General features: G+C 59.8%; 103 protein-coding genes, 1 pseudogene and 1 riboswitch (2 of these 105 running past the window's edge). Of the genes and pseudogenes, 55 read left to right on the top strand and 49 right to left on the bottom strand.

Translation table 11 applies throughout. The annotated features are described in order from the left end of the window. Positions 1-883, top strand: partial view of an amino acid aminotransferase gene (locus AACY08_RS03515; protein ID WP_339468091.1) — the 3' portion only. 311 nt of this gene lie to the left of the window's left edge; only the last 883 of its 1,194 coding nucleotides appear in the window; the start codon falls outside the window, past its left edge; the stop codon is at positions 881-883. Between the two features lie 122 nt (positions 884-1,005). Here AACY08_RS03515 and AACY08_RS03510 read toward each other — a convergent pair whose 3' ends face one another. Next, positions 1,006-1,815, bottom strand: coding sequence for a UDP-2,3-diacylglucosamine diphosphatase (locus tag AACY08_RS03510; RefSeq protein ID WP_056861436.1), 810 nt, complete (start codon positions 1,813-1,815; stop codon positions 1,006-1,008). Between the two features lie 137 nt (positions 1,816-1,952). Here AACY08_RS03510 and AACY08_RS03505 point away from each other — a divergent pair, with 137 nt between their 5' ends. Both AACY08_RS03505 and AACY08_RS03500 read left to right on the top strand, forming a co-directional pair. Continuing rightward, complete coding sequence (locus AACY08_RS03505; protein ID WP_339468088.1) at positions 1,953-2,702, top strand: AraC family transcriptional regulator; 750 nt, start codon at positions 1,953-1,955, stop codon at positions 2,700-2,702. A gap of 99 nt (positions 2,703-2,801) precedes the next feature. After that, positions 2,802-3,686, top strand: a complete 885-nt coding sequence (locus tag AACY08_RS03500; protein ID WP_339416652.1) for a DMT family transporter — start codon at positions 2,802-2,804, stop codon at positions 3,684-3,686. A gap of 10 nt (positions 3,687-3,696) precedes the next feature. Here AACY08_RS03500 and AACY08_RS03495 read toward each other — a convergent pair whose 3' ends face one another. After that, on the bottom strand, positions 3,697-3,984 hold the full coding sequence (locus AACY08_RS03495; RefSeq protein ID WP_065873766.1) for a SelT/SelW/SelH family protein: 288 nt from the start codon (positions 3,982-3,984) through the stop codon (positions 3,697-3,699). An 84-nt stretch (positions 3,985-4,068) separates the two neighbouring features. Between AACY08_RS03495 and AACY08_RS03490 the strand changes: the two genes are divergently transcribed. Then, positions 4,069-6,258, top strand: a complete 2,190-nt coding sequence (locus AACY08_RS03490; protein ID WP_339468288.1) for a patatin-like phospholipase family protein — start codon at positions 4,069-4,071, stop codon at positions 6,256-6,258. 63 nt (positions 6,259-6,321) lie between these two features. Here AACY08_RS03490 and AACY08_RS03485 read toward each other — a convergent pair whose 3' ends face one another. Next, on the bottom strand, positions 6,322-6,756 hold the full coding sequence (locus AACY08_RS03485) for a MarR family transcriptional regulator (RefSeq protein WP_304630168.1): 435 nt from the start codon (positions 6,754-6,756) through the stop codon (positions 6,322-6,324). A 121-nt stretch (positions 6,757-6,877) separates the two neighbouring features. After that, positions 6,878-9,004: a DNA helicase RecQ gene (gene recQ / locus AACY08_RS03480; RefSeq protein ID WP_339416657.1), complete on the bottom strand. Its 2,127-nt coding sequence runs from the start codon at positions 9,002-9,004 to the stop codon at positions 6,878-6,880. Positions 9,005-9,279: 275 nt separating this feature from the next. Here recQ and AACY08_RS03475 point away from each other — a divergent pair, with 275 nt between their 5' ends. From AACY08_RS03475 to AACY08_RS03465, 3 genes are all read left to right on the top strand, one after another. Further along, on the top strand, positions 9,280-9,867 hold the full coding sequence (locus tag AACY08_RS03475; RefSeq protein ID WP_339416658.1) for a YecA family protein: 588 nt from the start codon (positions 9,280-9,282) through the stop codon (positions 9,865-9,867). Positions 9,868-9,887: 20 nt separating this feature from the next. Continuing rightward, positions 9,888-10,271 carry a YbaN family protein gene (locus AACY08_RS03470; RefSeq protein WP_339468086.1) on the top strand — a complete coding sequence of 128 codons (384 nt, stop codon included), beginning with the start codon at positions 9,888-9,890 and terminating at the stop codon, positions 10,269-10,271. A 180-nt stretch (positions 10,272-10,451) separates the two neighbouring features. After that, positions 10,452-13,922, top strand: coding sequence for a hybrid sensor histidine kinase/response regulator (locus AACY08_RS03465; protein WP_339416659.1), 3,471 nt, complete (start codon positions 10,452-10,454; stop codon positions 13,920-13,922). 36 nt (positions 13,923-13,958) lie between these two features. Here AACY08_RS03465 and rmuC read toward each other — a convergent pair whose 3' ends face one another. Then, positions 13,959-15,323 carry a DNA recombination protein RmuC gene (rmuC, locus tag AACY08_RS03460; RefSeq protein ID WP_339416769.1) on the bottom strand — a complete coding sequence of 455 codons (1,365 nt, stop codon included), beginning with the start codon at positions 15,321-15,323 and terminating at the stop codon, positions 13,959-13,961. A 175-nt stretch (positions 15,324-15,498) separates the two neighbouring features. Next, positions 15,499-15,822: a hypothetical protein gene (locus AACY08_RS03455; RefSeq protein WP_025855837.1), complete on the bottom strand. Its 324-nt coding sequence runs from the start codon at positions 15,820-15,822 to the stop codon at positions 15,499-15,501. Between the two features lie 457 nt (positions 15,823-16,279). Between AACY08_RS03455 and AACY08_RS03450 the strand changes: the two genes are divergently transcribed. From AACY08_RS03450 to AACY08_RS03435, 4 genes are all read left to right on the top strand, one after another. Continuing rightward, on the top strand, positions 16,280-16,585 hold the full coding sequence (locus AACY08_RS03450) for a hypothetical protein (protein ID WP_339468084.1): 306 nt from the start codon (positions 16,280-16,282) through the stop codon (positions 16,583-16,585). 443 nt (positions 16,586-17,028) lie between these two features. After that, positions 17,029-17,253 (top strand): hypothetical protein, encoded by a 225-nt coding sequence (locus AACY08_RS03445; RefSeq protein WP_003175353.1) that lies wholly within the window; start codon positions 17,029-17,031, stop codon positions 17,251-17,253. Between the two features lie 277 nt (positions 17,254-17,530). Then, the gene (locus AACY08_RS03440) at positions 17,531-18,013 is read left to right on the top strand and encodes a hypothetical protein (RefSeq protein WP_339468082.1); all 483 of its coding nucleotides are present in this window, start codon (positions 17,531-17,533) and stop codon (positions 18,011-18,013) included. Between the two features lie 145 nt (positions 18,014-18,158). Then, a complete protein-coding gene (locus tag AACY08_RS03435; RefSeq protein WP_339468080.1) occupies positions 18,159-19,442 on the top strand; it encodes an OmpP1/FadL family transporter in 1,284 nt (427 codons plus the stop codon). Between the two features lie 65 nt (positions 19,443-19,507). Here the strand turns inward: AACY08_RS03435 and AACY08_RS03430 are convergent, their stop codons facing one another. The 13 genes from AACY08_RS03430 to cobO form a co-directional block, all read right to left on the bottom strand. Continuing rightward, positions 19,508-20,059, bottom strand: coding sequence for a glutathione peroxidase (locus AACY08_RS03430; protein ID WP_339416663.1), 552 nt, complete (start codon positions 20,057-20,059; stop codon positions 19,508-19,510). A gap of 150 nt (positions 20,060-20,209) precedes the next feature. Next, positions 20,210-21,409, bottom strand: coding sequence for an MFS transporter (locus AACY08_RS03425; RefSeq protein ID WP_339416771.1), 1,200 nt, complete (start codon positions 21,407-21,409; stop codon positions 20,210-20,212). Between the two features lie 63 nt (positions 21,410-21,472). Then, positions 21,473-21,877: a MarR family winged helix-turn-helix transcriptional regulator gene (locus AACY08_RS03420; protein WP_339468078.1), complete on the bottom strand. Its 405-nt coding sequence runs from the start codon at positions 21,875-21,877 to the stop codon at positions 21,473-21,475. 42 nt (positions 21,878-21,919) lie between these two features. Continuing rightward, complete coding sequence (locus tag AACY08_RS03415; protein ID WP_339468076.1) at positions 21,920-22,648, bottom strand: adenosylcobinamide-GDP ribazoletransferase; 729 nt, start codon at positions 22,646-22,648, stop codon at positions 21,920-21,922. A gap of 2 nt (positions 22,649-22,650) precedes the next feature. Then, positions 22,651-23,226 carry an alpha-ribazole phosphatase family protein gene (cobC, locus tag AACY08_RS03410; protein ID WP_339468074.1) on the bottom strand — a complete coding sequence of 192 codons (576 nt, stop codon included), beginning with the start codon at positions 23,224-23,226 and terminating at the stop codon, positions 22,651-22,653. Continuing rightward, the gene (cobT, locus tag AACY08_RS03405; RefSeq protein WP_339468072.1) at positions 23,223-24,278 is read right to left on the bottom strand and encodes a nicotinate-nucleotide--dimethylbenzimidazole phosphoribosyltransferase; all 1,056 of its coding nucleotides are present in this window, start codon (positions 24,276-24,278) and stop codon (positions 23,223-23,225) included. The genes cobC and cobT overlap by 4 nt, the downstream gene beginning before the upstream one ends. Next, on the bottom strand, positions 24,275-24,796 hold the full coding sequence (gene cobU, locus AACY08_RS03400) for a bifunctional adenosylcobinamide kinase/adenosylcobinamide-phosphate guanylyltransferase (protein ID WP_339427399.1): 522 nt from the start codon (positions 24,794-24,796) through the stop codon (positions 24,275-24,277). Before cobU ends, cobT begins: the two co-directional genes overlap by 4 nt. A gap of 139 nt (positions 24,797-24,935) precedes the next feature. Beyond that, positions 24,936-26,387: a cobyric acid synthase gene (locus tag AACY08_RS03395; RefSeq protein ID WP_339416669.1), complete on the bottom strand. Its 1,452-nt coding sequence runs from the start codon at positions 26,385-26,387 to the stop codon at positions 24,936-24,938. Then, on the bottom strand, positions 26,384-27,373 hold the full coding sequence (gene cobD / locus AACY08_RS03390) for a threonine-phosphate decarboxylase CobD (protein WP_339416671.1): 990 nt from the start codon (positions 27,371-27,373) through the stop codon (positions 26,384-26,386). The genes AACY08_RS03395 and cobD overlap by 4 nt, the downstream gene beginning before the upstream one ends. After that, complete coding sequence (gene cbiB / locus AACY08_RS03385; RefSeq protein ID WP_339468070.1) at positions 27,366-28,274, bottom strand: adenosylcobinamide-phosphate synthase CbiB; 909 nt, start codon at positions 28,272-28,274, stop codon at positions 27,366-27,368. The genes cobD and cbiB overlap by 8 nt, the downstream gene beginning before the upstream one ends. After that, positions 28,271-28,921, bottom strand: coding sequence for a 5,6-dimethylbenzimidazole synthase (bluB, locus tag AACY08_RS03380; protein WP_339416674.1), 651 nt, complete (start codon positions 28,919-28,921; stop codon positions 28,271-28,273). Before bluB ends, cbiB begins: the two co-directional genes overlap by 4 nt. Next, positions 28,918-30,321: a cobyrinate a,c-diamide synthase gene (locus AACY08_RS03375; RefSeq protein ID WP_339468067.1), complete on the bottom strand. Its 1,404-nt coding sequence runs from the start codon at positions 30,319-30,321 to the stop codon at positions 28,918-28,920. Before AACY08_RS03375 ends, bluB begins: the two co-directional genes overlap by 4 nt. Beyond that, on the bottom strand, positions 30,318-30,929 hold the full coding sequence (gene cobO / locus AACY08_RS03370) for a cob(I)yrinic acid a,c-diamide adenosyltransferase (protein WP_339468065.1): 612 nt from the start codon (positions 30,927-30,929) through the stop codon (positions 30,318-30,320). The genes AACY08_RS03375 and cobO overlap by 4 nt, the downstream gene beginning before the upstream one ends. A 79-nt stretch (positions 30,930-31,008) precedes the next feature. Further along, positions 31,009-31,268: riboswitch (cobalamin riboswitch) on the bottom strand. Positions 31,269-31,366: 98 nt separating this feature from the next. On the opposite strand from cobO, the gene AACY08_RS03365 reads away from it, so the two are divergent. Next, positions 31,367-32,680 carry a PQQ-dependent sugar dehydrogenase gene (locus AACY08_RS03365; RefSeq protein ID WP_339468063.1) on the top strand — a complete coding sequence of 438 codons (1,314 nt, stop codon included), beginning with the start codon at positions 31,367-31,369 and terminating at the stop codon, positions 32,678-32,680. Positions 32,681-32,762: 82 nt separating this feature from the next. On the opposite strand, the gene AACY08_RS03360 is transcribed toward AACY08_RS03365, so the two are convergent. The 5 genes from AACY08_RS03360 to AACY08_RS03340 all read right to left on the bottom strand — a co-directional run bounded on the left by AACY08_RS03360 (position 32,763) and on the right by AACY08_RS03340 (position 37,341). Further along, the gene (locus AACY08_RS03360; RefSeq protein ID WP_339468060.1) at positions 32,763-33,302 is read right to left on the bottom strand and encodes a C40 family peptidase; all 540 of its coding nucleotides are present in this window, start codon (positions 33,300-33,302) and stop codon (positions 32,763-32,765) included. A 145-nt stretch (positions 33,303-33,447) separates the two neighbouring features. Beyond that, a complete protein-coding gene (locus AACY08_RS03355; protein WP_339468058.1) occupies positions 33,448-34,077 on the bottom strand; it encodes a C40 family peptidase in 630 nt (209 codons plus the stop codon). A 209-nt stretch (positions 34,078-34,286) separates the two neighbouring features. Continuing rightward, positions 34,287-34,991: a DnaA regulatory inactivator Hda gene (gene hda, locus AACY08_RS03350; protein ID WP_305433881.1), complete on the bottom strand. Its 705-nt coding sequence runs from the start codon at positions 34,989-34,991 to the stop codon at positions 34,287-34,289. Between the two features lie 203 nt (positions 34,992-35,194). Then, positions 35,195-36,268, bottom strand: a complete 1,074-nt coding sequence (locus tag AACY08_RS03345) for an AI-2E family transporter (protein WP_339468056.1) — start codon at positions 36,266-36,268, stop codon at positions 35,195-35,197. Between the two features lie 32 nt (positions 36,269-36,300). Continuing rightward, positions 36,301-37,341, bottom strand: a complete 1,041-nt coding sequence (locus tag AACY08_RS03340; RefSeq protein WP_339468054.1) for a DUF2066 domain-containing protein — start codon at positions 37,339-37,341, stop codon at positions 36,301-36,303. A gap of 355 nt (positions 37,342-37,696) precedes the next feature. Between AACY08_RS03340 and purM the strand changes: the two genes are divergently transcribed. The 7 genes from purM (at position 37,697) to AACY08_RS03305 (ending at position 46,288) form a co-directional block, all read left to right on the top strand. Next, entirely contained in the window at positions 37,697-38,755 is a 1,059-nt protein-coding gene (gene purM, locus AACY08_RS03335) for a phosphoribosylformylglycinamidine cyclo-ligase (protein WP_314559612.1), read from the top strand. Beyond that, on the top strand, positions 38,755-39,405 hold the full coding sequence (gene purN / locus AACY08_RS03330; RefSeq protein WP_339468052.1) for a phosphoribosylglycinamide formyltransferase: 651 nt from the start codon (positions 38,755-38,757) through the stop codon (positions 39,403-39,405). Before purM ends, purN begins: the two co-directional genes overlap by 1 nt. A gap of 8 nt (positions 39,406-39,413) precedes the next feature. Next, positions 39,414-40,127: a DUF3108 domain-containing protein gene (locus tag AACY08_RS03325; protein ID WP_339468050.1), complete on the top strand. Its 714-nt coding sequence runs from the start codon at positions 39,414-39,416 to the stop codon at positions 40,125-40,127. A 330-nt stretch (positions 40,128-40,457) separates the two neighbouring features. Beyond that, on the top strand, positions 40,458-40,646 hold the full coding sequence (locus AACY08_RS03320) for a hypothetical protein (protein ID WP_339468048.1): 189 nt from the start codon (positions 40,458-40,460) through the stop codon (positions 40,644-40,646). A 383-nt stretch (positions 40,647-41,029) separates the two neighbouring features. Then, positions 41,030-42,955: an IucA/IucC family protein gene (locus AACY08_RS03315; RefSeq protein WP_339468046.1), complete on the top strand. Its 1,926-nt coding sequence runs from the start codon at positions 41,030-41,032 to the stop codon at positions 42,953-42,955. After that, positions 42,945-44,156, top strand: a complete 1,212-nt coding sequence (locus AACY08_RS03310) for an MFS transporter (protein ID WP_339468044.1) — start codon at positions 42,945-42,947, stop codon at positions 44,154-44,156. The genes AACY08_RS03315 and AACY08_RS03310 overlap by 11 nt, the downstream gene beginning before the upstream one ends. Positions 44,157-44,167: 11 nt before the next feature. Next, a complete protein-coding gene (locus AACY08_RS03305) occupies positions 44,168-46,288 on the top strand; it encodes a TonB-dependent receptor (protein WP_339468042.1) in 2,121 nt (706 codons plus the stop codon). 101 nt (positions 46,289-46,389) lie between these two features. Here the strand turns inward: AACY08_RS03305 and AACY08_RS03300 are convergent, their stop codons facing one another. The 7 genes from AACY08_RS03300 to AACY08_RS03270 form a co-directional block, all read right to left on the bottom strand. Continuing rightward, positions 46,390-46,935: a DUF2058 domain-containing protein gene (locus AACY08_RS03300; RefSeq protein WP_065873796.1), complete on the bottom strand. Its 546-nt coding sequence runs from the start codon at positions 46,933-46,935 to the stop codon at positions 46,390-46,392. Between the two features lie 25 nt (positions 46,936-46,960). After that, a complete protein-coding gene (gene mazG, locus AACY08_RS03295; protein ID WP_339468039.1) occupies positions 46,961-47,794 on the bottom strand; it encodes a nucleoside triphosphate pyrophosphohydrolase in 834 nt (277 codons plus the stop codon). Between the two features lie 89 nt (positions 47,795-47,883). Beyond that, the gene (relA, locus tag AACY08_RS03290; protein ID WP_339468037.1) at positions 47,884-50,127 is read right to left on the bottom strand and encodes a GTP diphosphokinase; all 2,244 of its coding nucleotides are present in this window, start codon (positions 50,125-50,127) and stop codon (positions 47,884-47,886) included. A gap of 120 nt (positions 50,128-50,247) precedes the next feature. Continuing rightward, a complete protein-coding gene (gene rlmD / locus AACY08_RS03285; RefSeq protein WP_339468035.1) occupies positions 50,248-51,600 on the bottom strand; it encodes a 23S rRNA (uracil(1939)-C(5))-methyltransferase RlmD in 1,353 nt (450 codons plus the stop codon). Continuing rightward, positions 51,600-52,502: a cysteine synthase CysM gene (gene cysM, locus AACY08_RS03280; protein ID WP_339468032.1), complete on the bottom strand. Its 903-nt coding sequence runs from the start codon at positions 52,500-52,502 to the stop codon at positions 51,600-51,602. The genes rlmD and cysM overlap by 1 nt, the downstream gene beginning before the upstream one ends. 196 nt (positions 52,503-52,698) lie before the next feature. After that, the gene (locus AACY08_RS03275; RefSeq protein WP_339468030.1) at positions 52,699-53,304 is read right to left on the bottom strand and encodes a tRNA-uridine aminocarboxypropyltransferase; all 606 of its coding nucleotides are present in this window, start codon (positions 53,302-53,304) and stop codon (positions 52,699-52,701) included. Positions 53,305-53,311: 7 nt separating this feature from the next. Further along, a complete protein-coding gene (locus AACY08_RS03270; RefSeq protein WP_339468028.1) occupies positions 53,312-54,205 on the bottom strand; it encodes a LysR family transcriptional regulator in 894 nt (297 codons plus the stop codon). Positions 54,206-54,447: 242 nt separating this feature from the next. On the opposite strand from AACY08_RS03270, the gene speB reads away from it, so the two are divergent. The 4 genes from speB to AACY08_RS03250 are packed head-to-tail and all read left to right on the top strand — an operon-like array spanning position 54,448 to position 58,770. Next, positions 54,448-55,398: an agmatinase gene (speB, locus tag AACY08_RS03265; RefSeq protein ID WP_049712093.1), complete on the top strand. Its 951-nt coding sequence runs from the start codon at positions 54,448-54,450 to the stop codon at positions 55,396-55,398. Further along, complete coding sequence (locus AACY08_RS03260; protein ID WP_339468025.1) at positions 55,398-55,820, top strand: YybH family protein; 423 nt, start codon at positions 55,398-55,400, stop codon at positions 55,818-55,820. The genes speB and AACY08_RS03260 overlap by 1 nt, the downstream gene beginning before the upstream one ends. A 21-nt stretch (positions 55,821-55,841) precedes the next feature. After that, positions 55,842-57,353 carry a purine-cytosine permease family protein gene (locus tag AACY08_RS03255; RefSeq protein WP_339468023.1) on the top strand — a complete coding sequence of 504 codons (1,512 nt, stop codon included), beginning with the start codon at positions 55,842-55,844 and terminating at the stop codon, positions 57,351-57,353. 34 nt (positions 57,354-57,387) lie between these two features. Then, complete coding sequence (locus tag AACY08_RS03250) at positions 57,388-58,770, top strand: sodium:solute symporter (RefSeq protein ID WP_339416707.1); 1,383 nt, start codon at positions 57,388-57,390, stop codon at positions 58,768-58,770. A gap of 513 nt (positions 58,771-59,283) precedes the next feature. Here AACY08_RS03250 and AACY08_RS03245 read toward each other — a convergent pair. Further along, positions 59,284-59,406 (bottom strand): PA1414 family protein, encoded by a 123-nt coding sequence (locus AACY08_RS03245; RefSeq protein ID WP_003193089.1) that lies wholly within the window; start codon positions 59,404-59,406, stop codon positions 59,284-59,286. A gap of 142 nt (positions 59,407-59,548) precedes the next feature. After that, positions 59,549-60,442, bottom strand: coding sequence for a putrescine utilization regulator PtrR (gene ptrR, locus AACY08_RS03240; protein ID WP_339468021.1), 894 nt, complete (start codon positions 60,440-60,442; stop codon positions 59,549-59,551). A 103-nt stretch (positions 60,443-60,545) separates the two neighbouring features. On the opposite strand from ptrR, the gene AACY08_RS03235 reads away from it, so the two are divergent. Beyond that, positions 60,546-61,754, top strand: coding sequence for an MFS transporter (locus tag AACY08_RS03235; RefSeq protein ID WP_339468019.1), 1,209 nt, complete (start codon positions 60,546-60,548; stop codon positions 61,752-61,754). Here AACY08_RS03235 and AACY08_RS03230 read toward each other — a convergent pair. The 3 genes from AACY08_RS03230 to AACY08_RS03220 form a co-directional block, all read right to left on the bottom strand. Then, positions 61,666-63,108 carry an NCS1 family nucleobase:cation symporter-1 gene (locus AACY08_RS03230; RefSeq protein WP_339468017.1) on the bottom strand — a complete coding sequence of 481 codons (1,443 nt, stop codon included), beginning with the start codon at positions 63,106-63,108 and terminating at the stop codon, positions 61,666-61,668. The genes AACY08_RS03235 and AACY08_RS03230 overlap by 89 nt on opposite strands. 198 nt (positions 63,109-63,306) lie before the next feature. Further along, positions 63,307-63,705, bottom strand: a complete 399-nt coding sequence (locus tag AACY08_RS03225) for a DUF2177 family protein (protein WP_339468015.1) — start codon at positions 63,703-63,705, stop codon at positions 63,307-63,309. Between the two features lie 52 nt (positions 63,706-63,757). Next, positions 63,758-64,594 carry a CvfB family protein gene (locus tag AACY08_RS03220; protein WP_339416717.1) on the bottom strand — a complete coding sequence of 279 codons (837 nt, stop codon included), beginning with the start codon at positions 64,592-64,594 and terminating at the stop codon, positions 63,758-63,760. Between the two features lie 334 nt (positions 64,595-64,928). Here AACY08_RS03220 and AACY08_RS03215 point away from each other — a divergent pair, with 334 nt between their 5' ends. The 3 genes from AACY08_RS03215 (at position 64,929) to AACY08_RS03205 (ending at position 66,971) form a co-directional block, all read left to right on the top strand. After that, on the top strand, positions 64,929-65,108 hold the full coding sequence (locus AACY08_RS03215; RefSeq protein ID WP_003193095.1) for a hypothetical protein: 180 nt from the start codon (positions 64,929-64,931) through the stop codon (positions 65,106-65,108). Between the two features lie 208 nt (positions 65,109-65,316). Further along, the gene (locus AACY08_RS03210; RefSeq protein WP_339416719.1) at positions 65,317-66,039 is read left to right on the top strand and encodes a TorF family putative porin; all 723 of its coding nucleotides are present in this window, start codon (positions 65,317-65,319) and stop codon (positions 66,037-66,039) included. 65 nt (positions 66,040-66,104) lie between these two features. After that, positions 66,105-66,971 carry a DUF6279 family lipoprotein gene (locus AACY08_RS03205; protein ID WP_339468013.1) on the top strand — a complete coding sequence of 289 codons (867 nt, stop codon included), beginning with the start codon at positions 66,105-66,107 and terminating at the stop codon, positions 66,969-66,971. 95 nt (positions 66,972-67,066) lie between these two features. On the opposite strand, the gene AACY08_RS03200 is transcribed toward AACY08_RS03205, so the two are convergent. After that, positions 67,067-67,456, bottom strand: a complete 390-nt coding sequence (locus AACY08_RS03200; RefSeq protein ID WP_339468011.1) for a transcriptional regulator — start codon at positions 67,454-67,456, stop codon at positions 67,067-67,069. A 155-nt stretch (positions 67,457-67,611) separates the two neighbouring features. Between AACY08_RS03200 and AACY08_RS03195 the strand changes: the two genes are divergently transcribed. Continuing rightward, positions 67,612-67,887, top strand: a complete 276-nt coding sequence (locus AACY08_RS03195; RefSeq protein WP_339416725.1) for a hypothetical protein — start codon at positions 67,612-67,614, stop codon at positions 67,885-67,887. 50 nt (positions 67,888-67,937) lie between these two features. Here the strand turns inward: AACY08_RS03195 and AACY08_RS03190 are convergent, their stop codons facing one another. Beyond that, positions 67,938-69,284 carry a DEAD/DEAH box helicase gene (locus tag AACY08_RS03190; protein WP_065873815.1) on the bottom strand — a complete coding sequence of 449 codons (1,347 nt, stop codon included), beginning with the start codon at positions 69,282-69,284 and terminating at the stop codon, positions 67,938-67,940. A 193-nt stretch (positions 69,285-69,477) separates the two neighbouring features. On the opposite strand from AACY08_RS03190, the gene AACY08_RS03185 reads away from it, so the two are divergent. Next, the gene (locus AACY08_RS03185) at positions 69,478-70,776 is read left to right on the top strand and encodes a mechanosensitive ion channel family protein (RefSeq protein ID WP_339468009.1); all 1,299 of its coding nucleotides are present in this window, start codon (positions 69,478-69,480) and stop codon (positions 70,774-70,776) included. 113 nt (positions 70,777-70,889) lie between these two features. Here AACY08_RS03185 and AACY08_RS03180 read toward each other — a convergent pair whose 3' ends face one another. The 3 genes from AACY08_RS03180 to AACY08_RS03170 all read right to left on the bottom strand — a co-directional run bounded on the left by AACY08_RS03180 (position 70,890) and on the right by AACY08_RS03170 (position 73,024). Continuing rightward, positions 70,890-71,756 carry a carboxylate/amino acid/amine transporter gene (locus AACY08_RS03180; protein ID WP_339468007.1) on the bottom strand — a complete coding sequence of 289 codons (867 nt, stop codon included), beginning with the start codon at positions 71,754-71,756 and terminating at the stop codon, positions 70,890-70,892. 202 nt (positions 71,757-71,958) lie between these two features. Further along, positions 71,959-72,558 (bottom strand): FMN-dependent NADH-azoreductase, encoded by a 600-nt coding sequence (locus AACY08_RS03175; protein WP_339468005.1) that lies wholly within the window; start codon positions 72,556-72,558, stop codon positions 71,959-71,961. Positions 72,559-72,709: 151 nt separating this feature from the next. Further along, complete coding sequence (locus tag AACY08_RS03170; RefSeq protein WP_339468003.1) at positions 72,710-73,024, bottom strand: 3-phosphoglycerate kinase; 315 nt, start codon at positions 73,022-73,024, stop codon at positions 72,710-72,712. Between the two features lie 49 nt (positions 73,025-73,073). On the opposite strand from AACY08_RS03170, the gene AACY08_RS03165 reads away from it, so the two are divergent. The 5 genes from AACY08_RS03165 to AACY08_RS30340 all read left to right on the top strand — a co-directional run bounded on the left by AACY08_RS03165 (position 73,074) and on the right by AACY08_RS30340 (position 77,659). Beyond that, a complete protein-coding gene (locus AACY08_RS03165; protein WP_339437490.1) occupies positions 73,074-73,997 on the top strand; it encodes a LysR family transcriptional regulator in 924 nt (307 codons plus the stop codon). 14 nt (positions 73,998-74,011) lie between these two features. Next, complete coding sequence (locus AACY08_RS03160) at positions 74,012-74,815, top strand: alpha/beta fold hydrolase (RefSeq protein ID WP_339468001.1); 804 nt, start codon at positions 74,012-74,014, stop codon at positions 74,813-74,815. Between the two features lie 3 nt (positions 74,816-74,818). Next, a complete protein-coding gene (locus tag AACY08_RS03155; RefSeq protein ID WP_065873821.1) occupies positions 74,819-75,382 on the top strand; it encodes a peptidylprolyl isomerase in 564 nt (187 codons plus the stop codon). 83 nt (positions 75,383-75,465) lie between these two features. Then, positions 75,466-77,298: an ABC transporter ATP-binding protein gene (locus AACY08_RS03150; protein ID WP_339467999.1), complete on the top strand. Its 1,833-nt coding sequence runs from the start codon at positions 75,466-75,468 to the stop codon at positions 77,296-77,298. 238 nt (positions 77,299-77,536) lie between these two features. Then, the gene (locus tag AACY08_RS30340; RefSeq protein WP_445261411.1) at positions 77,537-77,659 is read left to right on the top strand and encodes a hypothetical protein; all 123 of its coding nucleotides are present in this window, start codon (positions 77,537-77,539) and stop codon (positions 77,657-77,659) included. Positions 77,660-77,670: 11 nt separating this feature from the next. Here AACY08_RS30340 and AACY08_RS03140 read toward each other — a convergent pair whose 3' ends face one another. Beyond that, positions 77,671-78,795, bottom strand: coding sequence for a GNAT family N-acetyltransferase (locus AACY08_RS03140; protein ID WP_339467997.1), 1,125 nt, complete (start codon positions 78,793-78,795; stop codon positions 77,671-77,673). 283 nt (positions 78,796-79,078) lie between these two features. Between AACY08_RS03140 and AACY08_RS03135 the strand changes: the two are divergent. Next, positions 79,079-79,954 (top strand): annotated as a pseudogene (locus tag AACY08_RS03135) (putative porin); the annotation flags it as partial. Between the two features lie 553 nt (positions 79,955-80,507). Here AACY08_RS03135 and AACY08_RS03130 read toward each other — a convergent pair. The 4 genes from AACY08_RS03130 to hrpA all read right to left on the bottom strand — a co-directional run bounded on the left by AACY08_RS03130 (position 80,508) and on the right by hrpA (position 86,772). Further along, a complete protein-coding gene (locus AACY08_RS03130) occupies positions 80,508-80,741 on the bottom strand; it encodes an anti-sigma factor family protein (RefSeq protein WP_339467993.1) in 234 nt (77 codons plus the stop codon). Then, positions 80,735-81,349 (bottom strand): RNA polymerase sigma factor, encoded by a 615-nt coding sequence (locus AACY08_RS03125; protein WP_339467991.1) that lies wholly within the window; start codon positions 81,347-81,349, stop codon positions 80,735-80,737. Before AACY08_RS03125 ends, AACY08_RS03130 begins: the two co-directional genes overlap by 7 nt. Before the next feature lie 146 nt (positions 81,350-81,495). Continuing rightward, positions 81,496-82,617 (bottom strand): beta-ketoacyl-ACP synthase III, encoded by a 1,122-nt coding sequence (locus AACY08_RS03120; protein WP_339467989.1) that lies wholly within the window; start codon positions 82,615-82,617, stop codon positions 81,496-81,498. Between the two features lie 243 nt (positions 82,618-82,860). After that, positions 82,861-86,772 carry an ATP-dependent RNA helicase HrpA gene (gene hrpA, locus AACY08_RS03115; RefSeq protein WP_339467987.1) on the bottom strand — a complete coding sequence of 1,304 codons (3,912 nt, stop codon included), beginning with the start codon at positions 86,770-86,772 and terminating at the stop codon, positions 82,861-82,863. A gap of 600 nt (positions 86,773-87,372) precedes the next feature. Here hrpA and AACY08_RS03110 point away from each other — a divergent pair. After that, a complete protein-coding gene (locus AACY08_RS03110) occupies positions 87,373-87,975 on the top strand; it encodes a hypothetical protein (RefSeq protein WP_339467985.1) in 603 nt (200 codons plus the stop codon). Positions 87,976-88,016: 41 nt separating this feature from the next. On the opposite strand, the gene aceK is transcribed toward AACY08_RS03110, so the two are convergent. Beyond that, positions 88,017-89,732, bottom strand: a complete 1,716-nt coding sequence (gene aceK, locus AACY08_RS03105; protein WP_339467982.1) for a bifunctional isocitrate dehydrogenase kinase/phosphatase — start codon at positions 89,730-89,732, stop codon at positions 88,017-88,019. 388 nt (positions 89,733-90,120) lie between these two features. On the opposite strand from aceK, the gene AACY08_RS03100 reads away from it, so the two are divergent. Beyond that, positions 90,121-91,746: a methyl-accepting chemotaxis protein gene (locus AACY08_RS03100; protein ID WP_339467979.1), complete on the top strand. Its 1,626-nt coding sequence runs from the start codon at positions 90,121-90,123 to the stop codon at positions 91,744-91,746. A 51-nt stretch (positions 91,747-91,797) separates the two neighbouring features. Then, positions 91,798-92,682 (top strand): DMT family transporter, encoded by an 885-nt coding sequence (locus AACY08_RS03095; RefSeq protein WP_339467977.1) that lies wholly within the window; start codon positions 91,798-91,800, stop codon positions 92,680-92,682. Between the two features lie 30 nt (positions 92,683-92,712). Here AACY08_RS03095 and AACY08_RS03090 read toward each other — a convergent pair whose 3' ends face one another. After that, entirely contained in the window at positions 92,713-93,573 is an 861-nt protein-coding gene (locus AACY08_RS03090) for a DMT family transporter (RefSeq protein WP_339467974.1), read from the bottom strand. A gap of 423 nt (positions 93,574-93,996) precedes the next feature. On the opposite strand from AACY08_RS03090, the gene AACY08_RS03085 reads away from it, so the two are divergent. The 8 genes from AACY08_RS03085 (at position 93,997) to AACY08_RS03050 (ending at position 106,662) form a co-directional block, all read left to right on the top strand. Beyond that, positions 93,997-94,788, top strand: a complete 792-nt coding sequence (locus tag AACY08_RS03085; RefSeq protein ID WP_339438414.1) for a CPBP family intramembrane glutamic endopeptidase — start codon at positions 93,997-93,999, stop codon at positions 94,786-94,788. A gap of 263 nt (positions 94,789-95,051) precedes the next feature. Then, the gene (wecB, locus tag AACY08_RS03080; protein ID WP_339467972.1) at positions 95,052-96,203 is read left to right on the top strand and encodes a non-hydrolyzing UDP-N-acetylglucosamine 2-epimerase; all 1,152 of its coding nucleotides are present in this window, start codon (positions 95,052-95,054) and stop codon (positions 96,201-96,203) included. Further along, entirely contained in the window at positions 96,200-97,462 is a 1,263-nt protein-coding gene (gene wecC / locus AACY08_RS03075; RefSeq protein ID WP_339467970.1) for a UDP-N-acetyl-D-mannosamine dehydrogenase, read from the top strand. The genes wecB and wecC overlap by 4 nt, the downstream gene beginning before the upstream one ends. Positions 97,463-97,464: 2 nt before the next feature. Beyond that, on the top strand, positions 97,465-101,772 hold the full coding sequence (locus AACY08_RS03070; protein WP_339467968.1) for a methyltransferase domain-containing protein: 4,308 nt from the start codon (positions 97,465-97,467) through the stop codon (positions 101,770-101,772). Between the two features lie 46 nt (positions 101,773-101,818). Continuing rightward, the gene (locus AACY08_RS03065) at positions 101,819-102,577 is read left to right on the top strand and encodes a hypothetical protein (RefSeq protein WP_339467966.1); all 759 of its coding nucleotides are present in this window, start codon (positions 101,819-101,821) and stop codon (positions 102,575-102,577) included. Positions 102,578-102,606: 29 nt separating this feature from the next. Continuing rightward, positions 102,607-103,818: a glycosyltransferase family 4 protein gene (locus AACY08_RS03060; RefSeq protein WP_339467964.1), complete on the top strand. Its 1,212-nt coding sequence runs from the start codon at positions 102,607-102,609 to the stop codon at positions 103,816-103,818. After that, positions 103,815-105,002 carry a glycosyltransferase family 4 protein gene (locus AACY08_RS03055; RefSeq protein ID WP_339467962.1) on the top strand — a complete coding sequence of 396 codons (1,188 nt, stop codon included), beginning with the start codon at positions 103,815-103,817 and terminating at the stop codon, positions 105,000-105,002. The genes AACY08_RS03060 and AACY08_RS03055 overlap by 4 nt, the downstream gene beginning before the upstream one ends. 94 nt (positions 105,003-105,096) lie before the next feature. Beyond that, positions 105,097-106,662 carry a methyl-accepting chemotaxis protein gene (locus tag AACY08_RS03050; protein ID WP_339467960.1) on the top strand — a complete coding sequence of 522 codons (1,566 nt, stop codon included), beginning with the start codon at positions 105,097-105,099 and terminating at the stop codon, positions 106,660-106,662. A 99-nt stretch (positions 106,663-106,761) separates the two neighbouring features. Here the strand turns inward: AACY08_RS03050 and AACY08_RS03045 are convergent, their stop codons facing one another. Next, positions 106,762-107,454, bottom strand: a complete 693-nt coding sequence (locus tag AACY08_RS03045) for an alpha/beta family hydrolase (protein ID WP_339467958.1) — start codon at positions 107,452-107,454, stop codon at positions 106,762-106,764. 79 nt (positions 107,455-107,533) lie between these two features. Here AACY08_RS03045 and ccoN (AACY08_RS03040) point away from each other — a divergent pair, with 79 nt between their 5' ends. The 9 genes from ccoN (AACY08_RS03040) to ccoG form a co-directional block, all read left to right on the top strand. Continuing rightward, positions 107,534-108,958, top strand: a complete 1,425-nt coding sequence (gene ccoN, locus AACY08_RS03040) for a cytochrome-c oxidase, cbb3-type subunit I (protein WP_339418731.1) — start codon at positions 107,534-107,536, stop codon at positions 108,956-108,958. A 10-nt stretch (positions 108,959-108,968) separates the two neighbouring features. Continuing rightward, positions 108,969-109,577, top strand: coding sequence for a cytochrome-c oxidase, cbb3-type subunit II (ccoO, locus tag AACY08_RS03035; RefSeq protein WP_065881223.1), 609 nt, complete (start codon positions 108,969-108,971; stop codon positions 109,575-109,577). A gap of 3 nt (positions 109,578-109,580) precedes the next feature. Beyond that, complete coding sequence (locus AACY08_RS03030; RefSeq protein WP_339467956.1) at positions 109,581-109,781, top strand: cbb3-type cytochrome oxidase subunit 3; 201 nt, start codon at positions 109,581-109,583, stop codon at positions 109,779-109,781. Next, positions 109,778-110,725, top strand: coding sequence for a cytochrome-c oxidase, cbb3-type subunit III (gene ccoP, locus AACY08_RS03025; protein ID WP_339467954.1), 948 nt, complete (start codon positions 109,778-109,780; stop codon positions 110,723-110,725). The genes AACY08_RS03030 and ccoP (AACY08_RS03025) overlap by 4 nt, the downstream gene beginning before the upstream one ends. 409 nt (positions 110,726-111,134) lie before the next feature. Beyond that, positions 111,135-112,577, top strand: coding sequence for a cytochrome-c oxidase, cbb3-type subunit I (gene ccoN, locus AACY08_RS03020; protein WP_339436435.1), 1,443 nt, complete (start codon positions 111,135-111,137; stop codon positions 112,575-112,577). Beyond that, positions 112,577-113,185, top strand: coding sequence for a cytochrome-c oxidase, cbb3-type subunit II (gene ccoO, locus AACY08_RS03015; RefSeq protein ID WP_003193167.1), 609 nt, complete (start codon positions 112,577-112,579; stop codon positions 113,183-113,185). Before ccoN (AACY08_RS03020) ends, ccoO (AACY08_RS03015) begins: the two co-directional genes overlap by 1 nt. A gap of 6 nt (positions 113,186-113,191) precedes the next feature. Continuing rightward, positions 113,192-113,377 carry a CcoQ/FixQ family Cbb3-type cytochrome c oxidase assembly chaperone gene (locus AACY08_RS03010; protein WP_003175465.1) on the top strand — a complete coding sequence of 62 codons (186 nt, stop codon included), beginning with the start codon at positions 113,192-113,194 and terminating at the stop codon, positions 113,375-113,377. Then, positions 113,374-114,351 carry a cytochrome-c oxidase, cbb3-type subunit III gene (ccoP, locus tag AACY08_RS03005; RefSeq protein WP_339418737.1) on the top strand — a complete coding sequence of 326 codons (978 nt, stop codon included), beginning with the start codon at positions 113,374-113,376 and terminating at the stop codon, positions 114,349-114,351. The genes AACY08_RS03010 and ccoP (AACY08_RS03005) overlap by 4 nt, the downstream gene beginning before the upstream one ends. A gap of 259 nt (positions 114,352-114,610) precedes the next feature. Next, positions 114,611-115,343, top strand: the 5' portion of a protein-coding gene (gene ccoG, locus AACY08_RS03000; RefSeq protein ID WP_339418738.1) for a cytochrome c oxidase accessory protein CcoG. The gene runs 671 nt beyond the window's last position; 733 of the gene's 1,404 nt are visible here — the first part of the coding sequence; its start codon is at positions 114,611-114,613; its stop codon lies off the right edge, out of view.

Here is a 115,343-nt window from a genome sequence, read left to right as displayed (position 1 = left end):
CACCGGCGCTCTGCGCCTGAGCGCCGACTTCATCGCCCACAATCTGCCCGGCCGTGGCGTTTGGCTGAGCAACCCGACCTGGCCAATCCACGAAACTATCTTCGCCAAGGCCGGGATTAAGGTCAGCCATTACCCCTACGTGGGTGCTGACAATCGCCTGGACGTGGCGGCGATGCTGGCTACTCTGTCCAGCGTGCCAGAGGGCGACGTGGTGCTGCTGCATGCCTGCTGCCACAACCCGACCGGTTTCGACTTGACCCAGGATGATTGGCGCCAGGTGCTGCAGATCGTGCGCGAGCGCCAACTGCTGCCGCTGATCGACTTCGCCTATCAGGGCTTTGGCGATGGCCTGGAGCAGGACGCCTGGGCCGTGCGCCTATTTGCGGCCGAGCTGCCGGAAGTGCTGGTGACCAGTTCCTGCTCGAAGAATTTTGGCCTGTATAGCGACCGTGTTGGCGCGTTGATCGTGTGTGCGGCGGATGCCGAGAAGCTGACGGATGTGCGCAGCCAGCTTGCTAACACGGCACGCAACCTGTGGTCGACGCCGCCGGATCACGGCGCAGCCGTGGTGGCCACGATTCTGGGCGATGCCGAGCTGAAAAAGCGATGGAGCAATGAAGTAGAAGCCATGCGCTCGCGGATCGCGCACTTGCGATCCGGGCTGGTGGAGGCATTGGCGCCCCACGGTTTGTCGGAGCGGTTTGCCCATATTGGGGCGCAGCGCGGGATGTTTTCCTATACCGGCTTGAGTGCCGAGCAGGTCAAGCAACTGCGGGAGGAGCACAGCGTGTACATGGTGAGCTCGGGAAGGGCTAACGTGGCGGGGATTGATGCGACGCGGTTGACGTTGCTGGCTCAAGCCATCGCCGACGTCTCTAACTGAAGAAACCGGGATCAAATGTGGGCTGGCTTGCCTGCGATAGCGGTATGTCAGCCCCACATTTTTCACTGACAGATCGCTATCGCAGGCAAGCCAGCTCCCACATTTTTGACCCAGTGCAGCCTCTAGCCCGCAACCATCTCAGCCTTTAGCAGTGCCTCTTTCGCCTGCGCATCCGCCAACCGATACAACTCGATACTCCCGTCCCAGTGCTCGATCAACGCCGTGCACGACTCCACCCAATCCCCACAGTTGAGGTAATCCACCTCGCCCACCTTGCGAATCTCCGCATGGTGGATATGCCCGCACACCACGCCATGCAACTCGCGCTTAGTCACTTCGTGGGCGATCGCTTCTTCGAAATCGCTGATGAAACTCACCGCCGTCTTGACCTTGTGCTTGAGGTACGCCGACAGCGACCAATAGCCATAGCCATACCGCGCACGCCAATGGTTCAGCCAGCGGTTCAGCGTAAGCGTGAACTCATAGGCCGAGTCACCGAGGAACGCCAACCAACGGTGATAGCGGGTGATCACGTCGAACTGATCGCCATGGATCACCAACAGATGACGGCCATCAGCAGTCACGTGCACCGCTTCATCCACCAGTTGAATATTGCCCAGGATCAGCTTGGAGTAGCGGCGCAGGAATTCATCGTGGTTGCCGGTGACGTAGATGACCTCGGTGCCGCGCTTGGCCATGGTCAGCAAGCGGCGGATCACGTTGGTGTGGGCCTGGGGCCAATACATGCCGCCGCGCATTTTCCAGCCGTCAATGATGTCGCCTACCAGGTAGACCTTGTCGGCGTGGTAGCCCTTGAGGAACTGCGACAAATGTTCGGCCTGGCAATCCCGGGTGCCCAGGTGCACGTCGGAAATCCACAGGGTACGAACCCGTTGCTTACGGCTGGGTTTGACGAACTCGGCACTGGTCATGGGCATCCCTCGACGCTGTTTTCGCGAGCTTGCGCCTCGACGGTTAATAGCCCATGACAGCTGTGCGTCAGTCTGATGACAGCGCCGGCCGACCGAGAAGCGTTGTAGACTGCCGGCTTGCAGCCCAGGAGACCGCGATGAGCCCCACTCTCACGCTACGCCATTACCTCGAAGCGCCCATCGCCCACAGCCATGATCATGCGCAGTTGGTGTTCGGCCTGTCCGGGCACCTGGATTTCGAAGTGGAGGGCCGTGGCAGCCAGGTGCGCGAAAGCAGCGTGATGGTGCTGCCCTTCTCCGCCCATCATGCCTGTGGCAGCCGCGATGGCAGCCGCTGCCTGGTGCTGGACGTGCCCACCGAGCACTGGGTACTGCAATCGTTGGGCGAACATGCCGATGCCAGTCGCCGGCTGCTCGATCAACCCACGCGACTCGCCCTGGATTCGCGGCAAAGCCAACTGGTGCATTGGCTGGCGCTGAGCCCGGTGGATGATCCGCTGATCGTCCAGCAAGGCGCGGTGCTGTTGTTGGCCAGCCTCAATCACCCGCTGGCTCAACCGCTGCCGGGCCGGCGCCTGCCGTACGAGGCATTCAATGCGCATATCGAGCGCCACGTTGCACACCCGCTGCAGGTAGCCGACCTGGCGCGCATCGCAGACCTGTCGGTGGCGCGCTTGCACGCACGGTTCATGGCGGAATGCGGGCAGACGCCGATGGACTATATCCGCCGCCGTCGCCTGCACATGGCCTTGGACCTGCTGCGCAAAACGCCATTACCCATTGGTGAAATCGCCGATCGCGTCGGCTATACCTCGCAAAGCGCATTTGCGGCCGCGATGCTGCGTGAGTTTGGCGCCTCGCCGGGCGCATTGCGGCGCAACGCGTAGGACGAGTCTCGCGATAAAAATCGCGAGCCGGACGACAGACGCCTACACGGCAGCCCCACTAGACTGCGCTTCTGTCACCCGCTTGATTCAAGGATCGCAATGACTCCCCGCTCAGCCCTCGGCGCCCTGCACATCGGCGCATTGATGTTTGGCCTTACCGGTGTATTCGGCAAACTGGCGGCCGCCTCGCCCGCCATCATCGTCTTTGGGCGTGCCGTGTTTGCCGTGATTGCCCTGGCGCTATTTGCACGGTTCGCGAGCAACACTGCCTGGAAAAAGCTGGAACTGCGCGACTGGCGCCGGCTGCTGGTCAGCGGCGTATTGCTGGCCGCGCATTGGGTAACGTTCTTTATTGCCGTCAAGGTGGCCGGCGTGGCCGTCGCGACCCTGGGGTTTACCGCGTTCCCGGCCTTTACCGTGATCCTCGAAGGACTGATTTTCCGCGAGCGCATTCGCGCCAATGAAGTGCTGTTGGTGGTGCTGGTCAGCATCGGCCTGGTGCTGGTCACGCCGGACTTCAATCTTGCCAGCGAAGCCACCGGCGGGTTGCTCTGGGGGATCGCCTCGGGGCTGCTGTTTTCCCTGCTGTCACTGAACAATCGCGCCAGTTCCGGGCGCATCCCTGCGGTGCAGGCGGCGCTGTGCCAGAACGTGGTGGTTGCAGCGTGCCTTTTGCCGGTCGCGGCGCCTGGGGTGGCGGATGTGCAAGCGATTGACTGGCTGTGGATCGGTTTGCTCGGCGTGTTCTGCACGGGCCTGGCCCACAGCCTGTTTGTCGCCAGCCTCGCGGTGATCAAGGCACGCACGGCTTCGGTGGTGTTTGCCATGGAGCCGGTCTACGGTATCACTGCGGCCTGGCTACTGTTTGCCGAAACCCCGACACTGCGCATGCTGCTCGGCGGCGTGCTGATCATCGTCGCGATCGTGCTGTCGGGGTTGATGGGCGGCGCCAGCCAGGCCAAACAACCTGCGGCAACGGCCTGATCTCTGACGCTCACTGCGTGCGGTCGTTGTGCCCTAGATCCCGTTGCGGGTCGATCTGGTCGCGCACGCGCTGCTTGAGCACCTTGGCTTCAGGGAAACCGCCGTCGGCCTTGCGCTCCCAGATCTGCACGCCATCACAGGTGATGCGAAACGCGCCGCCGGTGGCGGGCGCCAGTGACACTTTGCCCAGGTCATCGGCAAACGTGCTCAACAATTCCTGCGCCAGCCAGGCGGCGCGAAGTAGCCACTGGCACTGAGTGCAATAGGTGATAACGATCTCGGGTTTGATCGACGACATAATTTGAGAAGCTCCAGGCGTAACGGGCTTGGCGGATCGAGTGGCTATAATACCGGCCTTTATCGCCCAGCCTTGAGATTCATGATGCGCCGCCTGCTGTCCTGCCTGTTTCTGTGCTTGCTTCCCCTTGTTGCCGACGCCATTGAGCCGCCACGCCCGAAAATCGGCCTGGTGCTGTCCGGTGGCGCCGCCCGTGGCCTTGCGCATATCGGCGTACTCAAGGCGCTGGAGGAGCAAGGCATCCAGATCGATGCGATTGCCGGCACCAGCATGGGCGCGGTGATCGGTGGGCTGTACGCGTCGGGCTATAAAATCGATGAGCTGGAAAAGCTGGCGCTGAGCATCGACTGGCAGCAGGCCCTGTCCGATGCGCCGCCGCGGGAAGACGTACCGTTTCGGCGCAAGCAGGATGACCGGGACTTCCTGGTCAAGCAAAAACTCAGCTTCCGCGACGACGGCAGCCTCGGCTTGCCACTGGGCGTGATCCAGGGCCAGAACCTGGCGCTGCTGCTGGAAAGCATGTTCGCCCACAGCAGCAACACGCGTAACTTCGACAAGCTGCCAATCCCCTTCCGCGCAGTAGCGACCGATATCACCACCGGCGAAAAGGTAGTATTCCGCAAGGGCCACCTGCCCCAGGTGATCCGCGCCAGCATGTCGATCCCGGCCGTGTTCGCTCCGGTTGAACTGGACGGAAGATTGCTGGTGGACGGCGGCATGACCGATAACATCCCACTGGATGTGGCACGGGAAATGGGCGTGGATATCGCCATTGTCGTGGACATCGGCACCCCGCTGCGCTCGCGCAAGCAACTGGCCACGGTGGTGGACGTGCTTAACCAATCCATCACCCTGATGACCCGGCGCAACTCTGAAGAGCAACTCAAGGACCTGCACCCCAAGGACGTGCTGATCCAGCCGCCGCTCGCTGCCTATGGCGTGACCGACTTCGGCCGCGCCAAGGACATGATCGACGCCGGCTACCGCGCTACCCGCGCCCTCGATGCCCGCCTCGCCCATCTGCGCCCCGCCGAGCCAATCGACCCGCAACTGGTGGCCGCCCGTACCCCAGGGGAACGCACGCCGATAATCACCGCCATCAGCGTGGAAAACGACTCGAAAGTCAGCGACGACGTGATCCGCTACTACATCCGCCAGAACCTGGGCGAGCCGCTGGAACTAGGCCGCCTGCAAACCGACATGGGCACCCTGTATGGTCTGGATTACTTCGAACAAGTGCAATACCGCGTAATCAAGAAAGGCAAGGAAAACACGTTGGTGATCAGCGCGCGCGGCAAGCGCAGCGGCACCGATTACCTGCGCCTGGGCCTGAACCTGTCGGATGACATGCGCGGCGATAGCGCCTTCAACCTTGGCGCGAGCTACCGCGTGAACGGTATCAACCGCCTTGGCGCCGAATGGCTGACACGGGTGCAAATCGGTGATCGACAAGAGCTGTACAGCGAGTTCTACCAGCCGATGGACACTGGCTCGCGTTACTTTGTCGCCCCTTATATCAGCGCCCAGGCGCAGAACGTCGAACTGATCCTGGACAACGACCCCATCTCCGAATACCGCCTGGAACGCTACGGTTTCGGCTTGAACGTAGGGCGCCAGATTGGTAACAATGGCGAGATCCGCTTCGGCGTCGGTGAAGCCTGGGGCAAGGCGGACGTACGCATCGGCGACCGCGACCTGCCCAGCGTGAGTTTCAGCGAGGGCTTCTATGAGCTGAAGTACTCCTTCGACACCCTGGACAATGTGTACTTTCCCCACACCGGCGAAGACATCGGCCTGGCCTACCGCGAATTCGAACCGGGGCTGGGCTCGGACCAGCGCTACCGCCAATGGGAGTTCAAGTTAGACAAGGCCATGAGCCACGGCCCGGACACACTTGTGCTGGGGGGGCGCTATGGGCGCACGCTGGATGATTCGGATGTGGTGATTTCCAGCTTCCTGCTGGGGGGCGCGCGGCAGTTGTCGGGCTTCCGCCAGGATGCGATCTCGGGCCAGAACATCAGCTTGATGCGGGCGGTGTACTACCGCCGGCTCACGCCACGCTCGTACCTGCCACTGGATTTCCCGTTGTACCTGGGTGCGTCACTGGAACGCGGCCGGGCGTGGAACAACGACAATGAGTTCGACAGCGGCTATATCAACGCGGCGAGTATTTTCCTGGGCTTTGATACACCGTTGGGGCCGCTGAACTTCAGTTATGGGTTCAATGATGACAACCAGAAGGCGGTGTATTTGAACCTGGGGCAGACGTTCTAAATGATGCGCGAGGCTTCGTAGTGAGCGGGCTTGTCGAATCGTCGCACCGCCCGCTCATACAGTTCAGGACTTTTCCAGGTTCGCCAGGATGCGCCCGTGCACGCGCATGCACACACTCAAATCGGCTTCATCCACACCCACAAATAACTCGTGACGCAACGCCGTGGCGATCGTCTCGATCTGCTCGATCAGTGGCCGGGCGGTATCACACAGCAGGATGCGCTTGGCACGACGGTCTTCCACCACCGCCTGGCGTTGCACCAGGCCCTGGCCTTCAAGGCTGTCCAGCAGCCGGGCCAGTGTCGGCCCTTCGACGCCAACGCTTTGCGCCAACTCACGCTGGGTGGGCGCTTCTTCGAAACGGGCCAGGTGCAGCAGCACCAGCCACCGAGCCTGGGACAAGCCAAGCCCCGCCAAACGGCGGTCCAGCTCGGCGCGCCAACCACGAGACATCTGCGCCAGTTGCATGCCAAATCGGTGTTGATCGGTTAACGGCATAAAAAACTCTTGTTTTAGACTGAAAATAAAGCGTGGCTAATTATTAGTCAGCTAAGCATGAGCGTTGCCAGTAGGCAAGAGTTGCTACGTACTGATCTATTACATTGTCGTAATTGGCGCACTAAATCTCGAACTCAGACTGCAAAGCCGCCCGCACGCAGTACAAAACACCCTCAGGAACACGCCCGGTGAACAGCGGCGCGATCTCCGCCACAGGTGGCAATTCGCCCTCCCCGTCGAGGAACGCATCCTGGATTTCGCCGAGCAGATCCTCTGGCAAATCAAGCGCCTGCTCCAACGACAGCTGCTGCTTGCCGATGGATTCCGCCAGCAAGGTGTAGACGTTTTTCTCCGAGCACTGCAACTGACCGGCGATCTGGATCGGGGTCATTCCGGCGCGTGCCAGGCTGATCAGTTCGTGGCGGATATCGGCGACTTCCTTCGGCGCTTCGGCCTGGCCGCCGAGCACTTCAAGAAAGGCCTGGCCGTAGCGCTCCAGCTTGCGTGCGCCCACGCCACTGACGCGCGCCATCTCGGCCATGCTGGTGGGTTGCTCGCGCAACATCTCCAGCAGGGTGGAGTCGGGGAAAATAACGTACGGCGGCACGCTGTGTTCCTGCGCCAGTTTGCGGCGCAGGGTGCGCAAGGCTTCCCACTGCTCGCGCTCTTCACCACGCACCAGTTGGCTGGCCTGGCTGGTGCTGCTCTTGGCGGTGGTCTGCGGTTTGAGGTCGCGGCGCAACTCCAGGCTCACTTCGCCCTTGAGCAACGGCCGGCAACTGTCGTTGAGGCGCAGGCCGCCATAACCTTCGATGTCGATGTCCACCAGCCCGCGTGCAACCATCTGCCGGAACAACGAACGCCACTCTCCGTCGGCGCGGGCCTTGCCGACGCCGTACACCGAAAGTTTCTCGTGGCCGAAGCTGCGCACTTTCTCGTTGTCCTTGCCCAGCAACACGTCCACCAAATGACCGACGCCATAACGCTGGCCCGTGCGATAAATAGCGGACAGAGCCTGACGCGCCGGCTCAGTGGCGTCCCAGGTCTGCACGCCATCAATGCAGTTGTCGCAATGGCCGCAAGGCTCAGGCATGTCTTCGTCAAAATACGCCAGCAAGGTCTGGCGACGGCAACGAGTCTCTTCACACAGCGAGAGCATCGCGTCGAGCTTGTGCTGCTCCAGGCGTTTGTGACGCTCGTCGCCTTCGGAGTTCTGCAGCATCTGCTTGAGCATCACCACGTCTTGCAGGCCGTAGACCATCCAGGCATCCGCCGGCAGACCATCACGGCCGGCGCGACCGGTTTCCTGGTAGTACGCCTCAAGGGATTTGGGCAGGTCCATATGCGCGACAAAGCGCACGTTGGATTTGTCGATGCCCATGCCGAACGCGATGGTAGCTACCATGATCAGGCCTTCCTCATTGAGGAAGCGCTTCTGGTGCGCAGAGCGCGTTTCGTTGGGCAGGCCGGCGTGATAAGGCAGCGCCGGGTAGCCTTGCTCGCAGAGGAACGCGGCGACTTCATCAACCTTTTTACGCGACAGGCAGTAAACGATGCCCGCGTCGCTGCGCCGCTCGGACAGGAACGCGAGCAACTGCTTGCGCGGCTGCTCCTTGGGTACGATGCGGTAGAAAATATTCGGCCGGTCAAAGCTCGACAGAAAGCGCTCGGCGTTCTGCAAGTGCAGCCGCTCGACGATTTCTTCGCGGGTGCGCTTGTCGGCGGTGGCCGTCAGGGCGATACGCGGAACGTCGGGGAACAACTCAGCCAATTGCCCCAGTTGCAGGTATTCGCGACGGAAATCGTGGCCCCATTGCGATACGCAGTGGGCTTCGTCGATGGCGAACAGGGCGATTTCCAGGCTCTGCAGAAAGGCCAGCATGCGCGGCTGCACCAGGCGCTCAGGGGCCAGGTAAAGCATTTTCACTTCACCGCGCTTGATGCGAGCCGCCAGGTCGCGCTGTTGCTCGGCACTGAGGGTAGAGTTCAAGGCCGCCGCAGCGACGCCGAGCTCTTCCAAGGTTGCCACTTGGTCGTCCATCAATGCGATCAGCGGCGACACCACCACCGCCAGGCCATTGCGCAACAGCGCCGGCACCTGGAAGCACAACGACTTGCCGCCCCCGGTAGGCATCAAGACCAGTGCGTCACCACCACTGGCCACGCGCTCAATGATCGCACCCTGGCGGCCACGAAAACTGTCGTAGCCGAAGATGTCCTTGAGGACGCGTTGAGCCTGCTCGAGCATGTAAAACTCCAAAAAAGTGCGCAAATCCCTCTGTACAGGCTGGTCGAAAAAACACGATCTCACGGGAAATAATCCGTAAGCGAAGTTTTCGCGCGCTGGGCTTGACCTGCGAGGGCATCACAAAACGCGGCAGTATACCCGAGCGATACCCGGCAAAGGGCGCCACTGACGAATTGCAGCCCGTCTCTTAAAGCGGGCAAATCTGCATGGCGGCTGGCCTGGGCGCTCAAGAAAGCCTAGAATTCAGCATCGTTTATTTCCAAGGTAGTCCTTCAATGTCCTTCGCTGAGCAACTAACCCGCCTGCAAGCCTTCCTCGACGCCGATGAGCTGCATGACGAGGCGCTGGACTACGTGGCCGCCCACGGCTACCTGACCGCCCTGTCGATCTGCGCCGAGATCGTACCCGACCGTGAATGGATCGACGCACTGTTCGCCGAAGAGCCGCACTACGCCGACGACGCCCAACGCGAAGAAATCGAATCCACCCTGTTGGCCCTCAAGGCCCACATCGGTCGCCAACTGGCGTCGGACGAAGAATTCGAGCTGCCATGCGAGCTGGACCTGGGCGAAGAGCCGGACGACTCCGACCTGCGCGGCTGGTGCATCGGCTTCATGGAAGGCGTGTTCCTGCGCGAAGCCGCCTGGTTCGAAACTGCCGAGGAAGAAGTCAGCGAAATGTTGCTGCCGATCATGGTGGGGTCGGGCCTGTTCGACGACCAGCCGGAGTTCGCCGATATCGCCGCCGACGCCAACCTGATGGACGACATGATCGTACAGATCCCGGAAGCCCTCACCGCGCTGTACCTGCTGTGCAACGCCCCTGACGAAAAACCGGCGATCCTCAAGCCACGTCACCACTGAGTCGCTTGCCCGTGACACCCATGGGCAATCGTTCGCTGCTCGTGCGCTACGTGCTGCTGGCCATCGGCTGGTTGAGCGTAGCGCTGGGAGTGATCGGCATTTTCCTACCGGTCTTGCCGACTACGCCCTTCCTGCTTCTCGCCGCCGCCTGCTTCGCCCGAAGCTCCCCACGCTTCTACCACTGGCTGGTGCAACACCCGCGCCTGGGTCCGTGGATCCGTGACTACCTGGACGGCAACGGTATCCCTCTTAAAGGCAAGGTCTACGCCATCGGCTTGATGTGGTTGAGCATCAGTGTGTCCTGCTACCTGGTGCCATTGCCGTGGGCACGTGGCTTCATGTTGACCAGTGCCGTGCTGGTGACGATCTACATCCTGCGCCAAAAGACCCTGCCGCCCCGGTAACGGCGGCGTCCGGCTTGCCTGCGAGCGAGCCCTCTACGTGGCCGCTGTCGAGGCATCGAACCGCCGGCTCTCACACGCACCACTCACCCGACCTTGGTCGACACTGACTAACCCCGAGCATCATGCGAGACTGTCCAACCGGGCCTGGAATGCTCGGGTGTTCCCATGCTCGGAGTTACCATGACGCTGTCCAGCGGGCTGATCGCCGCCGTTGCCCTGGCCTATATGGCCATTATGTTTGCCATCGCCTTCTATGGTGACCGTCGCCGTGCGCCACTGCCGCCGCGCATGCGTGCCTGGGTGTATAGCCTGTCGCTGGCCGTGTATTGCACCAGTTGGACCTTCTTCGGTGCTGTAGGTCAGGCCGCCGAACAGTTGTGGGCATTTTTACCGATCTACCTGGGCCCGGTGCTGTTGCTGGTGTTGGCACCTTGGGTCCTGCAAAAGATGATCTTGATCAGCAAGCAGGAAAACATCACGTCCATCGCCGACTTTATCGCCGCGCGCTACGGTAAATCCCAATCGTTGGCAGTGGTGGTCGCGTTGATCTGCCTGGTGGGGGTACTGCCCTACATCGCGCTGCAACTCAAAGGCATCGTACTGGGAGTCAATCTGCTGATCGGCGCTGGCGCCGACACCACCGGCACTCGCGCTCAAGACACCGCGCTGATCGTGTCGCTGGTGTTGGCGCTGTTCACGATTGTCTTCGGTACACGCAACCTCGACGCCACGGAGCACCACCGCGGTATGGTGCTGGCGATTGCGTTTGAATCCCTCGTCAAGCTGTTCGCGTTTCTCGCGGTTGGCGCGTTTGTGACCTACGGTTTGTATGACGGATTCGGCGACCTGTTCAGCCAAGCGATGCTCGCCCCCCGCCTGGATGAATACTGGAAAGAGACCGTCAACTGGCCGTCCATGGTGGTGCAGACCGGCGTGGCCATGATGGCGATCATCTGCCTGCCTCGGCAGTTCCATGTCACGGTGGTGGAGAACATCGACCCTCAGGATTTGCGCCTGGCCAAATGGGTGTTTCCCGCGTATCTGATTCTTGCCGCGCTGTTTGTAGTACCGATCGCCTTGGGCGGCAAGATGCTGCTGCCCAGTTCGGTAATGCCGGACTCCTACGTGATCAGCCTGCCGATGGCCGAAGCCCATCCCGCACTCGCCGTACTGGCGTTTATCGGCGGCGCTTCAGCGGCCACCGGCATGGTGATCGTGGCGAGCATTGCCTTGTCGACCATGGTTTCCAACGACATGTTGCTGCCATGGCTGCTGCGCCGTTCCGGCGCCGAGCGACCGTTCGAAGTGTTCCGCCACTGGATGCTGTCGGTACGCCGGGTCAGCATCGTGATCATCCTGCTGTTGGCCTACGTGAGCTATCGCCTGTTGGGCTCAACCGCGAGCCTGGCGACCATCGGCCAGATCGCCTTTGCAGCCGTCACCCAATTGGCGCCGGCCATGCTCGGCGCCCTGTATTGGAAGCAAGCCAACCGACGCGGTGTATTCGCGGGGCTCGCTGCGGGCACTTTCCTGTGGTTCTACACTTTGGTCCTACCGGTTACGGCGAAAAGCCTGGGTTGGTCCCTTAGCCTTTTTCCAGGACTGACCTGGATGCACTCGCACCCACTCGGTCTGTCCGTCACCTCATTGACCTTGGGTACCGTGTTTTCCCTGGCGGGTAACTTCACGCTGTTTGTGTGGGTATCGATGCTGTCCCGCACGCGGGTTTCCGAGCATTGGCAAGCCGGGCGGTTTATCGGCCAGGAAATCAGCCAGCGCGCCACCGCGCGCTCGATGCTGTCGGTGCAGATCAGCGACTTGCTCAGCCTGGCCGCACGCTTTGTGGGTGAGGAACGGGCACAGCAAAGCTTTATCCGCTTTGCCTATCGACAGGGTAAAGGCTTCAACCCCAATCAGAATGCCGACAACGAGTGGATCGCCCACACCGAGCGGTTGCTGGCGGGTGTGCTCGGTGCATCGTCGACCCGGGCGGTGGTGAAAGCCGCCATCGAAGGGCGCGAAATGCAGCTGGAGGACGTAGTACGCATCGCCGATGAAGCGTCGGAAGTGCTGCAGTTCAACCGCGCATTGCTTCAAGGCGCTATTGAGAACATCACCCAGGGCATCAGCGTGGTCGATCAGTCCCTCAAACTGGTGGCCTGGAACCGGCGTTATCTGGAGCTGTTCAATTACCCGGACGGTCTGATAAGCGTCGGTCGGCCGATTGCCGACATCATCCGCTACAACGCCGAACGCGGCCTGTGCGGGCCGGGCGAGGCCGAGGTTCACGTGGCGCGTCGCCTGCACTGGATGCGTCAGGGCCGCGCACATACCTCTGAACGTTTATTCCCCAATGGGCGGGTGATTGAGCTGATCGGCAACCCGATGCCCGGCGGCGGTTTCGTCATGAGCTTCACTGACATTACCGCCTTCCGCGAAGCCGAGCAGGCACTCACGGAGGCCAACGAAGGCCTGGAACAACGGGTGACCGAGCGCACCCATGAGCTGTCGCAGCTCAACGTGGCGCTCACCGATGCCAAGGGCGTGGCCGAGTCCGCCAGCCAGTCGAAGACGCGCTTCCTGGCGGCGGTCAGCCATGACTTGATGCAGCCCTTGAACGCTGCACGCCTGTTCTCCGCCGCCCTCTCCCATCAGAACGAAGGTCTGTCCGGCGAAGCCCGGCAATTGGTGCAACACCTGGACAGCTCGCTGCGCTCCGCCGAAGACCTGATCAGCGACCTGCTGGACATCTCACGCCTGGAAAACGGCAAAATCAATCCGCAGCGCCAGCCTTTTGTTCTCAACGAACTGTTCGACACCTTGGGCGCAGAGTTCAAGGCGCTGGCCCAGGAGCAGGGCCTGCGCTTCCGCCTGCGCGGCAGTCGAGTGCGTGTCGACAGCGACATCAAGTTACTGCGGCGAATCCTGCAGAATTTTCTCACCAACGCCTTCCGTTATGCCGACGGCCCGGTGCTGCTGGGCGTACGTCGACGCAAGGGCGAACTGTGCCTGGAGGTGTGGGACCGTGGCCCCGGGATACCGCTGGATAAACAGCAGGTGATCTTCGAAGAATTCAAACGTTTGGACAGCCACCAGACCCGCGCGGAGAAAGGCCTGGGGCTTGGCCTGGCCATCGCGGACGGCCTGTGCCGTGTGCTGGGCCACCGCCTGAGCGTGCGCTCATGGCCTGGAAAAGGCAGCGTATTCAGTGTGCGCGTGCCATTGGCGCGCAACCAGGCCAGCCCGCAGGTCAAGACACCACAGGAAACCGGCCTGCCGCTGACCGGTGCTCAGGTGCTGTGCGTGGATAACGAAGAGAGCATTCTGATCGGCATGCGCAGCCTGTTGACGCGCTGGGGCTGTGACGTGTGGACCGCGACGGACAAGGCGCAATGCGCGGCGTTGCTGGCGGATGGCGTGCGCCCGCAACTGGCACTGGTGGACTACCACCTGGACCATGGCGAAACCGGTACTGAGTTGATGGGTTGGCTGCGCGCGCAATTGGCGGAGCCGATTCCCGGCGTGGTGATCAGTGCCGACGGCCGCCCGGAGATGGTGGCCGAGGTGCATGCGGCGGGGCTGGATTATTTGGCTAAACCGGTCAAGCCGGCGGCGTTGCGGGCGTTGCTGAGTCGGCATTTGCCGCTGTAAATTGTTTGTACCCGCCCGCACATTTTTGGTCTGTGTTTATTCAGGTAGATGGGCCACACCATCTGAATCAGTCATCGCGCGCTCCAACAAATCCGCCGGCAAGTTCTTGCTGGCCCGAGCACCGAGCAACCGCAATTGCTCGGTCCGGCTGACCAGATTTCCGCGTCCATCTGTCAGCTTGTTTCGCGCCGAGCTGTAAGCCTTATCCAGCTGTTGTAAGCGGTTACCGACTTCATCCAGGTCTTGGATAAACAGCACGAACTTGTCATACAGCCACCCCGCACGCTCGGCTATTTCCCGCGCGTTCTGGCTCTGGCGCTCCTGCTTCCACAGGCTATCGATCACCCGCAGTGTAGCCAGCAACGTGGTGGGGCTGACGATCACGATATGGCGGTCGAATGCTTCCTGGAACAGATTCGGTTCGGCCTGCAAGGCAGCGGAAAACGCTGCTTCGATCGGCACGAACAGCAACACGAAATCCAGGCTGTGCAGGCCTTCTAGGCGCTTGTAATCCTTACCGGCCAAACCTTTGACGTGGTTGCGCAACGACAGCACGTGCTGCTTCAACGCCGCCTGGCCGATCACATCATCATCCGCTGCCACGTACTGTTGATACGCGGTGAGGCTGACCTTGGAGTCCACCACCACCTGCTTGTCGCCGGGCAACATGATCAGCACGTCTGGCTGGAAACGCTCGCCGTCCGGGCCCTTCAGGCTGACTTGGGTCTGGTACTCGCGGCCTTTCTCCAGGCCAGCATGCTCCAGCACCCGTTCAAGAATCAGCTCGCCCCAGTTGCCCTGGGTTTTCTGGCCTTTGAGGGCACGGGTCAGGTTGGTGGCCTCGTCTGACAGACGCAGGTTCAGTTGCTGTAGGCGCTCAAGCTCCTTGGCCAGGGAAAAGCGCTCGCGCGCCTCGCTCTGATAGCTTTCTTCCACGCGCTTTTCGAAGGACTGAATACGCTCTTTCAATGGGTCGAGCAGTTGGCCCAGGCGCTCCTGGCTGGTTTCGGCGAAGCGCTGTTCACGCTCGTCGAAGATCTTGCCGGCCAGCTCGGCGAACTGTGCACGCAGTTCATCCCGCGAGCCTTGCAAGTCGGCGAGGCGTTGTTGATGGCTGTCCTGTTGTTCACGCAGTTCAGCGCGCAAAGCGGCCGACAACGCATCGAGGCGGCGGAGCTCAGTCTCCCTGGCGCTGCGGTCGAGGTTCCAGGCGTGGGCGGCGTCGCGAGCGTTGTCGCGGTCGATCTGCAGCAGTTCGACTTCGCGGCGAACGGCGGCCAAGTCAGCCTGCTTGGCTGCGTTGGCCTGGCTCAGATCGCTGATCTCGTCGCGGCTGGCATCCAGCTGTGCGGCGAGGCCTTCCTGGGCCAGTTGCGCGGTCGCCAGGCGCTCTTCGAGCAGTTCCCAGCCGGTCATGCGCGCGGTCAGCCGACGCTGAAGCTGCCAGCACACGACCAATAAAGGCACAGCTGCGCCAGCAAGTCCCAGGGCGATACTGGTCCAGTCAAAAACCATAGACATGTCTGCCATCACCGAAAAAAAGCAAGGTTAGCGGAGCACAGGGCCTGAGGACAGCTCAGTCTTCGACCTGGCCCAGTTCACGCTGGGCGCGGCGGTCACCGGCGCGGGCCGCCAGGCGCAGCAGGTCGTGGCCGATGCGGCGGTCGCGGGCATTTCCGCACTCACGGCACATCAGCTGGCCCAGGCGGCTTTGTGCGGCAACCACGCCTTCACGGGCCGGCTGCTTGAGCAAACGCCCGGCGAAGTGTTTGACGTTAGTGTTGTGACCCAGGCGGGGGCTGTCGAGCAACCACAAGGCGACTTTCAAGGAGAAGCGTTTGGGAGCGGTAACAGTTTGAGGAGTGTCGGTAACAGAAGGTGATACTGAGCGAAACTTCATAAAGCACTGCGGGACAGAACGGAAGGCGCGCCACTCTACTCTTTTTTTCGTACAGGTAAAGCTGAAAAAACTCTGTACGCCCGTTCTAGAGCAAGCGCTCGGGACAATCCACAGAAGCTGTGGATAACTCAGTGGACAACCCTGCTTTAACTCGCGCAAAGCCCCATGGTATGGGGGCCGCAGTCAAACTGACGATTTTTTCACCAATAAAAAAAAGCGAGATTTTTCATTGACTTAAATTTCCAATACAGGCTAAAGGCGGCGCTCAAGCGCAGTTGACAGCGGGGTTACACACCGCGCAACTAATGTGCACAAGTACCCATCCGCCGATTATATCGCCGGCTTTTCTTGAAGCAATTCGCCGCAAGAATGTTACCGCCAGGGCAAAACGGGGACTTTTCAAATCTTTGCTGGCTCGCCACACTCCCCGCCCTACAACGCAACGGTGGGTGAGTCGATGAAAGGAATGCTGTTGTTTGCCGTGTTGCTACTGGCCATCTGTTCCGCCTCCCTGGGAATCAATGCGGCACTGCCCTCACCGGATGGTGCGCTGTTTGCCATCGCTATCCTGCTGTCGGCGGCTTTCACTGCGGTGAGCCTGTGCATTGAGTTGGGCGAAGGCCGCATCAATGACATGGCCGATGTGATGAAGGCGGTCGAGACCGGCCAGTCACTGCGCTTGACCCTTGCCGCCTACGGATTGGGCTGCTCACTGGCAGCGGCGATCACTGTGCTGGTCTATCGAGGCCTGCTGGGCGGCTGATTGAAGTTTTTTGACTTGCGCACTTCCCTAACCTGATTCAATCCGTTACTATCCGCGGCGTTAGTACCAAGCTGAAAGTCAATTCTGGTCGAACAAGTCCCCTGAACAACACGGGATCGACCACCTCGATGGTTTCCAGGTATCACTTGCGACGACACGGCCTTTGAACAAACAAAGGGTGTCGCGAAGTTTCAATACTCTGACCGAACCAACCTGCAAATTGATCAGGATCTTCACCCCGGGCCCAGAACCTTTGCCCCTGTTGTGTTGCCTGCCCTCCTAAGTACCTACCTGCCAGCCCAAGCGCGCCTAAATTATCAGCGCTTCAAACTGGCTGCTTTGTTCCAGTCGGGTTCTTCGTTTGATCAATAGTGATCAACGTTACTGGAACGTTTTAATACGGCACGGTTCTTATCCGTGTCATTTGTAGGAACACCCATAACATGAACGCTCAAATCCATACTCAGGATGCCATTCGCACCCTCACCAACGCTTTTGCCCCAATGAACTGCCTGATTATGGCCGCTCGCAAAGGCTGCTTCAGCTTCACCCTGGTTAACGAACACGGCATCGCGCGTCACAGCGAACGCCTGTACCCCGATCAATACTCCAGCGCAGAACCGCTGCAGGCCGTGATCGAGCGTACCCGTCAGGCACTGGTTGCCTGATCGACCCGAGTCGCTGAAACACAAAAGACCCTGCTCAAAAGCAGGGTTTTTTATTGCCTGCGATTTGAGTATCGAACTTTTGCCCTAAGTTCAAATAGATATAACCGTTATAACTGGATGGCGAAGATGTTTTAAAAACAGTCCTTTACCTCACGAATATGACACTACACTTCAACTCAAGCGGCTTGATCCGCTTCCGGCGAGCCTGAGAGCCGATCCACCGCTGCCAAGCCCCCTTCTCAGGACTCGCCGACCACTTTCACGGATTGAGGCTTGTATGGGTATCGCTGCCAGCGAATTGTGTCGTTATGTGATTCGGCCGACCTTGCTGTACCTCGGCCGCCATAACCCAGCAGCTGAGTCCCTGTTGCTGGGCATTGCCGCCAGCCAGTCAGAACTCGGTTCCGCCCTGCATGACCGGCGTGGACACGGCCTGTACAGCATCACCGAACCTCGCCATCGCGCCTTGTGGGACGATTACCTCGCGCTGGACCCCGATCGCGCGAGCCTGGTACGCGGCCTGGCAAGCCAGCATGCATTCCTCAGCGCGCCGCAACTCGAACTGACGGTCAACCTGCGCTACGCCACGGCCATTGCCTGGCTTTTAGTCGAACAACACACTCCCGCACTGCCTCCGCCGGGTGATGTGCTGGGTATGGCGCGTATCTGGAAAGAAATTTTTCATCCTCAGGGACGTCTGCGTGATTTCGCTCAAGCCTGGCAAACCTGTGTTTTACCCATGAATCACGTGGTTTGCTGACCGGGCAATTTGCAAGATTCGTCAAAAAACCCGAACTCTGGTCGGATTGTCCTACAAAACTGCTCTATCTCCTACGTTTCAGCCTATAGCGCGATGTTAAATTTATTGATACTTTCCGCAGCGGTGATCACTCGGAGTTCTAATAATGAAAAAAGTAATGCTCAAGACCACACTTAGCCTCGCCGTTGCTATGGCATCCTCCCAACTGTTTGCAAGCGGTTTCGCGCTGAACGAACAGAGCGTGAGCGGGATGGGTACCGGTTTCGCGGGTCGCTCTTCTTCTGCCGATGATGCAAGCACTGTTTACGGTAACCCTGCCGGTATGGCTCGCCTGAATGGGCAGCAAATCACAGGTGGCGTTGCAGCAATTGATGCCTCGACTGACATCAGCGACACCGGCGGCAACTCACGCGGCTCCAATAAAGGCGACATGGTTCCGTTCACTGCGGTGCCATTCGGTTTCTACACCAACAAACTCAATGATCAGTGGGCCATCGGCTTCGGTGTATACGCACCGTTTGGCCTGGTGACCGACTATGAAAATGGCTTTCAGGGCCGTGGCTTCGGCAGCAAGAGCGAAGTGAAGGTCATGACCTTCCAGCCAACTGTCAGCTATGCATTCAACGACCGCGTGTCCATCGGCTTTGGTCCGACCATCAACCGGATTTCCGGTGTACTGGAATCGGACAGGACGCTGAACGCTGCCGTCAGTGATACCAACGTCAAAATCAAGGGCGACGACACCGCGCTGGGCTTCAACGTCGGCGTACTGGTCCAGGCCACCGATACCACCCGTGTCGGCCTGACCTACCACTCGAAGGTCAAGTACAAGCTTGAAGGCCACACCACCGTCAGCGGCCCGTCGGCGACTCAAGCGGTCCTGCGAAACAATCGTTACGACGCTTCGCTGAAAATCGACACGCCTGAGTCCTACGACCTGTCGGTCACTCAAGACCTGACCGATGCCTGGAAACTGTATGGCGGTGCCACTTGGACGCGCTGGAGCCGTCTGAAGGAAATCACCGTCAACAACGAAGGCGTTACTGCCGCTGGCGGCGCTTTGGCACCCAGCCAGCTCAGTTCCATCACCGAAGAACAAAACTGGCACGACACCTGGGCCTACGCAGTGGGTACCTCCTACCAGTTGACCAAGCAAGTCGTGCTGCGTACCGGCCTGACCTTCGACCAGTCGCCCACCAACAACACTGATCGCTCGCCGCGCATCCCGACTGGGGACCGTACGATTTTCAGCGTTGGCCTGGGCTACAAAGTCATGGATAACATGACCGTCGACCTGGCTTACTCCTACCTGAAAGAAGAAGACATCAAGGTCAACCAGACCGCTGATGCACCGTCGACGGCAAGCTACCGCGCCAAGTACGAAAACAGTGCCAACGGTTTCGGCCTGGGCATGACCTACACCTTCTAATCCAGACAGGTGTAAAAAAGCCCCGCTCTCCTGCAAAGGAGACGGGGCTTTTTAATGGCTGACAATCAGGGCTTGGAAGCGATCGCCTCTTCCACCGCCTTGATCAGGTCCGGGCTGTCCGGCTTGGTCAGGCTGGAAAAATTGGCGATCACCTTGCCCTGTCGATCCACCACGTACTTGTAAAAATTCCATTTCGGCGGCGCGTCGGTCTGCTGCGCTAACACCTTGAAAAGGTGTACCGCATCCGGCCCCTTGACCTTCTGTGGCTCGGTCATGGTGAAGGTCACGCCGTAATTCACGTAGCAGACCTTAGCCGTCTCTTCGCCGGTCTTGGCTTCCTGCTTGAAGTCATCGGAGGGCACGCCGATCACTTCCAGCCCTTCGCCCTTGTAGCGCTGGTACAAGGCTTCGAGGCCTTTGAACTGGGGGGCGAACCCACAAAAGCTCGCCGTGTTGACGATGACCAACGGTTTGCCGGCAAACCGCTCGCACAGGTCGATGGATTCCTTGGCGCGCAGCTTGGGCAACTGGCCTTCCAGCAGCGGCGGGCAACTGGCAGCAGAAGCGGCACTGCCAATTGCCATCAGGATGGGTACAGCGAGCCAACGCATCTGCATGTCGTGTGTCCTTGAAAATAATCAGGCCATGAACTTAGCAGATCGTCATACCCAACTGCATCAACGCGAGACCACCTTTCTGCCAGCCCCACCAGGCCAGCAGTACCAAAGTGCCCCCCGCGATGACGACTAAACCACGTATCGCTATGCTCATGCCGCCTCCATCTGCGCCTGCAATCGCGCCACTGGCCGCTCACGCACCGGCCAGTTCAACGCCGCGGCGAGCAGGCTTAACAGAACTGCCACCTGCCAGATCAAATCGTAGTTACCCGTTCGATCATAGACCACCCCACCCAACCAGCCCCCCAGGAACGAACCGAGTTGGTGGAACAGGAACACTATCCCACCAAGCATGGAGAGGTTTCGCACACCAAACAACGTCGCGACGGTGCCGTTGGTCAGCGGCACAGTGGACAGCCACAGGAAGCCCATCGCCATACCAAACGCATAGGCCGTAACTTCGGTAACCGGCGCCCACAGAAACACCACGATCACCACCGCACGCAGCAGGTACAACCCTGTCAACAAACGCGGCTTGGACATGCGCCCGCCGAGCCAGCCAGCGGTGTAGGTACCGAAGATATTGAACAGCCCGATCAGTGCCAGCACCGTGGTGCCTGTGGTGGCTGGCAAGTGCTGATCCACCAGGTACGCCGGCAGGTGCACGCCAATAAACACCACCTGGAAACCGCAAACAAAAAAGCCAAAGGCCAACAGCCAGAACCCGGAGTGAGAGCACGCTTCCTTCAAGGCTTCACGCAAGGTTTGCTGACCGGCCATCACCGGGAGTGGCCGGTCCTTGAGCATGGCGACCAGTGGCAGAATCAGTGCCACCATCAAGCCCAGCGCAAGCAATGCGGCGGACCAGCCCAGCCAACTGATCAAACCCAGTGTGCCCGGCACCATGGCGAACTGACCGAACGAACCGGCAGCACTCGCGATGCCCATCGCCATGCTGCGTTTTTCCGGCGCCACGGCCCGGCCGACCACGCCAAGGATCACCGAAAACGACGTGCCGGACAGCCCGATACCAATCAACAAGCCAGCGCTGAGCGACAACGACCAGGCCGAATCAGACATGCCCATCAACACCAGGCCCACGGCGTACAGGATGCCACCAACAAACACTGCTTTAGTGGCACCAAACCGATCGGCCAGGGCGCCGGTAAACGGCTGCGCCAAACCCCAGATCAGGTTCTGCAAAGCGATCGCGAAGGCGAAGGTCTCACGGCCCCAGCCGAACTCGCTGCTCATCGGCGCCAGGAACAGGCCGAAACCGTGCCGCACACCCAACGACAGTGCCAGGATCAGCGCACTCCCCACAAGAATCCAGCCACTGGTGCGCCACATGGAAGTCATTTCTTATTCTCCGCTCGCGGGTATATACCCGCTTATAGTCGAACAACCCCGCGTTCAGGCGAGTTCGTCCAGCAAGGCCAACAAGGTTTCGCGTTTTTGCGCGCCGAGTTGATCGATCAATTTTTGCTGCGCCGCCTCCCAGGCGGGTAAAGCTGCAGCGAGTCGTGCCTCACCGTCCGCTGTCAGCATCACCAGGCGATTGCGCAGGTCATCGCCTTCCACCAGTTGCACCAGGCCTTCGCCTTCCAACACCCGAAGGTTGCGCCCCAAGGTGCTGCGGTCAAGTCCCATGGCTTCCGCCAGGCTGGAGATGCTCGGCTGATCGAGCCGCTGCAAGTTACACAGCAACGAATACTGGGCGACGTTGATCCCGAAGCCATCAAGGGCGCCGTCGTAATGCCTGCTGACGCCACGGGCGGCACGTCGCAGGTTGATACATAAACATTGGGAGGCAAGCATGGAACGTGTATATACCCGCGATTAAGGAAATGCAAGAAAGTGTTACAGCGCCAGAGCGACCAGAACCGCGACTTCCAGCAGCTCCAGCAAGGCGCCAGCGGTGTCACCCGTGGTACCGCCCAGGCGATTGACCATCAGTCGGCGCAGGCCCATGAAGCAGATTGCAGCGAGCAATACCGCAAGCCCACCCCTGAAGCCGCCGATCAGGATGCAGGCCAAGCCGCTGAGGATCAGTACCTGTTGGCCGACGGTCCTCGGTAAATGATCCGACAACGCCTGGCCCAATCCTCCGGCACGCACATAGCGCGTGGTCAGAAACAGCGCCAGCATCGATGCGCGTCCGATCAGCGGCGCCAGGATCAGCGCTACGCCGTCATGTTGCTCGATCAAGGCCACCAAGGCGGTGAACTTGAGCAGCAGCACCAACCCCAGGGTGACCACAGCAATCGGCCCGCTGCGCGGGTCCTTCATGATCGTGAGCGTACGCTCGCGGTCGCCGAAGCCCCCCAGCCAGGCATCGGCGCTGTCCGCAAGACCGTCCAGGTGCAGGCCGCCGCTGAGCAACACCCAGGCCATCAGCACCAGCGCCGCGTGCAATAACAACGGTGCGCCCATCAACGCGGTGTTCAAAGCCCACAACAGCAAACCAAACAATACGCCGACCACCGGATAAAACAGCAGTGAGCGTCCCAGTTCCTGAGGCTGCGGCATGCCCGGCAGACGAATCGGCAGGCTGCTGAGAAATTGCAGGGCGATCCAGAATGGCAGCATGATCACGCCAGCGCCTTGAGCACGCCGTCAGCACAAACTTGCAGGCTGAATAACCCACCGTGGCCGACTTCGACATTCAAGAGCTGCTCCCGGGGCAAACCGCGTGCCTGTGCCAATAACAGGCGCATCACGCCGCCATGAGTGATCAACAGCAAGCGCTCACCCGCATAAGTCTGGTGCAGGCGTGCGACAGCACCCAACACGCGCTCGGAAAAGTCACTGACAGGCTCCCCTTCCGGCGGCGTGAAACTGTAGGGGTCGGCCCAGAACAGGCCCAGCCCTTCGGCGTCGGTCTCCATCAAGGCCGCCGCACTCTGCCCTTCCCAGGCGCCGAAGTGCAGTTCTTGCAGCGCCTTTTCCAGCGTGACCGGCACATTGAGCTGAGCGCCCAATTCATCGGCAAACCGCGCGCACCGTTGCAGCGGCGAACTGACCACGCGGTCCCACGGCCCCTGCTCCACTACCGCCGCGCGCATCTGCGCCCAACCCTTGGCGGTGAGTGCGTCGTCCAGGCTGCCACGCAAGCCGCCGCCCAGCTCGGTTTCGCCGTGTCGCAGCAGGTCCAGACGCAAGGTCATGCTGGGCGGCCTGCCACGGCGGCTTCGGCGAAGGTCGCCATCTGCCCGTGCAGCGCACAGGCCAGGCGCAACAACGGCACGGCCAGCGCCGCGCCACTGCCTTCGCCCAGGCGCAGGCTCAGGTCCAGCAGCGGTTGCGCGTCGAGGCTTTGCAGCACATGACGATGACCTGGCTCGGCACCACAATGGCCGAACATCAGCCACTCCCGGCACGCCGGGTTCAAGCGCGTCGCGACCAGTGCGGCGACAGTGCAGATAAACCCATCCACCAGCACCACGATGCCTTCTTGAGCACAAGCCAGATACGCGCCCACCAGGGCGGCAATCTCAAAGCCGCCGAGATTGAACAGGGTGTGCAATGCATCACCGCGCCGTCCGGCGTGTAACGCCAGTGCACGTTCGATCACGGCCACCTTGTGGCTAACGCCCTGAGCATTCAATCCGGTGCCCGGCCCCGTGAGATCACTGACCTGGCAGTCGAGCAAGGCACACGCCAGCGCACTGGCAGCGGTGGTGTTGCCGATGCCCATCTCGCCGCCGATAAACAACTGCGCACCGTTTGCCAATGCACGATGCACGCTGTCGCGTCCGGCTTGCAGGGCCAATTGCCCCTGGACCTCGGTCATCGCCGGACCGTTGACGAAGTTTGCGGTGCCCGCGCCAATATTCAGGTGACGTACACCGGGCAGGTCCAGGGACGGATTCACCGTGCCAAGGTCGACCACTTCCAACTGCGCACCCAACTGCCGCGCCAAAACGCTGATGGCCGCGCCACCCGTGACAAAGTTAAGCAGCATCTGCCCGGTGACTTCCTGGGGGAATGCCGACACGCCTTCCGCGACCACGCCATGGTCACCGGCGAAGATGACGATCCACAGCTGATCCACCGACGGTTTGACCTGGCCCTGCAAGCCGGCCAATTGCACCGCCAGCGCTTCCAACTGGCCGAGGGAACCGGCCGGCTTGGTCAATTGCTGCTGGCGCGCCAGGGCTTGTTCATACACTTGAGCATCACTCGCCTTACACGGGTTGAGCCACCAGGTGTCAGTCATAACGCAGTACCTTTCAAAGTCAGGGGCAGGCCGGCAACGGTCAGGACCACACGCTGACACTGCTCGGCCAAGGCTTGATGCAGCCAACCGGCTTCATCCACATAGCGGCGAGTCAATTCGCCCAGCGGCACGACACCCAGACCGGTCTCGTTGCTGACAAAAATGATTTCACCCGGCAGCGAGGCCAGGGTTTGCAGCAGTTGATCGCGCTCCAAAGCCAGGCGCTTCGGGTCTTCGAGCATCAGCAGATTGGTCAGCCACAGGGTCAGGCAATCCACCAGCAGGCAGCCCTCGGCAGCCGCGTTTTCGCGCAGCACACGCGCCAGTTCAATGGGCTCTTCGACCAGGCCCCAATGGTCGGGGCGACGTTGACGATGCAAGGCGACACGCTCATTCATCTCGCCATCCAAAGGTTGGCTGGTGGCGATGTAAGTGACCGGCAAAGCGCTGTCGCTGGCGAGTTTTTCGGCAAGACGGCTTTTGCCGGAACGGGCGCCGCCGAGGATCAGTTGGAGCATAGCGTCACACCTTTATTTACAACGCGGTCAAATGTGGGAGCTGGCTTGCCTGCGATGCAGTCACCTCGGTGTATCAGGGAGACCCGGTTGATGCCATCGCAGGCAAGCCAGCTCCCACAGGGGGACAGTATGTGCACCATTAAATCCCGCACAGTTTGCGTAACAGCTCGGTGTCCAGGTGGTTCTCCACCAAGTCGGCCAGGCGCTCGATATCGCGCTCGCGCAAGGCGTGGTAGTCGACCTCCTGCACATCCTGCAACCCCGCCCAACGCAGCAGCGCACTGCACGCGGCCGGGGTTTCGAACACGCCATGCAGGTAAGTGCCGATGATCTGCCCGTCCGCACTTTGCGCGCCATCGCTGCGGCCGTCATCGAGAAGCACAGCGGCATTCGATAAAGCCTCGCCGGAAGTCACGCCCGCATGGATCTCATAACCGCTGACGTCGGCATCTTCCAGCAATAGACGCCCGCGTACGTTGCGCAGCTGTTTCTCTTCTTCCAAGGTGGTGCTGAACGCCAATAACCCAAGGCCCTCGCTGGAGCCGGCAAGCCCTTCCAGGCCCAGCGGGTCATGCACCTGCTCGCCGAGCATCTGCAAGCCGCCGCAGATGCCAAGCACTTTGCCGCCGTAGCGCAAGTGCCGCGCCACGGCGCTGTCCCAACCGTTGGCACGCAGATAGGCCAGGTCGCTGCGCACGCTTTTCGAGCCAGGGAGGATAATCAGGTCGCCAGCAGGGATCGGCTGGCCTGGCCCGATGAATTGCAAGTCCACTTGGGGATGCAAACGCAGCGGGTCGAAATCCGTGTGGTTGCTGATGCGCGGCAACACCGGTACCACCACCTTGAGTACCTGCGCAGCCTTATCGATCTGGCGCTGATCGATGCCGTCTTCAGCTTCCAGATGCAGGTCCATCACGTAGGGCAATACGCCCACCACCGGTTTGCCGGTGCGCGCTTCCAGCCAGTCCAGGCCCGGTTGCAACAGCGCAATGTCGCCGCGAAATCGGTTGATGATGAAGCCTTTGACCCGTGCCTGCTCGCTGGGCGAAAGCAGTTCAAGGGTGCCGACCAGATGGGCAAACACCCCGCCGCGATTGATATCGGCGATCAGCAGCACCGGGCAATCCACTGCTTCGGCAAAGCCCATGTTGGCGATGTCATTGGCGCGCAGGTTGATCTCCGCCGGGGAGCCCGCGCCTTCCACCATCACGACGGGGTAGGCTTGGCTCAACCGTGCGTGGGAGGCCAGCACCGCCTGCATCGCGATGGCTTTGTAGTCGTGATAGGCCACCGCGTTCATGCTGGTAACAGCGCGGCCGTGGATGATCACTTGGGAACCGGTGTCGCTGTTGGGCTTGAGCAGCACCGGGTTCATATCGGTGTGCGGCGCCAAGTTGGCCGCCTGGGCCTGCACCGCTTGCGCACGACCGATCTCGCCGCCCTCGGCCGTCACGGCGCTGTTGAGCGCCATGTTCTGTGGCTTGAACGGCACCACTGGCACACCCTGGCGCACCAACCAGCGACACAGCGCCGTCACCAAGGTGCTTTTGCCGGCGTCGGACGTCGTGCCTTGCACCATCAACGTACTCATGTCGCGTCCTTATAGGCGGCCAGAGCTTCGTCCAGGCGCTGCCAGTCGGCATCGGTATCCGGCAGGCCAAAACGCAAGCTGCTGTTATGGACAAACAGGCGCAGCAGGATGCCGCGCTGGGCCATGAATTCATGCATGCGTTCGGCGTGCGGCGTGATCAGCCACTGGAACAAGGCGCAACCGCCCTGAGGTTGAAAGCCGTGGCGCTCCAGCGTGGTAAACAAGCGCTGGCTCGCCTCGATGCAGCGCGCGCGTTGCCGCGCATGCCCGGCACTGTCGCGCAGGCAGATTTGGCCCAGCACCCGCGTCGGCCCGCTGACCGCCCAAGGGCCAACCTGCTCGGCCAGCAACTTGAGCAGCTTGCGCTCGGCCAGTACGAAGCCCAGTCGCACACCGGCCAGGCCGAAGAATTTACCGAACGAGCGCAGCACAATCAGGCCGACCTGATGCGCCTGGCCCGCCAGGCTCAATTCCGGGGTCACGTCCATGAACGCCTCGTCCACCACCAACCAGCCGCCGCGCTGGGCCAGCCGCGAGTGCCAGTCCAGCAAGCGTTGCGGGTTCAGGCTCAGGCCGGTGGGGTTGTTGGGATTGACCACCACCAATACGTCAAGGCCATCAAGAAAGAAGTCGACTTCCTGCTCCAGCACTTCGCGCACTACGTAACCGGCGCGGCGCCAGGCTTCGGCGTGTTCGGCATAGCACGGCGACAATACCCCGACTTTGCCGGCGCGACGCAGACGTGGCAGCAACTGAATCGCCGCCTGGGAGCCAGCTACTGGCAACAGATGCGCCGCGCCGTAATACTCGCTGGCGGCCTGCTCCAGGCCGTCATCGGCTTCCGGCAGACGCGCCCAGGCGCGCAGCGGGATCTCGGGGATCGGCCAGGGCCAGGGCGCCAGGCCGCTGGACAGGTCGAGCCAGTCAGCTTCGGCAATTCCGTACTGAATCGCTGCCTTGCGCAGCCGGCCACCGTGCTCAAGCATAAAACTGCCCCCCGACGCATAGGATCAACAGCCACAACCATACGCCGCGCTGCACCAGTTGCCAGCCACGGTCGATGGCGTCCGCATCCGCCGCCGGGCCTTCGCCCAGTGGCGGACGTTGATGCACTTCACCGTGATAGATCGCCGCACCGCCCAGCTCAACGCCGAGCGCGCCGGCACCAGCAGCCATCACCGGGCCGGCGTTGGGGCTGTCCCAGGTCGGGCCTTGGGTGCGCCAGCATTTGAGCGCCAGACGGGTCTTGCCGAGCACGGCATAGGTCAAGGCGACCAGGCGTGCCGGAATGTAGTTCAGCACATCGTCGATTTTTGCCGCAGCCCAACCAAAGCGCTCAAAGCGTTCGTTGCGATAACCCCACATGGCGTCGAGGGTATTGCTCAGGCGATAAAGCACCACGCCCGGCACGCCCGCCACCACGAACCAGAACACCGCGGCGAAGACTGCGTCACTGCCGTTTTCCAGCACCGATTCGGTGGCGGCTCGGGCAACTTCAGTACGGTCCAGTTCGCTGGTCTGGCGGCTGACCAGGTAGCTCACGCGCTTACGCGCTGCCTCCAGGTCATCGCTGCGCAGGGCCTGGGCCACCGGGATCACATGCTCGCCGAGGCTGCGCATGCCGAGGGCGCAATACAGCGCCAGAATCTCCACTACCCAGCCGATATACGGCGCCCACGACAACGCCGTGGCCAGCAGGGTCAGCGGCACTACGGCGATAAACCACGCGGTCACGCCATGGCTGCGCCAGCCACGGCCACCGGTATTGAAACGTTGCTCGATGCGCTCGGCGAAATTGCCGAATGCCACCAGCGGATGCCAGCGCCTGGGTTCGCCCAGCAGCGCATCCAGCGCCACTGCAGCGACGCACAGCAAGGCCACACTCATTGACTCACTCCCCACACATTCTCATACAACATATCACTCAGCGGCCGAGGCTCGGTCCAGCCTTCGAGTTGCAACATCGGTGCCGGGTAGAACTCCGTTACCGGCCCCAGGCACAACACGGCCAGGGGTTTCGCGCCGGGCGGCAAACCGAGCAGATCGGCCAGGGCCTGGGGTTCGAACAACGAGACCCAGCCCATGCCCAGGCCCTCGACACGCGCGGCCAGCCACAGATTCTGAATGGCACAGGACAGCGAGGCCATGTCCATTTCCGGCAAGGTACGACGGCCGAAGATGTGCCGCTCGCGATCATCCATCAGCGCCGCCACCAGCACTTCGGCGCAGTCGTGGATGCCTTCGACCTTGAGCTTCATGAACGCGTCGGAGCGCTCGCCCAGGGCTTCGGCGGTGCGTATGCGCTCCTCTTCTACTAACTGCTGAATCTGCCCACGCAGTTGGCGATCGCTGATGCGGATGAAACGCCAGGGTTGCATCAGACCGACGCTGGGGGCCTGGTGCGCGGCCTGGAGCAGACGGTGCAGCAATTGGGGGGCGACAGTGCCGCCACTGAAGTGGCGCATGTCACGGCGTTCGGCGATGGCGCGGTAGACGGCTTGGCGGTCGGCTTCGGGAAAGGCGTTGTCAGTCATGGCCTCATCGCGGGCAAGTCGAATCGTCGCACCGCCCCTCCCACATTTTGATCTGTTGACACTGTCGATGTGGGAGCTGGCTTGCCTGCGATAGCCACATCACGGTCTGGCGCAAACAGTGCGGCTACAGCGGCTGGATTCGACGGGAAATAAAAATGCACGTAAGAAGCCGTCATCCGCCCCTGACGGTAAACCGCCTCGGCACCGCGCCCACCATTGGGGCTCAAACCCCTGGCAATCGGCTGCCAGTCGGTGCTGGTCAGGGAATGGTGATAGGTGTGACCGCGCAGTGTGCCTTCCGGCAACACGACACTTTGCAGCGCCAGGGCCGCCAGTTTCTTTTGCATCACCGCGTCGCCCTGCAACAGGCCCACCAGTTCGGCGCGGGTGCCGTCGACATCGGTGAGCGAGTCCAGCAGGTAGAGCATGCCACCGCATTCGGCGAACAAGGGTTTGCCGGCCGCATGGTGAGCGCGGATCGCGTCGAGCATCGGGGTGTTTTCCGACAGCGCCTGGTGATGCAGCTCCGGGTAACCGCCGGGCAAGTAGAGGCTGTCGGCATCAGGCAATACGCGATCGTGAATGGGCGAGAAAAACTTCAGCTCCGCGCCCATGGCCCGCAACAGGTCAAGGCTTGCGCCGTAGGTAAAGGCGAAGGCTTCGTCGCGGGCCACCGCAATACGCACGCCATTTAGCAGTGGCTCGGCCTCGATCACTTCCGGTGCCACAAAGGCGACCGGCGGCGGCAAAGCCACTTCGCAACTGCTGCCCAAGGCTTGGGCAGCGGTGTCCAGGCGCACATCAAGGTCATTCAGTTCGCTGGCTTGCACCAGTCCCAGGTGACGGCTAGGCAGCTCTATACCGGTCTCACGGGACAACGCGCCGTACCAGCGCAGGCCTTCGGTGAGGCTGCCTTCCAGCAATTGCGCATGGCGCAGCGTACCAACGCGGTTGGCCAGCACCCCAGCGAACGGCAAGTCCGGCTGATAACGCGCCAGGCCCAATGCCAGGGCGCCAAAAGTCTGGGCCATGGCCGTGCCGTCGATCACGCCCAGTACCGGCACGCCGAAGTGTCGTGCCAGGTCGGCGCTGGACGGTGTGCCGTCAAACAAGCCCATCACGCCTTCGATCAGGATCAGATCCGCCTCGCCCGCCGCTTCCCACAGCAGGCGACGACTTTCCTGCTCGCCCACCATCCACATGTCCAATTGATACACCGGCGCACCGCTGGCGCGCTCGTGGATCATCGGGTCGAGGAAATCCGGGCCGCATTTGAACACGCGCACCTTGCGACCCAGGTTGCGATGCAATCGCGCCAGCGCGGCGGTGACGGTGGTTTTGCCCTGGCCGGACGCCGGTGCGGCAATCAATACGGCCGGGCAATGACGGGGCTGATTCAAAGTTCGACGCCCTTCTGTGCCTTGATACCGGCCTGGAACGCGTGCTTGAGCATGCCCATTTCGGTGACGGTGTCACCCATTTCGATCAACTCGGGCTTGGCGCCACGGCCGGTGACCACCACGTGCTGCATCGGCGGGCGGGCCTGCAAGTCACTGAGCACCTGGTCCAGTTCGAGGTAGCCGTGCTTGAGGGCGATGTTCAGCTCATCCAGCACGACCATACCGATGCTCGGGTCTTGCAGCAGTTCGCGGGACACCGCCCAGGCGGCTTCGGCCGCCGCGATGTCACGTTGGCGATCCTGGGTTTCCCAGGTGAAGCCTTCGCCCATGATGTGGAAACGTACTTGCTCGGGGAATCGGCGGAAGAACAACTCTTCACCGGTGCTGTAGCGCCCCTTGATGAACTGCACCACACCGCACTGCATACCATGGCCCATGGCCCGGGCTAGCATGCCGAATGCGGAGCTGCTCTTGCCTTTGCCTTTGCCGGTCAATACCAGCAGCAGCCCGCACTCGTTGGGGGAGTTGGCGATGCGTTCGTCGATCACGGCTTTTTTGCGCAGCATGCGCGCCAGGTGACGTTCGTCGCGGTCGGGGGAATCGGTCATGGCAGCTCTCCGTTGGGGCTGGACAAAAACGGCGGGCAGGAAAAAAGAAAAACAGACAGCCAAGCATCGCCCACCGTGATGCTGTTGGATGTACCAGGCCGGTCTCCGGGCTCATGAGTGGCGCTCCTCTCTTGATTGAAAGAGCGAGCAAGCCGACGTTGCGCCTTCCCATATCGCGAGGCGATACAGTGGCAAAAGGCAGCGTCTTGACTCATTTACCGTTGCGGGGGCAGCGCCGGAATCGCGGCAGCACTGTGTACAAGTGCGCTCACTCACCGGCTTCCCTGTTTCACTCGGTCGACCCATAGGTCACAGAGCACCTGGAACAAGCCGCGAAGGTTAGTGGGTTGGGGGTGGAGCGTCAATGAAAGCTGACCTTGCACTTGAACCATCGCACCGCCGTTCGCCTCTACCCTTACAGGTATAAGGAGAACACCATGCATAAAACAAGACTTGCCCTACTCATCCTGGTCGCCGGCAGCCTCGCCGCCTGCGGTGAAAGCTCCACCCTCCAGGTCGCTGACGGTACCGGGCCTTCGCCCAAGTTGCCGGAACCGAACAAAACCCTGATCCCCACCGTCAATATCGCCCCCGCCATCGGTTGGCCCGAGGGCGTGAAGCCAACGGCCGCCGCCGGCACCCAGGTTGCGGCGTTTGCCGAAGGCCTGGACCATCCGCGCTGGTTGTATGTGTTACCTAATGGCGACGTACTGGTGGCGGAAACCAACGCGCCGCCCAAGCCGGATGATTCCAAGGGCATTCGTGGCTGGGTCATGGAGAAAGTCATGGGCCGCGCTGGCGCCGGGGTGCCGAGCCCGAATCGCATCACGCTACTGCGTGACGCCGACCACGATGGTGTCGCGGAGACGCGCACGGTGTTCTTGGAAAATCTCAATTCGCCGTTTGGCATGACACTGGTCGGCAACGACCTGTACGTTGCTGACTCGGACAAGCTGCTGCGCTTCCCCTATCAACCGGGTGACACCGCGATCAAGCAAGCCGGTACCAAAGTCGTCGACCTGCCGGGCGGGCCTTTGAATCACCACTGGACGAAAAACGTGGTGGCCAGCAAGGACGGCACCCAGCTGTATGTGAGCGTGGGCTCCAACAGCAACGTCGGTGAAAACGGCCTACAAGCGGAAGAAGGCCGGGCGGCAATCTGGGAAGTCGACCGCGCCAGCGGCGAGCACCGCATCTTCGCCTCTGGCCTGCGCAACCCGAACGGTATGGCGTGGGAGCCGCAGAGCGGCAAGCTGTGGACGGCGGTCAACGAGCGTGACGAAATCGGCAGCGATCTGGTGCCGGACTACATCACCTCGGTAAAGGATGGCGGCTTCTATGGCTGGCCGTTCAGTTATTACGGGCAGCACGTCGATGTGCGGGTCACACCGCAGAATCTGGACCTGGTGGCCAAGGCGATTGCGCCGGACTACGCGGTAGGCCCACACACCGCATCCTTGGGACTGACATTCGCCGAGGGCAGCAAACTCCCGGCGCAATTCAGCAACGGCGCGTTTATCGGCCAGCATGGTTCGTGGAACCGCAAGCCGCACAGTGGCTACAAGGTGATCTTCGTGCCGTTCGAAGGCGGGCAGCCTAAAGGGCAGCCGGTGGACGTGCTGACCGGGTTCCTCGATAAGGACGAGAACGCCATGGGCCGCCCAGTGGGCGTGGTGATTGATCAGCAGGGGGATTTGCTGGTGGCGGATGATGTAGGGAATAAGGTGTGGCGGGTGTCGGCCGCTAGATAGCGGAGCAGCAAGCCTCAAGCTTGAAGCTGCAAGGTGGCGCTGCGCCGTCTTGCAGCTTGCAACTTGAAGCTTATCGCTGCTTTCAGGGATTCCGCGCCAGATTCGCCGGCAACACACGCTTTGCGCTCAAGTAAGCATTCTGCCAATACGTCTTGGACAAAGTATCCAACTTCACCGTACCACCGGTCTGCGGCGCGTGTACAAAGCGCCCTTCCCCCACGTAGATCCCGGCGTGGCTGACCTGTGAACCACCACCGGTGGCGAAGAACAGCAGGTCGCCGGTCTGCAGGTTCTGCTCGCTGACGTCCTGGGCGCGCATCACGATCAGTTCACGGGTAGTACGCGGTAGCGAGATGCCGGCAGCGTCGCGAAACACAAAACCAATCAAACCGCTGCAATCAAACCCGGAGTCCGGCGTGTTGCCGCCCCAACGATAAGGCGTGCCGACCAGGCCCAGCGCGCGGAAGAGCACATCTTCAGCCACAGGCGAGAAATTCTGGGTGGAATAGTTGAACACCGGCTTAGGCTTCACCGCGACAGGCGCGGGCGGCGGTGGGCGGCTTGCACAGGCGCTGAGCAGCGCGGCGCAAACAATAAGAATCAGGCGGGCCGAGGTCGACATGTGCAGAACAATCCTGGTCTGGATGCGGCTTTTCGCTGCCGAACGCTGAAAACCAGAACGCGCAAGCAAAGCTCGCGCGAACGGATTACAACAATGTCCAGGGATTCTAGCGCTTACACGTCAAACTTCAAGTATCACTTTAAGTTTACTTGCTAGCGGTAACCGTAGTCGGGGCCATGGCGAGTGCGCGCTTGGCTTCGATGAAGGTTTTGCTCCAGTAGCTGTCACCCAGGTTGTCGACTCGAACACCGCCACTGCGACGGCTGCTGGAGTGGATAAACTGGTTATCGCCCAAGTAGATACCAGCATGGCTGACGCGACCACGACCAGCCGTACTAAAGAAAAGCAGATCACCGGGCTTGAGGTTGTTGCGCGAGACCAACGGTGCATTCACTTTGATCATTTCGCGAGTGGAGCGTGGCAGGTTCATGCCCGCCTCTTCACGAAACAGGTAGCCGATGAAACCGCTGCAGTCAAAACCGGCTTCGGAGGTACCGCCGAAACGGTAACGGGTACCGATCAGGGACATGCCGCGTTCGAGGATGCTGTCGGCGAGAACTGGAAGCTGGTAAGGCTTCCTCCCGGAGAAATCGGCCAGTTCTTTTTCAGTTGTCAGCTCTTCTTCGTAAACAGAAGCAGACTGTGCAGCAACAAATTTGGCCTGGTTTTGAACCTGTGGTTTTTGCTGTTCTGCCACCTGTTGAGGGTGGGAGGCGCAACCAAACAACAGGGTAACGAGTGCGAGAGGCACGAGGGGTGCGAAGCGATTTAGCATGGGCACGACCGTGGCTGGTATGTAAAGAAGCCGAGACTATGCCTTCTATGACATCGATTTGCAAATTCAATCGTGGTCTATGTGACTTCCCGATTGGACGATGCCATCTAAGCCGTCATTCCATTTATCGGTTCAAATGCGTGGCCAATTCGGCTCAAACGCAGGTTTTTTGGCACCTGAAAATTGCCGACCCCCTTCAATTCAATGGGTTACCAGCCCAACGTTTCTTTCAGGAAAGGGATCGTCAATTTTCGTTGAGCCTGCAAGGAAGCCTGATCGAGCTGCTCGAGCAACTCGAATAAAGCGCTCATGCTGCGCGTGCCACGGGTGAGGATGAAATGCCCCACCTCGTCGGTGAGATGCAGGCCGCGACGCGATGCGCGCAATTGCAAGGCGCGCAGTTTGTCCTCGTCGGACAGCGGGCGCATCTGGAAGATCAGCGCCAGGGTCAGACGCGACTTGAGGTCAGCCAGCTTGATCGGAAGTTCACGTGGGGAAGTCGAGGCGGCAATCAATAAACGCCGACCACTGTCACGCAGGCGGTTGAACAGGTGAAACAGCGCCTCTTCCCAGTCCGCCTTGCCGGCGATCGCTTGCAGATCGTCCAGGCACACCAGCTCGTATTGCTCGAGGTGGTCGAAGATGCCGATACCACGGTCCATCAACTCAGCCAGGGGCAGGTAAACCGCTGGCTCGCCCATCTGCTCGAAACGCAGGCACGCGGCCTGCAACAGGTGAGTACGCCCTACGCCGTGCTTGCCCCACAGATAGATCAGGCTTTCGGTCCACCCGGCGTCGGCTTCGCAGAGCCGCTCGACATAGCCGAGTGCAGCGGCATTGGCGCCTGGGTAGTAGTTGATAAAGGTGGCGTCATCACGCAGACGCACACCCAAGGGCAGCTGAATCGGTTTCATGCTGACTGAACGGCTCCAAACGAACCGTTAGTGGCCTCTGTGAAAAGTTTGCAAAGTTTATACCCGTGACGCCGGGCGCACAATGCAGCAGACCACAAGCAAAATCAAAGGTTTGCGTTAACTTGTTGGATTTGCGCAGATTGTTTGGCGCTGCTGCTCCAGAAACAACAAACCCGGCCAAGACCGGGTTTGTTACGAAGCGGTTACAGTTCGGGGTCTACAACGCCGGTGTACACATCCGACTCTTTGTACAGGTCGTGCATATGGCGCACCAGCACCATGATCACTGCCGCCACCGGCAGTGCCATCAGGATGCCGGTAAACCCGAACAGCTCACCGCCCGCCAGGATCGCAAAGATCACCGCCACCGGGTGCAGACCGATCCGGTCGCCCACCAGCAACGGAGTGAGCACCATGCCTTCCAGCGCCTGGCCGACCATGAACACCGCGACAATCCCCAGCATCGGGTACAGGTCGCCGCCAAACTGAAACAGCCCGGCCACCAGCGCCGCGCCGATACCGATCACAAAGCCCATGTACGGCACGATAGCGGCCAGGCCGGCGATCAGGCCGATCAACAGGCCCAGCTCCAGACCGATCGCCATCAAGCCGCCGGCGTAGATGATGCCCAGCGCCAGCATCACCAGCAGTTGGCCACGCACAAACGCGCCCAACACCTCATGGCACTCGCCTGCCAGGGAAACAATGCGCTCCTCACGATCGCGCGGCAGCAGGCTGCGGATCTTGGCCATCATAATGTCCCAGTCGCGCAGCAGGTAGAACGCCACCACCGGGATCAGCACCAGATTGGTCAACCAACCAATCAGCGCCAGGCTGGATGCAGTTGCCTGGCTGAGGATGACACCGACGATATCGGTGGTCTGGCCCATGTGTTCGCTGATGGCCGCCTTGATCTTGTCGAACTTCCAGAAGCCGTCCGACAGCCCAAGCTTGGCCTGGGCCCACGGCACCGCCGTGTGCTGCAGCCAATCGAGCATCTGCGGCGCCAGTTCATACAAGCGATACAGCTGCTTGGCCAGCATTGGCAACAACACCAACACCAATGCCGTGATGATCAAGGTAAACAGCGCAAACACTGCCACTACCCCCAAGGTACGCGACAAGCCAGCCTTTTCCAGACGATCCACCATGGGATCGAACAGGTACGCGAGCAGCAACGCAACCAGGAACGGCGTCAGGATCGAATGCAGCAGAAACACAAATACACACAGCAGGACAATCCCGCCAAGCCACACCCAACGACGCGTATCCGCCATAAACCACTCCATCTATATAAAGAAGAAAACTACTACCAACGAAAACGCAGTTGCGCTTGAGGCTCAGGTGCAGCAACAGGTTGAGTGCTATCTGCCACAGGCTGCTGGACCGGTGCTCCACTGGCAGGGATCTCCTGCAATTTAGCCAGGCTCAACTGGGTACGTAACTGATCGGCACTGCCGTTGACGCGGTACACGATGCGATCGCCATCCACCCGTTGGGGCTGGCCACCAAAGGGCTCAAGCAGATGACCCAGCGCGGCGTAACGCTCAAGGGTCATGCCTTGCACTTCCAGCAATTGCTCGGTGCTCACGCCAGGCTTGACCGCAAAACGCGGCGCCAATTTCTGGCTGACCGCCAGCATCACCGCATCGGCCACGGCAGCCGTGTCGGCACCTTGCGCCGTGCCCTGTTCGCTGTTGTCGCCCAACCACAGGCGCCATTTGGCCTGCCATTGGCTGCCTTCCTGACGCGCATGCACGGCCAGCAGGGCGTCGGCGCCGTAACGTTCGGAGGCGGCGCGCAACGGTGTGGCATCGGCACTTTCCAAGTTCGGCACGGTGGCGACCACCTGCTCATCCAGGTCACCCAGCGGTAGACGCAACGGCAGGCCCCGGTGTTGCGCAGCGCGGCGCAGCGCCTGTGCGACGGTCTGGCCATCGCCTACCAGGCTGCTGCCTCCAGTAGAATCGTTCAACCACCAACCGAGGATCGAGGGGCGATTGCTGCCCCAAATCGACAGGCCCGCATCGCGCAAGGCGCGGTCAGTACTGACCGGATCAAAATCCACTTGCAGGCTTTCCGGCGGGCCAGCGTCGTACCCATATTGCGTGATGATTTGTTGCGGATCCTTGCGAATCGCCGCCAGGCCCGGGCCTTCGGCGGCTTTGGCGTCACCGGTCAGGCGGATCACCATGGTTTGCACGGCACGCTGGGTAGCCTGGTCGCGCTCTTGCGGGGACTGGCTGCTGACGGGCTCAAGTACTTGATAAAGGCCATTGAGTGTTTCGGCATGACTCGCCAGGCTGACCAACGACAAGCAGCCTACAAAGAAGAAGTTACACAGACGCATGGAAGATTCCCGAACGACAAATTTAGCGGCTGCAAAAGACCGCGTGAACTCGGTTTGGCAAGGCTGTGACCACAGCCACCGGTAAAACATTCACAGGGTCATTGCAGTTTTTGTACTGTCATAACGATAGCGGGTTAAAGGCTATACCTTAATACGTACCGAAGCAGAGCCGATTAGCATTTTTTTAACCTGCTTTTTTGACCTATATGGCCCTGCCCGTCGGCCCGAGGATGGCCGCTGCCCCTCAAGCCTGATAAAATCGCGCGCCTTCGCAGACCGTCAACGGCTGGGCCTTTTACCAAAAGCGCCTGCCCGCTCGGTCGTTACCCCTGAATCCCCCCTAAAGGCCTGGATCATGAGCAAGCAACCCTCCCTGAGCTACAAGGACGCCGGTGTAGACATCGACGCCGGTGAAGCATTGGTCGAACGCATCAAGAGCGTCGCCAAGCGCACTGCGCGCCCCGAAGTCATGGGCGGCCTGGGCGGTTTTGGCGCCCTCTGCGAAATCCCGGCCGGCTACAAGCAGCCTGTACTGGTTTCCGGCACCGACGGCGTGGGCACCAAGCTGCGCCTGGCGCTGAACCTGAACAAGCACGACAGCATCGGCATCGACCTGGTTGCCATGTGCGTCAACGACCTGGTGGTGTGCGGCGCTGAGCCCTTGTTCTTCCTGGATTACTACGCGACCGGCAAGCTCAATGTCGAAACCGCGACCCAGGTGGTGACCGGCATCGGCGCTGGTTGCGAACTGTCGGGCTGCTCTCTGGTTGGCGGCGAAACCGCTGAGATGCCAGGCATGTACGAAGGCGAAGACTACGACCTGGCCGGCTTCTGCGTCGGCGTTGTAGAAAAAGCCGAAATCATCGACGGCTCCAAAGTGGCTGCCGGTGATGCCCTGCTGGCCCTGCCATCCTCCGGCCCGCACTCCAACGGCTACTCGCTGATCCGCAAGATCATCGAAGTGTCCGGCGCCGACATCGAGAACATCCAGCTCGACGGCAAGCCGCTGACCGACCTGCTGATGGCCCCTACGCGCATCTACGTCAAGCCACTGCTCAAGCTGATCAAGGACACTGGCGCAGTCAAAGCCATGGCCCACATCACTGGCGGCGGTTTGCTGGACAACATCCCGCGCGTCCTGCCAAAAGGCGCCCAGGCGATCGTCGACGTGGCCAGCTGGCAGCGTCCTGCGGTCTTCGACTGGCTGCAAGAGAAAGGCAACGTCGATGAAACCGAAATGCACCGCGTGCTGAACTGCGGCGTGGGCATGGTTATTTGCGTGGCTCAAGAGCACGTTGAAAGCGCGCTGAACGTGCTGCGTGAAGCCGGCGAGCAGCCTTGGGTTATCGGCCAGATCGCCACCGCCCCAGAAGGCGCGGCACAGGTTGAACTGAAGAACCTCAAGGCTCACTGATGCCTCAGACCTGTGATGTCGTGGTGCTGCTTTCCGGCACCGGCAGTAACTTGCAGGCCCTGATCGACAGCACGCGCACCGGCGACAGCCCGGTGCGCATCGCTGCGGTGATCTCCAACCGCAGCGACGCCTATGGCCTGCAACGCGCCAGGGACGCGGGTATCGACACCCGCGCCTTGGATCACAAGGCTTTCGAAGGTCGCGAGGCCTTTGATAGCGCCTTGATCGAACTGATTGACGCCTTCAACCCCAAACTCGTGGTACTGGCCGGCTTCATGCGCATCCTCAGCGCTGATTTCGTAAGGCATTACGAAGGGCGGCTGCTGAATATCCACCCTTCCCTGCTGCCCAAGTACAAAGGCATGCACACGCACCAGCGTGCGCTCGATGCCGGCGACAGCGAGCATGGCTGCAGCGTGCACTTCGTCACCGAGGAACTCGATGGCGGGCCTCTGGTCGTACAGGCAGTGGTTCCGGTAGAGTCTGACGACTCGGCGCAGAGCCTTGCGCAACGGGTTCACACCCAGGAACACAGGATTTACCCACTGGCCGTTCGCTGGTTTGCCGAAGGTCGGTTGATTCTTGGCGACCAGGGTGCATTATTGGACGGTCAGTTACTCGCGGCCAGCGGCCACTTGATTCGAACCTAGGAGATTTTATGCGTCGCGCCTTGCTCTTCGCTTTTGCGCTGTTCGCCTTGCCTGCCGTGCAAGCAGCAGACCTTCACCCCTTCTCCGCCAGCTACACCGCTGACTGGAAACAGTTGCCCATGAGTGGTTCGGCAGAACGCAGCCTGACCAAGAACAGCGACGGCACCTGGACCTTGAACTTCAAGGCTTCCATGATGATCGCCAGCCTGACCGAAACCAGTGTGATCGTGTTCGACAAGGACACCCTGCAACCGAAGAGCTACACCTTCGAACGCGGCGGCCTGGGTAAGGCGAAGAAGATCAATCTGGATTTCGACCAATCCGCCAAGAAAGTTACCGGTTTTGAAAACAAAGACCCGGTCAACGTCACCCTTGAAAGTGGCATGCTCGACAAGTCGACTTACCAGCTCGCCCTCCAGCGTGACGTGGCTGCCGGCAAGAAAAGCATGAGCTACCGTGTGGTCGAAGGCACGGACGTCGATACCTATGACTTCCGCGTCATCGGCCCTGAAAAGGTCCAGACCAAGGTAGGCGCCATCGACGCGATCAAGGTCGAGCGTGTGCGCGACCCGTCGCAGAGCAAGCGCATCACCCAGATGTGGTTTGCCAAGGACCAGGGCGGCATCCTGGTTGCCCTGCGCCAGGTTGAGACCGACGGCAAGGAATACAACATCATGCTGCAGGACGGTACCGTTGACGGTAAGGCTGTCAAAGGTAGCTGATAGGCTGATGAGCTGAAAAAGTAGCCTCGCTGAATGCGGGGCTTTTTTTCGCCTGCAGGTTTTGGGGTGGACGTTCTACCGCTATCGCTGGCTTGCTCGCGAAGGTGGCGGAGGATCAACACAAGAGAAACGCCCCCTCAAACATGAAACCTTTGTCATAAAACTCAGGCACCTGCGACGCAATGTCACGGTTTACGGGGCCTGTAGCAATGTTGCGTTTTGTGCACTGAATTGTTGCGGGCAAAACCGGTTTACTTAGCAAGCTAACAAAACATATAAAAGAGGCCTGCGACGACTTGCCGCAGATCAACCAGAGATTGGAGCAAGCAGATGACTGTAAAAGTAACTGAACGCGACGATGCACACATGTCTCATGAAGCACTGGGTCATGGGATTCACATCTGGGATGTCCATCAACAAGACCAACTGGTCGGCATGTTCCACAACGAGAACGAAGCCAACAATTATAAAAACGAGCTCGAAACTCTTGAGATGAAACGCCAGGCACAAAGCTCCTGAAACGCTGATATCACGTAGACGCCCGACCCCACGCAGCCGGGCCGCCTCCACAAAAAAACCGCCCAATGCGCGGTTTTTTTGCGTTTTAGAAGCCGCTATGTCCCTACACGACTGTGCAATCGTACAAAAGCAGACACAGATTACACAGTCACAGTCCGGGTACTGCACGCCATTCCAAGCCCCCCTGAACTGGCCTGTTCAAGACGCCTCCAGGCCATGTCACAGCCTATCCCTGACCGCAGTATTTGCCGGCAAGTCACGCCCTCCGACCGCTTGAATAAACGGTTGCGAAAAAAGCGTAACAAAAAATAGACATTTGTTAATAGTTCTCGATACCATTCGCACGCTTTTCACCCAGGACCGCGGATAAGGAATTCGACTTCATGCATGGCCACAACAGCACGCCGGAAAAATTACTGCTTGAGCGCTGGGGTGAAGCACTGGCCACGCCGCAATTCCTCGCCAATCACATCAGCCTTGATGCACTGATCAACACGCTGGCGCCCGCCGCCGAACGCAGTTTCCAACGTCTGATCCAGGCACTGTTTCGTGAAGGCCTGCTGGACCCCAACACTCGCACCTATGACGAACGCGGCCACTGCTGGCTGGCACTGCCTGACCAAACCCGCCTGCGCTTCGATCACCTGCGCCCCGGCCGTATGGGCAGTTGGGACCTGCGTGGCCAGGTCACGCTGTTACGTAATGACCAGACCGAGCAGATCATTCAATTCCCGTCGCAATTACTGACGCTGCTTAACAACAGCCTCGAATCATCGGCCGACCTGAACGTCTTGAGCCGTCTTAACACCGAAATCGATGACAGCTTTGTCAACGACACGCTATGCCTTGCCTTTCACGCGCAGTGGACACTCAAGCTGCACGCAGCAATGGACCCGGCCCATCAGCACAATCTGCTCAGCCACCTCAAGAACGATGCGAGTGTGACCAACGCTACGTCCGTGCTTGAACAATGGGGCACGCTGGGCCACCCATGGCACCCCAACTACAAGACCAAGTTGGGCTTGGCTACCGACCAAGTGATTGATTTCTCACCGGAGTTCGAAGCGCGCTTCCCGGTATTCCTTTGCGCGCTCCACCGCCAATATGCGCATGTCGAAGTATTGGCCGATACCGCAGATTACTGGCGGTGGTGGCAACAGCACTTTCCACAGGCAGCCCGGCAGTTGACCGCAGCGCTTGCAGCGCAGGGGCTTGAGGCGGCTGAGTACCTGCCGCTGCCTGCTCACCCTTGGCAGGCACGCCAGGAGCTACCGCAACTGTTCGCCAACGAAATCGGTGACAAGCTGCTGGTGCTGACCGATATCGTCGCGTTTACCGCCCACCCGACCATGTCGTTCAGGACCGTGCTGCCTGAAGGCAGCCGCGACGCGCCGATGGTCAAACTCCCGGTCTCACTCCGGCTGACCAGTGTGCAACGAACTGTTTCGCCACGCTCGGCGCGCATGGGCCCGCGAATCAGCCAGTTGCTGCTGGCGATCCTTGAGCGCGAGCCCGCAATTCAGCGAATCCTGCGCATCGTCCCCGAGCGGATCGGCGTGCATTTCAAACCCCAACCGGCCAATGATGAGCACTCCCGTCACCTCGCCGTTCTCTACCGCGACAACCCGCAGAGCCTGCTCCAACCGGGCGAAATGGCCGTGCCGGTGGGCAGCCTGTTTGCCATCGACCAGCACGGCCAGCCGCTGCTGAGGCAATGGGTACGCCTGAGCAAAGGCCTGGACGACGCCGATGCCATGCTTGCGTTCTTTCGCGACTATGCCGCGATCGCCGTACCGGCACTGTTGGGCATGTACCTGCGCTATGGCGTTGCCTTCGAGGCCCACCAGCAGAACGCCTTCATGGTCATGGCCGCAGACGGCCAATTGAACCGCCTGTTGTTGCGTGACTTCGGTGATATTCGAATCGACCGCAAGACCTTGCACGCCCACGGTTTGGATATCGAACTGCACGACCCCAGGATGACGCTGTATGACGACGCGGGCTTTGTACGTGACAAGCTGCTGCACACGGTATTCATGTGCCACCTGGGCGAACTGGTATTGCTCAGTGCCCGCCACTTCGATATCCCCCAGGCGTTACTTTGGAATGAACTGTCGGCCCAAGTCAGCCAGTGTTTCGACGACTTGCGCAGCCAGGTCGAACCACAGCGCTGGGCAACCGAGCGCGAAGCCCTGATGGAGCAGGACTGGCCGGCCAAGTCGTTCATGCGCATGCGCCTGCTGGAAAGCCATGCCGACATCGTCGGGCGGCTGCCCAACCCGCTGAGTGCCGCCGCCAATGGCAGCTAACCACACCGCGCTGCGGCTGCTGGTGGTGATTCAACTGGTGTCGATGGGGGCCATGGAAATGAGCGGCCCCTTCTGGCCCTTGCAGATCCAAAAGCTGCTCGGCGTGGCCAATGCCCAGTACACCGGCCTGCTGTCTTCGCTGGTGTATGCCGGGCCGATGATGGCGGCGATGATCCTGACGCCAATGTGGGGGCGCCTGGGTGACCGTACCGGCCACAAGCCGATGATCATTCGGGCGCTGCTGGCGCTGGCGGTGTGCCAGGCGTTGGCCGCTATCACCTTCGATCCGTGGCTGCTGGTGGCGATCAGGGTGGCGCAAGGCGCGTTGGCCGGCTTTATCGCAGCGGCCCAAGCCTACGCACTGGCCTACTGTGGTGATGGCGGGCGCGGGCACATTCTTGCGCGACTGCAATCGGCAACCGCAGTGGGGTCACTGGCTGGGCCGGTGCTGGGCGGCTGGCTGATGGATATCTCGGGCTTCGCACTGCTGTGCTACAGCGCCACCGCCGTCTGCCTGATCTGTGCAGTGATCAGCGTGTTCCTGCCCAGCGATGCGCCGCGCTCGCGGCCAACGCGCACGTCCGCACCCGCCGCACTGCCCAAAGGCTGGCTCGGCGCAATGCTGGGGATCATCGTATTGATTCAGGCTGCCAAGATGATGCCTCAGCCGTTTTACGCCCTCTACGTCGCCGACGTTTTACACGCACCCGCATGGTTGATCGGCGCCAGCTATGCCGCCAGCGCCCTCACGCTGGCACTGTCCGCCCCGCTTTGGGGGCGGCTGTTTGACCGACATCAACCCGCACACACGCTGCGCATTATCGAATGGGTCACGTGGTCCTGCGCCTTGACGCTTGCCTTCACGGCGATGGCCAACGAATGGCTGGGCTTCCTCGCCAGCCGGTTGCTGTGGGGCGTATGGCAAGGCGCGTTGCTGCCCGTCGCCTACACGTTGATCGCCAATACCGTTGCGCCCAGCCAACAGGGTTTTGCTCTGGGCATGGGCAATAGCGCCGCCAAAGCCGGCGCGCTGTGCGGCGCCTTGATGGGCGGCATCGGCATGGCGATGGTGGGCTTGGCGCACAGCTTTTGGCTGGTCGCGCTCACTTATGCCTTGGCCGCCCTGGGTGTTCGCGCAATCCGTTCGCTCACCCGAACACCCGATTCATCCGGTTTTTCTGTCAATACTTCTAATAACTGAAAGGCAAGGTCATGAACAAATTGCAACTGGCAGCCCTGCTGCCCCTGCTCGGATCTATGAGCGGCCCAGCCTGGGCCGATCAAGTTGAAGAAACCCCACCAGCGCCCACCAACCTGCAATTACAGGCGACAGTGGTTTCGGCCACACGCAATGAAACCAGTATTGCGGCGATCCCTGGCTCTGTGCAGGTCATCAGCGAAGACCAGATCCGCCAGCAAACGGGTGCGGGACGCCGGGTTGCGGATATGCTCGGGCAATTGGTGCCGGGCATTGCTCCCTCCAGCGGTGGCATGAGCAACTTCGGCCAGACGCTTCGCGGCCGTAATACGCTGATCCTGATCGATGGTGTGTCCCAGAACGCCACGCGCGACAACTTCCGCCAGCTCAACAGCGTGGCACCGGAAAGCATCGAGCGCATTGAAGTGATATCCGGCGCCAGCAGTGTCTACGGTGCAGGTGCGTCAGGCGGCATCATCAACATCATCACCAAGCGCAACAAAGGTGAAGACCTGGCCTTCAGCAGCAAAATCGGCATGACCGCCGGCAACAACCTCAGCCACAAAGGTTTCTCCTACGAAACATTCCAGAGCGCAACGGGCCGTCAGGGCCCGGTGGACTGGTATGTTTCGGGTAACTACGTACAACGCAACGATCAGTTCGACGGCAACGCAAAGCGCATTCCCCAGGACACGTCCCAGGGCAGCAACATGGACACCGACACCTATGACCTGCAAGGTCGCTTCGGCTACGCGCTGGATGACGACAAGAAGATCAGCCTGTCGCTGCAAGACTACAAGGACGAGCAAGACACCCGTTACACCAAGAACCCACGCATCACCGACACCGCCGTCGCGGTCAAAGGCCTGGACCTGGATGACCAACCCTTCACCCACAACCAGGCGGTCAACCTTAACTACGCCGACAACGATTTCTACGGTCAGGGCTTGCAGGTCGAAAGTTACTGGCGGCGTGCCGACGCGTTGTTCTTCCCGGACCTGTCGCGTGGCCGCGCCGGGGTATCCGACAACAACAGCGTGCAAGATGTCTACGGCCTGCGCGCGGCGATCGATACGCAAATGCCGGACATCGGCCCGGCCACCGGCAACCTCGTCTGGGGCGCTGATTACGACCATGAAACCTCAAGCCAGCGCGGCGACCAATACCGCGTCAACGGCCTGACCTACACCAAGACCGGCACCACGTTCGAACTCGGCCCCGACATCGCGACCAGCACCAAAGCCATCTTTGGGCAGCTGTCCTACGACATCGATGACTGGACCTTGCGTGGTGGCGTACGCCGTGAGTGGATCGAAAGCGAGGTTTCCGACAGCATCGCTTATGGCGAAATCGTCCAGACCGGCAATCGCGCGATACTGCCCGGTGGCACGCTCAAATACGATGACACCCTCTATAACCTCGGCGCGGTGTATCACCTGAGCGAAAACCAGGATGTATTCGTCAACTTCAGCCAGGGCTTTTCCCTGCCGGATATCCAGCGTTTCCTGCGTGACGTGAACAGCAAGTACGACATTCAAAACCTGAATGCCCAAGCGCTGAAGGTCGACAGCTACGAGCTGGGCTGGCGTGGCAATTGGGACAAGTGGCTGGCCAACGTCACAGCGTATGAAAACACCTCGGATGTCACCCAGTTCTATGACGCCAATGATCGTGTACTGCGCCTGATCAATCAGAAAGAACGTGTGCGCGGTATTGAAACCAGCCTGACGTACAACTTCACCGATCAATGGTCAGTAGGCGGCACTTACGCCTACGCCAAAGGCGAGACCCAGCAGAACGGTAAATGGATCGACCTGCCTGCCACACGCATCTCTCCCGCCAAGACCACCGCCTTTGTCGGCTACGACCGTGGCGACTACAGCCTGCGCCTGCAAGGTATGCGCCTGGCCGACTATGACGCCGCGTTCAAAGACAACAACGGCCGCGACATCAAAGGCTACACGCTGGCTGACCTGTTGGGTTCGGTGAGGTTGCCGGTAGGTCGCCTCGAAGGTGCGGTGTACAACCTCACTAACCGCAACTACCAAAACATGTTCGCCCAGGCCAACGCGCGTGCACCGTACCCAAATGCCCAAGGTCGCACCTTCAGCCTGAGTTACGCAGTGGATTGGTGATCGGCTGACGCTACTGGTTAGAACACAAACCCCGCCTTTTGAGCGGGGTTTGTGTTTCTTGGCAGGGGCAAGCCCCTCACCACATGGCAGTTTTTACCGCCTTACCACATCAGGTCATCCGGGATCTGGTAGGCGGCGTAAGGATCATCCTCATCCGGCACTTGGCTTTCGGTGAGGATATTGAGCTGCACGATACGCTCCGGCGCACGCTCCTGGATCTTCAGGGCTGCTTCGCGCGGGATCACCTCATAGCTGCCGCCGTGATGCACGATCGCCAGGGAGCCGTTGCTCAGCTTGTTGCGCATCAAGGTGTTGACCGACAGGCGCTTGACCTTCTTGTCATCCACGAAGTTGTAGTAGTCCTCGGTGGTCAGCTTGGGCAGGCGCGAGGTTTCGATCAGTTGCTTGACCTGGGCCGTGCGGGCCTTGGCCTCGGCTTTTTCCTGCTGCTGGCGGTTCAGCTCCTGGTCGCGCTTGATCTTCTCAGCCTTTGCCTCGGCTGCCAGGCGGGCCTGGGTGTCGTCAGCCTCGATCTGGCCTTTGTGGACCAGGCGCTGCTGCTTCTGTTTGTCTTTGCCGACCTGCTTGGCCTGCTTTTGGTTGACCAGACCTGCTTTGAGCAACTGATCGCGGAGGGAAATGCTCATGGTGCTTACTCACTTAGGCAGCCGCTCAACCGCAGCTGGACATGTTCTTTTCCTGACGTTTGGCTTCGCCCCACAGGGCGTCCAACTCTTCGAGGGTGCAATCTTCTATGGGACGATGGGTATCGCGCAATGCCTGTTCGATAAATCGGAAACGTCGTTCGAACTTGGCATTGGCGCCACGCAGTGCGGTTTCCGGGTCGACCTTGAGGTGACGGGCCAGGTTTACCGCCGCAAACAGCAGGTCGCCGACCTCATCGGCAATAGCCACCGAGTCGTTATCGGCCATGGCTTCGAGCACTTCATCGAGCTCTTCGCGCACGTTATCCACCACCGGCAAGGCTGAAGGCCAATCGAAGCCAACCTGGCTGGCGCGTTTTTGCAACTTGGCGGCACGGGACAGGGCTGGCAAAGCGACGGGCACATCGTCCAGCAGGGAGAGTTGCTCCGGTGCGTCGGATTTTTCCGCACGCTCCTCGGCCTTGATCTGCTCCCAGCGTTGCTTGACCTGCTCTTCGCTCAGCTGTGGGATATCCAGCGATGCATACAGATCGCCGGTGGGGAATACGTGGGGATGGCGACGGATCAGCTTGCGCGTGATGCTGTCGACCACCCCGGCAAATTCGAAGCGCCCTTCCTCCCGCGCCAACTGGCTGTAATACACCACCTGGAACAATAGGTCGCCCAACTCGCCTTGCAGGTGATCAAAATCGTCGCGCTCGATGGCGTCGGCGACTTCGTAGGCTTCTTCCAGCGTATGCGGGACGATAGTGGCATAGGTTTGCTTGATGTCCCACGGGCAGCCGTATTGCGGGTCGCGTAGACGGTTCATCAGGTGCAGCAGGTCATCCAGTGAATACATCAATTTGTGCCTAATCAAGTAGGAACGCCGCTGATCAAGTGTGAGAGCAAGCCCGCTCCCACATTTTCAAACCGCGGTCATCCAGTGACTCATGGTGCGCGATTACGCCGGGTTTCAATGATATTCGGCAACTGGGAAATCCGCCCCAGCAACCGCCCCAGTGCGTCCAGCCCCGGAATCTCGATGGTCAGGGACATCAACGCGGTGTTGTCCTCTTTGTTCGAGCGGGTGTTGACCGCCAGCACGTTGATCCGCTCATTGAGCAGCACTTGCGACACGTCACGCAGCAAACCGGAACGGTCGTAGGCGCGAATGATGATATCCACCGGGTAGGTCAGCACCGGCACCGGGCCCCAACTGACCTGGATGATCCGCTCCGGCTCACGCCCGCCCAATTGCAGCACCGAGGCGCAATCCTGGCGGTGAATGCTAACGCCACGGCCCTGGGTGATATAGCCGACGATGGCATCCCCCGGCAATGGCTGGCAGCAACCGGCGATTTGCGTCATCAAGTTGCCCACGCCCTGGATCTGAATATCGCCACGCTTGCCAGGCTTGTAGCCGATGGCCTTGCGCGGGATCAGTTCCAGTTGCTCGCTGCCGCGTTCCGGCTCGACCAGTTGCTGCGCCAGGTTGACCAGTTGCGCCAGGCGCAAATCGCCAGCACCGAGGGCGGCGAACATGTCTTCGGCAATCTTCATGTTGGCTTTTTCGGCCAGCTTGTCGAAGTCCACCTGCGGCAGGCCCAGGCGTGCCAGTTCGCGTTCAAGCAAGGTTTTACCGGCGGCGACGTTTTGGTCACGCGCCTGCAACTTGAACCAATGGACGATCTTCGCCCGCGCCCGCGACGTGGTGATGTAGCCCAGGTTCGGGTTAAGCCAGTCGCGGCTCGGCGTACCGTGCTTGCTGGTGATGATCTCGACCTGCTCACCGGTCTGCAGGCTGTAGTTGAGCGGCACGATGCGCCCGTTGATCTTGGCGCCCCGGCAGTTGTGGCCGATCTCGGTGTGTACGCGGTAGGCGAAATCCAGCGGCGTGGCGCCCTTCGGCAAGTCGATGGCGTGGCCGTCGGGGGTAAAGATGTAGACCCGGTCCGGCTCGATATCCACCCGCAACTGATCGGCAAGGCCGCCGATGTCACCGAGTTCTTCGTGCCATTCCAGCACTTGGCGCAGCCAGGAGATTTTCTCTTCGTACTGGTTGGACCCGGCCTTGACGTCGGTGCCCTTGTAGCGCCAGTGCGCACAAACGCCCAATTCGGCCTCTTCGTGCATGGCGTGGGTGCGGATCTGCACCTCCAGCACCTTGCCCTCGGGGCCGATCACCGCGGTGTGCAGCGAGCGATAACCGTTTTCCTTGGGGTTGGCGATGTAATCGTCAAACTCCTTGGGGATGTGCCGCCACAGCGTGTGGACGATACCCAGCGCGGTGTAGCAGTCGCGCATTTCCGGCACGAGCACACGTACGGCTCGCACATCGTAGATCTGGCTGAAAGCCAGGCCTTTGCGCTGCATTTTGCGCCAGATGGAATAGATGTGTTTGGCGCGGCCGCTGATGTCGGCTTCGACACCGGTGGCCTGCAACTCCGAGCGCAACTGGTTCATCACGTCGGCGATAAAACGCTCACGGTCGAGCCGCCGCTCGTGCAGCAACGTGGCAATCTGTTTGTACTGATCGGGTTCGAGGTAGCGGAAGGACAAGTCCTCCAGCTCCCACTTGATATGGCCGATACCCAGGCGGTGCGCCAGCGGCGCGTAGATATCGAAGACTTCGCGGGCGACGCGGTTGCGCTTCTCGTCGTCGGCAGTTTTTACCGCACGGATCGCGCAGGTACGCTCGGCCAGCTTGATCAGCGCGACGCGTACGTCGTCGACCATGGCCACCAACATCTTTCGCAGGTTTTCGACCTGACCCTGAGTGCCCAGCACCAAGGACTGTCGTGGGCTGAGGCTGGCGCTGATCGCGGCCATGCGCAGCACGCCGTCGATCAGCTTGGCCACTACCGAGCCGAAACGCTGGCCAACGGTCGCCAACTGGATGTGCCCTTCACGCACGCCGCGATACAGCACGGCGGCGATCAGCGAATCCTGGTCCAGCTTGAGATCAGCGAGGATCTCGGCGATTTCCAACCCGGTGCGAAAGCTTGACGTGCCTTCGGCCCACAGGTTCTTGGCCGCATTGTCTTGCTGCTCAGACTCACGAGCGAACTCGCAGGCTGCTTTCAAGGCTTCACGGTCCAGTGCCGGGTCGACACTGATGGCATGATCCAGCCATGCCTCGAGATTGATACTGCCGTCGGTGTTGATCGGCTGGTGTGCTCTCACCTGTACCATCTTGCTTACCTTCCCTACGACGCACCTTGGGGGCGCCAAAAATCATCCCGACCTTTGCTGCAAGCTCCCTGGCAGTTCACGCCCCTGAAGAATGCAGGCCAGTCGGATTAAACGGGCATCCTAGCCCGCTTCAAATAACGCCATGGCCTCGACATGCGCGGTTTGCGGAAACATGTCGAGGATCCCGGCACGCTTTAGCCGGTAGCCTTGCTTGACCAACTCAACCGAGTCCCGCGCCAGCGTGGCTGGGTTGCAGGACACATACACCAGACGCTTGGCCTTGAGGGTCGCAAGCTTGCGCACAACCTCCAGGGCACCATCACGCGGTGGGTCCAAGAGTACCGCAGAAAAGCCCTGTTTGGACCAGTCTGCGTCAGTCAAAGGCTGGGACAAATCGGCCTGAAAAAACTGCGCATTATGCAAATCATTGCTGACGGCATTGACGGCAGCCCGCTCCACCATGGCCTGCACACCTTCCACCGCCACCACTTCACGCACCTGGCGCGCCAGTGGCAGGGCAAAGTTGCCCAGGCCGCAAAACAGATCCAGCACCCGCTCGTCGGGTTGTGGCGCCAGCCATTCCAAGGCCTGGGCGACCATCACCGCGTTGACCGAGGCGTTGACCTGCACGAAGTCACCTGGCCGGTAGGCCAACTCCAGGTCCCACTGTTCCAATCGAAACCCCAACACCGAGTCGGGTTCGACCGGTTCCGGCTGACCCTCGCCATGCAGCCATAATTGCGCTTCATGGAAATGGCAGAATTCTTCGAGGATCAGCAGGTCCGCGTCCGACAACGGTGCCATATGCCGCAGCAATACCGCGATGGACGTACCGCTGAACAGCTCCACATGCCCCAGGGCCTGAGGTTTGCTCAGCCGGCGCAACAGGTTCGGCAAGCGCTGCATGATCGGTTGCAAGGCCTGTACCAGCACCGGGCAATCATCGATGGCAACGATGTCTTGGCTGGCCACGGCGCGGAAACCGACTTCCAGATGTTTGGCCTTGGCATCCCAACGCACGGCCACACGGGCGCGGCGACGGTAACCGAATTCCGGGCCACTCAAAGGTGCAGCCCACTCTTGCGGTTCGACACCCGCCACACGGGACAGTTGCTCGGCGAGCATGCGCTGTTTCAGGGCAAGTTGTTCGGCGTGGGGCAAGTGCTGCACGCTGCAACCGCCGCAGCGGCCAACGTGCGCGCACGGTGCCGGGCGACGCAGTTCGCTGGCGGTGAACACACGTTCGGTGCGCGCTTCGACGATCTTGCCGTGGGCGCCCAGTACCCGTGCTTCGACTTCTTCGCCGGCCAGCGCACCATTCACAAACCAGGTGCGGCCCTCAAAGAACACGATGCCGCGCCCGTCATTGGCCAGGCGCTCGATGGTCAGGCGTTGTTTCTTTCCTACGGGGATCTGCGGGGCTCGGCTGCCGCCCGTCGGTTGGAAGCGCAGCCCCCTCTCGTGCTTGGCCATCAGTTAGGTTCGTCGAAGAGGCCGGTCGACAGGTAACGGTCGCCTCGGTCACAGATAATCGCGACGATCACCGCGTTTTCCACTTCTTTGGACAATCGCAACATACCGGCCACCGAGCCACCGGAGGACACGCCGCAGAAGATGCCTTCTTCACGGGCCAGGCGGCGGGTGGTGTCTTCGGCTTCACGCTGGGCCATGTCGATGATGCGGTCCACGCGGGTCGCGTTGTAGATTTTCGGCAGATACTCTTCGGGCCAACGGCGGATGCCCGGGATGGCAGAACCTTCCATCGGTTGCAGGCCGATAATCTGGATCTCGGGGTTCTGCTCCTTGAGGTAGCGCGAATTGCCCATGATGGTGCCGGTGGTCCCCATCGAACTGACGAAATGGGTGATGGTGCCCCCGGTCTGGCGCCAGATTTCCGGGCCGGTGGTGGTGTAGTGCGCCTCGGGGTTGTCGCCGTTGGCGAACTGGTCCAGCACCTGGCCACGGCCTTCGGCGGCCATGCGTTCGGCGAGATCGCGCGCGCCTTCCATGCCTGCTTCCTGGGTCACCAGCAACAACTCGGCGCCATAGGCGGTCATCGCGGCCTTGCGCTCGGCGCTGCTGTTGTCGGGCATGATCAGCACCATCTTGTAACCCTTGATCGCGGCGGCCATGGCCAGGGCGATCCCGGTGTTACCCGAGGTGGCTTCGATCAGGGTGTCGCCCGGCTTGATCTGCCCGCGCAACTCGGCGCGGGTGATCATCGACAACGCCGGACGGTCCTTGACGGAGCCGGCCGGGTTGTTGCCTTCGAGCTTGAGCAACAAGGTATTGCTGGTTTCGCCCGCCATGCGTTGCAAGCGGACCAGGGGCGTGTTGCCGACGCAATCGGCGATTGTAGGGTACTGCAAGGTCATGGCGTATTCGCAATCCAGACTGCGGGGGCGGACATCATACCGGGAAAGGCCGGCAGGCCATATCACGCAAAGTGCGGTGCTTATGGCTTAAAGGCATAAGCAGAGAATGTGTTGCCTGGGAGCCGGCTCCAAATCTTGGAGTACATTCTCCTGTGGCCGCTGGCTTGCCTGCGATGGCCGCGACGCGGTCAGCCTGCTAACCCAGTCGTCCATCGCCGTGGTTTCGCTGAAAAACCTCCTCCCCCATCGCCGCAATCTGGCCTTCGATCAAGGCTTCGAAGGGCTTGAGCAATGGTTCGAATGAGGCGGGTGCTTCCAGCACTTGCAATGCCTGCACAATGGCTTCCACTGTGGACAAAGCACCCGGCCCTGGCGCCTTGCGCAGCCGATACCGGGAAACGCCGCCCTCGGTCAACGTTACACGGGGCAACGCCGCCAACAATGGATTGAGGTGCAGCAGTTTGCGCGCCTTGCGCCAGGTGCCGTCGGGAACGACCAACAACACGGGCTGATCACCGGGAGCATAGGCTTGCAGCGGCTGCGCGTCCTCTGCAGGAAACAATAGTCGCGCTTGGTAGCCGTGCGGATTCAGCAAGGTAGGCAAGTCATCAAACACCTCCCCCACCACCAATTGCGCATTGTTCAACCCCAACGCCGCCAAACGCGCAGTATTCAGCGCGTGGTTGACCTCACTCGGGTGCTGCAACAGCAATACGCGCGTGCGGCTGTCGAGGCTGGGGATCAGCGCGCACAGGCAGTGGGTGGTCGGCCGCAAACAGCGGGAGCATCGGGGTCTGGACATAGTGGTTTCAGGCCTGGTTGAGCTGGGCTTTGAGCAAGTCGCGGAAGGTCTGGATCAGTGGTTCACGGCTGCGGCCGCGGCGCATGATCATCGAGAACGGCGCCTGGTAGCCGAAGGTCGCCGGCAGCAGCACGCGCAGGTCGCCTTTGTCGGCCCAGGCCTGGGCGTAGTGCTCGGGCAGGTAGCCGATATAGGCGCCGGACAGCACCAGGATCAACTGCGCTTCCATACTTTCCACGGTCGCGGCGCTGTGCTTGAAACCGTGGCGCGCCAGTTCGGCCTGGCTCCAGTAGCCACGACCGACCATGCGTTGTTGGGTGATGACTTGCTCGGGGATACGCCGTTCATTGAATAGAGGATGTCGGGTGCTGCAATACAACCAATGCTGCTCGCGATACAGCGGCATGTAGATCAGCCCGCTCATGCGGTTGGAGAAAGCGCCGATGGCCAGGTCCAGGCGATTGTCCTGCACGCCCAATTGCAGTTCGTAAGGGCTCATCACCGACAAGTGCAGGTGCACCGCCGGGTGTTCCTGGCTGTAGGCGCCGATGACTTCGGCGAACGGCAGGGCTTTGTCGCTGACGGTGGAGTCGAGCACGCCGAGCTTGAGGGTACCGCGCAGTTCGCCCTTCAACGCCGCCGCGTATTGCTCGAACCCTTCCAACTCACCGAGCAGGCGAAGGGTTTCCTGATGGAACAACTCGCCCTTGCTGGTCAGGCTGAAGCCGCCCCGGCCGCGATGGCACAACACCAGCCCCAGCGCCGATTCCAATTGGCTCATATAAGTGCTGATGGCCGACGTCGACAGGTTGAGTGCGTGCTGGGCATTGGCGAACCCCTGGTGCCGCACGACGCTGACGAAGATGCGCAAGAGTTTCAGGTCGGGCATAGCACTGGCCATGGGGTCTCCGAAGGCACACACAAAATCCTCTGGGAGCGGGCTTGCTCGCGAATGCGGTGGATCAGTCAAACGATCGTTGAATGACACACCGCATTCGCGAGCAAGGCCACATTTGAACCGAGTTTACCTCAGCCATTAGTTTATAAAAATCTGAACTAAGTATTTGCTCCTGGCGATTCTTTCGTTTCCAGGGATTTCGCAGAATCGGCCCCTAATAAACAAAACAACGATGAGGCACTCCCGTGGACAAGATTTTTCACCAACCACTGGGCGGCAACGAAATGCCGCGCTTTGCCGGCATCGCCACCATGATGCGCCTTCCCCACCTGCAATCGGCCAAGGGCCTGGACGCCGCTTTTGTCGGCGTGCCGCTGGACATCGGCACCTCGCTGCGTGCCGGCACCCGTTTCGGGCCGCGTGAAATCCGCGCCGAATCGGTGATGATCCGCCCGTACAATATGGCCACCGGCGCCGCGCCGTTTGATTCGCTGTCGGTTGCCGACATCGGCGACGTGGCGATCAACACCTTCAACCTGCTCGACGCCGTGCGCATCATCGAAGAAGCCTACGACGAGATCCTCGAGCACGGCGTGATACCGATGACGCTGGGTGGCGACCACACCATCACCCTGCCGATCCTGCGGGCGATCCATAAAAAACACGGCAAGGTCGGGCTGGTGCACATCGATGCCCACGCCGACGTCAACGACCATATGTTCGGCGAGAAAATCGCCCACGGCACCACCTTCCGCCGCGCCGTCGAAGAAGGCCTGCTCGATTGCGACCGTGTGGTACAGATCGGCCTGCGCGCTCAGGGCTACACCGCCGAAGATTTCAACTGGAGCCGCAAACAAGGTTTCCGCGTGGTCCAGGCCGAAGAATGCTGGCACCACTCCCTCGCGCCATTAATGGCCGAAGTGCGTGAAAAAGTCGGCGGCGGCCCGGTGTACCTGAGCTTCGACATCGACGGTATCGACCCGGCCTGGGCGCCAGGCACCGGCACCCCGGAAATCGGCGGGCTGACCACCATCCAGGCCATCGAAATCATCCGTGGCTGCCAGGGCCTCGACCTGATTGGTTGCGACCTGGTAGAAGTTTCGCCGCCCTACGACACCACCGGTAACACCTCACTGCTGGGCGCTAACCTGCTGTACGAAATGCTCTGCGTACTGCCAGGCGTGGCGCACCGCTGATGAGCACGCACGAGGTGCTGCAGGCCGCCGACGACCTGGTGGCGGCCTTCGCTCGTAATGACCGCGCCGCGTACTTCGGCGCGTTCACGGCCGATGCCAGCTTTGTGTTCTACACCCTCCCCCAACCACTGCTCAGTCGCGAAACCTATCAGGCGCTGTGGGACAGTTGGCGCCGGGACGAGGGGTTCGAGGTGCTGTCATGCACCTCGAGCAACGCCTTTGTCAGCCTGCAGGGTGACGTGGCGATTTTCATGCATGACGTGACCACCGAGTTGCGCATGCAAGGGGAGCAATTCTTTAGCCAGGAGCGCGAGACCATTGTCTTTAGACGGCAAGGGTCTGGCACACAACAAAAACAAGGCCTGTGGCTGGCCTGTCACGAACATTTGTCCGCTATGCCGGAAGGGCTGCCGCCCCCTTAGCCAATATGATCGGAGCTGATCATGAATAATAAAAACAACGATAAACGTATTCGCAAGATAGAAACCAACGGGGTCGAGCAGATCCCAGACCACGAACGCACCGCCACACCCAAGGATCTGTTCCGGCTGATCTTCGGCGGAGCCAATACCTTTGCCACCGCTGTGCTGGGTTCCTTTCCCGTGCTGTTTGGCTTGTCATTCCAGGCCGGCGTCTGGGCGATTGTGCTGGGCGTACTGGTGGGTGCGCTGATCCTGGCGCCCATGGGCCTGTTCGGGCCGATCAATGGCACCAACAATGCGGTGTCTTCCGGTGCGCACTTCGGCGTGCACGGGCGGATTGTCGGCTCGTTTCTCTCGCTGTTGACCGCGATCGCCTTCTTCTCACTGTCGGTGTGGAGTTCGGGCGATGCGCTGGTGGGGGGTGCGAAACGTCTGATCGGCCTGCCGGAAACCGACCTGAGCCTGGGCATGGCCTACGGGGTGTTCGCCATTCTCGTACTGACGGTGTGCATCTACGGCTTTCGCTTCATGTTGTGGGTCAACCGCATTGCGGTGTGGGCGGCGAGCCTGCTGTTTCTGCTGGGGATCTTCGCCTTTGCCCCGGCTTTCGACCGCCATTTTGCCGGCACCTTAGCGATGGGGCAGACCGGTTTCTGGGCGGCCTTTATCGGCGCCGCGCTGGTAGCCATGAGCAACCCTATTTCCTTCGGCGCATTCCTCGGTGACTGGTCGCGCTACATCCCGCGTGAGACGTCGAAAATGCGCATCATGCTAGCGGTGGTCCTGGCGCAGATTGCCACCTTGATCCCGTTCCTGTTCGGCCTGGCCACCGCGACCATCGTGTCGATCAAGGCGCCGGACTACATCGCGGCGAATAACTATGTCGGCGGTTTGCTGGCGGTGGCGCCCACCTGGTTCTTCCTGCCGGTGTGTTTGATCGCGGTGATCGGCGGCATGTCCACCGGCACCACATCGCTGTATGGCACCGGGTTGGACATGTCCAGCGTGTTCCCGCGCCTGTTGTCGCGGGTCAAGGCCACGCTGATGATTGGGGTGATGTCGATTGCCTTCATCTTTATCGGACGCTTCGCCGCCAACCTGGTGCAGAGCGTGTCGACCTTCGCCGTGCTGATCATCACCTGCACCACCCCGTGGATGGTGATGATGATCATCGGGCTGATTGTGCGTCGCGGCTTCTACTGCCCGGATGACCTGCAGGTGTTCACCCGTGGTGAAACCGGCGGACGCTACTGGTTCAGCCATGGGTGGAACTGGCGCGGGCTGGGGGCGTGGATTCCGAGTGCGCTGGTGGGCCTGTGCTTTGTCAACCTGCCGGGGCAGTTTGTCGGGCCGCTGGGCAACCTGGCCGATGGCATTGATATCAGCCTGCCGGTCACGCTGGGGCTGGCGTCGGTGGTGTACCTGACCTTGCTGCGTGTGTTTCCGGAACCCGCGGCTGTCTACGGCCCAACCGATCCCCGCACTAAGCGCATGGATGCGGGCGTTAAACCGGCACTGCAACCCGCCGCCTGATCCTCAAAAAAAAGATAATTGGAGACTCGCCGCCATGGCTTTGGATTTATTCGTCGTACTCATCTACGCCGCAGGCATGCTCGTGCTCGGCTATTACGGCATGCGTCGCGCCAAGACCCATGAAGACTACCTGGTGGCCGGGCGCAACCTGGGCCCGTCACTGTACATGGGCACCATGGCGGCCACGGTACTGGGCGGCGCATCGACAGTCGGCACCGTGCGCCTGGGTTATGTGCATGGCATCTCCGGCTTCTGGCTGTGTGCCGCGCTGGGTATGGGCATCGTTGCGCTGAACCTGTTCCTCGCCAAGCCGCTGCTCAAGCTGAAGATCTTCACCGTCACCCAGGTCCTGGAAAAGCGCTACAACCCCATGGCGCGTCAGGCCAGTGCGGTGATCATGCTGGCGTATGCGCTGATGATCGGCGTGACCTCGATCCTGGCCATCGCCACGGTGTTGCAAGTGCTGTTCGGCCTGCCGTTCTGGATTTCGGTGCTGCTCGGTGGTGGCGTGGTGGTGGTGTATTCGACCATCGGTGGCATGTGGTCGCTGACGCTGACCGATATTGTGCAGTTCGTGATCAAGACCGTTGGCCTGATGTTTATCCTGCTTCCAATCTGCCTGTATCGCGTTGGCGGCTGGGACGAGTTGGTGGCCAAGCTGCCGGCGTCGAGCTTCAGCTTCACAGCCATCGGCTGGGACACGATCATCACCTACTTCATGATCTACTTCTTCGGCATCCTGATCGGCCAGGACATTTGGCAACGGGTGTTCACCGCCCGTGACGAAAAAGTCGCCCAATACGCAGGTACCTTCGCCGGCTTCTACTGCATCCTCTACGGCCTGGCCTGTGCACTGATCGGCATGGCGGCGCAGGTGCTGATTCCGGACCTGGATAACGTCAACAACGCCTTTGCCGCGATCGTGAAAGTGTCGCTGCCCGACGGGATTCGCGGCCTGGTGATTGCCGCGGCTCTCGCGGCGATGATGTCCACGGCCAGCGCCGGTTTGTTGGCCGCCTCCACCGTCCTCACCGAAGACCTGCTGCCGCGCCTGCGTGGCGGTAAACAGTCGAGCCTGGCGATCAACCGTTTGTTCACGATGCTGACCGGTATTGCCGTGCTGGGTATCGCACTGGTAGTGAACGATGTGATCAGCGCACTGACCCTGGCCTACAACCTGCTGGTGGGCGGTATGTTGATTCCGTTGATGGGGGCGATCTTCTGGAAGCGCGCGACGACGTCGGGGGCGATTAGCTCAATGACCTTGGGGTTTGTGACGGCGCTGGTATTTATGTTCAAGGACGGGCTGGATGCGAACACGCCGATTTACTACAGCCTGGCGGTCGGGCTGGTGAGTTTTGTACTGGTGAGTTTGTTGTCGCGTAAGCCGGAGGCGGTGGTGGCTCGGGCTGTGTGATGCATAACAGAATGTAGAGCGGTTTCGTCAGCGGGTGCGACGTCGGAGGTCGCACCCGTTTTTTATCCCTCAACGCTCAAGTGTGAGTTTGCTGGATGATTTCCTGAACTAAAGAGGCCCATACCAATCCATGCGTTGTTCAATTTGGGGCATCCGTCTGGTGAATCACCAAGGCACGCACGCTACGCAAATCTCCCTGCTCAATCGATAGAAACCGACGACGCTCAACCCTGTCGGAAATCACCATTCCTTCGCCATCAATGCTCGACATCCCACTACCCTTGCGTCCTTGTGAAGACAAAAATAGAGAAGGACGAACCGGAAAAAGGCACGGATGAAAGGATAAGAAGAAGGGTCCGACGACAACTCTGGTCTCGTCAGATAATCCAGTAAAGCGGTAGGGAACAAACTGCGGCTGCGCCCGAATGACAGGGAACCGAGCACGCCCTGAATAACACCCCATTGCACAGCGCCCGCACGATCAACGAATCGATCGCATGAGCGCTTCAGGATTTACCTGCGACGCGGGCGGCGCTGCTCATCATCTGTGCGAATCGGCACCGGTTGTAGCGGAGGCTCGATCAAGCCCAGTGCAACACCCAGATCATGGAGCCAGTTTTGAATTTTCTCTTTCATGGTTGCCCCCCTTGAGGGTAATGCTGGTAGGCGCAAGTTCTGTCGCCTTTTCCTACATTGATAGTAGCCCTAAGTCCTACATAATGCATGAACGAAACCACAACGAACTATTACTGAATTGATTCAAATCCTGACGGATCGTTCAAGCAATTGCACGTGCGTCTCGCAGGACCTCTGCCCTGCCCTCTTGCTGAACGTCGATCCATGCATTGAGGTTAGCGCCGAGCATACCCTTTCGCCACATCAGCCAGGTGGTCGCAGTGGCAAAAGGCCCTATCAGCGGATGAACGGACACATTTTCCTTGCCTGGCAGGCTCTCGAGCATGGACTCGGACATCAACGCCACCCCGGAGCCGGCAATCACGCAGGCGAGCATGCCTTGATAGGATTCAATCTCGATTGCCCGCCCCATGGCCACACGCTCGTGGGAAAACCAGGTTTCCAGGCGAGTGCGATAAGCGCAACTGCGGCGGAAGGTGAACACTGAACGCCCGGCCACATCCTGCGGCCCGCGCACCGGCGGGTGATCGGCCTCGCATATCAGCACCAATCTTTCCTCGCACAGGGCGACGCCGTCCAGGGACGCGATGGTGATGGGACCGTCCACGAATGCAGCATCCAGCCGACCGGTGATCAAGCCTTCGAGCAACTCACCGCTGGGCGCCGATTGCACTTGCAGGTTCACCATCGGATAAGCCTTGTGATAGCGCGCCAGCAGATTGGGCAAGTGAACCGCTGCCGTGCTGTACATGCTGCCCAACACAAAATCCCCAGCCGGTTGCCCGCCTTGCACGGCGCCATGGGCTTCGTCGTGCAACGCCAGCAGACGGGTGCTGTAGTCGAGCAACACCTTGCCTGCCGGAGAAAGCTGCAAGCGTTGTCGTTCACGCACGAACAGCTCGACGCCGAGCTGTTCCTCCATCTGCTTGAGCCGGGTCGACAGGTTAGACGGCACCCGATGCAGACGCTCGGCGGCGCGGGTGATGGAGCCCTCTTCGGCCACGGCCTGGAAAATGCGCAATTGACTGAACTCCATACCTTTCTCCAAAACTGAACAAGTTGCTCACTATTATTCAATTTTACAGAAAGTCAATCGGCTTTAGCCTGAGGGTATTCGCTTACCCGCAGGAAATTTGACCATGTCTCCCTTGATTCGCTTACTTGCCAGCTTTGTCGCCCTGATGATGGCGATGGGCATTGGCCGCTTCGCCCTCACCCCACAAATGCCGCACCTGCTCAGTGAGGGGCAGATCGACCTGACCGGCGCCGGCCTGATCGCTGCCGCCAACTACCTGGGCTACTTCGTCGGCGCTGTGGATTCGATCTTTGCGCGCACCCACCACCACGTACGCGGGCGCTTGTATGGCGGCTTATGGTTGTGTGTGTTACTGACGCTGGCGTCGCATTGGGCTCATGGGTTCTGGCCGCACTTATTGCTGCGTTTTGGTGCCGGTGTCGCGAGTGCCTGGGCACTGGTGATGATCACCAGCCTCAGCCAACCATTGGCGATTGCAGCCGGGCGTCCACGCCTGGGCGCCTTGGTATTCGCCGGGCCAGGGTTGGGGATACTGTTAACCGGTTTACTGGCCCTGGGCTCCAACCTGCTGGAGCAAAACTCGGCAACGTTGTGGCTGGTGTATGGCGTGGTGGCGCTGGTGATGTTGTTGGCAATCCTGCCTTTCCTGCCCAGGCCTTATGCCGATGGCGCAGCGGTTACCAGCCACACCGAGGTAGGCAGCAACGGCAGCATCGCGCATTTGTGCTGGATCTACGTGCTGTTCGGCCTTGGCTACATCATTCCGGCAACCTTCCTGTCGCAGATGGCCAGCGCGCAGTTCAAAGGCGCCTGGCAGGCCGATCTGTTCTGGCCGTGCTTTGGCCTGGCCGCAGCAATTGGCGTGGGAGTGGCGAGCCTGCGCCGCAAGGACCCGAACACCACGCGCCGTTGGCTGATGACCACGCTGTGGCTGCAAGCGGGCGGCGTGTTCGCCTGTTTGTTCGGCAATGGCTGGGGTTTGGCGCTGGGCGTGCTGCTGTGTGGCGGGCCGTTCCTGGCCTGCATGCAGTTGGTGATGGCTCGCCTGCGGGACGTCGCGCCCCACGGCTACCAGCGCAGTACCGGGCTGCTGACCGCCAGCTTTGCCATCGGCCAACTGAGCGGCCCTTTGCTGGCGTCGGTCAGCAGCCACCTCAGCGGCGGGTTGCAACCCGCGCTGGTGATTGCCGGCGCGGGCCTTTTAATAGCGGGCTTGGTGCTGCTCAGCCAACGACCAGCGGAGCAGGCACACGAATCTGCTCACGCCGAGCCAACACTAGGAAAAACAGCCCACCCAGGAAGCAGCCGGTAAACCAAGCGAAGTTGGCCATAACCTGCAACGCCGGAGTAAAGGTGATCGCGACACCCACCAGCGTCGCCGGCACCAGCGCCTTGACCGCCGTCCAGTTCACGCCACCGTCGAAGTAGTAGCGCCCGCTGGGGCTGTCATCAAACAGTGCATCCACGTCGATCTTCTGTTTTTTGATCAGGTAGAAATCTACCAGCAGAATCCCGAACAGCGGCCCGATAAAAGCCGCAAGGATATCCAGGGTGTAGTGGATCATCAGCGGGTTATTGAATAGGTTCCACGGCGTGATAAAGATCGACGCCACCGCGGCGATCATCCCTCCCGCACGCCAACTGATTTTGCTCGGCGCGACGTTGGCGAAGTCAAACGCCGGGGAAACGAAGTTGGCGACAATATTGATGCCGATGGTCGCGGTGACAAACGCAAAGGCACCGAGCAACACCGCCATGCTGTTATCGATGCGCGAAACCGTGGCAATCGGGTCATGCAGCATTTCGCCGAACACCGGCAAGGTGCCCGAGACGATCACCACGGTGACCAGGGAAAACGCCAGGAAATTCACCGGCAGCCCCCAGAAGTTGCCGCGTCGTACGTCCTGCATGCTGCGGCAGTAGCGGCTGAAGTCACCGAAATTCAGGGTTGGCCCGGAGAAGTACGACACCACCAGCGCGGTGGCCACGATCACCTGGCCAAACGCCTGCCAACCCGACAGGGATTTCTCTGACAGGGTGAAGCTGATATTCGACCAACCCGCCTTCCATACGATCCAGCCGGCCAGGGCAAACATCACCGCATACACCACCGGCCCCGCCCAATCGATAAAGCGGCGAATAGACTCCATACCAGCCCAGAACACGGCCGCCTGGAGCAGCCACAGACTCAGGAAACCAAACCAGCCAAGGTAGGACAGGCCTGCAAAATGCGGTTCGGCATACACCGCCATCTGTGGGAAGAAGCGCAGCACCACAATGATCAACGCACTTGATGCCAAATACGTCTGGATCCCGTACCAGGCCACAGCGATAAAGCCACGAATCACAGCAGGGATATTCGCACCAAACACGCCGAACGCCAGCCGACAAATCACGGGATAAGGCACAGCGGCCTGCTGGCTCGGCTTAGCCACCAGGTTGGCGATCAACTGCACAATGCAAATACCGGCGAGCAAGGCGATCAACACCTGCCAACTGGCCAGCCCCAGGGCGAATAGGCTGGCGGCGAACACATAACCGCCAACGCTGTGCACGTCGCTCATCCAGAAGGCGAAGATGTTGTACCAGGTCCACTTTTGCGGCAGTGGGCCCAAGTCCTGGTTGTACAGGCGCGGGCTGTAGCCTTTGGGCAACTGTTCGGTCATCGCTGGGCTCCTCGAAATACCGGCCTGCGCTTCCGTCACGGGGTGCATACGGGAGGCGGCATGGCTTGTATACGAGACAGTCAGCAGAATGCGTGCCAATTGAGCGCAGTCCCTTTGATACGGTGTTCCAAAGCGATTGACACAGGTCTAGAAGCAGGGACGACGCTCAGCTACGGTGCACATCAATCCTGTACACAATCAACGGTGCACTCGATGTGCACACCAGTAGCCCACCGTACAGCACGCCGCAGTCAGAAAGGTGCCCCAGGCCATGTCCATGATTGCCAACTGCGCGGACCAACCTTGCAGCGTGGCCCAGTTGCTCAGGTCATAGGTGCCGTAGGCAACCAAGCCAAGCAAGGCTCCAAGGCGGGCGGCGCGTTGCCAACGGGTGCTGGGCAACACCACGAACACTACGCAACCCAGTACATAAAGGAGATAGAAGAATGTCGCGGGCAACAGGCGGGGCTGATCCAGCATCAGTGGACCCAGCAGGGATTTGTAGGTGGGTCCCATGAGGACGCCAAGCCAGAGGCCGTCCAGGATCAGGAACGCGAGCAGAGTGCCGAGGTAGGCGAAGAGCGTTTTCTTGGTCATTGATGAAACCTCTGTAGGCACCGGACGGCGCCTACAGAAGAGCAAAGTGCGATCAGCTTAGTTCAATGCGATCCGCGTGAATCACGATCTGGCCCTGCTTATACAGCGCACCAATGGCTTTCTTGAAGTTGCCCTTGCTCACGCCGAACACGTTACTGATGACTGTCGGGTCGCTTTTGTCGCTGACCGGCAAGGTGCCGTTGTTTTCACGCAACTTGGCGAGGATCTTCGCGTTCAGGCTTGAGGCTGCTTCCTGGCCGACCGGTTGCAGGCTCAGGCTGATATTGCCGTCAGCGCGGATCTCTTTGATAAAGCCCTTTTCTTCCTTGCCCGGGCGCAGGAACTTGAAAACTTCGTTCTTGTGGATCAGGCCCCAATGCTTGTTGTTGATGATCGCCTTGAAGCCCATATCAGTGGCCTCAGCCACCAGCAGGTCGACTTCCTGGCCCACCTGGTAGTTCGCCGGCGTTTTGTCCAGGTAACGATCCAGGCGTGCAGTGGCGGTGATGCGCTTGGTGTGTTTGTCGAGATAAACATGCACCACGCAGTATTCACCTGCGGTCATCTGGCGTTTTTCTTCCGAGTACGGCAGCAACAGATCCTTGGGCAAGCCCCAGTCAAGGAACACGCCAATACTGTTGACTTCCACCACTTTCAAACTGGCGAATTCGCCCACTTGAACTTTTGGTTTTTCAGTGGTGGCGATGAGTTTGTCATCGCTGTCCAGATAGATGAAAACGTTAAGCCAGTCTTCATCTTCGCTGGGAATATCTTTAGGGATATACCGATTAGGCAAGAGGATTTCACCGTCTTGCGCACCATCCAGGTACAAACCGAAGTTAGTGTGTTTTACCACTTGCAAGCTGTTGTAGCGCCCGACTAAAGCCATGTCCAAATACCCTCATTGCGTGAGCGGCATTCTACCCGAGTTGGACCCGCCACGCGCGGGCGCCTGAAAAAACGCGGGCTGACGTGGCCTTGCAATAGCACCACCCAACGCACAGCCCGCTCGTCCGATCAACCGGCTGGTTTTTCCAGGCCGCCAACCGTCGTCCGCCCCATGGTTTCGAATTAAAACAATAAGTTAGGGGGGTTATTTCAACAATGAAACTTTACCATTTCCGGCCGCAGCACTTATTCCCGGGGGATATTTACCAAGCAATTGTCAAGTATTTCCTGTACGATGCCTGGCCAAGTTAATTTTCTACAGGTTAGTGGCCGCCATGCGTGTAAAAGCATCCAACAGCAAAGCAAAGCCAGCTCCAGCCGTTGAAACCAGCGAATCGATCAACAGCCAGATCGCTGCGTTCCTTAAGTCCGGCGGCGAAATCCAGCAAATTGCCAAAGGCGTGAGCGGCCAGACTTTCGGCCCATCCAAGCAGATCAGCTTGGGTAAAAAGTAATACTGTGCAACACGCCTGGTCCCTAAGCGTCTTGCCCTCAAGGCGCTAGGACTAGAGTTCGAAATACCCTCTCCAATCATCCACATATTTGCATGAATCGACGAACGGGCCTCACCTGCCGGCATTCGCCGGTATGCTTGCACGCGTCTAGCGCGGGCATCTGCCCGATGTCCTTCGTCACTGCTCCTCGCTTTTCATGGTGTGAAGCATGCTCAAATCCTGTATTTTCCTGGTCGCAGCCCTGCTGGCCAGCCCCTTCGCCGAAGCGCAAATCTTTCAGCGCGAATTTGGCGATTTCGATTTGAAATTGGGCACCACTCCCAGCCGCAGCATGGCGCAGGGCTTGGTCAAGCCGACGTCGCCTGGCAGCGACTCGTTCCATGGCGGGTTGGACCTGAGCCACGACAGCGGCCTGTACTTCGGCCAGTTTTCCCCAAATATGGGCTTGTCCTCAGCCAGCACCCTCGAAGTCGATTCCTACATGGGTTTCAAACACCCCTTCGACCAGACCTTAGGCTACGAAGTGGGCTTGATCCATTACAGCTACCCCAAGCTCAGCCCCCTCGACAGCCAGGAGTTCTACGGCGGCCTGAACCTGCTGGGCAATCGCTTTGGCGCCTCCTTCAGCAACGATCCGGACCGCCAAGACAGCACCCTATTTGCCGACCTCGGCGGCACCCAGCCTTTCGGCATTGGGGTCAGCATGAAATACACCACTCATCAGTTGGGCACTCCAGTCTCGGTGGACGGCGGCTCCATCCGCGCCTTCAGTGACTGGTCGGTGCAGTTCTCGCGGGACTGGATGGGCGTTGACCTGAACCTGATCTACAGCGACTCCAGCCTGAGCGGCGGGGATTGCTCGGCGTATTCCGGACACAATTCGCAATGCGATGGTCTGTTGACGTTGAAGGCTGCGCGGACGTTTTATTAATGGGCTGAACTGTCGCGCCCAGCGCGGGCTCACATGTGACACCCCATTCCGCGAAGGACCCGCCCATGCTGCGTCGGCTCAAATTACTGGTGGTATTACTGACCGTGAGCCTGATGCTCGCCGGCTGCAATCGTGTGGGCCTGGCCTACCGCAACCTGGACGTGATCATCCCCTGGACCCTCAACGATTACCTGGACATGAACACCGGGCAAAAGAGCTGGTTCAACGACAGACTCAAGGAACACCTGGCCTGGCACTGCACCACGCAACTGCCGGGTTATCTGGATTGGCTGGATCGACTGCAACAGATGGTCGACAACAATCAAGTCACCGAAGCCGCACTACAGTCCAGAACTGTCGAGGCCAAGCAGGCTATTGACGAGATCGCCCGTGAGATCACGCCATCAGCCATCGAACTGCTCAAGGGCCTGGACGATCAGCAGGTCAGGGAAATGAACGAGGCATTGGCCAAGGATCTACGCAAGCGCCGGGATGAATACCTCAAGCCGCCCCTCGCCCAGCAGATCAAAGAGCGCGCCGAGCGTATGAGCAAGCGCCTGGATGCGTGGATCGGCCCGCTCAGCACCCGTCAGCAAAGTCGCGTAACGGCCTGGTCGCTCGCTTTGGGAGACCAGAACACGGGATGGATCGGCAACCGTGCGAAGTGGCAGGCTCAATTCATCGACGCCGTGCAACAACGAGGTAGCGCCGACTTTCCGCAGAAAATGCAGCAGTTGCTGGTGGATCGGGAAAGTTTGTGGACCCTGCAATACCGCGCCGCTTATGCCCAGACAGAAGCGGCAGCGCGCAGTCTGTTGGTCGACCTGATGGCTGACAGTAGTGCGCAACAACGCTTGAAGCTGACGCAGAAGATTGATGGGGTACGCAGCGACTTCAAGGCACTCAAATGCCTGAAGGCCGCCACACATTGACAATGTGGGAGCAGGCTTGCCCGCGATAGCGGTGGGTCAGTAACGATTATATCGACTGACACGCTGTCACCGCGGGCAAGCTCCCACAGGGGAGCTCAGGCAATCTGAGCTTTTGAAGCCACTTCGGCAAACGTCGCCGGATCCAGCGCATCCGCCTGCTCATCCAACACCTGACGCGGGTGATCATTGCCCGGGATCGAACTGTCGATCAGTGCCAGCAGCTGCGCACCGAGTGCAGTCAGGATGAAATTCTCGCCATTACCGCCCTCTTCCTCAGGGCGCGATTCAATAAAGCCACGCTTGAGCAGCAGCGCCTCATAATCGGCAGCGGTCCTTTTCAGCGCATCCAGGTTGCCGGTCGAGTCGCCCGCCGTTGCCTTCTCGGCTGCTTCCTGCTCGGCATACTTGCGCGGCGCGAAGCTGCCCTCGCCGTTCTGCACTTCATGCAACAGCCGTTCGATCAGATCCCAGTTGTAAGTCGTCATCCTGATTCCTCCTGCAGGCTTAAGGAAAGTAGCCCGTCTTCAGGTGTGACCCGTCACGTCAGCCGCCGTTCAGCCGAATAGACGGCGGGCCATTTCTCTGAACTTTCCAGACGTTCGCGCCCTCAACAGCACATAACCGCCAAGGAGGTCTCTCCATGAAAACCCTGAAAAACCTGGCCATCGCCGCCACGCTGCTGACTGCTCTGCCAACCTGGGCTTGCACACCAGACGAGGCCACGGCCAAGCGAGAACAACTGGCCCAGGAAGTGGCCAAACTGACCGAACAGAACCCGACCAAGGCCAAGGAGATAAACGACGAGCTGCAGAAGATGGATCTGGATACCGAAAGCGCCGAGTTTCCTGACAAGTGCCAGTTGATCGACGCCCGGTTCAAGGAGCTCAAGGAAGCAGCCGCCAAAGCCAAAAGCTGAAGGCATAAAAAAACCGGACAAATGTCCGGTTTTTTTCCATCACTCAAGCCTTACTCAGCAGCCGGTGCTTCCGGCTTGCGGCGCTTAAGTGGCGCCATGCCATCCTTACTCACGAGCGACAGGTTGTCGGTCTTCGGCCGGTTGGCGATCTTGCGCTTGGTCGGCGACTTGGCGCCGGTTTTCTTCTTGTCGCCCTTGGCGTCAGTCTTTTTCTTCTTCACGCCAACCGCCTTGCCCGACGCCTTGACCTTCTTCGGCCCGGTGTAAGTGCCTTTGACTTCCTTGATGGTGCGACGCTCGAACGACTGCTTGAGGTAGCGCTCGATGCTCGACATCAGGTTCCAGTCGCCGTGGCAGATCAGCGAAATGGCCAAGCCATCGTTGCCGGCACGCCCGGTACGGCCGATACGGTGCACGTATTCGTCGCCGCTGCGCGGCATGTCGAAGTTGATCACCAAGTCCAGGCCATCCACGTCCAGGCCGCGCGCGGCAACGTCAGTGGCAACCAGAATCTTCACGCCGCCAGCCTTGAGCCGGTCGATGGCGAGTTTGCGGTCCTTCTGGTCTTTGTCACCGTGCAGCACGAACGCCTTGTATTCCTGGGCCACCAGGCGACCGTAGATGCGGTCGGCCGCAGCGCGGGTATTGGTGAACACGATGGCTTTCTGATAAGTCTCGTTGGCCAGCAGCCAGTTGAGAATCTGCTCTTTGTGCACATTGTGGTCGGCAGTGACGATCTGCTGACGCGTGGTCGCGTTCAGGTCGCTGACGTTGTTGACCTGCAGGTGCTCAGGGTTGTTGAGGATCTTGGCGACCATTTCACGCAGGGTCGAACCGCCGGTGGTGGCGGAGAACAGCATGGTCTGCTGGCGGTTGACGCACTCGGCTACCAGGCGCTGCACGTCGTCGGCAAAGCCCATGTCGAGCATGCGGTCGGCTTCGTCCAATACCAGCACTTCAACTTCCTTGAGGTCAAGGTTGCCGGCGTTGAGTTGCTCGATCATGCGGCCAGGGGTACCGATCAGGATATCCGGCACCTTGCGCAGCATGGCGGCCTGGACCTTGAAGTCTTCGCCGCCGGTGATCAGCCCGGACTTGATGAACGTGAACTGCGAGAAGCGCTCCACTTCCTTCAAGGTCTGCTGGGCCAGCTCGCGGGTCGGCAGCAGGATCAGGGTCTTGATGCTAACGCGGACTTTGGCCGGGCCAATCAAACGATGCAGAATCGGCAGGACGAAAGCGGCGGTCTTGCCACTCCCGGTTTGAGCAGTCACCCGCAGGTCACGCCCTTCGAGCGCGAGCGGGATGGCCGCTGCTTGCACCGGCGTAGGCTCGACAAATTTAAGCTCGGCCACGGCTTTGAGCAGGCGTTCGTGCAGGGCGAATTGGGAAAACACGGGTGCTACCTCGAAGAAATACAAAAAAACAGCTGCATAGGTTACCGGTTTCGGGCGTCCAAACCGAGTTTCTTTACGCGAACGGTACTAATCATCTGCTTTTTTGTCAGGGCATTTGTCCATGACGTCAACTTTGTCGTACTTAAATGCTCTAATCGCCCCGTCTTGTCTTACAGAAGAATCGGTCTCATCCATGGATATCAAACAGCTTTGGATCAACGTCCAAGACCTTTGGGGCACCCTCGATCAACACCCATTGCTCCATGCCAGCCTCGGGCTGCTGGTGTTGCTGGTCGTGGCGCTGTTGCTTGGACGTGTAGCGCGTTATCTCATTCTCCACGCCGTCAAATTGCTCGGCCGGCAACCGGCCCTGCACTGGGTCAACGATCTGCGGCACAACAAAGTCTTTCATCGCCTGGCCCAGATGACGCCATCGCTGATGATCCAGTTCGGCCTGTACCTGGTGCCGGACCTGAGCAAGACCGCTATTCTGTTTATCGGCAACGTGGCCCTGTCGCTCACCATTCTGTTCCTGGTACTGGCCATGAGCGCAATGCTCAACGCCTTACTGGACATCTACGCACGCACCGAACACGCACGCACCCGCTCGATCAAGGGCTATGTGCAGTTAGCGAAGATGGTGTTGTTCGTGTTTGGCGCAATCATTATTGTCGCCACCCTGATCGACCGTTCGCCGCTGTTGCTGCTCTCAGGCCTGGGTGCGATGTCGGCGGTGATCCTGTTGGTGTACAAGGACACCTTGCTGTCGTTCGTCGCCAGCGTACAACTGACCAGCAACGACATGTTGCGGGTCGGTGACTGGATCGAAATGCCCCAGGTCGGCGCCGACGGCGATGTGGTGGACATCACCTTGCACACAGTCAAGGTGCAGAACTTCGACAAGACCATCGTCTCCATTCCCACCTGGCGCCTGATGTCCGAGTCGTTCAAGAACTGGCGCGGCATGCAGGCCTCCGGCGGGCGCCGCATCAAGCGCTGCCTGTATATCGACGCCAGCGGCGTGCGCTTCCTGCGTGACGATGAAGAACTGCGCATGACCCAGGTGCACCTGCTCACCGACTACATCGGGCGCAAGCAGGCTGAACTCAAGGCCTGGAACGAAGCTCAGGGGAACAGCGCGCAATTGTCGGCAAACCTGCGCCGCATGACCAACCTCGGCACCTTCCGCGCTTACGCCCTGGCGTACCTGAAAAGCCACCCGGACATCCAGCCGAACATGACCTGTATGGTGCGCCAGATGCAAACCACCGCCCAGGGCGTGCCGCTAGAGATCTACTGCTTTACCCGCACCACAGCGTGGGCGGATTACGAGCGGATCCAGGGGGATATCTTTGATTACCTGCTGGCGGTATTGCCGGAGTTTGGCTTGAGCTTGTATCAGCAGCCGAGTGGCAATGATCTGCGCGCAGGGATGTTGCCGGCGGTGCTCGGGGCCAGTCATTTGCCGGCCCCGGAAAAAATATCGATTTAACGACGCGGCCTATTGTGGGAGCGAGCTTGCTCGCGAAGGTGATGAGTCAGCAAAACAAAAGATGTGCTGATTGACATACCGTATTCGCGAGCAAGCCCGCTCCCACAAGGGGTTCAGCGTAAGAATGGCGCCTTTCGCACACCCAACCGACTGATCCACACCGCCCCCAGAATCACCAACCCACCCAAGGCCAAGCGGCCCAGCGGCTCATGCTGGTTCCAGATCAGCAGGTTCAGCAGCAGCCCCACCGGCACATGCAGATTGTTCATCACCGCCAAGGTGCCGCCATGGACCAGGCAGGCGCCTTTGTTCCACCAATACATCCCCAGGGCGGTGCTGACCAGTCCAAGAAACACCAGCACGCCCCATTGCAGCGGTGCTTCCGGCAGAAAGTTCGACTTGCCGAACAGCAGGAACGCCGGCAACACCACCAGCAACGCGCCCACGTAGAAGTAACCAAAGCGTCGGTAGTGCGGCAAATCACTGGGATAACGCGCGACCAAGTGCTTGTACATCACCTGCCCGGCGGCGTAGGTGAAGTTGGCCAGTTGCAGCAGCAGGAAGCCCCCAAGGAAGTGCGGGGTGATCTGGTCGAAGCGGATCACCGCCGCGCCGGCTACCGCCACCAACGCGGCGATCAACGCCCAGGGGTTGAAACGGCGGTTGAGGGCATCTTCGATAAGGGTCACGTGCAGCGGCGTAAGGATAGTGAACAGAAGCACCTCCGGCACCGTGAGCACGCGAAAGCTCAGGTACAGGCACACGTAGGTCACGCCAAACTGCAGCGCGCCAATCACCAGCATGCCGCGCATGAAGGCTGGCTCCACCGAACGCCAGCGCGTCAGCGGGATAAATATCAGCCCGGCCAGCAACACGCGCACCAGCACGGCAAAATAGCTGTCGACGTGACCGGCGAGGTATTCGCCGATCAAGCTGAAGGAAAATGCCTGAATCAGAGTGACAACCAGTAGATAGCCCATGCGCGCCTCATTTCGAATGGGCGGGACATTAAAGGTTTTCGACGATTGAAGAAACTCGGGGCAAAAAAAACCCGACCTCGCTAATGCGTCAGTCGGGCAGGAGCACTCAGGAGCAAAAAGTGCAAAGGGAGGTTCGATACGCGTACTTGAAGGGTTGCGTGGAGCTAGATAAACATCGAGGGATTATCTGGCGATTAAAAGATCAGGCGACCTGTGCCAGCAGCGCCTTGGCGTGGTTAATGCCTTTTTCCTGGAAGTCCCCACTCAGGTTCACCCCTTCGGCGTGAATGAAGGTGACGTCGTGAATCCCGATGAATGCCATAACCTGACGCAGGTAGGGTTCCTGGTGATCGGAGGTCGCACCCGTGTGGATGCCGCCGCGCGCGGTGAGCACGATGGCGCGCTTGCCGGTCAGCAAACCCTGAGGGCCGGTGGCGGTGTATTTGAAGGTCACACCCGCACGCAACACGTGATCCAGCCAGGCCTTGAGGGTGCTGGGGATGGCAAAGTTGTACATCGGTGCAGCCATTACCAGTACGTCGGCCGCCAGCAGTTCCTTGGTCAATTCGTCGGAGCGCTCCAGGGACGCCTGCTCGTTGCCGTTGCGTTGATCCGCAGGTTTCATCCAGCCGCCGAGCAAGTTGGCGTCCAGGTGCGGGACCGGGTTGAGGGCCACGTCACGCACAGTGATCTGATCCGCCGAATGGGCGGCCTGCCATTGGCTGATGAACTGCCGGGTGAGTTGGCGGGAAATCGAATCCTGCTGGCGGGCGCTGCTTTCGATGATCAGAACATTGGACATGGCTTTGTAGGCTCCATCTGTAATTGCTGTAATTCGATGGAGTGAAGATTAAACAGAGCCAATTCGATTAAAAAGCGCAAAAAACTGCTATAACCCATCTATAAATCTGCTTATAAGCGGAGTATCGCTGTCGGCATGCTCCGCTCTCGGGTTACTTCGGCGCGCAAGCCAAGGCGATGCGCATCTTGATAATGGCGCGGTTGAACTTGGCCGTGGTGTTCGTGCTTTTTCCCGCCGGCACCGTGACCGTGCGGCGACGCGGTGACTCCGGGCCGTTGGTGAAGATTACCGAGCATACGGCGTCATTCGTGCCGTAGTTAGTGAGCTGGATCGAACTGATATCGCCGTCCACATCGGAGGCGGTGTAATCGATACGGACGCCGTCGATCTTTTTTGTGACGTCGATGGGGTAGGCAAATGCGCTCATCGGAACCAGCGCCAGCAACACACAACAGAATTTTCTCATTCGGCAGTCTCCAATAAGGACTGTCAGCTTAAGACAAGAGGAACCTATCTTGAAAGCGCCCCGCGTTACCCTCGATCAGTGGCGCACATTGCAAGCCGTGGTCGACCATGGCGGCTTCGCCCAGGCGGCCGAAGCGCTGCACCGTTCGCAGTCTTCGGTGAGCTACACCGTGGCCCGCATGCAAGACCAGCTCGGTGTACCGCTGCTGCGCATTGATGGGCGCAAGGCGGTGCTCACCGACGCCGGTGAAGTGCTGTTGCGCCGCTCCCGGCAACTGGTGAAAAACGCCAGCCAGCTGGAAGACCTCGCGCACCATATGGAGCAGGGCTGGGAAGCCGAGGTCCGCCTGGTGGTGGACGCGGCCTATCCGAACGCGCGCCTTGTGCGCGCCCTCTCCGCCTTCATGCCGCAGAGCCGTGGTTGCCGCGTGCGCCTGCGTGAGGAGGTGCTGTCGGGCGTTGAAGAGCTGCTGATTGAAGGCGTGGCCGACCTGGCGATTTGCGGCTTCAGCATCCCCGGCTACCTGGGCACGGAAATGAGCGATGTGGAATTTGTCGCCGTGGCCCACCCCGAGCACACCCTGCACCGCATGAATCGCGAACTGAGTTTCCAGGACCTGGAAAGCCAGATGCAGGTGGTGATCCGCGATTCCGGTCGCCAGCAACCGCGCGATGTGGGCTGGCTCGGCGCCGAACAGCGCTGGACCGTCGGCAGCCTGGCCACCGCCGCCGCCTTTGTGGGCAGCGGCCTGGGCTTTGCCTGGTTGCCTCGGCATATGATCGAACGTGAACTCACCGAAGGCGTGCTCAAGCAGCTACCCTTGGAACAGGGCGGCAGCCGCCACCCCACGTTCTACCTGTATTCCAACAAAGACAAACCCTTGGGGCCGGCGACGCAGATCCTCGTGGAACTGCTGCGCACCTTTGACACCGCCCCCCTGGACGCGCCTTTCGCCGCCCCCCGGCAAGCCTGAAACGGAGTTCATGCATGGCCTGGTTCGACCACGAAGGATGCAGCCTGCACTACGAAGAATACGGCCACGGCACCCCGCTGATCCTGATCCACGGCCTGGGCTCAAGTTGCCAGGATTGGGAGCTGCAGATTCCGGTGCTGGCCAAACATTACCGCCTGCTCGTGGTGGATGTGCGCGGTCACGGGCGCTCGGATAAACCGCGCGAACGCTACAGCATCCAGGGCTTCACCTTTGATCTGCTCGCGCTGATCGAACACCTGGACCTGCCGCCCGCCCATGTGGTGGGTTTATCCATGGGCGGCATGATTGCCTTCCAACTGGCGGTGGATGAACCGGCGCGGGTCAAGAGCCTGTGCATCGTCAACAGCGCGCCGGAGGTGAAGGTACGCAGCGCCGAAGATTACTGGCAGTGGGCCAAGCGCTGGAGCCTGGCGCGCGTGCTCAGCCTCGCCACTATCGGCAAGGCGCTGGGCGACCGCTTGTTTCCCAACCCGCACCAGGCCGACCTGCGCCGCAAGATGGCCGAACGCTGGGCAAAAAACGACAAACGTGCTTATCTCGCCAGCTTCGATGCGATTGTAGGCTGGGGTGTGCAGGAACGCCTTTCGAGGATTGCCTGTCCAACCCTGGTCATCAGCGCCGACCACGACTACACCCCCGTGGCGCAAAAAGAAAACTATGTAAAACTGCTGCCCGATGCGCGACTGGTGGTGATCAGAGATTCCCGCCATGCCACGCCCTTAGATCAACCTGAAGTCTTTAACGCCACGCTGCTCGATTTTCTAAAGACAGTCGAAACCACTACCCAGGATCATTGACCCATGCTGAAAAAAATCGCCTTTCTTGCCGGTTCTGTTTTGTTCGCTGCCAACCTGATGGCGGCCGAACCCGCCAAGGCGCCTCACGTACTGATCACCACCACCAACGGCGACATTGAAATCGAACTGGACCCGGTCAAGGCCCCGATCAGCACCAAGAATTTCCTGGCCTATGTCGACAAGGGCTTCTACAACAACACGATTTTCCACCGTGTGATCCCGGGTTTCATGGTCCAGGGCGGTGGGTTCACCCAGTCGATGTCGCAAAAGCCAACCGAAGCGCCGATCAAGAACGAAGCCAGCAATGGCCTGCATAACGTACGTGGCACCTTGTCCATGGCGCGCACCAGTGATCCGGATTCGGCCACCAGCCAGTTCTTCATCAATGTGGCCGACAACGCTTTCCTCGACCCAGGCCGTGATCGCGGTTATGCCGTATTCGCCAAAGTGGTCAAAGGCATGGACGTGGTCGACGTGATCGTCAATTCGCAGACCACCACCAAGCAAGGCATGCAGAACGTGCCTATCGATCCTGTCTACATCAAGTCGGCCAAGCGCATCGACTGAGGTCTGCAGGAAGCTCCGTGCGCAGCCCACAAGGCTGCGCGCGCATTTGAACAGGAGAGCCCGCCAGGCGGGCGTCAACCCTAATGCTCTATCGTCGTTTTGAACAACTGATCGATATTTTCCGCGACGCGCCAAGCGCCGCCCCGCCCGATAAAGTCCTGCCGTTCTACCTCTACTACCTGCGCCAGGTGTGGCCATGTTTTGCCGCGCTGTTGGTGGTGGGCTTGATCGGCGCATTGATCGAAGTCGCGCTGTTCAGCTACCTGAGCCGTATCATCGACCTGGCCCAAGGCACGCCGCCCGCCAACTTCTTCCAGGTCCACAGCACCGAGCTGATCTGGATGGCCGTAGTTGCCCTGTTGCTGCGTCCGATCTTCGGCGCCCTGCACGACCTGCTGGTGCACCAGACCATTAGCCCCGGCATGACCAGCCTGATCCGCTGGCAGAACCATAACTACGTACTCAAGCAGAGCCTGAACTTCTTCCAGAATGACTTCGCCGGGCGTATCGCCCAGCGCATCATGCAAACCGGCAACTCGCTGCGTGACTCTGCCGTGGCTGCGGTGGACGCGATCTGGCACGTGGCGATCTACGCCATCAGTTCCCTGGTGCTGTTTGCCGAGGCCGACTGGCGCCTGATGATCCCACTGGTGAGCTGGATCATCTGCTACAGCCTGGCGTTGCGCTATTTCGTGCCCCGCGTGAAGGAGCGCTCGGTGGTTTCGTCCGAGGCGCGCTCCAAACTGATGGGCCGCATCGTCGATGGCTACACCAACATCACCACCTTAAAGCTGTTTGCCCATACTCAATCCGAGCAGGAATACGCCAAGGAAGCGATCATCGAGCAGACTGAAAAAACCCAGTTGGCCAGCCGCGTGGTGACCAGCATGGACGTGGTGATCACCACCATGAACGGCCTGCTGATTGTCACCACCAGCGGCCTGGCGCTGTGGCTGTGGACGCAGTCGCTGATTTCCGTGGGCGCCATCGCGCTGGCCACCGGCCTGGTCATTCGCATCGTCAACATGTCCGGCTGGATCATGTGGGTGGTCAACGGCATTTTCGAAAACATCGGCATGGTGCAGGACGGCCTGAAAACCATCGCACAGCCACTGGCCGTGATCGACCGCGACAACGCCCCGCGCCTCAGTGTGCCCCGGGGCGAAGTGCGCTTCGAGCAGGTAGATTTCCACTACGGCAAGAAGAGCGGGATCATTGGCGGCCTTAACCTTGAGATCAAGGCCGGTGAAAAGATCGGCCTGATCGGCCCGTCCGGTGCGGGCAAGTCGACGCTGGTCAACCTGTTGCTGCGGCTCTACGACCTGCAAGGCGGGCGCATCCTGATAGACGGCCAGAATATCGCCGAGGTCGCCCAGGAAAGCCTGCGCGCACAGATCGGCATGATCACCCAGGACACCTCGTTGCTGCACCGCTCGATCCGCGACAATCTGCTGTACGGCAAGCCCGACGCCACCGACGAAGAACTCTGGGCCGCCGTGCACAAGGCCCGCGCCGACGAGTTCATCCCGCTGCTCTCGGACGCTGAAGGCCGTACAGGGCTGGATGCTCACGTGGGTGAGCGCGGCGTGAAACTCTCCGGTGGGCAACGCCAACGTATCGCCATCGCCCGCGTACTGCTCAAGGACGCGCCGATTTTGATCATGGACGAAGCCACGTCAGCCCTGGACTCGGAAGTGGAAGCGGCGATCCAGGAAAGCCTGGAGACCTTGATGAAAGGCAAGACGGTGATTGCGATTGCGCACCGCTTGTCGACCATTGCACGGATGGACCGCCTAGTGGTGCTGGAGAAGGGCCTGATTGCCGAGAGTGGCAGCCATGCCGAGTTGCTGGCGCATGGCGGGTTGTATGCCAGGTTGTGGCAGCACCAGACGGGTGGCTTCGTCGGTATCGACTGAAACAACACCGCGATCCCCTGTGGGAGCCGCAATCGTGCTTTACGCAGTGCAGTGCCCACACGGGCGCGGAAGTAAATCTGCAAGGAGCATCACTGATTTACTGATTGGGTAGAGCGATCTATCAAGGACGTGTTGCATGGGTTCAAGCGTTCAGTCACAGCGGGGTTAGGTACGGTTTGGTTGGTGTTGGGCGGGCGTTGGCGGAAGGTTTCCGGCCAGGGAATTACCGGCGTAGATCGTGGCGCAGGTTGTCAGCGGGTTTGTCAGTAAGCGGGTGATGACAGCGATGTTCGCGCCGATCCTTGGCGCGGTGATCGGCGGCTTTTCCTATCGATGGCTGGGCAAGGAGGAGCCGGGCTGAAGTGAAGTGGATCAGCCCTGTCGATAAGGCAGGGCTGCCCGCGCCTCTTCGGCATACGCCACGACCCCCACCCGCTCGCGCTCTAGGAAATCCTCCACGGCGTTTTTCAATCCGGGATGACGCAGGTAATGCCACGAGCGTGTAATCACCGGCTCAAACCCGCGAATCAACTTGTGCTCGCCTTGGGCCCCCGCATCAAAGCGTTGCAGGCCGTGGGCGATGGCGTAGTCCATACCCTGATAGAAGCAGGTTTCGAAGTGCAGGCGGTCGAATTCCGCCAGGCAGCCCCAGTAGCGGCCGTAGAAGCTGCCACCACCGATCAGGCTGAAGGCCATGGCCACCGGGCGGGCACCTTGTTTGGCCAGGACCACGCGAATCGCTTCGGGCATGCGCTCGGCCAGCAGGCTAAAAAAGGCGCGGGTCAGGTAAGGGGCTTGGCGGCGGATCGCATAGGTATTGGCGTAGCAGGCGTAGACAAAATCCCACTGCGCCTCGCTCAGTTCATGCCCTTGCAACCACTCGAACTCGATGCCCTGCCCCGCCACTTGCTCACGCTCCTTGCGCATCTGTTTGCGCTTGCGTGAACTCAAGGCATCGAGGAAATCCTGGAAGTCGCGGTAGCCACGGTTCTGCCAGTGAAACTGACAACCCAGGCGCTGCAACCAACCCGGTTGTTGCGCCAGTGCAGCATCGGCCAGCGCGTCAGTAAAGTTGATGTGGGCACTGGAGAGCCCTTCGATTTCCAGGTAACCCGGCAGGCTTTTCAGCAGTTCAAAACCCTCCTCGGCATTCGCCGCCAACAGGCGTGGCCCGCTCACCGGGCTGAACGGCACAGCTGTCAGCAGCTTGGGATAGTAATCGATGCCGGCCCGCTCGCAGGCATCCGCCCACCCATGGTCGAACACGTACTCGCCATAGGAATGCCACTTGCGATAACTGGGTAATGCTGCCACCAACCGATCGCTGTCCCAATGCAGCAAATGCTCCGGCTGCCAGCCGGATTGCGGGCCCAGGCTGGCGCTGTCTTCCAGGGCACTCAGGAAGGCATGCCGCACGAAAGGCTGGGCGTCCGGCACCAGTGCATCCCAAACCTGCGGGGCGATTTCGGACAGGCTGTCCAGGCGTTGCAACGGCATGTGCATCCTCACTGATCGGGGGCGTGAAAGCCTCGCGAGTATCGCCTATCGCCGGTCCAAGCACACCCCCGAATCGCGTGACAAGGCTCTAAACCAATAGTTCCGATCCTAATCAATTTGTCATCTAGATGACATCACTTAGCCACTGCGCCGTCATAAACGATCGTGATACTGACGCCTGTTTTTAGAGCGCCTGGTTCTAGCAGGTGGTTATTTTTCCGTCCGTCATCGGTCGGTTGTGTCCTGGATGGTTTGCCATCCCTCCTCACCTTCGGAGATTGATATGCGTCTTGCTTCCACTAAAACTGCGGCGGTCCTGTGCGGCGGCCTGTTACTGGCCCTGAGCGTTCCGGCCAGCGCTGCAGTCGACGCTAAATTGCTCGACATGCTCAAGGCCAACGGCCAGATCACCGCTGCGCAGTACACTGAACTGCAAAGCGAATTGGCTAAAGACCAGAAAGAACAGCAGATCGCACGGCAAGCTCAACAAGAGACCAACGAACAGATCGCGGCCACCGCGAAGAAAACCAATGAGCTGAGCAGTTTTGACCAGAAACTGGCCTGGGCTGCCAAGACCCAGCTCAAGGGTGACGTGCGCTTCCGCCACGAAACCATCAAAATCGACGGCACCCCGAACAACGGCGGCAAGGATAAGGATCGTGAGCGCATCCGTGCTCGTCTGGGCGCCTACACCGAGATCAACTCGCAAGTCGACACCGGCATCCGTATCGCCACGGGTAGCAGTGACGACGCCCGTTCCACGAACCAGGACCTGGACGGCTACTTCAACAAGAAGTCGATCTGGCTGGACCTCGGCTACATCGACTACCACCCGGACCAGATCAAGAACCTGCACGTGATCGGTGGCAAAATGCTGCAGCCGTGGGTCAGCATGGGTGATGTGATCTGGGATAGCGATATCAACCCGGAAGGCCTGGCCCTGACTTACAAATACCCACTGGGCAGCAGCACCGAGCTGTTCGGCAGCCTGGGTAACTACAACCTCAAGGACAACGTCAACGGCGACGGCGTGCAGTTTCGCAATGACCTGCGCATGACCGCCGGCCAGTTGGGGTCGCGCTTCACCCTGACCGACAACCTGAAACTGACACTGGGCGGCAGTGTTTATGCGTTCCAGAACGATGAAGACAGCCGCTGCCCGACCGCCGGCTCTACCGCTTGCCTGACCCCAGCCGAAACGGTCGCCAATACCACAGCCGGTAATGCCAGCGAGTACCGTTTGTATGAAGGCTTCAGCCAAATCGATATCGGCGGCCTGGCTGTACCGTTGTCGTTCTATGGCCAGTACGTGCAAAACACCAAAGCCACGGATAAAGACAAGGACACTGCCTGGTTACTCGGTGCCAAGTCCAAAGTGTTCGGCTTCAACCTGGACTACAACTACCGCGACGTACAGCGTTATGCAGTGGTCGGCGCCCTCACCGACTCGGACTTCGCCGGCGGTTTCACCGGTGCACGCGGTCACAAGTTCAAAGTCGGCTACGACATCGACAAGAACTTCGCTATCGGCGCCACTTACTTCCTGACCAAAGCGGACTACGCCAGCGCCGCAGGCTACCGCGATGCTAACGCCAACACCCTGCAGTTGGACGCAGAAGCCAAGTTCTAAAGAAGCAGCTTTGAGCGGCAAGCGACAAGCTTCAAGGAGAAGCGCGTCACTTGCCGCTTTTCACTTGCAGCTTGCAGCTGCTTCACTCCCCCTTGAGCCGCTCGGCAGCCAGCCGCAGCGCCAAGGCATCCACACCTTCAACCGGCTCATCCGGCATTATCTTCAGCGTCGCCTGCATCAAACGCATCTGGCGGATAAACCGTCGGCAGTTCGGGCAGAACATCAAATGATGACGCACCAACAGACGCTCGCGAAAGGTCAATTGCCCATCGAGATAGTCACTGGAACGTGCCACTTGTTCTTTACAGGTCAGCATTCGCCCGTCTCCTCAAAATGCTCCACCGTGGCGAAGACTTTAAGCCGCGCTCGGTGCAACAGCACACGGACATTGGAGAGCGACAGCGTCAGGAGATTACAGATATCTTCCAGCTCCAGGCCCTGGCGTTCACGCAGCACCAGCACGCTGCTTTGCAGATCAGACAGACTCAGCAACGTGTGTTCCAGGCATTCACGCAATTCTTCTTCGGTCAGCAAGGCTTCCGGGGTGTCCTGATGCCAGGCGTAGGGGGCGACGGCCCAGTGGCCATCGTCCGGGGTGAAACGGTCATCACCAATGGTGCCGTGGGGTGAAGGCAGATCATCGAGCAATACCTCGCGACGATTCTGCTTGTAGCGCCCCTTGGCCGCGTTGGCGGTGATAGTCAGCAGCCAGGTCTTGAGGCTGGAACGCCCTTCGAATTTGGCCAGGTTGCGTACCACCGACAGCCAGGCATCCTGCACGATTTCGTCGGCGTGGCGCTGGCCGACGATGGCATAAGCCACCGCACGCATGGCGCTCTGGTAGGTGGCGACCAACTCCTTATAGGCCCGCTGCTCACCCTTGAGCAAACGTTCAAGCAGGTGCGCGTCGTCCGCTGCTGCCATTGATTAACCTCGATTTCACTGTCGAAATCCGATTCCTGTGGGAGCTGGCTTGCCTGCGATGCAGGCACTTTGGTGTATCAGTCACACCGCAGTGATGCGATCGCAGGCGAGCCAGCACCCACATTTGACCGTGATCGACCGGTAGATCAGCGTTTACGCAGGATCACGCTGCCAATCGAATAGCCCGCGCCAAACGAACTGAGCACGGCCACGGAACCCTTGGGCAAATCATCCTGATAGGTGTGAAACGCAATCACCGAACCTGCGGAGCTGGTATTGGCGTAGGTGTCGAGAATCACCGGCGCTTCTTCAACCGTGGCCTCGCGGCCGAGCAGTTTCTTCACGATCAAGTGGTTCATGCTCAAGTTGGCTTGATGCAGCCAGAAGCGCTTCACATCGGCCACGTTCAGCTGGTTTTCAGCCAAGTGCACGCCGATCAACTCGGCCACCATCGGGCACACATCACGGAAAACCTTGCGGCCTTCCTGCACGAACAGCTTGTCCGGCGCGCCGATACCTTCTTGCGCGGCGCGATTGAGAAAGCCGAAGTTGTTGCGAATGTTATTGGAGAACTTGGTCAACAGCTTGGTGCTGACCACGTCAAACTGATGCTCGGAGGTGGCCAGATCGGCGCGCTCGAGGATCACAGCCGTGGCGGCGTCACCAAAGATGAAGTGGCTGTCACGGTCGCGGAAGTTCAGGTGACCGGTGCAGACTTCCGGGTTGACCATCAGGATCGCCCGCGCCTGGCCCAGTTGGATGCTGTTGGCGGCGTTCTGGATGCCGAAAGTGGCCGAGGAACACGCCACGTTCATGTCAAACCCAAAACCCTCGATGCCCAGGGCTTCCTGGACCTCAATGGCGATGGCCGGGTAGGCGCGCTGCAGGTTCGAACAGGCGACAATGACACCGTCGATGTCAGCGGCGGTCTTGCCGGCGCGTTGCAAGGCTTGTTCGGCAGCACCGACGGCCATCTGGCAGAGCACCGACCACTCGTCGTTGCTACGCTCGGGTAGGTGCGGGGCCATGCGCTGCGGGTCGAGGATGCCGTCTTTGTCCATCACGAAGCGGCTCTTGATGCCCGAGGCTTTTTCGATGAAGGCTGCGCTGGATTCAGTCAACGCCTGCACTTCACCGCGCTCGATGGCGGCGGCGTTATCGCTGTTGAACTGTTGCACGTAAGCATTGAAAGACTGCACCAGCTCTTCGTTGGAGATGCTGTTGGCTGGGGTGTACAGGCCAGTGCCGCTGATGACGACGTTATGCACGGTCGTTCCTCTAAATCTGTCAGGCAGAAGATATTGGTACCGTCGTACCAAACTGTAAATAGTCCGATTCCGCACCGCGGACACCAAACTGGCATCGCTTTATTCCATCGCGTCGCGACGCTTCACGACGATCCCGGCATTTATAACGGCGAAGTTTGCCACAAACCCTAGGATTTGGCGCCATCTCGCAGATATGCCCATTTTAATGTGGGACCTGCTATGCCTGGAAAACCGGGAAAGGGGTCAGGCTTCCACCAGACTCCATTGCTTGCTCAAACGCTTATCGGAAATCGGCACTTTGGTACCCAACTGCTGAGCAAACAACGACACCCGATACTCCTCCAACCACCAGCGATAGAGCGCCAACTGGGGATCGCGCTTGCCTTCCTGGGCGTGCTTTTTCAGGCGGTTTTCGTATTGCGTCCACAAGCCTCCCAGCTCGCCGCTCCACACCCGATCCTTTTGTACTTGGCTGGGCAGTTTCTCCAGGCGCAGTTCGATACCCTTGAGGTAACGCGGCAGTTCCTTGAACCACTGCGCCGGGGTTTCCCGCACGAAACCGGGGTACACCAGGCTGCTCAACTGCTGCTTGATGTCATTCAGGGCCACGGCCTGTGCCAGGTCGATCTTGCCTTTGAAGCGCTTCTGCAAGCCATGCCAGAGTTTCAGCACCTCCAGGGTCAAGCGCGCCATGCGTTCGGCGTGTTCAGTCCAGCTGCCACGCTTGCGCTCAGCCAAGGCAGCCAAACCGGCACCGTCACGCGGCAGGCTGGCTTCGCCTTCGAGTACGCAGGTGTCGAGGCTGGCCAGCAGGATGTCTTCCACCAGCGCGTCGATACGCCCTAATTCGCGGTACATCAGCGCCAGCTCGGTCAAGCCAGGCAACTTGCCGCGCAGGAACTTGGCCGGTTCCGCCAGTTGCTGCATCAGCAGACGCTGCAATGCGCGGCGATGCTGGAATTCAGCCTCGGCAGCCGTCGAGAAGCGCCCCTCCTTGACCGCGCCGTTTTCTTCCACCAGCGCCGGATACACTGTCATCGACAGCCCAGCGATCTTCTGTTGAGTTTTTTCCGCCACCGCCGCAAATACCTTGGCCTCCACCGGCTGCTGGCTTTTCGCGGTTTGCGGCACGGCCAACGCAGCCTGGCTGGCCTCGGCAAAGCGCGCCGTCAGTTCAGCCAGGTCGCGGCCTTCGCCGAGGAACTTGCCCTGGCCGTCGACCACTTCAAGGTTCATCTTCAGGTGGTTTTCCACCTGTTGTGACGCTTCGGCCCAGGCTTCATCGCTGACCCGCGCGCCGGTCATGCGCAGCAGTTCGCGGCCCAACGCCTGAGGCAACGAGCCCTGGCCGAATTCGATGCGTTGCAAAGCGGCCTTGACGAAGTCTGGCACCGGCACAAAGTTTTTGCGCAGCGCCTTGGGCAGGTTGCGCACCAGGGCGATGCACTTGGCCTCGATCACCCCGGGCACCAGCCATTCCAGACGCTCCGGCGGCAAGGCCGGCAACAGCGGTGCCGGCACGCGCAGGGTCACGCCGTCGCGCGGGTGATTGGGTTCGAAGTGGTAACTCAACGCCAGTTCCAGGTCGCCCAAGTGCAGGGTGTCCGGATAATGCGCGGCGGTGACCTCACTGGCCTCGCGGGCCAGCACGTCTTCCTCGCGCATGATCAGCAGTTGCGGGTCTTTCTGGCTGTTGACCTTGTACCAGCTGTCGAAGGTCGCGGTCTGGTGGATCTCTGCTGGCAGGCGCGCATCGTAGAAAGCGTAAAGCGTTTCTTCATCCGCCAGGATGTCACGGCGGCGCGCCTTGGCTTCCAACTCGTCGAGCTGTTCCAGCAACTGCTGATTGGCCGTCAGGCACTTGGCCCGCGATTGAATCTCGCCACGCACCAGGCCTTCGCGGATAAACAGCTCGCGCGACACCACTGGGTCGATCGGCCCGTAATGCACCGGCCGCCGCCCGACCACAATCAGCCCGAACAGCGTGATCTGCTCAAAGGCCACGACTTGCCCGCGCTTCTTCTCCCAATGGGGCTCAAAATGGTTTTTCTTGATCAAGTGCCCGGCCAGCGGCTCGATCCAGTCGGCGTCGATCTTGGCGACCATGCGCGCATACAGCTTGGTGGTTTCCACCAGTTCGGCGGTCATCAGCCATTGCGGGCGCTTCTTGCCGATGCCCGATGAGGGGTGAATCCAGAAGCGGCGCTGGCGTGCGCCGAGGTAATCGCCGTCTTCGGTTTTCTGGCCGATCTGGCTGAGCAAGCCGGACAACACCGCCTTGTGCAGCTTTGGAAAGTCCGCCGGCTCTTTGTTGATGGTCAACTGCATATCGCGGCAGATCAGGCTCAACTGGCGATGGGAATCGCGCCACTCGCGCAGGCGCAGGTAGTTGAGGAAGTTCTTGCGGCACCAGTTGCGCAGCGGGCTGGCCGTCAGTTCCTGGCGCTGTTCTTCAAAGCCGCGCCACAAATTGACCAAGCCGGCGAAGTCCGAATCCGGATCTTTCCACTGCGCGTGGGCCTGGTCGGCGGCTTGCTGACGCTCGGGCGGACGCTCCCGCGGGTCCTGGATCGACATGGCACTGGCGACGATCAACACTTCCTGCAAGCTGCCGAGTTTGGCCGCTTCCAGCAGCATGCGGCCCATGCGCGGGTCCACCGGTAGGCGCGCCAGTTGGCGACCCAAGGGCGTGAGCTGGCTGTTGCGGTCGACCGCCGAGAGCTCTTGCAGCAGGTTGAAACCGTCGCTGATGGCCTTGCCGTCCGGCGGCTCGATAAACGGGAAGTCGGTGATTTCGCCGAGGCGCAGGTGCAGCATCTGCAGGATCACGGCGGCGAGGTTGGTGCGCAGGATTTCCGGGTCGGTAAATTCCGGGCGGCCGATAAAGTCTTCTTCGCTGAACAAGCGGATGCAGATCCCCGGCTCAACCCGGCCGCAACGGCCTTTACGCTGATTGGCGCTGGCCTGGGAAATCGCCTCGATCGGCAGGCGTTGCACCTTGGCGCGGTAGCTGTAGCGACTAATGCGCGCAGTGCCGCTGTCGATCACATAACGGATGCCCGGCACGGTCAGCGAGGTTTCCGCAACGTTGGTCGCCAACACCACGCGCCGGCCCGGATGGGACTGGAAAATGCGCTGCTGTTCGGCCGGCGACAGGCGTGCGTACAGCGGCAAAATTTCGGTGTGCTTGAGCTGGGCTTTGCGCAACATGTCGGCGGCGTCGCGAATCTCGCGCTCACCCGGCAGAAACACCAGCACGTCGCCGGGGCTGCGCCGTTCGCTGCGCTCATAAGCGGCGATTTCATCGAGGGTGGCAAGGATCGCCTGGTCAACCGTCAAGTCGTCTTCGACGCGGTTGCCCTCCTCGTCCTGCTCCAGGGTCAGCGGGCGATACCACGTGTCCACCGGGAAGGTACGGCCCGACACCTCGACAATCGGCGCATCGTCAAAGTGCTTGGAAAAGCGCTCCAGGTCGATGGTCGCCGAGGTGATGATCACCTTCAGGTCCGGGCGACGCGGCAGCAGGGTTTTCAGGTAGCCCAGCAGGAAGTCGATGTTGAGGCTGCGCTCGTGGGCTTCGTCGACGATGATCGTGTCGTAGCGTTCCAGGTAGCGGTCGTTCTGGGTTTCCGCCAGCAGGATGCCGTCGGTCATCAGCTTGATCAGGGTGTTGGAATCGCTCTGGTCTTCGAACCGAACTTGATAGCCGACCAACGCGCCCAGCGGCGTAGCCAACTCTTCGGCCACCCGGCTGGCAACGCTGCGCGCAGCGATCCGGCGTGGCTGAGTGTGGCCGATCAGGCCGAACTGCCCGCGACCGATTTCCAGACAGATTTTCGGCAACTGGGTGGTTTTACCCGAACCGGTCTCACCGGCAATGATCAGCACCTGATGCTTGTTCAACGCCGCCTTGATTTCATCGCGCTTGGCGGCAATCGGCAGGCTGTCGTCGTAGCGAATCACCGGCAGGCTGGCACGCCGCGCCGTGACCTGGGCGCAGGATGCCTGCATCCGCGCAACCCACTGCGCCAGCTTTTCCTCGTCGGGTTTCTTGCGCAGCTCAAGTAACTGCCGCCGCAAGCGGTTGCGGTCGGCAAGCATGGCGTGATCGAGGGTTTTGAGCAGTTGGTCGATAGTGGGCGCTTGGTCAGTCATCAGGGCGGCAAAGGTCTTTTGGGTAAGGCAGGCGAGACCTGCACAGCATTAATCGATTGAGTGGGAGGGATTGTCGCAGATTTCGACACATCGGGAGACGTTCCATCACGTGGCGATGGTCTTTAGCGCCCAACCCAATAGCGACTTTTACTACACAGCTGTGGAGGCCCTTCTCACTGTTAAAAAGCGAAAGTCCGATTTGATGGATGAGATATACAGGCTTCAATAAGTCTCCAGGTACGCCTCGCAAATCAGACCGCTCAACCCTGAAAACGGAGCTCTATATGCCAATCGATTCCGTCACGTCGCGCTTACCAAGCTATGAAGAATCCATGCGAGCACAACCGCGTTCGGCAGATACGCAGCCACCGCCCCGCTATGAGTTCCCTCCGGCCTACACGGAAAAGCCGCCCTCAACACCCTCCAACAGCCAAGTCTCGTCGGAGCCGCCTACCAACCTGAGGGCAAATAGAATTTCGAACTATCACGTTACAAGCCAAGCAGCACGAGGAATGAGTTTCATGAGTGGTCTATGACGCATTTGGCGAATGGCAAGACAACGCATGACTGTTTTCGTCTTTGACTCTCGAGGATTTTCATATGCCTATCGACTCCAGCCGTTACTCCAACACTTACACCCGTCATTTGCATAATTACGCCGACAAATATCAAGACATTGCTCCTCAATCTTTTTCAACAACTTCCTCTTGGTCGTCAACCCCCACTGGCGCTCACGACGCCTCTACAAAAAACGGATATGAGGGCTATCGGAAACTGACCAATACAAGAGCGAAAGACCTGAACGCGGAGATGCACCTGGCGGGCGCGGCGACGAACCCCAGAAACCCGATAGCCACCGTCACAACCATAAAGAAACCAGACGATCTGAACATCGCGAAGAAACCGAACACAATCACCAAGTTCGTCGTGACTGGAGACGGCCAGATGGTCGTTGCCAACATCAATAAAAATGTAGCGCCAAAGATGGTCTCCCACCCCGCTGTCGCGGAAATGGGGGCCGGTGCCGGACAGTCGAGTAATGTCGTCAGTGCCGGCTACTTGAAACAAACCCTAACGGGCAAAACGTACTTGTCCAATACCTCAGGCCATTACCAACCCGCGAAAAATGACATGAAGCCCGCGAAGTACCACTTGGAAAAAATAGGCGTCAAGTCGACCAACAGCAAATTTGGCGTTTTCTGAAGAGCGCTCCCCAAAAATCCGGCTCAGGGGCAGATCACACCTTATAAATGATCGCGCTCCCTGCGCCGGTAAGGAAACACATCAATAACCTTACCGGCGCGAATCGCTTCCTGCAGCCCTTTCCAGTAGTCCGCGTTGTACAACTCGCCATGCAGTTCATCAAACAGTTTGCGCTGGCCGGCGTCGGCGAACAGGAACGGCGGGAACTCTTCGGGGAACACATCCAGCGGGCCGATGGAGTACCAGGGCTCGGAGGCCATTTCATCCTCGGGCGTACGTGGTGTGGGAATGTGGCGGAAGTTGGCTTCGGTGAGAAAGCAGATTTCGTCGTAGTCGTAGAACACCACGCGGCCGTGACGGGTGACGCCGAAGTTTTTCAGCAGCATGTCGCCGGGGAAGATATTCGCCGCCGCCAGTTGCTTGATTGCCAGGCCGTAATCTTCCAGGGCCTCGCGCACCTGGGCGGCGTTGGCATTCTCGAGGTAAAGGTTGAGCGGGGTCATCCGCCGTTCGGTCCAGCAGTGGCGGATCAGCACGGTGTCGCCTTCCACTTCGACAGTGCCGGCGGCGACTTCCAACAGCTCGGCCAGGCACTCGGGTTCGAATTTGCTCAGGGGAAAGCGGAAGTCGGCGAACTCCTGGGTATCGGCCATGCGCCCGACGCGGTCGACACTTTTAACCAGGCGATACTTTTCGATCACCGTGGTGCGGCTGACGTTTTTCGACGGTGAAAAGCGGTCCTTGATGATTTTGAACACGGTGTTGAAGCCCGGCAGGGTAAACACGCTCATGACCATGCCGCGCACACCGGGGGCCATGATGAACTGATCGTCGGTGGTCGCCAGGTGGTTGATCAGGGCACGGTAGAACTCTGACTTGCCGTGCTTGTAGAAACCAATGGAGGTGTACAGCTCGGCGATGTGCTTGCCCGGCAGGATGCGCTTGAGAAAGCCGATGAATTCCGCCGGCACCGGCACATCAACCATGAAGTAGGAACGGGTGAACGAGAAGATGATCGACACATCGGCTTCGTCGGTGATCAGCGCATCGATCTGGATGCCCTGGCCTTCGCGGTGCAGCAGCGGGATCACCAGGGGCCATTGTTCATCGCGGGTATAGATACGCCCGACGAGGTAGGCGCCTTTATTGCGGTAGAGCACCGAGGAAAACAGCTCGACCTTGAGGTCCGGGTCCTTGCATACCCAGTCCGGCATGTTTTCCCGCAGTTGGGCTTCAAGGCGGCGCAGGTCGGCGGCGAGGTCGGCGTAGGGTTCGCTGAAGCGGTAGTCGGCAAAGATCTGCGCGAGCATTTCCGAAATTTTCCCGGCGGGCGTGTAGGTGCGCGTCTGCGCGGCCCTTGCCCGGCGCAGGCTGGGCCGAGTGGTGTGGATAAACATGCAGCCGTCGCTGATCAGGTCGTGACTGAACAGGCCGCAGAAGATCGAGTTGTACCAGGTCTCGGACAGCTCATCGTCAAAACGCAGGTCGATCAGGCCGATGTAGGCGCTTTTCACCACGGGCCACAGATTAATGTCGAGCAAGGCGGCCTCATCGAAGTGCTCGCGCAGGCGTGCGGTCACTTCACTGACCTTGTCTTCATAGAGGTTGATCCGCGCCGCCGACGCCGCCTGCCCCTGCTGCCACTGAGCCTTTTCAAAACGCTCGCGGGCGCCATCGGTGATATGGCGGAAGTGCTCGCGGTAGTCGTCGAAGCCATCGAGGATCATCTGGGCGACAGCGAGGGCGAACTGCGACATGCGGGAAACCTCTATGGGCATCTGGAAGCCCTGAGCTTAGCCAGTGTACGAGTGCAGGAGAAGGGTCATTTTGGGAATGCCTCGTACACCTTCGTTCATTTCGTCCATTTATTTTCAATTTTTTAATTCGACCAATCGGTCAATAAACGCACCGTTTAGTCGCACTGCGTTTTATCTGCACGCTTGAAACGGCGGGCCTTGTCAGCCTGAGCCTGCAACATCGTTTTGCGCACGGGTCTGGGTGAACCACCGAGGGCATTGGATCCAACTAAGGGAAACCCTGATTACTACAGTGATGGCACTTTGATATACAGCGCGCCCTCTCCCTCCCTAACAAGGTCCTAAGACCGATCCGGGAGCAGGATCTAATCGCCCAAGGAGCACTGAGATGTCATTGAGGAACATAAAGATCGGTCTGCGTGCCAGTCTGAGTTTTGCGGTTTTGGCCAGCTTGCTGGTGATCGTCGGGATGTTTGGCCTGGGCCAGATGGCCAAGCTGCGGCAAAGCGCACTGATCATTGAAGAATCGTGGATGCCAAGCATCGAGAATATCCACGACAGCGCGGCCATTGTCGCCAGTATCCGCCTGGAGGCCTTGCGCTTGGCGACCACCGACGAATCGCGGATCCGCGACAATAGCAAAGTTCTGATCACTCGCCAGCGCGTCGAACTGCAAACCCTGCTCGACCATCATAAAACCCTGCTCAGCGACGACGAGGAACGCGAGTTGCTCAAGCAGCTCGAAGTGAACGTGCACGCCTACCTGAGCCTGGTCGGGCAGATCGTTGCCCTGGTGGACAAGGATCTGCAACAAGAGGCCTTCGACCTGCTCAACAGCCGCCTCGCGCCACAGGGTGTGGTCCTCAACAAGAATCTGGAGGACATGATCAGCTTCAGCCAGAACGGCGTGGAAGCCGCAGCGAACGCCGCCGCGCAGACGTACTCCAGCGCGCAGTGGATTGTCGGTTTGATCATCGTGTTCGCACTCATCGCCACCTTGCTGCTGGCCTGGCTGCTGACGCGCAGCATCACCGCCCCGCTCGGCCAGGCGCTGATCGTGGCCCGCACCATCGCCGGCGGGGACTTGAGCCAGCCAATCGCCGACAGCGGTAACGACGAACCGGCTCAATTGCTCACCGCCCTCGCCACCATGCAGTTGCAATTGCAAGGCACTATCCGCGGCATCAGCGAATCGGCGCAACAGCTGGCGTCGGCAGCCGAAGAGATGAGTTCGGTGATGGAACAAAGCACCCGTGGCCTGCAAGCACAGAACGATGAGATCGAACAGGCCGCCACCGCCGTGACCGAAATGAGCGCCGCCGTGGACGAAGTGGCAGGCAATGCCGTGTCCAGCGCCGAGGCGTCTCAGGCCTCGGACGAAGACAGCAAGCACGGCCACTACCAGATCAGCGAAACCATCCGCTCGATCCAGAACCTGGTGGACGAAGTGCTCGGCGCCTCGAACAAGGCCGAAGGCCTGGCGGTGCAAGCGCAGGACATCAGCAAGGTGCTGGAAGTGATCCGTGGCATCGCCGCGCAAACCAACCTGCTGGCACTCAACGCCGCCATTGAGGCGGCGGGTGCGGGCGAGGCCGGGCGTGGGTTTGCGGTAGTCGCCGACGAAGTACGCTCCCTGGCGCAACGCACCCAGGACTCCACCGAAGAAATCGAACAGATGATCACCGGTATCCAGCAAGGCACCCAGGACACCGTCGACGCCCTGAACAGCAGCGCCGAGCACGCCGGCCAAACCTTGCAACGGGCCAACAGCGCTGGCAGCGCCTTGGAGAAAATCACCGCGGCCATCTCGCAGATCAGCCAGCGCAACCTGGTGATCGCCAGCGCCGCCGAGCAACAGGCGCTGGTGGCACGTGATGTGGACCGCAGCCTGGTGAATATTCGCGACCTGTCCACCCAGACCGCCGCTGGCGCCACTCAAACTTTGGCGGCCAGCCAGGAACTGTCGCGTTTAGCGGTGGACCTGAATGGGATGGTGACGCGGTTTGTTCTGTAATCATTAGAAATGTCATGCAACACTCGCCGCCTATTTATGTGGGAGTGATCCGTGAGACCTGTCGACACCCTTTACCTGCTGGGGCTCGCTGCCATCTGGGGCGCGAGTTTCCTGTTCATGCGCATTATTGCGCCGGAAATCGGCACGGTGCCGACTGCGTTTTTCCGCGTGTCGATTGCCGCCGCCGGGTTGCTGGTGATCCTGGCAATGATGCGCGTGAGCTGGGATTTCCAGGGCAAGTTCAAGACTGTATTGCTATTGGGGGTGATCAACTCCGGGATTCCGGCAACTATGTATTCGGTGGCCGCCCAGGTGCTGCCAGCGGGTTACTCGGCGATCTTCAATGCCACCACGCCGTTGATGGGCGTGCTGATTGGCGGGCTGTTTTTCAGCGAACGCCTGACGCCCTCGAAAGTCGCTGGGGTATTTCTCGGCTTGTTGGGCGTGGGTGTGCTGACCCGCGCGGGGCCGGTGGCGTTTGACTTGGAATTATTGATGGGCGCGCTGGCCTGTTTGCTGGCAACCACCTGTTACGGCTTTGCCGGGTTCCTGGCACGGCGCTGGCTGGATCAGCGCGGCGGCTTGGACAGTCGCCTGTCGGCCCTGGGCAGCATGCTTGGCGCGACGTTGTTCCTGCTGCCGTTGTTCGCCTACAGCGCGATCAGCCAGCCTCCAGCGAGTTGGGGGGGTTGGCAGGTGTGGTTGTCACTGTTGGGATTGGGGCTGGTGTGCACGGCGTTTGCCTACATCCTGTACTTCCGCCTGCTGACGTCCATTGGGCCGGTGAGGTCGATGACCGTGACCTTCATGATCCCGCCGTTCGGCGTGCTGTGGGGTGCGTTGTTGCTGGATGAGCCATTGTCCATGGCGCACGTGTATGGCGGGGTGCTGATTGCCGGAGCGTTGTGGTTGGTGTTGCGCCCGAAAAAACGGTGAGCGAAGCCTTTCGCTCACCGTTTGATTGGATCAGTTTTTACGGAAGACGAACATCAACCCGATGATGATCAACCCCATCCCCACCAGGCTCAGCACAGCGAGCGTGTTGCCAAAGATCAGGTAGTCCATTACCGCCGTCACCGCCGGCACCAGGTAAAACAGACTGGTGACATTCACCAGGTTGCCCCGGGCGATCAGGCGGTACAGCAACAGCGTTGCCAGCACCGACACCACCAGCGCCATCCACAACACCGGCAGGTAAAACCCGCTGTTGTGCTCAAAGTGGAACGGCTGGAACGGCACCACCACCGAACACAGCAGCAGCCCCGCCAGGTACTGCACCGGCAGCGTGCCCAAGGGGTTGTCGGTGATACGCTTTTGCATGATCGAGCCGAAGGTCATGCTTGCCAGGGCCAGTAGCCCGAACAGCATCCCGGCCAGGGACATGCCGGACAACCCGATGCCCTGGTAAACCACCATGATCAGCCCCGCCAACCCCAGCCCCAGGCCGAACAGCCGGCGCCACGAGCGCTGACGTTCCATCAGCACCACCGTCAGGATCGGCTGCACGCCCATGATGGTTGCCATCATGCCGGGAGTGACTTTCAGGTCCAGGGCCAGCACATAAAAAATCTGGTAGGCCCCCAGCAACACCAGGCCGGTCGCCGCCGCATACACCATGGGTTTGCCGGGGCGTGGCAATTTCAGCTTGAGGATCGGCACCAGAATCACCAACCCCGCCAGGGCAATGGCAAAGCGGATCAACAGAAATGCGAAGGGTGAAGCATGGGCCAAGCCCAATTTGGAGAAAATCGCCCCGCTGCTCCACAGCAAGACAAACAGGCTCGTCGAGGCCGCCGCGGCCACGGATTGTTTCGAAAAAACAGACATGGATACCACCTGTCATCAGGCAAAAAAAGCCGATTCAGCAGTTGCTGAAACTCAGTAGGTTTTTTTCAGGCGGGCAGACGGGAACAGCAATCAGCTGATCAGCCCGAAAGGCCAACACCCGGCGGTGATACGACTGCGTACACCGGCGTGCGACTGACAGGTGGGGGGTAGTGACTGATCTGCGCAGGCTGCTGGTTCCCGCACGGCACGACTGCAGCGTTGGACGCTGAATCGACTACCGCTATGCGCTGGAAAGCTGGCATGGGCTGATCTTGTGTGAAGGGATGAAGAGGCCCGGACTATAACCAGTCGTTACCAGGGTTGGCAATCACTTCACCCACGCGCAGTGCGTGGAGGCGTTTTCATGCGGGCCTTGGCGGTCCGGTCGCTATAATGCCGCCCAGATTTTTCCAAGGATTCCCCATGCTCCCATTGCCCTGGCTGTACCTGGCGCTTCTTTCCATCGGCTACCTAGTGGCCTTGATCTACGGGCAACTGGGGGTGCTGGCGGGTGTGTCCGTCGCCCTGCTGCTGATCGCCGGCTATGCCGTACGCCAGCAACGCACGCCTTGGGCGCGCTTCCTGGGCCACGGGCTGTTTATCGTATTGGCCCTGGGCCTGGCGATGCACTGGCTGCCGGGTTTCTACAACGGGCGTGGTATTGCTGCGCAACGTTTCACCGCCGACGCCGTGCCGTTCTCGATGTACCTGAACCAGGACAAACCGCTGATTGGCTTCTGGCTGTTGCTGGCCTGCCCTTGGATCGTGGCGCGGCGCTCGTTGCGCTTGTCGATCTGCGTGACCGCCCTGGCCCTGACCCTCACCGCCATCGCCGCCTTGGGGGGTGCAGCCTTGCTGGGGATGATCAGTTGGGCGCCGAAATGGCCGGAACCGGCATGGCTGTGGGTGCTCAATAACCTGCTGTTAGTGACCCTGGTAGAAGAAGCCCTGTTCCGTGGCTATGTCCAGGGCGGCTTGAGCCAGCGCTTCAACCCTCTGCCTTATGGCGAAAACCTCGCACTGCTGCTGGCCTCGCTGCTGTTTGGCCTGGTGCATGTCGGCGCGGGCTGGCACTGGGTGCTGCTGGCCAGCATTGCCGGGGCGGGATATGGCCTGGCTTATCGCTTCGGCGGCCTGGGCGCGGCAATAGCCACACACTTTGGTTTGAACCTGCTTCACTTCGGGTTGTTTACCTACCCGATGCTGGCAGGCTGACCCGACCCGTTTTACGTGACACAAAGGCCGCCTCAAGGGCGGCTTTTGAGTTCTCACGCGACCGGTAACATGCCGTAACTAGCCGAACGGTCAGTAGTCGGCCACGCCCACTTTAGGCAAAATCAACCCTTCGTTTCGTACCCAACCCAATCCACACAACCCAGTTACCACGTGCTCAAAAGCCTGGCACTGCGTTGAAGGCAGCTGTGCACCCGCGTTTCAGGCTCAGCGTTTATTCATCCGCTAAACAAGAAGCCATCCCCATGCCTCTCAAGACACTGTGCATATTCGGCACTCGCCCCGAAGCCATCAAAATGGCACCGATGGTTATCAACCTCGCGAACGACGATCGTTTCCACTCGAAAGTCTGTGTCACAGCGCAACACCGCGAGATGTTGGACCAAGTGCTTGAACTGTTTGGACTGGTGCCTGACTACGACCTGAACATCATGACCGTCGATCAGAGCCTGACCCATGTAACCACCGCGATCATTCAAGGGCTGCAATCGGTACTGGAAGACTTCAAACCGGATGTGATCCTTGTGCATGGCGATACGGCGACCACTTTTGCTGCAAGCCTGGCGGCTTATTACCAGCAAATCCCCGTGGCGCATATCGAAGCCGGGCTGCGTACGCACAACCTTTACTCACCGTGGCCAGAGGAAGGCAACCGACGCCTCACGGGCAGCCTCGCATCGATGCATTTTGCGCCCACTCAAACCTCCCGGCAGAACCTGCTGAATGAGGGCGTCCTCGCCGAGCGTATTCATGTCACGGGCAACACAGTGATCGATGCGCTGCTCAGTGTTGTCGAGAAACTGCGCTCGGCTACATCGCCACTGCGCAGCCGACTTGACCAGCAATTTTCCTTCCTGTCCCCAGGTCAGCGCATGGTCCTGGTGACGGGGCATCGCCGAGAAAACCTTGGCGACGGTCTTGAGCGTATATGCGAGGCGTTGGCAGAAACCGCCGCGAGCTTCCCAACCGTGGCCTTTGTTTACCCTGTGCACCTGAACCCCAAAGTGCAAGAACCCGTAAAACGCCGGCTGGCAGGCATCAAGAATGTGCATCTGATCGGGCCACAGGACTACCTGCCGTTTGTCTACTTGATGACCCGCGCGTACGTGATTCTCACGGATTCGGGCGGTATCCAGGAGGAAGCGCCTGCGCTCGGCAAGCCGGTGCTGGTAACGCGCGACACAACGGAACGTACCGAAGCAGTCGACGCCGGGACGGTCCGGCTGGTGGGCACCGAGATCGCGACCATAACTCATCACCTTAAAGAGTTGCTCAGCAATGAAGCCGCCTATCGAGCGATGAGCAACGCCCACAACCCCTACGGTGACGGCAACGCTTGCGGACGCATCCGCGAAGTGCTTATCGCAACCTGGCACGAAAACGAGGTGGCGGCATGAGCCTTCCAACGTTATGCGTCGTGGGCCTGGGTTACATCGGCCTGCCCACCGCTGCGCTGTTTTCCTCACCTCAACGGCAAGTCATTGGCGTCGACATAAACCAGCACGTTGTGGACCTCGTCAATCTTGGCCAAGTGCATATCGTTGAGCCAGAGCTGGACGCGTTGGTCCACTCAGCGGTCAGCCAAGGCTATCTGCGTGCGACAACCCAGCCAGAACCAGCGGACGCCTTCTTGATTGCCGTGCCGACGCCATTCCTGGAAAACCGTGAGCCAGACCTGAGCTGTATCGAAGCGGCCAGCCGCGCCATTGCGCCTGTGTTGAAAAAGAACGACCTCGTTATCCTGGAGTCGACATCTCCGGTCGGCACCACCGAACTCATGGCTCAGTGGCTGGCCAATGCCCGCCCGGACCTGACCTTTCCCCCAACCCATGGGGAAGCCAGTGATATTCGTATCGCTCACTGCCCGGAACGTGTGCTGCCGGGTCATATCTTGCGAGAACTGGTCTCCAATGACCGAATCATCGGCGGCATGACCCCTGCCTGCTCAAGCACAGCAGTACGGCTGTACCAAGAGTGTGTCGAAGGCCAGTGCATTGTCACCGGCACACGCACCGCCGAGATGTGCAAGCTGACCGAAAACAGTTTTCGCGACGTCAATATCGCCTTCGCCAACGAACTCTCGATGCTCTGCGCGCAGTTGGAGATAGACTCATGGGAGCTGATACGCCTGGCGAACCACCATCCACGCGTGAATATCCTGCAGCCAGGGCCTGGCGTCGGCGGGCACTGTATCGCGGTCGATCCTTGGTTCATCGTCAGTAAAACGCCCGAACTGGCGCGGTTAATCCACACTGCGCGCCTGGTTAACGACAGCAAGCCACAATGGGTCATCCAGCAGGTCAATCTGGCGGTGGCGGATCTTCTATTCAAGCACCCGGGGCTTAGCGCGCACGACGTGCGAATTGCCTGCTATGGCTTGGCGTTCAAGGCAGACATCGATGACCTGCGCGAAAGCCCCGCACTTGGCATCGCCCGGCAGTTGGCCAAGGAGTTGGGGGTCACGTTGCTGCTGGTCGAGCCGAATATTCATACGCTTCCCGCCGATCTGCGCAGCCATACATTGACCGATACGGCCTGTGCCTGGGACACCGCGCATATCCATGTGTTGCTGGTCGGGCATCGCGAGTTCAGGTCACTGCCTGCGCAACACACCAACGAGGTGGTGATTGATGCCGCCGGCGTATTGGCGAACTGACGATGAATGCCCCACGGCCACTGGCCGATACCCACGATCGCGTCATGGAAGCCTACTACGGCAAGCTGGGTGAGCACTTCATGCAGGAGACGCGCGCGCGGATCCATTGGATCTGCGCCCAAGTCACCGGCAAGACAGTCCTCGACGTAGGCTGCTCTCAGGGCATCATTCCTGTATTGCTCGCCCGTGAAGGGCATGTGGTCACGGGCGTGGACAGCAGCCCCCAGGCAATCAAACAGGCCGGCGACTATCTGCGAGCGGAACCCGACCACGTGCAGCAGAATATTTGTTACTTGAACGCAGACTTTCTGTCGCTGGGTACCGAGCGTGTCGAACCTGACAGCATCGTGATCAGTGAAGTGCTTGAACACCTCATCCATCCCGCCACCTTCGTCGAGAAAGCAGCGTCGATGCTCAAACCGCATGGCCGATTGATCATCACCGTGCCATTCGGGGTGAATGATTTTATCGACCACAAGCACACGTTCTACCTGCTGGAGCCGTTTCGGTTATTGAGTTCGCACCTGCACGTCGTCCGGATTGAAATACTGGGCAAGTGGGTGGGAATGGTCGCCATCAAGGCCGAGCCGGGGAAGAGCGCACTGGAGCTTGACCACATCCGCCAGCTCGAAACTGCGTTCGAGTCAGTCGAGCGAAGCCTGCTTCGCCAGGTAGCCGCCAGTCGCCAACACCGGGCGCAGGTGAATCAGAAATACCGTGGAACCACTGAACACATTGACCGACTCAAGAACACGCTTAGGCTCTCCACCCAGCAAATGGAGGCCCTGACCGCCAGCCTGCAACGCGCGGATGCCAGATGCCATCTGCTGGAAAATCGCTTGATCAAGACGCGGGCCAGCACGACCTATCAGTTGGGTTATCAACTGCGTATGGCGGTGGGCTCGCTGCGCGAGTGCCTGCGTTTGCCAGTGGCGTTATTCAAGCTGTACCAGCACGCCTGCGCGCGTCGCAAAGGCCAAGCCCCCACGTCATTCGCAGACCGTGACGCTCTCCCAACAACGTCACCTGACACCGCCGCTTTCCTTGCAGCACCGGCCCCCACGCCATTGCCGGATGCAGCCTATGTGCGCAGCCAACTGATGCTCGCCCCTCATGACACGGCCAAGCCCTTCAGAATTGCCTGCGTGCTAGATACCTTTTCCCATGAGGCCTACCGGTATGAAAGCGAGCTGTTGCAACTGACGCCAGAGCAGGGCCTGGCCGAGCTGCAAGCGTTTAAACCGGACCTGCTGTTCATCGAATCCGCATGGCGCGGCAAGGAGGACCGCTGGCAGAACAAGATCGCCCAGAACAGCGTAGAACTGCGCGGGATCTTGCACTGGTGCCGGGAACACAAAGTGCCAACGGTGTTCTGGAACAAAGAAGACCCGGTGCACTTTGAGACGTTCCTGGGCACCGCCAAGCAGTTTGACCTGGTGTTCACCACGGATATCGACTGTATTCAACGCTATAAAAGTGCGTTGGGGCATGAGCGTGTCTACCTGCTGCCCTTCGCCTGCCAACCGGCCATACACAATCCGCTCGAACTGTATGAACGCAAGGATGCGTTCTGCTTCGCCGGCGCCTACTACACCCGATACACCGAGCGGACCCGCGATCTGGAACACTTTATCAACGACCTGCCTGGCTTGCGTCCCCTTGAGATCTACGATCGTAACTTCGGCACGACAGAGCCCAACTATCAGTTTCCGACCCGGTATCGGGGCCACATTGCTGGCACGTTGAACGCGGCGCAAATGGACCTGGCTTATAAGGGTTACCGCTATGCGATGAATCTCAACTCGATCAAACAGTCGCAATCCATGTTCGCCCGCCGCATCTTTGAATTACTGGGGTCCAACACCCTTACCGTCAGCAACTTTTCTCGCGGCCTGCGTGTACTGATGGGTGATCTGGTCATTTGCAGCGACAGCAGTCAGGAAGCATTACGTCGCCTCAACACTCCCGCTGAGCACGCCAGGCAGCGGTTGGCCGGCCTGCGCAAAGTGATGCAGGAGCACACCTATGCCCATCGTTTGCGGTATGTGATGAGCAAAGTCACAGGTCGTGTGGATGACGTGCCTCTGCCAACAATTTGCCTCGTCGCCGAGGCGCGCAATGACGTTCAGCTGCAGGCACTCAAGGAGCATCTGCAACGCCAGCGCTACCCCCACGTCAACCTGCATGTCGTGGTAAACGATTCGACAACAAGGCAGCCCGCCAGCGTGGATTCCCGCTTACACCTGATTGAGCGCAGCCAGCTGGATAACCTTACCCTGGCCGACCTGGCAAACGGCGCAGAGTGGTTTGGCGCGATGATTGCGGCGGACTACTACGGCCCTCACTACCTGCTCGACCTGGCATTGGCCACGCGTTACAGCAAGGCGCATGTGATCGGCAAGATGGCTCATCATGTCGCGGACAAACAAGGCATACACCTGATAAATCCGGGCCAGGAATACCGCTGCACGCTCGGTATAGCAGCACGCCGAGCCATGATCAGGACGACGGCAGTGGCGCAACAGCGCGCCCGTGACTGGCTGGAAAGCCTGCCAGGGCTCACCTACACGCACCCTGGCTCCCTTGCGATTGACGCCTTCAACTACTGCGAAAACGCCGTAGGCAGCGGTCTACAGCATGTTATCGACGTGGTAAACGACCTTGATTTGAATACCGGTATCAGCCTCGATCAGCTTCAGCGCAGCAGTGAAGCAATCCCGCCACTGAACGCAAGTAGCTCCTGCCCGCAGACCAGCGGCCAGGACCTGGCAAAACTGTTCGAACCACTGCGCAGTAAGCATTTGCAAGCCCAGGTAGAAGGCAAAACCTGGCATATCCACTCCTCTCTCGCAGACGGAAAACACGAATACCACTACGCCAGGCAGACCTTAAGTGTTGCGCAACTGGAGGGGACCGAAGGCACATTGAGATTGATGCTCGATGCCACGCCGGGCTTGAACCTGCAACTGGTTGTACTGTTTCTGGATGCGCAGGAACAACGGATCAGCCATGTCATGCAACTGGCTAATCGGAGTCAGGCCTGGGATGTACCGCCAGAGACGGCTTCCTTGCGTCTAGGCCTGCGCGCCTACGGCAGCGGCAGCTCGACGATCAAGGCGCTGGTTCAAGGCCATTGCGACATTCAACCCTTTACCGTCCTCGCGAAGGCTAAGCATCTGCTGCTGACCAACCACTACCCGGCCTATGGCGACCTGTATCGAAATGGTTTTATTCATACCCGTGTCGCGGCCTATCAGGAACAGGGCCTGCCCATAGACGTCTTTCGGTTGCGACCCAACGAACCGATCAGTTATCACGAATTTGACAATGTTGACGTAGTGACCGGGCCTGCAAGCGCCTTGAAGAGCATGCTTGACGCCGGACACTACATATCGGTGCTGGTGCACTTTCTGGACCAGCAGATGTGGGAAGTAGTGCGCCCCTACCTGCCTCGCCTTCGAGTGATTGTCTGGGTGCACGGCGCGGAGATCCAACCCTGGTGGCGCCGGGCTTACAACTACGGTGATCAAGAGCAGTTGCAGCTGGGCAAGCTCGACAGCGAAAGACGCATGGCTTTCTGGCGCAGCGTGCTGCAGCCCATGCCACCCAATCTGCAATTGGTATTCGTGTCGCGGCAGTTCGCCGAGCAAGCAATGGAAGACCTAGGGTTCCGGTTGCCTCAGAACCAACACCGAATCATCCACAACCCCATTGATACCCGACTGTTTTCTCACGCGGAGAAAGCGCTTGAACAGCGCAAAAAAATCCTGTCGATCCGCCCCTATGTATCACGCACTTACGCCAATGACCTGAGCGTCAAAGCCATTCAACTGCTGGAGACAAAGCCATTTTTCAACGAGCTTGAGTTCCTGATGATGGGCGATGGGCCGTTGTTTGAAGAAACACTTGCGCCGCTGCGCAAGTACCCGAACGTGCGGATCGAAAAAGGTTACTTGAAACAATCACAGATCGCTGACCTGCATAAACACTACGGCGTATTTCTGTGCCCTAGCCGAATGGACACTCAAGGCGTTTCTCGCGATGAAGCGATGGCCTCAGGCCTGGTCCCTATTACCAATCGGGTCGGAGCAATCCCTGAGTTTGTTGATGACGCCTGCGGTTTTTTAGCTGATCCCGAGAGTTCTAACGGGATCAGCGACGCGATAGAAACGCTGTTTTTAAACCCGGGAATTTTCAGGGAAAAGTCCTTGAACGCCAGGCAGCGAGTGCTGATGCAAAGCGATGTGCACTTGATCACCGCATCAGAAATAAGCCTTATACGAGAACCCCACGGTGAGCCAAGAAATTAGGGCCTTGCAACACAGTGTCCTGTCGACACTCATCTGGTGCGTACACTTGGGCCGTAACTTCATGAACATCGCTCCACGCGCAATGTTGATGGCTCATGCTGCGCATTTTTGCGCACAGATGTTGTTGATAACGACCCATTTCCTGCCGATCAAGATTGTCATTCTGCTCGGATCAGAGACGGTTCCTGCGTATTTTCCGCCGGTGCTGAAAGACCTTAATAAAATCACCCTGATCATCGGGTTAGGCCTGTTGACGGTGATCCTCTACGTTTTTTACCTAGGGGCCGGTTTTATGGCTTCCCGTTACTCAAGAAACGGCGCACGTGCTCTGATAAAACGCTGCGCAGAACCAACACTGCTCAACACTCAATTACCCCTGGCTGCCAGAGCGTTTTCCAGATTCACACGGGGCTTATCCGATGCCGTGTTCGCCCTGACCGTTTTCATGGCATTGCTCTACCTTTACCCGTCACTCCTGGCCGCCAGCCTTCTCTACTATGCAACCGCAGCGGCTGTGCTGATTGGTTTGAACAACCGTAGTCAACGCGTGCATTCGATGCTGTCCCGCCACCCTCTCACAGTAGCCGACACATTCCACGCCACAGGTTTCCTGGTGACATTCGCCTTCATCATTGTCGACTTTCTTTGTCTGACGCCTCCCCACGTTTACATCGCGCTCATCGCGCTGATTCTCCTCCGTCAAAGCTTCAGCAGGTTGAAGGTCCTCACACAGGACGTTCTTTACCTGAGCAGTCACTCGCTGAACATCAATCGGATGTTTCTTGCCACCCACCCGATTCACTGAACACCGTCGAAATAAACAGGAATTCCCCCGTGCCCCCTATCGCCATGATCGTCTGGAATGAGTTCCGCAATGACGCCCGCGTATTGAAACAAGCCCGGACACTCCAAGCGGCCGGTTATCAAGTGACAGTGTTCGCATTGCATACACCAGGTGTAACGCAGCGCAGGGAAGTACTGGCGGATGGCATCCGTGTGATACGCGTGGCGCGCAGCCTGAGATGGCGACCCGCAAGTGCTGGATCTTGCGCTTCGACCGGCTCACCGCCGACAGAACAGTCGATGCCGCTGCGACGCATCCTTTCACGACTTTGGGTGCATGCAGGGCTATTGGTGCGGATCGCTCTGCATCGCGCCGCCGTTGTGCATGCCCATGATGTTAATACGCTGCCCACTGCATGGCTGGCCGCCCGGCTCAGCGGAGCGAGGCTGGTGTACGACGCCCATGAACTCAGTACCAGCCGCGAGGGGTATGCGCGCTTTCGCAAGTGGGTTGCCTGTATCGAAAAAGCCTTGATGCCCAGGGCTGAGGGCACCATTACCACCACACAAAGCAGGGCTAAGTTCTTTGCCAGGGCATACGGAATAACCCGTCCTCTGGTGCTGCAAAATCGTCCGTGCCTGATCGCCAGTCCACAGAGCCAGAGGATTCGCCATGAGCTGGGTTTGAAACGGCCCTGGCCCATCGTTCTCTATCAGGGCGGCCTTCAACAGGGGCGCGGCCTGGAGCGTTTGTTACGCGTCGCAGTCACATTGCAACGCGCTTACTTCGTATTGATTGGGGGCGGCAGGCTTACGACCCCCCTGAAGATGTTGAGCGAGGCGCTTGGCTTGACAGAGCGAGTGCACTTTATTCCGACCGTTTCATTAGCGGATTTGCCCGGCTATACCGCGTCAGCCGATATCGGTGTGCAGCCTATAGAAAATACCTGCCTGAACCACTTCACCACCGACTCGAATAAGCTGTTCGAATACATCATCGCCGGGCTGCCCGTGGTCGCGACGGCGTTTCCGGAGATTCGCAAAATTGTCCGGTCCCACGCGGTGGGGTTGTTGGTGACGGCAGGCTCGGATCAATCACTGCACCGGGAATTACAGCGGTTGATCGATGAACCGTTGTTACGTCAGACACTGGCCCAAAACGCGAAAAATGCCGCCTCGTCTCTAAGTTGGGAGCAGCAAGAAAGCAATTTGCTAACACTGTATGAACGCGTACTGACGGGTAAGACTGAGAGGTGCATATGACAGTGCGCATTCTTTTATTGAGCTATTACTTTCCGCCCGACCTGTCGGCCTTTCGCGTCGAGGCGCTGGTCAATGGCTTGCTCACCTACGGTAACGATGAGATAGAGATCGACGTGCTGACCACTCAGCCGAACCGCTACCCTTCTTATACTTTCTCCTGGGATCACACCGCACATCAGCCAAGGCTGTCTATCACCCGCATAGACCTGCCCACGCACGGATTCAGCGTTTGGGGCCAGGCCTGGGGATTTGCCAACTATGCCTGCGGCGTACTTCGAGCGGTAAAAGGCAAGCAGTACGACGTGATTGTGACCACTTCTTCCCGGCTGATGACGGCCACACTGGGCGCCGCTATTGCGCGCCAAAAAAAGGCACCGCTCTATCTGGATATCCGAGACATCTTTGTCGACATACTGCCCGAACTTTTCCCCGGCGTCCTGGGCAAACTCCTGGCGCGAGTATTTTCCCGCGTTGAACAATTCACCCTCGATCGCGCAACGCGGGTAAACCTGATATCACCCGGGTTTCTGAGTTACTTCTCGGCTCGTTATCCACACAAGCGCTTTTCAACTTTCACCCACGGTGTGGACGATCTCTTTCTTGAAACCCCGTTCTATCCAGACACGCCTAACGAACCAACACGCCCACTGAAGATTGTTTACGCAGGCAATATCGGCATCGGCCAAGGCTTGGATAAAATACTGCCATCACTGGCCGAACGGCTCGCAAACACAGCCCGTTTCTACGTGATTGGCGATGGCAGTACGATGAAAAAACTGCGCGAAGCACTGATCGAGGGACATGTAAAGAATGTCGAGCTTATTGCGCCCATGCCCCGACACAAACTGATTCATTACTATCAGCAAGCCGATGTGCTTTTTTTGCACCTCAATGACTTCAAGGCATTCTTGAAAGTCATTCCCTCCAAACTGTTTGAATATGCAGCTACCGGAAAGCCAATACTCGCGGGACTGGAGGGTTATTCAAAGGCGTTCACACTCAATCATATTCCCAATGCTTGCGTGTTTGCCCCCGGAAACCCGGACGCAGCGGTTGCCGCACTTGCCCGCCTTAGGCTCAGTGCTACTGACCGCGAGGCATTTTTAAGGGCGTATTCGCGAAGCACGATCCAGCAGCGCATGGCGTTCGACATTCTCGAGACCGCAACACTTACAGAACAGTGACGCGAGGCGGTGGCCGGTTGATTGTTGCAAAAATAAGTTAAATAAACCGCCATTCCTGCCGACAACCCTTGAAAGCCTTGCGGATTGAACAACCATGCGTAATAACCAACCCGTTACCCAGCGCGAACGTACCTTCCCCGCTCAGCAACGGTTGATCTCCACCACAGATGCCAAGGGCGTGATCACCTACTGCAACGACGCATTTGTCGAAATCAGTGGGTACACCCACGAAGAACTGGTCCGTGCCCCGCACAACCTGGTGCGTCACCCGGATGTTCCGGCGGCGGTGTTCGCGCACATGTGGTCGACGCTCAAACAAGGCTTGCCATGGATGGGCATCGTAAAGAATCGCTGCAAGACCGGTGATCACTACTGGGTTAACGCCTATGTGACGCCAGTCTTCGACGGCAACCAGGTGGTCGGCTACGAATCGGTGCGCATCAAGCCCACCTCTGAGCAGATCCGCCGGGCCGAAGCACTTTATCACCGCATCAACCAGGGCAAGTCAGCGATCCCCCGGCGGGACAAATGGCTGCCGGTGTTGCAGGACTGGCTGCCGTTTATCCTAGTGAGCCAACTGAGCTTCATGATCGGCGCGTCACTCAACTCCCACTGGGGCTTTGCCCTGGCGGCGGGGTTGTCGGTGCCGTTGGGCCTGCTGGGCTTGAGTTGGCAACAGCGTGGCCTCAAGCGTTTGCTGCGCCTGGCCGAGCAGACCACGTCCGACCCGTTGATCGCGCAGATGTACACCGACAGCCGTGGCGCCCAGGCGCGCCTGGAGATGTCGATCCTCAGCCAGGAGGCGCGCCTGAAGACCTGTCTGACGCGCTTGCAGGACACTGCAGAGCACCTGAACGCCCAGGCGGCGCAGTCCAACACCCTGGCGCATAACAGCTCCAGCGGCCTGGAACGCCAGCGTGTAGAAACCGAGCAGGTGGCTACGGCGGTCAACCAGATGGCGGCGACGACTCAGGAGGTCGCCAGCCATGTGCAGCGCACCGCCGATGCGACCCAAGAGGCTAACCGCCTGACCGGTCGCGGTCGCGACATTGCCGGGGAAACCCGCGAGGCGATTCAGCGTCTGTCGGTGGCGGTTGGGGAGACGGGCGTGACCGTCACTCAATTGGCCAAGGACAGCGATGAGATTGGTGGTGTGGTCGATGTGATCAAAGGCATCGCTGACCAGACCAACCTGCTGGCCTTGAACGCAGCCATCGAAGCGGCGCGTGCCGGTGAGATGGGTCGAGGCTTTGCCGTCGTTGCCGATGAAGTCCGTCAACTGGCCCAGCGTACCGCCGAGTCGACCGGGCAGATCCATGCCCTGATCGCCAAGCTGCAGCACACCGCTGCTGCCGCTGTGCAAACCATGGACGCCGGGCATCGCCAGGCCGAAGAAGGCGTAGCGCGGGTGATGGAAGCGGATCAGGCGTTGGTGGGCATCAGCGAAGCGGTGGCACATATCACCGACATGACGACCCAGATCGCTGCTGCCACTGAAGAGCAAAGCTCCGTGGCCGAAGAGATCAGCCGTAATATCAGCACGATTGCGCTGTTGGCGGACCAGACGTCGGAGCAGGCGTTGAACTCGGCGCAGTTGAGTGAAGAGCTGACGCATACCGCGAATACTCAGTATTCGCTGGTGGAGCGTTTCAACCGGTAGACCGCTATCGCAGGCAAGCCAGCTCCCACATTTGGGTGTATTCACACATCAAAATGTGGGAACTGGCTTGTCGGGTCGCCGCACCGCTGCGATGGGGCCCTACAGGCCAGCAATAAACCCAGCCACCTTCACCGCCGCAGCCGCCAAATGCTGCTCATGCGTAAACCCCGAAGCCTTCAACGGCTTCAAATCATGATCCCCCGCCACCAGCCACATCACCTCGATGCTCGGCGACACGTCGTACCCCTCCACCGCCGCCCGATTGCCCAGCGCATCGCGCTCGCCCTGCACAATCAACGTCGGCGCCTTCAACCCAGCCAGGTGCTCGACCCGTGGTTTTTCCGGCTTGCCCACCGCATAGAACGGATACCCCAGGCACACCAGCCCATCGGCGCCCAATTCATCGGCCAACAAACTGGCCATGCGTCCGCCCATGGACTTGCCGCCGATCGCCAGTTTCCCAGCGACATGACGTCGCACCTCGGCATACACCTCGCGCCATGCTTCGAGCAGTTTGGGCGCAGGGTTCGGTGGCCGCCTGCCCCCGTCCACCCGGCGCTGGGCCATGTACGCAAACTCGAAGCGCAACACGTTCACGCCATGCCCGGCAAGGCGTGCAGCCATGTCGTTCATAAACCCGGAATCCATTGGTGCACCGGCGCCGTGGGCCAGGATCAGCGTGACTGGAGCGGCTGAAGTCGTCCTCGACGCCGCATCCCACAGCCACCCATGTTCCCGCACACACTGCACCCATTGATCCCCGTCAATACTGGCCTTGTGCTCTTTGCCCATGCTTGCCTCGCTTTTTAGTCTGCCTATAACTCCAACCCAAGTGTCGCATCTGCTTGGGCTGAACCGTGGATGGGGAACCATGAACACTACTTTAAGTACCGCCTATAACTACAAGGTGGTCCGCCAATTCGCCATTATGACGGTGGTGTGGGGCATCGTCGGCATGGGGCTCGGGGTTTTTCTCGCGGCTCAATTGGTTTGGCCTGCACTCAACTTCGACTTGCCCTGGACCAGCTTCGGCCGCCTGCGCCCGTTGCACACCAACGCGGTGATCTTCGCCTTCGGTGGCTGCGCGCTGTTCGCCAGCTCCTTCTACTCGGTGCAACGTACCTGCCAGACGCAGCTGTTCGCGCCGAAAATCGCCGCATTCTGCTTCTGGGGCTGGCAGCTTGTCATTCTCTCGGCCGCCATCTCCTTGCCACTGGGCTACACCAGTTCCAAGGAATACGCAGAACTGGAATGGCCGATCGACATCCTGATCACCATTGTCTGGGTGGCGTATGCCATCGTGTTCTTTGGCACGATCATGAAGCGCAACACCAAGCATATCTACGTCGGCAACTGGTTCTTCGGTGCGTTCATCATCACCGTGGCCATCCTGCATATCGTCAACAACCTGGAAATCCCGGTTAGCCTGACCAAGTCCTACTCCCTCTACGGCGGTGCGACGGATGCCATGGTGCAGTGGTGGTATGGGCATAACGCGGTAGGCTTTTTCCTCACCGCCGGTTTCCTCGGCATGATGTATTACTTCGTGCCGAAACAGGCCGAGCGCCCGGTGTATTCCTATCGTTTGTCCATCGTGCACTTCTGGGCACTGATCACCCTGTACATCTGGGCCGGCCCGCACCACTTGCACTACACCGCGCTGCCGGACTGGGCACAGTCGCTGGGCATGGTGATGTCGCTGGTGCTGCTGGCACCGAGCTGGGGCGGCATGATCAACGGCATGATGACGCTCTCGGGTGCCTGGCATAAGTTGCGCAGCGACCCGATCCTGCGCTTCCTCGTCGTCTCCCTGGCGTTCTACGGCATGTCGACCTTCGAAGGCCCGATGATGGCGATCAAGACCGTCAACGCCCTCTCCCACTACACCGACTGGACCATCGGCCACGTACACGCCGGCGCCCTTGGCTGGGTAGCGATGATTTCCATTGGCGCGCTGTACCACATGATCCCGAAAGTCTTCGGTCGCGAGCAGATGTACAGCCTTGGTCTGATCAACGCGCACTTCTGGCTGGCCACCATCGGCACCGTGCTCTACATCGCCTCGATGTGGGTCAACGGCATTGCCCAGGGCCTGATGTGGCGTGCGGTCAACGAAGACGGCACCTTGACCTACTCCTTCGTCGAAACCCTGGTGGCCAGCCACCCTGGCTTCATCGTGCGGTTGGTGGGCGGTGCGATCTTCCTCAGCGGCATGTTCCTGATGGCTTACAACACTTGGCGCACCGTGCGTTCGGCGCAACCTGCCGAAGTTGCCGCTGCGGCGCAGATGGCCTGAGGAGTCTGTGATGAAACACGAAACGATTGAAAAGAACGTCGGCCTGCTGATGCTGCTCATGGTCCTGGCCGTGAGCATCGGCGGCCTGACCCAGATCGTCCCGCTGTTCTTCCAGGACGTGACCAACAAACCGGTTGAAGGCATGAAGCCCTACACCGCGTTGCAACTGGAAGGCCGTGACATCTACATCCGCGAAGGCTGCGTACAGTGCCACTCGCAGATGATCCGTCCGTTCCGCGCCGAAACCGAACGCTACGGCCACTACTCGGTCGCCGGCGAAAGTGTGTGGGACCACCCGTTCCTGTGGGGCTCCAAGCGCACCGGGCCGGACCTCGCGCGCGTTGGCGCACGCTACTCGGACGACTGGCACCGCGCGCACTTGTACAACCCGCGCAACGTGGTGCCCGAGTCGAAAATGCCGGCCTATCCGTGGCTGGTCACCGCGCAGGTCGACAGCAGCCACACCGAGACCAAGTTGAACGTGATGCGCACCCTCGGCGTGCCCTACACCGACGACGACATCAGTGCCGCCGTGGCCAGCCTCAAAGGCAAGACCGAGATGGACGCGCTGGTTTCGTACCTGCAAGTGCTCGGCACTGCCATCAAGAGCAAGAGGTGAACCATGGGATTTGAATTCGATGCGGGCACCATCCGCGGCCTCGGCACGCTGGTGGTCGCCATCGCCTTTATCGGCCTGTCGCTGTGGGTGTTCAACAACCGGCGCAATGCGGAATTCGAGCAGGCGCGCCTGTTGCCGTTCGCCGATGAACCTTCTCCATCCGACGCTCAAGAAGAACCTGCAATAAGGAGGACTCGGCCATGACCCTGTTTTGGAGTACATGGATCTGCGTACTGACCCTCGGCAGCCTGATCGGCCTGACCTGGCTCTTGATCGGCACCCGCAAGGGCGAGACCAAGGGCAGCGTCGACCAGACCATGGGCCACGCCTTCGATGGTATCGAGGAATACGACAACCCGCTGCCCCAGTGGTGGTTCATGCTGTTCGCCGGCACCCTGGTGTTTGCGGTCGGCTACCTGATCCTCTACCCGGGCCTGGGCAACTGGAAAGGCGTGTTGCCGGGCTATGAAGACGGCTGGACGTCGTCCAAGGAGTGGGACAAGGAGATGGCCAAGGCTGACACCAGGTTCGGGCCGATCTTCGCCAAATTCTCGGCCATGCCGCTGGAAGAAGTCGCGAAGGACCCGCAAGCGCTGAAAATGGGCGGTCGCCTGTTCGCTTCCAACTGCTCGGTGTGCCACGGCTCGGATGCCAAGGGCGCGTTTGGTTTCCCAAACCTGGCGGACAACATCTGGCGCTGGGGCGGTTCGGCTGAAGCGATCAAGGCCACCATCCTGAACGGCCGCCACGCGGCGATGCCGGCCTGGGGTGACATGCTCGGCGACAACGGCGTGAAAAACGTCGCTGCCTACGTCCGCCACGACGTGGCCAATCTGCCATTGCCTGCCGACAGCACCGCTGACCTGGCCGCAGGCCAAGCGGCGTTCAACACCACCTGTGTCGCATGCCACGGTCCGCAAGGCCACGGCATGGAAGCCATGGGCGCGCCCGACCTGACCAAACCGGCCGGTTACATCTACGGCACCAGCCTTGCGCAGTTGCAGCAAACCATCCGCCACGGCCGCCAAGGCCAGATGCCAGCGCAGGAAGCGCTGCAAGGTAACGATAAAGTGCACTTGTTGGCCGCGTATGTTTACAGCCTGTCCCACAACGCTGATGGTGCAACGCCAGAAAGCCAGCCCCAATAACATCTGACTGCCTCCCCTGGTCAGGGGAGGCTCCGCTTACCTGTGGCGAGGGAGCTTGCTCCCTCGTCACAGGTTCATGCTCACTTTTGAATGAGCCACATCATGAGCGACCAAGTGTCGCACCCTTCCAAAGCACACCTTTCCCCTCCTCACTTTCGGGTCTACGCTTGTTCCCACAGTGGACCATTCCCGGCCTACGCGACGGCAGCCGTTGCGCCCGCTAAATTTCCTGTCCACTCGATCAGCTTTCCATTTCGGATTTTATCCCTACACCAAACATGGAAAGGGCGCAGAATCTGGCGTGGAACGTATTGATACAGGTCAGCCATTGCGTTGCAATGGCCCCTCGCTTTCTACATACTTGCGGCCGATTTTACCTATAAAAAAACCTAAACCGTGGAACCTTAGAATGAGCACAGCAATCAGTCCGACTGCTTATAACTATAAGGTAGTCCGCCAGTTCGCCATCATGACGGTGGTCTGGGGGATCCTTGGCATGGGGCTCGGGGTGTTCATCGCCTCGCAACTGGTTTGGCCGGAATTGAATTTCGGTTTGCCATGGACGACCTTTGGCCGCCTGCGCCCGCTGCACACCAACCTGGTGATCTTCGCCTTCGGCGGATGTGCATTGTTTGCCACCTCCTACTATGTCGTGCAGCGAACCTGCCAGACGCGACTGATCTCCGACAGCCTCGCGGCCTTCACCTTCTGGGGTTGGCAAGCGGTCATTGTCGGCGCCATCGTCACCCTGCCACTGGGGTACACCACCACCAAGGAATACGCCGAGCTGGAATGGCCCATCGCCATTTTGCTTGCCATTGTGTGGGTGACCTATGCCGTGGTGTTCTTTGGGACCATCGTCAAGCGCAAGACCAAGCACATTTATGTGGGCAACTGGTTCTACGGGGCGTTTATCCTGGTGACGGCGATGCTGCACATCGTCAACCACGCCTCGTTGCCGGTCAGCCTGTTCAAGTCCTACTCGGCCTACGCCGGGGCCACGGACGCGATGATCCAGTGGTGGTACGGCCACAACGCCGTAGGGTTTTTCCTCACCACCGGTTTCCTGGGGATGATGTACTACTTCGTGCCGAAACAGGCCGAACGTCCTATTTACTCCTATCGCCTGTCCATCGTGCACTTCTGGGCACTGATCACCCTGTACATCTGGGCCGGCCCGCACCACTTGCACTACACCGCGTTGCCGGACTGGGCGCAGTCCCTGGGCATGGCCATGTCGATCATTCTGCTGGCCCCGAGCTGGGGCGGCATGATCAACGGCATGATGACCCTGTCGGGTGCCTGGCATAAATTGCGCACTGACCCGATCCTGCGCTTCCTCGTGGTATCGCTGGCGTTCTACGGCATGTCGACCTTTGAAGGGCCGATGATGGCGATCAAGACCGTCAACTCGCTGTCCCACTACACCGACTGGACCATCGGCCACGTACACGCCGGCGCACTCGGCTGGGTAGCGATGATCTCCATCGGCGCGCTGTATCACATGATCCCCAAACTGTTCGGCCGTGCGCAGATGCACAGCGTCGGGCTGATCAACACGCACTTCTGGCTGGCGACCATCGGTACCGTGCTCTACATCGCCTCGATGTGGGTCAACGGCATCACCCAGGGCCTGATGTGGCGTGCAATCAACGATGACGGCACCCTCACCTACTCCTTCGTCGAAGCGCTGCAGGCCAGCCATCCGGGCTTTATCGTCCGCGCGTTGGGCGGTGCGTTCTTTGCCTCCGGCATGCTGTTCATGGCCTACAACGTCTGGCGCACTGTGCGTGCCTCCGACCCTGCCGAAGCCGAAGCCGCCGCCAAGATCGCCGTTGTGGGAGCCCACTGATGAAGCATGAAGTAGTCGAGAAGAATATCGGCCTGCTGGCCTTCTTCATGGTCATCGCCGTGAGTATCGGCGGCCTGACCCAGATCGTTCCGCTGTTTTTCCAGGACGTCACCAACAAGCCGGTGGAAGGCATGAAGCCGCGCACCGCGCTTGAACTGGAAGGCCGCGACGTCTACATCGCCAACGGTTGTGTCGGCTGCCACTCGCAGATGATCCGCCCGTTCCGCGCCGAAACCGAACGCTACGGCCACTACTCGGTCGCCGGCGAAAGCGTCTGGGACCACCCATTCCTGTGGGGTTCCAAACGTACCGGCCCGGATTTGGCCCGTGTCGGCGGTCGTTACTCTGATGACTGGCAACGTGCGCACTTGTACAACCCGCGCAACGTCGTGCCTGAGTCGAAAATGCCGGCGTACCCGTTCCTCGTGGAAAACAAGCTCGACGGCAAGGACACCGCGAAGAAGATGGAAGTCTTGCGCACCCTGGGCGTGCCCTACACCGACGAAGACATCGCCGGTGCAGCCGCAGCCGTGAAGGGCAAGACCGAAATGGACGCATTGGTGGCCTACCTGCAAGGCCTTGGCACCATCATCAAAAGCAAACGGTGATTCTTCATGGATATCGGGATGATTCGTGGGCTGGGCACCGTTGTGGTGATGGTTGCCTTTATCGGCCTGGCGTTGTGGGTGTTCAGCCCCAAGCGCAAGTCGGAGTTTGAAGACGCGACCTTGCTGCCCTTTGCGGATGATCCCGAAGCCATCAAGCACGTCGAGCAAGCTTCTAGGAGTAACAAAGAATGACTACGTTCTGGAGTCTGTACGTCACAGTCCTCAGTCTGGGTACCATCTTCGCCCTGACCTGGCTGCTGCTGTCGACCCGCAAGGGCCAGCGCGCCGAGCAAACCGACGAGACTGTCGGCCACTCGTTCGACGGCATCGAGGAGTACGACAACCCGCTGCCCAAGTGGTGGTTCATGCTGTTTGTCGGCACCATCATCTTCGCCCTCGGCTATCTGGTGCTGTACCCGGGTCTGGGCAATTGGAAGGGCCTACTGCCGGGCTACAACTACCTCGATAACGACAAGCAAACCGCTTTCGCCAACGGCCAGACCGGTTGGACCGGCGTGCACGAGTGGGAAAAGGAAATGGCCAGGTCGGACGCCAAGTTCGGGCCGATCTTCGCCAAATTCGCCTCGATGCCGATTGAGGAAGTCGCCAAGGATCCACAAGCCTTGAAGATGGGGGGCCGTCTGTTCGCCTCCAACTGCTCGGTGTGCCACGGTTCCGACGCCAAGGGCGCCTATGGCTTCCCCAACCTGACCGACGCCGACTGGCGCTGGGGTGGCGAGCCCGCCACCATCAAGGAAACCATCATGAAGGGTCGCCATGCCGTGATGCCGGCCTGGCTGGATATCCTCAAGGAGCAAGGCGTCAGCGACGTCGCCGCCTTCGTGGTGACCAACCTTGACGGTCGCAAACTGCCAGAAGGCGTCAAGGCTGACGTGGCCAACGGCGAAAAACTCTTCGCCGCCAACTGCGTGGCCTGCCACGGCCCTGCCGGTAAAGGCACCCCCGCCATGGGCGCGCCTGACCTGACTCACCCGGGCGCCTTCATCTACGGCTCGAGCTTCGCCCAACTGCAACAGACCCTCCGTTGGGGCCGTCAGGGCCAGATGCCTGCGCAGGAGCAACTGCAAGGGAATGACAAGGTGCACTTGCTGGCGGCATACGTTTACAGCTTGTCCCATGGGGATAAGAAGGCTGAAGAGCAGTAAGACCTTTCAAATGCGCTGAAAACACCGAAGACCTAGTGTGGGAGCGGGCTTGCCCGCTCCCACATTCGATCTCCTTCGATTTGACGACCGAGCCAGCCAAAACCGACCCTACTTTCCAAGTCAATTGATCCAGATCACGTAGGTCGTCCCCTTTCAGCAGCAACGGGGGCGTATCATCAGGCCACTGCAACACCCTTTAATTTGACCCCGGTTGGCACGTACTGGCCGAGGCAAGTCTCCACCGCCGTGGGATGCAATGATGAGCGACCAGATACCGGTACAAGACGTTACCCCGCCTGCCAAAACCGTCGACCTCTACGCCTCGCGAGAGAAAATCTATACCCGTGCCTTCACCGGCCTGTTCCGCAATCTGCGCATGCTCGGTGGTGCCGGTCTGTTCCTGCTCTACTTCGGCACTGTGTGGCTGAACTGGGGTGGTCACCAGGCTGTGTGGTGGAACCTGCCGGAGCGTAAATTCTTTATTTTCGGCGCGACCTTCTGGCCCCAGGACTTCATCCTCCTGTCGGGCATTCTGATTGTTGCGGCGTTCGGCCTGTTCTTTATCACCGTGTACGCCGGACGCGTGTGGTGTGGGTATACCTGCCCGCAAAGTGTGTGGACATGGATCTTCATGTGGTGCGAAAAGGTCACCGAAGGCGACCGCAACCAACGCATCAAGCTCGATAAAGCGCCGATGGGCGCCAACAAATTCCTGCGCAAAGTCAGCAAACACAGCCTGTGGCTGCTGATCGGCTTTGCGACCGGCATGACCTTTGTCGGCTACTTTTCGCCGATCCGCGAGCTGGTGTTCGAGTTCTTCACCGGCCAGGCCGATGGCTGGTCGTATTTCTGGGTGGGTTTCTTCACCCTCGCCACCTATGGCAACGCCGGCTGGCTGCGCGAACAGGTGTGCATCTACATGTGCCCGTACGCGCGTTTCCAGAGTGTGATGTTCGACAAAGACACGCTGATTGTCTCTTACGACCCACGTC

The organism is Pseudomonas sp. EL_65y_Pfl1_R83 (assembly GCF_963970695.1).
Taxonomy (GTDB): Bacteria; Pseudomonadota; Gammaproteobacteria; order Pseudomonadales; family Pseudomonadaceae; genus Aquipseudomonas; species Aquipseudomonas tritici.
This window is presented reverse-complemented; position numbering and strand designations above follow the sequence as displayed.

Coding starts and splice junctions, on each gene's coding strand:
- AACY08_RS03155 (WP_065873821.1), top strand. CDS start 74,819: ATGCTGAAAAAAATCGCCTTTCTTGCCGGTTCTGTTTTGTTCGCTGCC.
- ccoN (WP_339436435.1), top strand. CDS start 111,135: ATGAGCACAGCAATCAGTCCGACTGCTTATAACTATAAGGTAGTCCGC.
- ccoO (WP_065881223.1), top strand. CDS start 108,969: ATGAAACACGAAACGATTGAAAAGAACGTCGGCCTGCTGATGCTGCTC.
- AACY08_RS03250 (WP_339416707.1), top strand. CDS start 57,388: ATGGCTTTGGATTTATTCGTCGTACTCATCTACGCCGCAGGCATGCTC.
- ccoP (WP_339467954.1), top strand. CDS start 109,778: ATGACCCTGTTTTGGAGTACATGGATCTGCGTACTGACCCTCGGCAGC.
- AACY08_RS03150 (WP_339467999.1), top strand. CDS start 75,466: ATGCTCTATCGTCGTTTTGAACAACTGATCGATATTTTCCGCGACGCG.
- mazG (WP_339468039.1), bottom strand. CDS start 47,794: ATGTATTCACTGGATGACCTGCTGCACCTGATGAACCGTCTACGCGAC.
- AACY08_RS03500 (WP_339416652.1), top strand. CDS start 2,802: ATGACTCCCCGCTCAGCCCTCGGCGCCCTGCACATCGGCGCATTGATG.
- purM (WP_314559612.1), top strand. CDS start 37,697: ATGAGCAAGCAACCCTCCCTGAGCTACAAGGACGCCGGTGTAGACATC.
- AACY08_RS03225 (WP_339468015.1), bottom strand. CDS start 63,705: ATGACCAAGAAAACGCTCTTCGCCTACCTCGGCACTCTGCTCGCGTTC.
- rlmD (WP_339468035.1), bottom strand. CDS start 51,600: ATGGCCAAGCACGAGAGGGGGCTGCGCTTCCAACCGACGGGCGGCAGC.
- ccoO (WP_003193167.1), top strand. CDS start 112,577: ATGAAGCATGAAGTAGTCGAGAAGAATATCGGCCTGCTGGCCTTCTTC.
- AACY08_RS03505 (WP_339468088.1), top strand. CDS start 1,953: ATGAGCCCCACTCTCACGCTACGCCATTACCTCGAAGCGCCCATCGCC.
- AACY08_RS03045 (WP_339467958.1), bottom strand. CDS start 107,454: ATGGGCAAAGAGCACAAGGCCAGTATTGACGGGGATCAATGGGTGCAG.
- AACY08_RS03220 (WP_339416717.1), bottom strand. CDS start 64,594: ATGGCTTTAGTCGGGCGCTACAACAGCTTGCAAGTGGTAAAACACACT.
- AACY08_RS03435 (WP_339468080.1), top strand. CDS start 18,159: ATGAAAAAAGTAATGCTCAAGACCACACTTAGCCTCGCCGTTGCTATG.
- AACY08_RS03320 (WP_339468048.1), top strand. CDS start 40,458: ATGACTGTAAAAGTAACTGAACGCGACGATGCACACATGTCTCATGAA.
- AACY08_RS03160 (WP_339468001.1), top strand. CDS start 74,012: ATGGCCTGGTTCGACCACGAAGGATGCAGCCTGCACTACGAAGAATAC.
- AACY08_RS03245 (WP_003193089.1), bottom strand. CDS start 59,406: ATGAAAGAGAAAATTCAAAACTGGCTCCATGATCTGGGTGTTGCACTG.
- AACY08_RS03440 (WP_339468082.1), top strand. CDS start 17,531: ATGGGTATCGCTGCCAGCGAATTGTGTCGTTATGTGATTCGGCCGACC.
- AACY08_RS03415 (WP_339468076.1), bottom strand. CDS start 22,648: ATGCTGCCATTCTGGATCGCCCTGCAATTTCTCAGCAGCCTGCCGATT.
- AACY08_RS03270 (WP_339468028.1), bottom strand. CDS start 54,205: ATGGCCAGTGCTATGCCCGACCTGAAACTCTTGCGCATCTTCGTCAGC.
- AACY08_RS03180 (WP_339468007.1), bottom strand. CDS start 71,756: ATGGGCTATCTACTGGTTGTCACTCTGATTCAGGCATTTTCCTTCAGC.
- AACY08_RS03325 (WP_339468050.1), top strand. CDS start 39,414: ATGCGTCGCGCCTTGCTCTTCGCTTTTGCGCTGTTCGCCTTGCCTGCC.
- AACY08_RS03215 (WP_003193095.1), top strand. CDS start 64,929: ATGCGTGTAAAAGCATCCAACAGCAAAGCAAAGCCAGCTCCAGCCGTT.
- wecC (WP_339467970.1), top strand. CDS start 96,200: ATGAGCCTTCCAACGTTATGCGTCGTGGGCCTGGGTTACATCGGCCTG.
- AACY08_RS03085 (WP_339438414.1), top strand. CDS start 93,997: ATGCTCCCATTGCCCTGGCTGTACCTGGCGCTTCTTTCCATCGGCTAC.
- AACY08_RS03170 (WP_339468003.1), bottom strand. CDS start 73,024: ATGAGAAAATTCTGTTGTGTGTTGCTGGCGCTGGTTCCGATGAGCGCA.
- AACY08_RS03110 (WP_339467985.1), top strand. CDS start 87,373: ATGCCTATCGACTCCAGCCGTTACTCCAACACTTACACCCGTCATTTG.
- AACY08_RS03175 (WP_339468005.1), bottom strand. CDS start 72,558: ATGTCCAATGTTCTGATCATCGAAAGCAGCGCCCGCCAGCAGGATTCG.
- AACY08_RS03360 (WP_339468060.1), bottom strand. CDS start 33,302: ATGTCGACCTCGGCCCGCCTGATTCTTATTGTTTGCGCCGCGCTGCTC.
- AACY08_RS03185 (WP_339468009.1), top strand. CDS start 69,478: ATGGATATCAAACAGCTTTGGATCAACGTCCAAGACCTTTGGGGCACC.
- recQ (WP_339416657.1), bottom strand. CDS start 9,004: ATGCTCGAGCAGGCTCAACGCGTCCTCAAGGACATCTTCGGCTACGAC.
- AACY08_RS03365 (WP_339468063.1), top strand. CDS start 31,367: ATGCATAAAACAAGACTTGCCCTACTCATCCTGGTCGCCGGCAGCCTC.
- cobD (WP_339416671.1), bottom strand. CDS start 27,373: ATGCTTGAGCACGGTGGCCGGCTGCGCAAGGCAGCGATTCAGTACGGA.
- AACY08_RS03450 (WP_339468084.1), top strand. CDS start 16,280: ATGAAAGGAATGCTGTTGTTTGCCGTGTTGCTACTGGCCATCTGTTCC.
- ccoN (WP_339418731.1), top strand. CDS start 107,534: ATGAACACTACTTTAAGTACCGCCTATAACTACAAGGTGGTCCGCCAA.
- cobU (WP_339427399.1), bottom strand. CDS start 24,796: ATGCTCCAACTGATCCTCGGCGGCGCCCGTTCCGGCAAAAGCCGTCTT.
- AACY08_RS03340 (WP_339468054.1), bottom strand. CDS start 37,341: ATGCGTCTGTGTAACTTCTTCTTTGTAGGCTGCTTGTCGTTGGTCAGC.
- AACY08_RS03200 (WP_339468011.1), bottom strand. CDS start 67,456: ATGACGACTTACAACTGGGATCTGATCGAACGGCTGTTGCATGAAGTG.
- AACY08_RS03255 (WP_339468023.1), top strand. CDS start 55,842: ATGAATAATAAAAACAACGATAAACGTATTCGCAAGATAGAAACCAAC.
- cobO (WP_339468065.1), bottom strand. CDS start 30,929: ATGACCGATTCCCCCGACCGCGACGAACGTCACCTGGCGCGCATGCTG.
- aceK (WP_339467982.1), bottom strand. CDS start 89,732: ATGTCGCAGTTCGCCCTCGCTGTCGCCCAGATGATCCTCGATGGCTTC.
- AACY08_RS03125 (WP_339467991.1), bottom strand. CDS start 81,349: ATGGCAGCAGCGGACGACGCGCACCTGCTTGAACGTTTGCTCAAGGGT.
- AACY08_RS03300 (WP_065873796.1), bottom strand. CDS start 46,935: ATGAGCATTTCCCTCCGCGATCAGTTGCTCAAAGCAGGTCTGGTCAAC.
- AACY08_RS03050 (WP_339467960.1), top strand. CDS start 105,097: ATGCGTAATAACCAACCCGTTACCCAGCGCGAACGTACCTTCCCCGCT.
- AACY08_RS03130 (WP_339467993.1), bottom strand. CDS start 80,741: ATGCTGACCTGTAAAGAACAAGTGGCACGTTCCAGTGACTATCTCGAT.
- AACY08_RS03195 (WP_339416725.1), top strand. CDS start 67,612: ATGAAAACCCTGAAAAACCTGGCCATCGCCGCCACGCTGCTGACTGCT.
- cobC (WP_339468074.1), bottom strand. CDS start 23,226: ATGACCTTGCGTCTGGACCTGCTGCGACACGGCGAAACCGAGCTGGGC.
- AACY08_RS03260 (WP_339468025.1), top strand. CDS start 55,398: ATGAGCACGCACGAGGTGCTGCAGGCCGCCGACGACCTGGTGGCGGCC.
- AACY08_RS03345 (WP_339468056.1), bottom strand. CDS start 36,268: ATGGCGGATACGCGTCGTTGGGTGTGGCTTGGCGGGATTGTCCTGCTG.
- AACY08_RS03425 (WP_339416771.1), bottom strand. CDS start 21,409: ATGTGGCGCACCAGTGGCTGGATTCTTGTGGGGAGTGCGCTGATCCTG.
- AACY08_RS03495 (WP_065873766.1), bottom strand. CDS start 3,984: ATGTCGTCGATCAAACCCGAGATCGTTATCACCTATTGCACTCAGTGC.
- AACY08_RS03090 (WP_339467974.1), bottom strand. CDS start 93,573: ATGTCTGTTTTTTCGAAACAATCCGTGGCCGCGGCGGCCTCGACGAGC.
- AACY08_RS03235 (WP_339468019.1), top strand. CDS start 60,546: ATGTCTCCCTTGATTCGCTTACTTGCCAGCTTTGTCGCCCTGATGATG.
- AACY08_RS03470 (WP_339468086.1), top strand. CDS start 9,888: ATGGGCAATCGTTCGCTGCTCGTGCGCTACGTGCTGCTGGCCATCGGC.
- AACY08_RS03430 (WP_339416663.1), bottom strand. CDS start 20,059: ATGCAGATGCGTTGGCTCGCTGTACCCATCCTGATGGCAATTGGCAGT.
- AACY08_RS03475 (WP_339416658.1), top strand. CDS start 9,280: ATGTCCTTCGCTGAGCAACTAACCCGCCTGCAAGCCTTCCTCGACGCC.
- ccoP (WP_339418737.1), top strand. CDS start 113,374: ATGACTACGTTCTGGAGTCTGTACGTCACAGTCCTCAGTCTGGGTACC.
- AACY08_RS03315 (WP_339468046.1), top strand. CDS start 41,030: ATGCATGGCCACAACAGCACGCCGGAAAAATTACTGCTTGAGCGCTGG.
- AACY08_RS03205 (WP_339468013.1), top strand. CDS start 66,105: ATGCTGCGTCGGCTCAAATTACTGGTGGTATTACTGACCGTGAGCCTG.
- AACY08_RS03490 (WP_339468288.1), top strand. CDS start 4,069: ATGCGCCGCCTGCTGTCCTGCCTGTTTCTGTGCTTGCTTCCCCTTGTT.
- AACY08_RS03455 (WP_025855837.1), bottom strand. CDS start 15,822: ATGAAGTTTCGCTCAGTATCACCTTCTGTTACCGACACTCCTCAAACT.
- AACY08_RS03070 (WP_339467968.1), top strand. CDS start 97,465: ATGAATGCCCCACGGCCACTGGCCGATACCCACGATCGCGTCATGGAA.
- AACY08_RS03230 (WP_339468017.1), bottom strand. CDS start 63,108: ATGACCGAACAGTTGCCCAAAGGCTACAGCCCGCGCCTGTACAACCAG.
- AACY08_RS03275 (WP_339468030.1), bottom strand. CDS start 53,304: ATGTCCAGACCCCGATGCTCCCGCTGTTTGCGGCCGACCACCCACTGC.
- AACY08_RS03210 (WP_339416719.1), top strand. CDS start 65,317: ATGCTCAAATCCTGTATTTTCCTGGTCGCAGCCCTGCTGGCCAGCCCC.
- AACY08_RS03030 (WP_339467956.1), top strand. CDS start 109,581: ATGGGATTTGAATTCGATGCGGGCACCATCCGCGGCCTCGGCACGCTG.
- AACY08_RS03310 (WP_339468044.1), top strand. CDS start 42,945: ATGGCAGCTAACCACACCGCGCTGCGGCTGCTGGTGGTGATTCAACTG.
- AACY08_RS03305 (WP_339468042.1), top strand. CDS start 44,168: ATGAACAAATTGCAACTGGCAGCCCTGCTGCCCCTGCTCGGATCTATG.
- wecB (WP_339467972.1), top strand. CDS start 95,052: ATGCCTCTCAAGACACTGTGCATATTCGGCACTCGCCCCGAAGCCATC.
- AACY08_RS03445 (WP_003175353.1), top strand. CDS start 17,029: ATGAACGCTCAAATCCATACTCAGGATGCCATTCGCACCCTCACCAAC.
- relA (WP_339468037.1), bottom strand. CDS start 50,127: ATGGTACAGGTGAGAGCACACCAGCCGATCAACACCGACGGCAGTATC.
- purN (WP_339468052.1), top strand. CDS start 38,755: ATGCCTCAGACCTGTGATGTCGTGGTGCTGCTTTCCGGCACCGGCAGT.
- AACY08_RS03055 (WP_339467962.1), top strand. CDS start 103,815: ATGACAGTGCGCATTCTTTTATTGAGCTATTACTTTCCGCCCGACCTG.
- AACY08_RS03510 (WP_056861436.1), bottom strand. CDS start 1,815: ATGACCAGTGCCGAGTTCGTCAAACCCAGCCGTAAGCAACGGGTTCGT.
- AACY08_RS03485 (WP_304630168.1), bottom strand. CDS start 6,756: ATGCCGTTAACCGATCAACACCGATTTGGCATGCAACTGGCGCAGATG.
- AACY08_RS03465 (WP_339416659.1), top strand. CDS start 10,452: ATGACGCTGTCCAGCGGGCTGATCGCCGCCGTTGCCCTGGCCTATATG.
- cysM (WP_339468032.1), bottom strand. CDS start 52,502: ATGACCTTGCAGTACCCTACAATCGCCGATTGCGTCGGCAACACGCCC.
- hda (WP_305433881.1), bottom strand. CDS start 34,991: ATGAAACCGATTCAGCTGCCCTTGGGTGTGCGTCTGCGTGATGACGCC.
- AACY08_RS03140 (WP_339467997.1), bottom strand. CDS start 78,795: ATGCCGTTGCAACGCCTGGACAGCCTGTCCGAAATCGCCCCGCAGGTT.
- AACY08_RS03355 (WP_339468058.1), bottom strand. CDS start 34,077: ATGCTAAATCGCTTCGCACCCCTCGTGCCTCTCGCACTCGTTACCCTG.
- hrpA (WP_339467987.1), bottom strand. CDS start 86,772: ATGACTGACCAAGCGCCCACTATCGACCAACTGCTCAAAACCCTCGAT.
- AACY08_RS03100 (WP_339467979.1), top strand. CDS start 90,121: ATGTCATTGAGGAACATAAAGATCGGTCTGCGTGCCAGTCTGAGTTTT.
- AACY08_RS03010 (WP_003175465.1), top strand. CDS start 113,192: ATGGATATCGGGATGATTCGTGGGCTGGGCACCGTTGTGGTGATGGTT.
- AACY08_RS03395 (WP_339416669.1), bottom strand. CDS start 26,387: ATGAGTACGTTGATGGTGCAAGGCACGACGTCCGACGCCGGCAAAAGC.
- cobT (WP_339468072.1), bottom strand. CDS start 24,278: ATGACTGACACCTGGTGGCTCAACCCGTGTAAGGCGAGTGATGCTCAA.
- AACY08_RS03420 (WP_339468078.1), bottom strand. CDS start 21,877: ATGCTTGCCTCCCAATGTTTATGTATCAACCTGCGACGTGCCGCCCGT.
- ptrR (WP_339468021.1), bottom strand. CDS start 60,442: ATGGAGTTCAGTCAATTGCGCATTTTCCAGGCCGTGGCCGAAGAGGGC.
- cbiB (WP_339468070.1), bottom strand. CDS start 28,274: ATGAGTGTGGCCTTGCTGTGCGTCGCTGCAGTGGCGCTGGATGCGCTG.
- bluB (WP_339416674.1), bottom strand. CDS start 28,921: ATGACTGACAACGCCTTTCCCGAAGCCGACCGCCAAGCCGTCTACCGC.